This is a genomic window from Variovorax sp. FG153, from assembly GCF_057809595.1.
Genome location: NZ_JBMDKG010000009.1, coordinates 55801 through 166612, shown reverse-complemented (window position 1 = coordinate 166612; position 110812 = coordinate 55801). Strand labels below are relative to the sequence as shown.

At 68.8% G+C, this 110812-nt stretch carries 112 protein-coding genes, 2 tRNA genes and 1 riboswitch (2 of these 115 running past the window's edge); of the genes, 58 read left to right on the top strand and 56 right to left on the bottom strand.

Annotated features, from left to right (window positions below; translation table 11 throughout):
- From ACODT0_RS13445 to arsC, 12 genes are all read left to right on the top strand, one after another.
- Positions 1–302, top strand: the 3' end of a protein-coding gene (locus tag ACODT0_RS13445; protein WP_057596118.1) for a tripartite tricarboxylate transporter substrate binding protein. It extends 682 nt beyond the left edge of the window; 302 of the gene's 984 nt are visible here — the last part of the coding sequence; its start codon lies off the left edge, out of view; its stop codon occupies positions 300–302.
- An 82-nt stretch (positions 303–384) separates the two neighbouring features.
- A complete protein-coding gene (locus tag ACODT0_RS13440; protein ID WP_057596119.1) occupies positions 385–1158 on the top strand; it encodes an ABC transporter permease in 774 nt (257 codons plus the stop codon).
- A gap of 55 nt (positions 1159–1213) precedes the next feature.
- Positions 1214–2218 (top strand): ABC transporter substrate-binding protein, encoded by a 1005-nt coding sequence (locus ACODT0_RS13435; RefSeq protein ID WP_057596121.1) that lies wholly within the window; start codon positions 1214–1216, stop codon positions 2216–2218.
- Between the two features lie 46 nt (positions 2219–2264).
- The gene (locus ACODT0_RS13430; RefSeq protein WP_261215819.1) at positions 2265–3044 is read left to right on the top strand and encodes an ABC transporter ATP-binding protein; all 780 of its coding nucleotides are present in this window, start codon (positions 2265–2267) and stop codon (positions 3042–3044) included.
- Between the two features lie 10 nt (positions 3045–3054).
- Positions 3055–4485: an enolase C-terminal domain-like protein gene (locus ACODT0_RS13425; RefSeq protein ID WP_057596124.1), complete on the top strand. Its 1431-nt coding sequence runs from the start codon at positions 3055–3057 to the stop codon at positions 4483–4485.
- Between the two features lie 41 nt (positions 4486–4526).
- Positions 4527–5702, top strand: a complete 1176-nt coding sequence (locus ACODT0_RS13420) for a Gfo/Idh/MocA family protein (protein WP_209540883.1) — start codon at positions 4527–4529, stop codon at positions 5700–5702.
- Positions 5703–5721: 19 nt separating this feature from the next.
- Positions 5722–6927, top strand: coding sequence for a dihydrodipicolinate synthase family protein (locus ACODT0_RS13415; protein ID WP_489041487.1), 1206 nt, complete (start codon positions 5722–5724; stop codon positions 6925–6927).
- An 8-nt stretch (positions 6928–6935) separates the two neighbouring features.
- Positions 6936–7814, top strand: coding sequence for a sugar phosphate isomerase/epimerase family protein (locus ACODT0_RS13410; RefSeq protein WP_489041486.1), 879 nt, complete (start codon positions 6936–6938; stop codon positions 7812–7814).
- Positions 7815–7864: 50 nt separating this feature from the next.
- Positions 7865–8959, top strand: coding sequence for a DNA glycosylase AlkZ-like family protein (locus ACODT0_RS13405; RefSeq protein WP_489041485.1), 1095 nt, complete (start codon positions 7865–7867; stop codon positions 8957–8959).
- A gap of 105 nt (positions 8960–9064) precedes the next feature.
- A riboswitch (FMN riboswitch) is annotated at positions 9065–9236 on the top strand.
- Between the two features lie 99 nt (positions 9237–9335).
- Positions 9336–9848 (top strand): 6,7-dimethyl-8-ribityllumazine synthase, encoded by a 513-nt coding sequence (locus ACODT0_RS13400; RefSeq protein WP_489041484.1) that lies wholly within the window; start codon positions 9336–9338, stop codon positions 9846–9848.
- A gap of 24 nt (positions 9849–9872) precedes the next feature.
- Positions 9873–10580, top strand: coding sequence for a glutathione S-transferase family protein (locus ACODT0_RS13395; RefSeq protein ID WP_422097425.1), 708 nt, complete (start codon positions 9873–9875; stop codon positions 10578–10580).
- A gap of 34 nt (positions 10581–10614) precedes the next feature.
- On the top strand, positions 10615–10998 hold the full coding sequence (gene arsC / locus ACODT0_RS13390) for an arsenate reductase (glutaredoxin) (RefSeq protein WP_489041483.1): 384 nt from the start codon (positions 10615–10617) through the stop codon (positions 10996–10998).
- Here arsC and ACODT0_RS13385 read toward each other — a convergent pair.
- The 3 genes from ACODT0_RS13385 to ACODT0_RS13375 all read right to left on the bottom strand — a co-directional run bounded on the left by ACODT0_RS13385 (position 10995) and on the right by ACODT0_RS13375 (position 14908).
- A complete protein-coding gene (locus tag ACODT0_RS13385) occupies positions 10995–12677 on the bottom strand; it encodes an ATP-binding cassette domain-containing protein (protein WP_489041482.1) in 1683 nt (560 codons plus the stop codon). The genes arsC and ACODT0_RS13385 overlap by 4 nt on opposite strands.
- Before the next feature lie 184 nt (positions 12678–12861).
- Positions 12862–13611 (bottom strand): sulfite exporter TauE/SafE family protein, encoded by a 750-nt coding sequence (locus tag ACODT0_RS13380; protein ID WP_057596137.1) that lies wholly within the window; start codon positions 13609–13611, stop codon positions 12862–12864.
- 40 nt (positions 13612–13651) lie between these two features.
- Positions 13652–14908: an MFS transporter gene (locus ACODT0_RS13375; protein ID WP_261215800.1), complete on the bottom strand. Its 1257-nt coding sequence runs from the start codon at positions 14906–14908 to the stop codon at positions 13652–13654.
- A gap of 89 nt (positions 14909–14997) precedes the next feature.
- Here ACODT0_RS13375 and ACODT0_RS13370 point away from each other — a divergent pair, with 89 nt between their 5' ends.
- The 4 genes from ACODT0_RS13370 to ACODT0_RS13355 all read left to right on the top strand — a co-directional run bounded on the left by ACODT0_RS13370 (position 14998) and on the right by ACODT0_RS13355 (position 18242).
- Positions 14998–15894, top strand: a complete 897-nt coding sequence (locus ACODT0_RS13370; protein ID WP_489041481.1) for an AraC family transcriptional regulator — start codon at positions 14998–15000, stop codon at positions 15892–15894.
- Positions 15895–15948: 54 nt separating this feature from the next.
- A complete protein-coding gene (locus tag ACODT0_RS13365) occupies positions 15949–16641 on the top strand; it encodes a phosphatase PAP2 family protein (protein WP_296727848.1) in 693 nt (230 codons plus the stop codon).
- Between the two features lie 138 nt (positions 16642–16779).
- Positions 16780–17022 carry an acyl carrier protein gene (locus tag ACODT0_RS13360; RefSeq protein WP_057597863.1) on the top strand — a complete coding sequence of 81 codons (243 nt, stop codon included), beginning with the start codon at positions 16780–16782 and terminating at the stop codon, positions 17020–17022.
- A complete protein-coding gene (locus ACODT0_RS13355; protein WP_489041480.1) occupies positions 17019–18242 on the top strand; it encodes a beta-ketoacyl-[acyl-carrier-protein] synthase family protein in 1224 nt (407 codons plus the stop codon). Before ACODT0_RS13360 ends, ACODT0_RS13355 begins: the two co-directional genes overlap by 4 nt.
- A 12-nt stretch (positions 18243–18254) precedes the next feature.
- On the opposite strand, the gene ACODT0_RS13350 is transcribed toward ACODT0_RS13355, so the two are convergent.
- Positions 18255–19148, bottom strand: coding sequence for a LysR substrate-binding domain-containing protein (locus ACODT0_RS13350; RefSeq protein WP_479672109.1), 894 nt, complete (start codon positions 19146–19148; stop codon positions 18255–18257).
- Positions 19149–19297: 149 nt separating this feature from the next.
- On the opposite strand from ACODT0_RS13350, the gene ACODT0_RS13345 reads away from it, so the two are divergent.
- The 4 genes from ACODT0_RS13345 (at position 19298) to ACODT0_RS13330 (ending at position 23965) form a co-directional block, all read left to right on the top strand.
- Entirely contained in the window at positions 19298–20644 is a 1347-nt protein-coding gene (locus ACODT0_RS13345; RefSeq protein WP_489041479.1) for a M20/M25/M40 family metallo-hydrolase, read from the top strand.
- A gap of 80 nt (positions 20645–20724) precedes the next feature.
- Positions 20725–21177, top strand: coding sequence for a DUF2501 domain-containing protein (locus ACODT0_RS13340; protein WP_489041478.1), 453 nt, complete (start codon positions 20725–20727; stop codon positions 21175–21177).
- Between the two features lie 144 nt (positions 21178–21321).
- Positions 21322–23067, top strand: coding sequence for a SulP family inorganic anion transporter (locus ACODT0_RS13335; protein ID WP_057595837.1), 1746 nt, complete (start codon positions 21322–21324; stop codon positions 23065–23067).
- Positions 23068–23077: 10 nt separating this feature from the next.
- Complete coding sequence (locus ACODT0_RS13330; RefSeq protein WP_296740444.1) at positions 23078–23965, top strand: LysR family transcriptional regulator; 888 nt, start codon at positions 23078–23080, stop codon at positions 23963–23965.
- 15 nt (positions 23966–23980) lie between these two features.
- On the opposite strand, the gene ACODT0_RS13325 is transcribed toward ACODT0_RS13330, so the two are convergent.
- The 5 genes from ACODT0_RS13325 to ACODT0_RS13305 form a co-directional block, all read right to left on the bottom strand.
- On the bottom strand, positions 23981–24568 hold the full coding sequence (locus ACODT0_RS13325) for a DUF3299 domain-containing protein (RefSeq protein WP_057595839.1): 588 nt from the start codon (positions 24566–24568) through the stop codon (positions 23981–23983).
- 68 nt (positions 24569–24636) lie between these two features.
- On the bottom strand, positions 24637–25050 hold the full coding sequence (arfB, locus tag ACODT0_RS13320; RefSeq protein ID WP_489041477.1) for an alternative ribosome rescue aminoacyl-tRNA hydrolase ArfB: 414 nt from the start codon (positions 25048–25050) through the stop codon (positions 24637–24639).
- Positions 25051–25285: 235 nt separating this feature from the next.
- Entirely contained in the window at positions 25286–26470 is a 1185-nt protein-coding gene (locus tag ACODT0_RS13315; RefSeq protein WP_489041476.1) for an acetyl-CoA C-acyltransferase family protein, read from the bottom strand.
- Positions 26471–26516: 46 nt separating this feature from the next.
- The gene (locus tag ACODT0_RS13310) at positions 26517–27311 is read right to left on the bottom strand and encodes an enoyl-CoA hydratase/isomerase family protein (RefSeq protein ID WP_489041475.1); all 795 of its coding nucleotides are present in this window, start codon (positions 27309–27311) and stop codon (positions 26517–26519) included.
- Between the two features lie 27 nt (positions 27312–27338).
- The gene (locus tag ACODT0_RS13305; RefSeq protein ID WP_489041474.1) at positions 27339–28049 is read right to left on the bottom strand and encodes a TetR/AcrR family transcriptional regulator; all 711 of its coding nucleotides are present in this window, start codon (positions 28047–28049) and stop codon (positions 27339–27341) included.
- 209 nt (positions 28050–28258) lie between these two features.
- Between ACODT0_RS13305 and ACODT0_RS13300 the strand changes: the two genes are divergently transcribed.
- The 6 genes from ACODT0_RS13300 (at position 28259) to ACODT0_RS13275 (ending at position 35137) form a co-directional block, all read left to right on the top strand.
- Positions 28259–29152, top strand: coding sequence for an ABC transporter ATP-binding protein (locus ACODT0_RS13300; RefSeq protein ID WP_489041473.1), 894 nt, complete (start codon positions 28259–28261; stop codon positions 29150–29152).
- Positions 29152–30030, top strand: a complete 879-nt coding sequence (locus ACODT0_RS13295) for a branched-chain amino acid ABC transporter permease (protein WP_057595845.1) — start codon at positions 29152–29154, stop codon at positions 30028–30030. The genes ACODT0_RS13300 and ACODT0_RS13295 overlap by 1 nt, the downstream gene beginning before the upstream one ends.
- A gap of 221 nt (positions 30031–30251) precedes the next feature.
- Positions 30252–31289 (top strand): branched-chain amino acid ABC transporter permease, encoded by a 1038-nt coding sequence (locus ACODT0_RS13290; RefSeq protein ID WP_413763942.1) that lies wholly within the window; start codon positions 30252–30254, stop codon positions 31287–31289.
- Positions 31290–31303: 14 nt separating this feature from the next.
- The gene (locus ACODT0_RS13285; protein WP_489041472.1) at positions 31304–32494 is read left to right on the top strand and encodes an ABC transporter substrate-binding protein; all 1191 of its coding nucleotides are present in this window, start codon (positions 31304–31306) and stop codon (positions 32492–32494) included.
- A 13-nt stretch (positions 32495–32507) separates the two neighbouring features.
- Positions 32508–33326, top strand: coding sequence for an ABC transporter ATP-binding protein (locus tag ACODT0_RS13280; protein ID WP_057595848.1), 819 nt, complete (start codon positions 32508–32510; stop codon positions 33324–33326).
- Positions 33323–35137, top strand: coding sequence for an AMP-dependent synthetase/ligase (locus ACODT0_RS13275; protein WP_489041471.1), 1815 nt, complete (start codon positions 33323–33325; stop codon positions 35135–35137). The genes ACODT0_RS13280 and ACODT0_RS13275 overlap by 4 nt, the downstream gene beginning before the upstream one ends.
- A gap of 77 nt (positions 35138–35214) precedes the next feature.
- Here the strand turns inward: ACODT0_RS13275 and ACODT0_RS13270 are convergent, their stop codons facing one another.
- Both ACODT0_RS13270 and clpB read right to left on the bottom strand, forming a co-directional pair.
- Positions 35215–35547, bottom strand: coding sequence for a hypothetical protein (locus ACODT0_RS13270; protein ID WP_057595850.1), 333 nt, complete (start codon positions 35545–35547; stop codon positions 35215–35217).
- 6 nt (positions 35548–35553) lie between these two features.
- Positions 35554–38193, bottom strand: a complete 2640-nt coding sequence (clpB, locus tag ACODT0_RS13265) for an ATP-dependent chaperone ClpB (RefSeq protein WP_057595851.1) — start codon at positions 38191–38193, stop codon at positions 35554–35556.
- Positions 38194–38335: 142 nt separating this feature from the next.
- Between clpB and ACODT0_RS13260 the strand changes: the two genes are divergently transcribed.
- Positions 38336–39331 (top strand): Bug family tripartite tricarboxylate transporter substrate binding protein, encoded by a 996-nt coding sequence (locus tag ACODT0_RS13260; protein ID WP_057595863.1) that lies wholly within the window; start codon positions 38336–38338, stop codon positions 39329–39331.
- A 6-nt stretch (positions 39332–39337) separates the two neighbouring features.
- Here ACODT0_RS13260 and ACODT0_RS13255 read toward each other — a convergent pair whose 3' ends face one another.
- On the bottom strand, positions 39338–39817 hold the full coding sequence (locus ACODT0_RS13255; protein ID WP_261213562.1) for a molybdenum cofactor biosynthesis protein MoaE: 480 nt from the start codon (positions 39815–39817) through the stop codon (positions 39338–39340).
- Positions 39818–40080: 263 nt separating this feature from the next.
- Here ACODT0_RS13255 and ACODT0_RS13250 point away from each other — a divergent pair, with 263 nt between their 5' ends.
- Positions 40081–40983 (top strand): 4-hydroxy-tetrahydrodipicolinate synthase family protein, encoded by a 903-nt coding sequence (locus tag ACODT0_RS13250; protein WP_489041470.1) that lies wholly within the window; start codon positions 40081–40083, stop codon positions 40981–40983.
- Here the strand turns inward: ACODT0_RS13250 and ACODT0_RS13245 are convergent.
- The 7 genes from ACODT0_RS13245 to ACODT0_RS13215 all read right to left on the bottom strand — a co-directional run bounded on the left by ACODT0_RS13245 (position 40970) and on the right by ACODT0_RS13215 (position 48154).
- Positions 40970–41221 carry a MoaD/ThiS family protein gene (locus tag ACODT0_RS13245; RefSeq protein WP_057595854.1) on the bottom strand — a complete coding sequence of 84 codons (252 nt, stop codon included), beginning with the start codon at positions 41219–41221 and terminating at the stop codon, positions 40970–40972. The genes ACODT0_RS13250 and ACODT0_RS13245 overlap by 14 nt on opposite strands.
- A gap of 5 nt (positions 41222–41226) precedes the next feature.
- Entirely contained in the window at positions 41227–42525 is a 1299-nt protein-coding gene (locus ACODT0_RS13240) for a molybdopterin molybdotransferase MoeA (RefSeq protein WP_057595855.1), read from the bottom strand.
- Entirely contained in the window at positions 42518–43057 is a 540-nt protein-coding gene (gene mobB, locus ACODT0_RS13235; protein ID WP_057595856.1) for a molybdopterin-guanine dinucleotide biosynthesis protein B, read from the bottom strand. Before mobB ends, ACODT0_RS13240 begins: the two co-directional genes overlap by 8 nt.
- A gap of 81 nt (positions 43058–43138) precedes the next feature.
- Entirely contained in the window at positions 43139–44554 is a 1416-nt protein-coding gene (gene thrC, locus ACODT0_RS13230) for a threonine synthase (protein ID WP_489041469.1), read from the bottom strand.
- Positions 44551–45873: a homoserine dehydrogenase gene (locus ACODT0_RS13225; RefSeq protein ID WP_489041468.1), complete on the bottom strand. Its 1323-nt coding sequence runs from the start codon at positions 45871–45873 to the stop codon at positions 44551–44553. Before ACODT0_RS13225 ends, thrC begins: the two co-directional genes overlap by 4 nt.
- A gap of 14 nt (positions 45874–45887) precedes the next feature.
- Positions 45888–46925, bottom strand: coding sequence for a DUF1176 domain-containing protein (locus ACODT0_RS13220; protein WP_489041467.1), 1038 nt, complete (start codon positions 46923–46925; stop codon positions 45888–45890).
- Positions 46922–48154: a pyridoxal phosphate-dependent aminotransferase gene (locus ACODT0_RS13215; RefSeq protein ID WP_296741431.1), complete on the bottom strand. Its 1233-nt coding sequence runs from the start codon at positions 48152–48154 to the stop codon at positions 46922–46924. Before ACODT0_RS13215 ends, ACODT0_RS13220 begins: the two co-directional genes overlap by 4 nt.
- A gap of 134 nt (positions 48155–48288) precedes the next feature.
- Between ACODT0_RS13215 and ACODT0_RS13210 the strand changes: the two genes are divergently transcribed.
- The 7 genes from ACODT0_RS13210 to ACODT0_RS13180 all read left to right on the top strand — a co-directional run bounded on the left by ACODT0_RS13210 (position 48289) and on the right by ACODT0_RS13180 (position 53631).
- Positions 48289–48672 (top strand): Mth938-like domain-containing protein, encoded by a 384-nt coding sequence (locus ACODT0_RS13210; RefSeq protein ID WP_057595861.1) that lies wholly within the window; start codon positions 48289–48291, stop codon positions 48670–48672.
- Positions 48673–48872: 200 nt separating this feature from the next.
- Positions 48873–49349, top strand: a complete 477-nt coding sequence (locus ACODT0_RS13205; RefSeq protein WP_057595862.1) for a peroxiredoxin — start codon at positions 48873–48875, stop codon at positions 49347–49349.
- A gap of 236 nt (positions 49350–49585) precedes the next feature.
- Complete coding sequence (locus ACODT0_RS13200) at positions 49586–51364, top strand: PhoH family protein (protein WP_261213570.1); 1779 nt, start codon at positions 49586–49588, stop codon at positions 51362–51364.
- A gap of 150 nt (positions 51365–51514) precedes the next feature.
- Positions 51515–51886 carry a VOC family protein gene (locus ACODT0_RS13195; RefSeq protein WP_489041466.1) on the top strand — a complete coding sequence of 124 codons (372 nt, stop codon included), beginning with the start codon at positions 51515–51517 and terminating at the stop codon, positions 51884–51886.
- A 6-nt stretch (positions 51887–51892) separates the two neighbouring features.
- Positions 51893–52342, top strand: a complete 450-nt coding sequence (locus ACODT0_RS13190) for an EVE domain-containing protein (RefSeq protein WP_057595978.1) — start codon at positions 51893–51895, stop codon at positions 52340–52342.
- A 40-nt stretch (positions 52343–52382) separates the two neighbouring features.
- Entirely contained in the window at positions 52383–52832 is a 450-nt protein-coding gene (locus tag ACODT0_RS13185) for a GyrI-like domain-containing protein (protein WP_172705654.1), read from the top strand.
- Positions 52833–52854: 22 nt separating this feature from the next.
- Positions 52855–53631, top strand: a complete 777-nt coding sequence (locus ACODT0_RS13180; protein WP_489041465.1) for a helix-turn-helix transcriptional regulator — start codon at positions 52855–52857, stop codon at positions 53629–53631.
- A 10-nt stretch (positions 53632–53641) separates the two neighbouring features.
- Here the strand turns inward: ACODT0_RS13180 and dnaB are convergent, their stop codons facing one another.
- The 7 genes from dnaB to ppsA form a co-directional block, all read right to left on the bottom strand.
- Complete coding sequence (dnaB, locus tag ACODT0_RS13175; protein WP_057595981.1) at positions 53642–55039, bottom strand: replicative DNA helicase; 1398 nt, start codon at positions 55037–55039, stop codon at positions 53642–53644.
- Between the two features lie 178 nt (positions 55040–55217).
- Positions 55218–55670, bottom strand: a complete 453-nt coding sequence (gene rplI / locus ACODT0_RS13170; RefSeq protein ID WP_057595982.1) for a 50S ribosomal protein L9 — start codon at positions 55668–55670, stop codon at positions 55218–55220.
- Between the two features lie 14 nt (positions 55671–55684).
- Positions 55685–55966 carry a 30S ribosomal protein S18 gene (gene rpsR / locus ACODT0_RS13165; protein WP_007830781.1) on the bottom strand — a complete coding sequence of 94 codons (282 nt, stop codon included), beginning with the start codon at positions 55964–55966 and terminating at the stop codon, positions 55685–55687.
- A gap of 21 nt (positions 55967–55987) precedes the next feature.
- Positions 55988–56305, bottom strand: coding sequence for a primosomal replication protein N (priB, locus tag ACODT0_RS13160; RefSeq protein WP_489041464.1), 318 nt, complete (start codon positions 56303–56305; stop codon positions 55988–55990).
- 7 nt (positions 56306–56312) lie between these two features.
- Positions 56313–56693: a 30S ribosomal protein S6 gene (gene rpsF / locus ACODT0_RS13155; RefSeq protein WP_057595983.1), complete on the bottom strand. Its 381-nt coding sequence runs from the start codon at positions 56691–56693 to the stop codon at positions 56313–56315.
- 157 nt (positions 56694–56850) lie between these two features.
- Complete coding sequence (locus ACODT0_RS13150) at positions 56851–57309, bottom strand: hypothetical protein (protein ID WP_489041463.1); 459 nt, start codon at positions 57307–57309, stop codon at positions 56851–56853.
- A gap of 191 nt (positions 57310–57500) precedes the next feature.
- Complete coding sequence (gene ppsA / locus ACODT0_RS13145) at positions 57501–59894, bottom strand: phosphoenolpyruvate synthase (RefSeq protein WP_057595985.1); 2394 nt, start codon at positions 59892–59894, stop codon at positions 57501–57503.
- A gap of 194 nt (positions 59895–60088) precedes the next feature.
- On the opposite strand from ppsA, the gene ppsR reads away from it, so the two are divergent.
- Entirely contained in the window at positions 60089–60910 is an 822-nt protein-coding gene (ppsR, locus tag ACODT0_RS13140; protein ID WP_057595986.1) for a posphoenolpyruvate synthetase regulatory kinase/phosphorylase PpsR, read from the top strand.
- Positions 60911–60929: 19 nt separating this feature from the next.
- On the opposite strand, the gene ACODT0_RS13135 is transcribed toward ppsR, so the two are convergent.
- From ACODT0_RS13135 to ahpC, 7 genes are all read right to left on the bottom strand, one after another.
- Positions 60930–61739, bottom strand: coding sequence for a heme ABC transporter ATP-binding protein (locus ACODT0_RS13135; protein WP_489041462.1), 810 nt, complete (start codon positions 61737–61739; stop codon positions 60930–60932).
- Entirely contained in the window at positions 61736–62776 is a 1041-nt protein-coding gene (locus tag ACODT0_RS13130; RefSeq protein ID WP_489041461.1) for a FecCD family ABC transporter permease, read from the bottom strand. The genes ACODT0_RS13135 and ACODT0_RS13130 overlap by 4 nt, the downstream gene beginning before the upstream one ends.
- Positions 62773–63675, bottom strand: coding sequence for a heme/hemin ABC transporter substrate-binding protein (locus ACODT0_RS13125; protein WP_489041460.1), 903 nt, complete (start codon positions 63673–63675; stop codon positions 62773–62775). Before ACODT0_RS13125 ends, ACODT0_RS13130 begins: the two co-directional genes overlap by 4 nt.
- Before the next feature lie 40 nt (positions 63676–63715).
- Entirely contained in the window at positions 63716–64813 is a 1098-nt protein-coding gene (locus ACODT0_RS13120; RefSeq protein WP_489041459.1) for a hemin-degrading factor, read from the bottom strand.
- Between the two features lie 34 nt (positions 64814–64847).
- Complete coding sequence (locus ACODT0_RS13115; protein ID WP_489041458.1) at positions 64848–67124, bottom strand: TonB-dependent hemoglobin/transferrin/lactoferrin family receptor; 2277 nt, start codon at positions 67122–67124, stop codon at positions 64848–64850.
- Between the two features lie 194 nt (positions 67125–67318).
- On the bottom strand, positions 67319–68875 hold the full coding sequence (ahpF, locus tag ACODT0_RS13110; RefSeq protein WP_261213592.1) for an alkyl hydroperoxide reductase subunit F: 1557 nt from the start codon (positions 68873–68875) through the stop codon (positions 67319–67321).
- Between the two features lie 91 nt (positions 68876–68966).
- Positions 68967–69530 (bottom strand): alkyl hydroperoxide reductase subunit C, encoded by a 564-nt coding sequence (gene ahpC, locus ACODT0_RS13105; protein ID WP_057595992.1) that lies wholly within the window; start codon positions 69528–69530, stop codon positions 68967–68969.
- 257 nt (positions 69531–69787) lie between these two features.
- Here ahpC and bfr point away from each other — a divergent pair, with 257 nt between their 5' ends.
- The 13 genes from bfr to hemP all read left to right on the top strand — a co-directional run bounded on the left by bfr (position 69788) and on the right by hemP (position 81022).
- A complete protein-coding gene (bfr, locus tag ACODT0_RS13100) occupies positions 69788–70264 on the top strand; it encodes a bacterioferritin (RefSeq protein WP_057595993.1) in 477 nt (158 codons plus the stop codon).
- A 224-nt stretch (positions 70265–70488) separates the two neighbouring features.
- Entirely contained in the window at positions 70489–71142 is a 654-nt protein-coding gene (locus ACODT0_RS13095; protein ID WP_489041457.1) for a PepSY-associated TM helix domain-containing protein, read from the top strand.
- A gap of 71 nt (positions 71143–71213) precedes the next feature.
- A complete protein-coding gene (locus ACODT0_RS13090) occupies positions 71214–71714 on the top strand; it encodes a DUF2271 domain-containing protein (protein WP_489041490.1) in 501 nt (166 codons plus the stop codon).
- Between the two features lie 47 nt (positions 71715–71761).
- A complete protein-coding gene (locus ACODT0_RS13085) occupies positions 71762–72571 on the top strand; it encodes a DUF4198 domain-containing protein (protein ID WP_489041456.1) in 810 nt (269 codons plus the stop codon).
- 5 nt (positions 72572–72576) lie between these two features.
- Positions 72577–73605 (top strand): FAD:protein FMN transferase, encoded by a 1029-nt coding sequence (locus tag ACODT0_RS13080; RefSeq protein ID WP_489041455.1) that lies wholly within the window; start codon positions 72577–72579, stop codon positions 73603–73605.
- Entirely contained in the window at positions 73602–74963 is a 1362-nt protein-coding gene (locus ACODT0_RS13075; RefSeq protein WP_489041454.1) for a sulfite reductase subunit alpha, read from the top strand. Before ACODT0_RS13080 ends, ACODT0_RS13075 begins: the two co-directional genes overlap by 4 nt.
- Before the next feature lie 290 nt (positions 74964–75253).
- A complete protein-coding gene (locus ACODT0_RS13070) occupies positions 75254–77569 on the top strand; it encodes a catecholate siderophore receptor Fiu (RefSeq protein ID WP_422097462.1) in 2316 nt (771 codons plus the stop codon).
- A gap of 101 nt (positions 77570–77670) precedes the next feature.
- Complete coding sequence (locus ACODT0_RS13065; RefSeq protein ID WP_208512141.1) at positions 77671–78351, top strand: Fe2+-dependent dioxygenase; 681 nt, start codon at positions 77671–77673, stop codon at positions 78349–78351.
- A 130-nt stretch (positions 78352–78481) separates the two neighbouring features.
- A complete protein-coding gene (locus tag ACODT0_RS13060; RefSeq protein ID WP_082322199.1) occupies positions 78482–78754 on the top strand; it encodes a (2Fe-2S)-binding protein in 273 nt (90 codons plus the stop codon).
- A 114-nt stretch (positions 78755–78868) separates the two neighbouring features.
- A complete protein-coding gene (locus ACODT0_RS13055) occupies positions 78869–79570 on the top strand; it encodes an energy transducer TonB (protein WP_261213606.1) in 702 nt (233 codons plus the stop codon).
- A gap of 11 nt (positions 79571–79581) precedes the next feature.
- Positions 79582–80295 carry a MotA/TolQ/ExbB proton channel family protein gene (locus tag ACODT0_RS13050; protein ID WP_057590302.1) on the top strand — a complete coding sequence of 238 codons (714 nt, stop codon included), beginning with the start codon at positions 79582–79584 and terminating at the stop codon, positions 80293–80295.
- A gap of 5 nt (positions 80296–80300) precedes the next feature.
- Positions 80301–80714: an ExbD/TolR family protein gene (locus ACODT0_RS13045; RefSeq protein WP_057590304.1), complete on the top strand. Its 414-nt coding sequence runs from the start codon at positions 80301–80303 to the stop codon at positions 80712–80714.
- A 95-nt stretch (positions 80715–80809) separates the two neighbouring features.
- A complete protein-coding gene (gene hemP / locus ACODT0_RS13040) occupies positions 80810–81022 on the top strand; it encodes a hemin uptake protein HemP (protein WP_093343008.1) in 213 nt (70 codons plus the stop codon).
- 200 nt (positions 81023–81222) lie between these two features.
- Here hemP and ACODT0_RS13035 read toward each other — a convergent pair whose 3' ends face one another.
- Complete coding sequence (locus ACODT0_RS13035; protein WP_203205294.1) at positions 81223–81630, bottom strand: GlcG/HbpS family heme-binding protein; 408 nt, start codon at positions 81628–81630, stop codon at positions 81223–81225.
- A 180-nt stretch (positions 81631–81810) separates the two neighbouring features.
- Here ACODT0_RS13035 and ACODT0_RS13030 point away from each other — a divergent pair, with 180 nt between their 5' ends.
- The gene (locus ACODT0_RS13030; RefSeq protein ID WP_057590307.1) at positions 81811–82512 is read left to right on the top strand and encodes a Bax inhibitor-1/YccA family protein; all 702 of its coding nucleotides are present in this window, start codon (positions 81811–81813) and stop codon (positions 82510–82512) included.
- Between the two features lie 90 nt (positions 82513–82602).
- On the opposite strand, the gene rlmD is transcribed toward ACODT0_RS13030, so the two are convergent.
- The 5 genes from rlmD to surE are packed head-to-tail and all read right to left on the bottom strand — an operon-like array spanning position 82603 to position 87598.
- Positions 82603–84051 (bottom strand): 23S rRNA (uracil(1939)-C(5))-methyltransferase RlmD, encoded by a 1449-nt coding sequence (gene rlmD, locus ACODT0_RS13025; protein WP_489041453.1) that lies wholly within the window; start codon positions 84049–84051, stop codon positions 82603–82605.
- Between the two features lie 51 nt (positions 84052–84102).
- The gene (locus ACODT0_RS13020; protein ID WP_489041452.1) at positions 84103–85116 is read right to left on the bottom strand and encodes a sigma-70 family RNA polymerase sigma factor; all 1014 of its coding nucleotides are present in this window, start codon (positions 85114–85116) and stop codon (positions 84103–84105) included.
- A 4-nt stretch (positions 85117–85120) separates the two neighbouring features.
- Positions 85121–86035, bottom strand: coding sequence for a peptidoglycan DD-metalloendopeptidase family protein (locus ACODT0_RS13015; RefSeq protein WP_057590313.1), 915 nt, complete (start codon positions 86033–86035; stop codon positions 85121–85123).
- An 11-nt stretch (positions 86036–86046) separates the two neighbouring features.
- Positions 86047–86838 (bottom strand): protein-L-isoaspartate(D-aspartate) O-methyltransferase, encoded by a 792-nt coding sequence (locus ACODT0_RS13010; protein ID WP_057590315.1) that lies wholly within the window; start codon positions 86836–86838, stop codon positions 86047–86049.
- Between the two features lies 1 nt (position 86839).
- Positions 86840–87598 (bottom strand): 5'/3'-nucleotidase SurE, encoded by a 759-nt coding sequence (gene surE, locus ACODT0_RS13005; RefSeq protein WP_057590316.1) that lies wholly within the window; start codon positions 87596–87598, stop codon positions 86840–86842.
- A 130-nt stretch (positions 87599–87728) separates the two neighbouring features.
- Here surE and ACODT0_RS13000 point away from each other — a divergent pair, with 130 nt between their 5' ends.
- Entirely contained in the window at positions 87729–88715 is a 987-nt protein-coding gene (locus tag ACODT0_RS13000; protein ID WP_057590318.1) for an NADPH:quinone oxidoreductase family protein, read from the top strand.
- A 111-nt stretch (positions 88716–88826) separates the two neighbouring features.
- Here ACODT0_RS13000 and ACODT0_RS12995 read toward each other — a convergent pair whose 3' ends face one another.
- The 3 genes from ACODT0_RS12995 to ACODT0_RS12985 form a co-directional block, all read right to left on the bottom strand.
- The gene (locus tag ACODT0_RS12995) at positions 88827–89174 is read right to left on the bottom strand and encodes an H-NS histone family protein (RefSeq protein WP_057590319.1); all 348 of its coding nucleotides are present in this window, start codon (positions 89172–89174) and stop codon (positions 88827–88829) included.
- Between the two features lie 356 nt (positions 89175–89530).
- Positions 89531–89606: transfer RNA gene (locus ACODT0_RS12990), tRNA-His, on the bottom strand.
- A 77-nt stretch (positions 89607–89683) separates the two neighbouring features.
- Positions 89684–90340: a YbhB/YbcL family Raf kinase inhibitor-like protein gene (locus tag ACODT0_RS12985; protein ID WP_489041450.1), complete on the bottom strand. Its 657-nt coding sequence runs from the start codon at positions 90338–90340 to the stop codon at positions 89684–89686.
- A gap of 203 nt (positions 90341–90543) precedes the next feature.
- Here ACODT0_RS12985 and ACODT0_RS12980 point away from each other — a divergent pair, with 203 nt between their 5' ends.
- On the top strand, positions 90544–90792 hold the full coding sequence (locus tag ACODT0_RS12980) for a GlsB/YeaQ/YmgE family stress response membrane protein (RefSeq protein WP_057590393.1): 249 nt from the start codon (positions 90544–90546) through the stop codon (positions 90790–90792).
- A 24-nt stretch (positions 90793–90816) separates the two neighbouring features.
- Positions 90817–91149, top strand: coding sequence for a hypothetical protein (locus ACODT0_RS12975; protein WP_057590394.1), 333 nt, complete (start codon positions 90817–90819; stop codon positions 91147–91149).
- A gap of 15 nt (positions 91150–91164) precedes the next feature.
- Here the strand turns inward: ACODT0_RS12975 and ACODT0_RS12970 are convergent, their stop codons facing one another.
- The 6 genes from ACODT0_RS12970 to ACODT0_RS12945 form a co-directional block, all read right to left on the bottom strand.
- Positions 91165–91839, bottom strand: a complete 675-nt coding sequence (locus ACODT0_RS12970) for a histidine phosphatase family protein (RefSeq protein WP_208512135.1) — start codon at positions 91837–91839, stop codon at positions 91165–91167.
- Positions 91840–91954: 115 nt separating this feature from the next.
- The gene (locus tag ACODT0_RS12965) at positions 91955–93874 is read right to left on the bottom strand and encodes a SurA N-terminal domain-containing protein (protein ID WP_489041449.1); all 1920 of its coding nucleotides are present in this window, start codon (positions 93872–93874) and stop codon (positions 91955–91957) included.
- A 76-nt stretch (positions 93875–93950) separates the two neighbouring features.
- Positions 93951–94026, bottom strand: a tRNA-Val gene (locus ACODT0_RS12960).
- A 38-nt stretch (positions 94027–94064) separates the two neighbouring features.
- Positions 94065–94337: an HU family DNA-binding protein gene (locus ACODT0_RS12955; RefSeq protein ID WP_007830705.1), complete on the bottom strand. Its 273-nt coding sequence runs from the start codon at positions 94335–94337 to the stop codon at positions 94065–94067.
- A 232-nt stretch (positions 94338–94569) separates the two neighbouring features.
- Positions 94570–95655, bottom strand: coding sequence for a tartrate dehydrogenase (locus ACODT0_RS12950; RefSeq protein WP_261213634.1), 1086 nt, complete (start codon positions 95653–95655; stop codon positions 94570–94572).
- Complete coding sequence (locus ACODT0_RS12945) at positions 95652–96566, bottom strand: alpha/beta fold hydrolase (protein ID WP_413763961.1); 915 nt, start codon at positions 96564–96566, stop codon at positions 95652–95654. Before ACODT0_RS12945 ends, ACODT0_RS12950 begins: the two co-directional genes overlap by 4 nt.
- Positions 96567–96636: 70 nt before the next feature.
- Here ACODT0_RS12945 and ACODT0_RS12940 point away from each other — a divergent pair, with 70 nt between their 5' ends.
- The gene (locus ACODT0_RS12940; RefSeq protein ID WP_489041448.1) at positions 96637–97584 is read left to right on the top strand and encodes a LysR family transcriptional regulator; all 948 of its coding nucleotides are present in this window, start codon (positions 96637–96639) and stop codon (positions 97582–97584) included.
- Between the two features lie 18 nt (positions 97585–97602).
- Here ACODT0_RS12940 and ACODT0_RS12935 read toward each other — a convergent pair whose 3' ends face one another.
- From ACODT0_RS12935 to uvrC, 3 genes are all read right to left on the bottom strand, one after another.
- Positions 97603–98487, bottom strand: a complete 885-nt coding sequence (locus ACODT0_RS12935; protein ID WP_261213641.1) for a DMT family transporter — start codon at positions 98485–98487, stop codon at positions 97603–97605.
- Complete coding sequence (pgsA, locus tag ACODT0_RS12930) at positions 98484–99050, bottom strand: CDP-diacylglycerol--glycerol-3-phosphate 3-phosphatidyltransferase (RefSeq protein ID WP_057590401.1); 567 nt, start codon at positions 99048–99050, stop codon at positions 98484–98486. Before pgsA ends, ACODT0_RS12935 begins: the two co-directional genes overlap by 4 nt.
- An 83-nt stretch (positions 99051–99133) precedes the next feature.
- Complete coding sequence (uvrC, locus tag ACODT0_RS12925; protein ID WP_489041447.1) at positions 99134–101119, bottom strand: excinuclease ABC subunit UvrC; 1986 nt, start codon at positions 101117–101119, stop codon at positions 99134–99136.
- A gap of 146 nt (positions 101120–101265) precedes the next feature.
- On the opposite strand from uvrC, the gene ggt reads away from it, so the two are divergent.
- The gene (gene ggt, locus ACODT0_RS12920; protein ID WP_489041446.1) at positions 101266–103317 is read left to right on the top strand and encodes a gamma-glutamyltransferase; all 2052 of its coding nucleotides are present in this window, start codon (positions 101266–101268) and stop codon (positions 103315–103317) included.
- Positions 103318–103342: 25 nt separating this feature from the next.
- Here the strand turns inward: ggt and ACODT0_RS12915 are convergent, their stop codons facing one another.
- Positions 103343–104797, bottom strand: a complete 1455-nt coding sequence (locus ACODT0_RS12915; RefSeq protein ID WP_489041445.1) for a M20/M25/M40 family metallo-hydrolase — start codon at positions 104795–104797, stop codon at positions 103343–103345.
- A 97-nt stretch (positions 104798–104894) separates the two neighbouring features.
- Here ACODT0_RS12915 and earP point away from each other — a divergent pair, with 97 nt between their 5' ends.
- The 3 genes from earP (at position 104895) to ACODT0_RS12900 (ending at position 107700) form a co-directional block, all read left to right on the top strand.
- Positions 104895–105998 (top strand): elongation factor P maturation arginine rhamnosyltransferase EarP, encoded by a 1104-nt coding sequence (gene earP / locus ACODT0_RS12910; RefSeq protein WP_489041444.1) that lies wholly within the window; start codon positions 104895–104897, stop codon positions 105996–105998.
- A gap of 172 nt (positions 105999–106170) precedes the next feature.
- A complete protein-coding gene (gene efp, locus ACODT0_RS12905) occupies positions 106171–106725 on the top strand; it encodes an elongation factor P (protein WP_057590405.1) in 555 nt (184 codons plus the stop codon).
- 108 nt (positions 106726–106833) lie between these two features.
- The gene (locus tag ACODT0_RS12900; protein ID WP_057590406.1) at positions 106834–107700 is read left to right on the top strand and encodes an LOG family protein; all 867 of its coding nucleotides are present in this window, start codon (positions 106834–106836) and stop codon (positions 107698–107700) included.
- Positions 107701–107728: 28 nt separating this feature from the next.
- On the opposite strand, the gene ACODT0_RS12895 is transcribed toward ACODT0_RS12900, so the two are convergent.
- The 4 genes from ACODT0_RS12895 to ACODT0_RS12880 form a co-directional block, all read right to left on the bottom strand.
- Positions 107729–108430 (bottom strand): TetR/AcrR family transcriptional regulator, encoded by a 702-nt coding sequence (locus tag ACODT0_RS12895; RefSeq protein ID WP_489041443.1) that lies wholly within the window; start codon positions 108428–108430, stop codon positions 107729–107731.
- Positions 108431–108438: 8 nt separating this feature from the next.
- A complete protein-coding gene (locus tag ACODT0_RS12890; RefSeq protein ID WP_057590408.1) occupies positions 108439–108894 on the bottom strand; it encodes a hypothetical protein in 456 nt (151 codons plus the stop codon).
- A 96-nt stretch (positions 108895–108990) separates the two neighbouring features.
- Positions 108991–110529, bottom strand: a complete 1539-nt coding sequence (locus ACODT0_RS12885; protein ID WP_489041442.1) for an MFS transporter — start codon at positions 110527–110529, stop codon at positions 108991–108993.
- A gap of 127 nt (positions 110530–110656) precedes the next feature.
- On the bottom strand, positions 110657–110812 hold the end of the coding sequence (locus ACODT0_RS12880) for an MFS transporter (RefSeq protein WP_057590410.1). The gene runs 1023 nt beyond the window's last position; only the last 156 of its 1179 coding nucleotides appear in the window; its start codon lies beyond the right edge, outside the window; it ends in the stop codon at positions 110657–110659.

Here is a 110812-nt window from a genome sequence, read left to right as displayed (position 1 = left end):
CGCCCAAGCGCGCGGCCGCCCTGCCCGACGTGCCCACCACCGCCGAGGCCGGCGTGCCCGGCTCCGAATTCAATTTCTGGATCGGGATGATGGCGCCCGCGAAGACGCCGCGCGCCGTGGTCGACCGCCTGCACGACGAGGTGGCGAAGGCCCTCGCCACGCCCGAGGTGAAAGAGCGCTTCCTCAAGCTCGGCGCCGATGCCTGGACGCTCAAGCCCGCGCAGTTCGATGCCTACATCAAGCAGGAGATCGCGAGCAACGCCGAGCTCGTGAAGGCCGCCGGCCTCGCGGTCCAGCAGTAACGCCTCTTCCGCCAGCACCCGTCTCTCCCGCAGCCCACCGACTTCCGACCGAACGCCCCGCGCCGCCACCGGCACGCTCTCCATGATCCGCAAACTCCTGCTCTCCCCGGCGCTGCGCCCCTTCCTGCTGATCCTGCTGCTGCTGGTGCTGTGGGACCTCGCGATCCGCCTGTTCAAGATTCCGGCCTACCTGATCCCGCCGCCCTGGGAGGTGGTCAAGCAGCTGGTCAACGAATGGCCGCGCCTGCTGGCCGAGAGCTGGAAGACCACGCTCGCCACGCTCGGCGGCTTCGGCCTCACGATCGTGATCGGCATTCCGATCGCGATGGTCATCGCCTACTCGCGGCTGGTCGAGTCCTACGTCTATCCGCTGCTGGTGTTCTCGCAGAGCATCCCCAAGGTCGCGATCGCGCCGCTGTTCGTGGTGTGGTTCGGCTTCGGCATCTTCCCCAAGGTGATCTCGGCCTTCCTGCTGGGCTTCTTCCCGGTGGTGGTCTCCACCGTGATGGGCTTCAAGTCGGTCGAGCCCGACATGCTCGACCTCGCGCGCTCGATGGGCGCGAGCCGGCTGCAGACCTTCTTCAAGATCAGCCTGCCGCAGGCGCTGCCGCAGATCTTCAGCGGCCTCAAGGTCTCGGTCACGCTGGCCGTGGTCGGCGCGGTGGTCGGCGAGTTCGTCGGCTCCAACTCGGGCATCGGCTACGTGCTGCAGGTGGCCAACGGCAACTTCGACCTGCCGCTGATGTTCGCCGCGCTGGTCGTGCTCTCGAGCATCGGCGTGGTCCTGTTCGTGGCGGTCGACCTGGTCGAGCGCGTGATGATTCCCTGGCACGCCTCGCAGCGCCACGCCAACTGAGTTCCCCCTTCCTGGTTCCTTCGCCCCAAGCCAACAACTCTCCCGGAGACAAGACATGAAGAAACTGCTTCCCTCGCTGCTCGCCGCCGCCGCGCTCGCCACCTTCGCCATCGCCCCCGCGCATGCGCAGGGCGACAAGCCCAAGGACAAGGTCACGCTGATGCTCAACTGGTACCTCTACAGCGAGCACGCGCCCTTCTTCCTCGGCAAGGAAAAGGGCTTCTACGCCGAGGAAGGCATCGACCTCGACATCCAGGAAGGCCGCGGCTCCGCCGTCACCGCGCAGGCGGTGGCCGCCAAGTCGGCGACCTTCGGCTACATCGACGTCACGACCATGATCAAGGCCGCCGCCAAGGGCGCACCGCTGAAGTCCACCGGCGTGCTGTTCCAGGTCAGCCCGATGTCGGTCATGGGCTTCAGCGAGAAGAACATCAAGACGCCGAAGGACATCATCGGCAAGACCGTGGCCGTGACGCCGGGCGACTCGATGTCGCAGATGTGGCCGCTGTTCCTCAAGGTCAACGACATCAAGGCCGACCAGGTGAAGATCGTCTCGGGCGACGGCCAGACCAAGCTCAATGCGGTGATCAATGGCCAGGCCGACATGCTGCTGGGCTACGTGATGGACCAGGCCATCAAGCTGCAGGACGCCACCGGCAAGCCGGTGTCGCCGATCCGCTTCGCCGACTCGGGCGTGAACCAGATCAGCTCGGGGATCATCGCCAACAAGAACCTGCTGACCGAGAACCCCGACCTGGTGAAGCGCTTCATGCGCGCCTCGACCAAGGCCGCCGAAGCCGCCGAGAAGAGCCCCGAGGCCGCGGTCGACGCGATGCTCAAGGCCAACCCCAAGGCCGGCGTGCGCGACACGCTGATCGTGGGCATGAAGCAGAGCGTGGCGCTCTATCACACCAAGGACACGGCGAACCAGCGCCCCTTCCGCGTGGCGATGAAGAACGTCAACGACTCGCTGGACCTGCTGGTGCAGTACGGCGGCATGGACGCCTCGACGCGCGGCAAGCCCGAGGACTACGTGACGCTCGATTTCCTGCCGAACTGATCTCCCTTCGCCCGCGCGCCCGCATCCCGACCTCCCTCACGCACCCATGTCCCAAGTCAACCTGATCGAAGCGCGCGGCGTCTCGAAAACCTACCAGAGCAAGGACGGCCCGGTCGAATCGCTGAAGCCGCTCGACTTCGCGATCCGCGAGGGCGAGTTCGTCTCGGTCGTCGGCCCCTCGGGCTGCGGCAAGAGCACCCTGCTCAAGATGGTGGCGGGCCTGCTGCCGATCAGCGGCGGCAGCCTCACGCTGGCGGGCAAGCCGATCCAGGGACCGCAGAAGGACGTGGGCATCGTGTTCCAGAGCGCGGTGCTGCTGCCCTGGCGCAGCGTGGAGGACAACATCCTGCTGCAGGCCGAGATGCGCCACCTGCCGCTCGAGGCCGCACGCACCAAGGCGCGCGAGCTGATGCAGATGGCTGGCCTCACGGGTTTCGAGAAGAAGTACCCCTGGCAGCTCTCGGGTGGCATGCAGCAGCGCGCCTCGATCTGCCGCGCACTGCTGCACGACCCGTCGGTGCTGCTGATGGACGAGCCCTTCGGCGCGCTCGACGCGATGACGCGCGAGAAGATGAACCTCGAACTGCAGCGCATCTGGATGGCCTCGAAGAAGACCGTGATGCTGATCACCCACAGCATCCCCGAGGCCATCTTCCTGTCGGACCGCGTGATCGTGATGAGCGAGCGCCCCGGCTCGATCGCGGCCGTCTACGACATCGAGCTGCCGCGCGCCCGCACGCTCGACATGATGGCCTCGAGCGAGTTCGGCCACTACACGAAGCTGGTGCGCGCGCACTTCTTCTCGCAGGGCATCCTGGACCACTGAGAGCCAAGCCATGGACGCGCCCCGTTTCCACGTCGAGGAGATCCGCTTCGCCGAGCGCGACGTCGCGCTGCGGCTGCCGTTCCGCTTCGGCGCCGCCACCGTCACCGCCTGCCCGCAGGTCTACGTGCGCGCGCGCATCCGCTTCGAGGACGGCCGCACGGCCAGCGGCTGCGCGGCCGAGATGATGGTGCCCAAGTGGTTCGACAAGAACCCGGCGCTCACCAACGAACAGAACTTCGAGCAGTTGCGCTTCGCGCTGCGCGACGCGCGCGAGGCCTACACCGGCGAGGCCGATGCCCAGACCGCGTGGACCCATTTCGCCGCCAACTACGCCGCGCTGATGGCGCGCGCCCGCGCCAAGGGTCTGCAGCCGCTGGTGGCGGGCTATGGGCCGGCCCTGGTCGACCGCGCGATCTTCGATGCGCTGTGCCTGCACGCCGGCACCGGCTTCGCCGCCGCGATGAGCGCCAACCTCGGCGGCATCGACATCGCGGGCAGCGGCCTGGCCGACGACCTCGCCGGCTTCGACATGCCCGGCTTCCTCGCGCGGCAGCGCCCCGCGGAGCGCATCGCCGCGCGCCACACCGTGGGCCTGGCCGACGCGATCGACGACGGCGATGCCCTGCCCGACGCACCCGACGACGGCCTGCCCACCACGCTCGTGGCCGCCGTGCGCCGCTACGGCCTCACGCACTTCAAGCTCAAGCTCTGCGGCGACACCGCGCGCGACATCGACCGGCTCGAGCGCATCGCGCGCGCCATCGACGGCCATGCACAGCTGGTCACGCTCGACGGCAACGAGCAGTACGCCGATGCCGATGCCTTCGGCGCCTTCCTCGACCGCCTGCTGTCCACGCCCGCGCTGTGGGCGCTCGCGAAGAAGACGGTGTTCGTCGAGCAGCCGATCCGGCGCGACGCCGCGCTCGAACGCGACGTGCGCGCGCTCGGCCGGCGCATCCCGCTGCTCATCGACGAATCCGACGCCACGCTCGATGCCTTCGTGCGGGCGCGCGAACTCGGCTACACCGGCGTGTCGAGCAAGAGCTGCAAGGGCTTCTACAAGTCGGTCGTCAACGCGGCGCGCTGCGCGCGCTGGAACGCGGCCGACGACGGCACGCGCCACTTCCTCTCGGGCGAGGACCTGACCATGCAGGCCGGCCTCGGCGTGCAGCAGGACCTGGCGCTGGTGAGCTGGCTCGGCCTCTCGCATGTCGAGCGCAACGGCCACCACTACGTCAACGGCCTCGCGGCCGTGCCCGTGGCCGAGCAGCAGGCGCTGCTGCGCGCCCACCCCGACCTCTACGAATCCAGCGATGGCGCGGTGCGCCTCGCGATCCGCGGCGGACAGCTCGCCCTGTCCTCGCTCGCTTCCGCGCCCGGCTTCGCCACCGGCCAGCCCGGCGCGGGCATCTCGTGGGACGCCATGCGTTCCGTCTACTGAAGCAGCGCTTCTCCGTCCCCTCTCTCACTCAAGGAAAGAACATGCCCACCCAACGTCTAGGAATCATCATGCACGGCGTCACAGGCCGCATGGGCATGAACCAGCACCTGATCCGCTCGATCTGCGCCATTCGCGCCCAGGGCGGCGTGACGCTGTCGAACGGCGACAAGGTGATGCCCGACCCGATCCTGATCGGCCGCAACGCCGAGAAGATCGAGGCGCTGGCCAAGGCCCACGGCATCCAGCGCTGGGGCACCGACCTCGACAAGGCGCTCGAGAACAAGGACGACACCGTCTTCTTCGACGCCGGCACCACGCAGATGCGCCCCACCCTGCTGGCCAAGGCGATCCGCGCCGGCAAGCACGTCTATTGCGAGAAGCCGATCGCGACCAACCTCAACGAGGCGGTGGAGATCGCGCGCCTGGCCGAGGAAGCCAAGGAGAAGCACGGCCTCAAGCACGGCGCGGTGCAGGACAAGCTGTTCCTGCCCGGCCTGCGCAAGCTCGACATGCTGCGCCGCGCCGGCTTCTTCGGCCGCATGCTGAGCGTGCGCCTGGAGTTCGGCTACTGGGTGTTCGAGGGCGACCTGCAGCCGATCCAGCGCCCTAGCTGGAACTACCGCAAGGAAGACGGCGGCGGGATGATCCTCGACATGATGTGCCACTGGCGCTACGTGCTCGACAACCTGTTCGGCGAGGTGAAGTCGGTGAGCTGCCTGGGCACCACCCACATCCCGAAGCGCTGGGACGAGGCCGGCCAGCCCTACGAGGCCACGGCCGACGACGCCGCCTACGCCACCTGCGAACTCACCGGCCACAACGGCGAGCCGGTGATCGCGCAGATCAACATGAGCTGGGTCACGCGCGTGCGCCGCGACGACCTCGTGACCTTCCACGTCGACGGCACCGACGGCTCGGCCGTGGCCGGCCTGTCGAGCTGCCGGGCCCAGTCGCGCGTCGCCACGCCACGCCCGGTGTGGAACCCCGACGAGAAGCAGACCATGAACTTCCTCGACCAGTGGCAGGAGATCCCGGACTCGCAGGTCTACGACAACGGCTTCAAGATCCAGTGGGAGCACTTCATCCGCCACGTGGTGGAGGACGCGCCCTACAAGTGGACCCTGCCCGAAGGCGCCAAGGGCGTGCAGCTGGTCGAGGCCGCGCTCGAATCGTGGCAGGACCGCCGCTGGGTCGACGTGCCCGCGCTGAAGGTCTGAGACCCGGAGACCCGACCGCATGGCCCTCTCGCTCAAGCTCCCCACCGCCGGCGGCGCGCTCGCCGACTACGCGCTGCGCGGCAGCACGCCGCCGAAGCCGCCCGCGGGCGTGCGCTTCGACCGCATCGCCTACTCGGCCGCGCACGTCGTGGCCGACCCGCTGGCCGCCATCGATCCCTGGCTGCAATGCGCGGTGGACTGGGACGCCACCCTCGCCTACCGGCGCCACCTCTACGCGCTCGGGCTGGGCGTGGCCGAGGCCATGGACACTGCGCAGCGCGGCATGGGCCTGGACTGGCCGACCTCGCTCGAGCTGATCCGCCGCTCGATCGACGCCGCCAGCGACATCCCCGGCGCGCTCGTGGCCTCGGGCTGCGGCACCGACCACCTCGACCTCGACGCGGTGAAGAGCGTGGACGACGTGATCCGCGGCTACGAGGAACAGATGGCCGCGATCGAGAAGCTCGGCGGCAAGCTGATCGTGATGTGCAGCCGCGCGCTGGTGCGCGTGGCGACGGGCCCGGCCGACTACGAGCGCGTGTACGACCGCATCCTGAGCCAGGCGAAGCAGCCCGTGGTGCTGCACTGGCTCGGCGAGATGTTCGACCCCGCGCTGGCCGGCTACTGGGGCACGACCGACGTCGATGCCGCGATGGAAACCGCGCTCGGCGTGATCGCGGCCCATCCCGACAAGGTCGACGGCATCAAGATCTCGCTGCTCGACAAGGACAAGGAGATCGCGATGCGCCGCCGCCTGCCGGCCACCGGCGGCCCCGACGGCCAGGGCGTGCGCATGTACACCGGCGACGACTTCAACTACGCCGAGCTGATCGCGGGCGACGGCCACGGCAGCCACCCCACGCACGGCAAGAGCGATGCGCTGCTGGGCATCTTCGACGCCATCGCGCCGGCCGCCAGCGCCGCCCTCGGCGAACTGGCCGCGGGCCGCGTCGAGCGCTTCCACGAGATCCTCGGCCCCACCGTGCCGCTGTCGCGCCACATCTTTGCCGCGCCCACGCGCTTCTACAAGACCGGCGTGGTGTTCATGGCCTGGCTCAACGGCCACCAGAAGCACTTCACCATGGTCGGCGGTCAGCAGAGCACGCGTTCGCTGCAGCACTTCGCCGAGCTGTTCCGGCTGGCCGACGCGGCCCACCTGTTCGAGCAGCCCGAGCTCGCGGTGCGGCGCATGAAGACGCTGCTGTCGCTGCACGGCGTGGAGTGAACCCGTCCATGCGCGACTTCTCGCAGAACCACGACTGGCTCTCGATCAACACCGCCACGGTGCGCAAGCAGTCGGGCGCCGAGGTGCCGCTCGACCGCATCGTCGACCAGTGCGCCGAGCGCGGCATCCGCGCCATCAGCCCGTGGCGCGACCAGGTCGCGGCCGTCGGCATCGACAAGATCGCGCGGCAGTTGAAGGCGCACGGCATCGGGCTCTCGGGCTACTGCCGCGGCGGCTTCTTCCCGGCACCCGATGCCGCGGGCCTGAAGGCCGCGCTCGACGACAACCGCCGCGCCATCGACGAAGCGAAGACGCTCGATGCGCCCTGCCTCGTGCTGGTGGTCGGCGCGCTGCCCGGCGCGCTCGACGGCAAGGCCGCCTACAAGGACATCGCGCGGGCGCGCGCCGAGGTGCGCGACGGCATCGCAGCCTCGCTCGAGTACGCGCGCGAGGTCGGCATGCCGCTGGCCATCGAGCCCCTGCACCCCATGCAGGCGGCCGACCGCGCCTGCATCAACACGCTGGAGCATGCGCTCGACCTCTGCGACGAGCTCGATGCCGGCAGGAGCGGCATGCTCGGCGTGGCGCTCGACATCTACCATGTGTGGTGGGACCCGAAGCTGCAGCAGCAGATCGCGCGCGCGGGCCGCGAGCGCCTCCTGGCCTACCACGTCTGCGACTGGCTCACGCCCACGCGCGACCTGCTGTCCGACCGCGGGATGATGGGCGACGGCGTGGTCGAGCTGAAGAAGATCCGCGGCTGGGTCGAGGAAGCCGGCTTCGCGGGCTTCAGCGAGGTCGAGATCTTCTCGAACCTCGACTGGTGGCAACGGCCGGGGGCCGAGACGCTCGACGCCTGCATCGAGCGGCATCGCAGCGCGGTCTGAACCCGGCCCCGGGGCGAGCAGGCCATGGCGGCCTGTGCTGCAATGCGCCCATGCCCGCCCCCAGCCTCGACGACCTGCGCCGCTACGCCGTGGCGCGCACCCTGTTCAAGCCCACCACGCTCCCCGGCGCGATCAGGAAGCTCGGCTTCGTGCAGGCCGATCCGATCCGCGCGCCGGCGCGCGCCCAGGACCTGACGCTGCGCCACCGCGTCAACGACTACCGCGCCGGCGATCTCGAGCGGCGCTACACGCGGCTCGCGATCGAGGAGGACTGCCTGGTCAACTACGGCTTCCTGCCGCGCGAGCACCTGGCGCTGATGCATCCGCGCGAGGCCGCCAAGCCCTGGGACGCCGAGACGCGGCGCAAGGCGGCCGACGTGCTGGCCTTCGTGCGCGAGCGCGGGCGCGTGCATCCGCGCGAGGTCGAGCAGCACTTCGCGCACGGCCGCATGCGCAACTACTGGGGCGGCTCGGGCAACGCGTCGACGCACCTGCTCGACGGCATGCACTACCGCGGTCTGCTGCGCGTCGTGCGGCGCGACAGCGGCACGCGCATCTACGAGGCGGTCGAGCATGCGCCGGCCGACGAGAGCCCGGCCGGTCGCGCGCGCCGCGCGGCCGCGCTGATCGAACTGATCGTGCGCAAGTACGCGCCGCTGCCGGCCGGCAGCCTGACCTACCTGGTGCGGCTGCTCGGCTACGGCGCGCCGCACCTGTCGGCGCAGACGCAGGCCGCGCTGCGCCTCGCGCGCGAGGAGCTCGCAAGCATCCGCATCGACGGCACCACCTGGTACTGGCCGGCCGACGAGAACCCGGCCTCGCGCCGCCATGCGCCCGACGACGCGGTGCGCCTGCTCGCGCCCTTCGACCCCGTGGTGTGGGACCGCCGCCGCTTCGAGCTGCTCTGGGGCTGGACCTACAAGTTCGAGGCCTACACGCCCGCGCCGCAGCGCCAGTTCGGCTACTACGCGCTGCCGCTGCTGTGGCACGACCGCGTGATCGGCTGGGCCAACGTGAGCGCGCCCGAGGGACGGCCCCAGCCCGCCTTCGGCTACGTCGAGGGCCGCAAGCCGCACGGCGCGGCCTTCCGCGCGGCGCTCGACGACGAGCTCGGGCGCATGGCCGAGTTCCTCGCGGCGCGCTGAGCCGGCCGCGGGCCACCCCCGGCAGCCTGGGGTCTTGGCCCGTGCGCGACAGGGCCGGGCGCGCCGCCTGCCTAGAATCGCCCTCGCCCCGGTGCGAGCCGGGGCAAGCGTTCTCAGGGCGGGGTGCAATTCCCCACCGGCGGTGATGGCGGCGTTCTTCGAACCGAAGGCGCCGCATGAGCCCGCGAGCGCCCGTGGCTTGCAACGAGCCGCGGGGTCAGCAGACCCGGTGCGATCCCGGGGCCGACGGTCACAGTCCGGATGAAAGAGAGCGCGAAATGCGGGCCGGCCCGCGCGCTTCTGCCATGGAGCGTGCGGTCTGCTCCGTGGTTTCGTGCGCCCTGATTCAGGAAACCTGCTTTCGAAGAGGCACACCATGAGTCAGATCAACGACCTTCCCCTTTCCGCCATCGCCACGACGGACGCACCGCGCGGCCAGCGCATCGCCTTCGTCGAGGCGCAGTGGCATTCCGACATCGTCCACCAGGCACGCGACGCCTTCCTCGAGGAGATGGAGCGCCTGGGCGTGCCGCGCGATCGCATCGACGTCTTCGACGTGCCCGGTGCCTTCGAGATCCCGCTGCATGCCAAGCGGCTCGCGCTGTCGGGCCGCTACGCCGGCATCGTGGCCTGCGCGCTGGTGGTGGACGGCGGCATCTACCGCCACGAGTTCGTGGCCAGCACGGTGGTCAGCACGCTGATGTCGCTGCAGCTCGAGACCAATGTGCCGATCTTCTCGGCCGTGCTCACGCCGCATCACTTCCACGAGCACGTGGAGCACCGCAAGTACTTCCACCGCCATTTCGCGGTCAAGGGCACCGAGGTGGCCGAGGCCTGCGTCAAGACGCTGAAAGGTCTGCAAGAGGTCGAAACGCTGCTGGCGGCCTGAACGCGGGCGCGCTAGTCTGGGTGGATGGCTTCCCCGTCATCCCCCACCACCCCACCTTCCGCCGCGCCCGGTCGCTACACGCTCTACGGCGCGCCCGGCTCGGGCGCGACGCCCGTGCATGCGGCGCTCACGCTGATCGGCCTCGGCGACCAGGTCGACACGGTCGACATCGCGACCTGGGAAGGCGATGCCGAGCGCGACCGCATCGCCAGCCTCAACCCGATGCGCCAGGTGCCGGCGCTGGTGCTGCCTTCGGGCGAGCTGATGACCGAGAGCGCGGCGATCCTGCTCTGGCTCGGCGACCGCCATCCCGAGGCCGGCCTCTGCCCCGCGCCCGGCGATGCGCTGCGCGCGCAGTACCTGCGCTGGATGGTCTACCTGCCGGCCGCGATCTATTCGATGTTCTGGGTGCGCGACGATCCCGCGCGGCTGGTGCCCGACAAGGCGGCGCAGCCCGCGATGCTCGAGCGCTCGGCCGAGCGCGTGGCCCATTGCTGGCGCCTGATGGACACGCAGATCGCCGCGCCCTCGCCCTACCTGCTCGGCGAGCGCATCGGCATGCTCGACCTCTACGTGACCGTGATGTCGCGCTGGACCCCATGGCGCGAGCGCTTCTACCGCGAGGCGCCGCGCATGGCCGAGGTGGTGAAGCGCGTCGACGCCGAGCCGCGGCTGGCCGCGTTTTGGGCCGAGCGCTTTCCGTTCACGCCGGGCTGGGAACGCGGCGAGTGACGCGCGTCGGGCCGCGGCTTCCGATAATCGCGCCATGACCCGCAAAGAAGCCACCACCGATTACCCGATGACGATCTACCACAAGCCCAACTGCAGCACCTCGCGCAACGTGCTGTCGTTGATCCGCGAAAACGGCGTGGAGCCCGAGATCGTCGAATACCTGAAGACGCCGCCGTCGAAGAAGATGCTGCGCGAGCTCGCCGACGCGATGGGCCTGAAGGCGCGCGAGCTGCTGCGCACCAAGGAAGAACCGTACGCGGCGCTGAAGCTCGACGACCCGAAGTGGAGCGACGACCAGATCCTCGGCTTCATCGTCGAGCATCCGATCCTGCTGCAGCGCCCGATCGTGGTGTCGCCGCGCGGCACGCTGATGTGCCGGCCCTGGGAACGGGTGCGCGAGATTCTTCCTGCCGCCTAAGGGCTGTCCGATTCGCGCAGTGTCCAGCCGTTGTCGCTGGACGCCAGCCGATGGGTCAGCGCAAGCGCGTCGAGGAAACGCGCATCGTGCGAGGCCACGACGAGCACGCCCGGAAAGCCCCTGAGCGCCTGCTCGAGCGCGAGCACCGAGGCGATGTCGAGGTGGTTCGTGGGCTCGTCGAGCAGCAGCATCTCGGCCGGCTCGCCGCTCCACAGCGCGCAGGCCAGCGCGGCCTTGAGCCGTTCGCCGCCGCTCAGTTGCGCGAGCGGCCGCAGCACTTCGGCCGCACCGAGCCCCAGCAGCGCGAGCCGGGTACGCAGTTCGCCTTCGGGCAGGGGCGAATGCAGCGCCTCGAGCTGCCGCAGCAACGACCGATCGAGCGGCATCGCGGCGCCGCCGTCCTGATCGAGCCATGCCGGACGCAGCGGTGCTTCGCAACGCCCGGCGATCGGCGCCTGCTGTCCCACGAGCATGCGCAGCAGGCTGGTCTTGCCGCAGCCATTGGGGCCGACGAGGCCGATGCGCACGGGACCCTGCAGGCACAGGTCCAGCGGTTTCGCGCCGGCCGGCCGTGCGGGCACCGCGCCCTCGAGCCACAGGACGCGGCGCCCGGCGGGAACCACCGAGCCCGGCAGCGCGAGTGCGACCGCGGACGCAGGCGCCACGCCGGCCGCTGCCTCGCGCACGGCGGCATCGAGCGCCGCGCGACTCTCGCGCTGCCGCTCGTGCTCGCGTCCCGCGTGGGCCTCGGCATTGCCCTTGAGGCGGCCCAGGTAGAGCCCGCCTAGATTGGCATCGCGCGCCCAGGCCGCGCCGCGCGCGGCACGGCGTTGCTGCGCGTCGTGCTGCCGGCGCAGTTCGCGCAAGGCGGCGTCGCGCTCGTGGCGCGCGTGCGCGAGCCGGGCCTGCGCGGCATCGGCCTCGCGCTCGCGCCAGTCGCTGTAGGCCTGCCAGCCGCCGGTGCAGCCGCGCAGGCCGCCGGCCGGCGCGATCTCGACGATGCGGTCCATGCCCTCGAGCAGTTCGCGGTCGTGGCTCGCGACCACCACCACGCCGCGCCAGGCCGCGAGCCGCTCGCGCAGCCAGCGCCGTGCATCGGCATCGAGATGGTTGCTGGGCTCGTCGAGCAGCAGCGCATCGGCGCCCGAGAGGAAGGCGCCGGCCAGCGCGACGCGGGTGCGCTCGCCGCCGCTCAGGCTGTCGGCGCGCCGGCCGATGGCGCAGGGCAGGCCCGCGTCGGCGAGCGCGGCCGCGAAGCGCGCGGGCAGGTCCCAGCAGCCTTCGGCGTCATCGAAATCGGCGGGCGTGGCATGACCGGCCTCGATGCGCGCGAGCGCGGCGAAGGGACGCGCGAGGCCCGCGAGCGCGGCCAGGTCCGCATCCGGCGCGGCGCCGGCGTTCTGCGCCACGTGCACGCGGCGCGAGGGCCGCACGATCGCGCCTGCCGTGGGTTCGCGCCGGCCCGCGAGCAGGTCGAGCAGCATCGACTTGCCGGCGCCATTGCGCCCGACCAGCCCGATGCGCCCGGGCTGGAAGGTCGCGCAGAGATCGTCGAACAACAGATGCCCGCCCGGCAGCGCGAGGCTGGCGTGGCGCAGCTCGAAGCCGGCGGTGGAAGAAAGAGAAAAGGAAGCGTCCGGCCCTGAACCCGGGCGCGGTGCGTGCGTGCGATGAGCCATGCCGGCCCTCCGATGAATCGTTGGCAAGGCGATGCACGGTGGTCATGCATCGCGGCGATCAAGGAAGGCTCAAAGGCGCATTTCGGGGGGACGCTCCGGAAAAAACGAAAGGGCCGCGAAAGGCCCCGGGCCGTTTTGGAGGCGGGCCTCGCGCGAAGGTTCCGCGACTTTTCCTCTCTCTTCTTCAGCGCCGCAGCAGCACCGGCAGCGCCGAGGCCAGCATCGCCACGCCCGAGGCCGTCAGCAGGCCCAGCACGATCTTGCGGAAGGTGGCCTCGCTGATGCCGATGTACAGCCGCGCGCCGAGCCGCACCGGCACGAACACGGCCACCGCGACCAGGCCCAGCAGCGGGATGGTCGATATGGCGACGCCGCCGCGCGCCACGTGCAGCGAGAAGGCCACCACCAGCATCGTGAGGTTGAAGTTCTGGATCACCGCGCGCTGGGTGTCGCGCTCGAAGCCGCGCAGGGTGCACCACAGCGTGGGCACCACGCCCGAGAAGCCGCCGATGCCGGCCATCGCGCCGCCGATGGCACCGGCCACGCCGTCGGCCACCCGGCCGCCGAAGCGCACGCGCGGCAGCCGCTGCGACATCAGCATCGCGGGGCACCACAGCACCAGCACCGCGCCGAGGCAGACCTTGAACAGCTCGACGTCCAGGTGCGGCAGCAGCCAGACGCCGAAGGGAATGCCCGCGAGGCCGCCGGCGACGAAGGGCCAGAGCAGTTGGCGGTCGAAGCGGCGGCGCACGCTGAAGGCGGTGATCAGCTGCCCGGTCATGCCGCCGAACAGCGCGAGGATGGCCGCGAGCTGCGGGTCGAGGGTCCAGGCCCAGACCGACATCGACACCATGCTGAACGCAAAGCCGGACAGGCCCTGCACGAATCCCGCCAGCACCGCGCCGACGATCACATAGAGATACAAGGCCTGCATGGCGGCCGATGATATCGGCGGCCGCGCGGCGCTGCAGCGATCAGGCCGAGGCCGGCACCAGTGCCGTGCGGCGCACGCGCGTCACGTTGAAGGCGCTCGCGATCAGCACGCCCTGCACGAGCGCCAGGCCCACGATCACGGCCACGTACTGGCCATGGTCCATGAGGCGGCCGAAGATCAGCGGCGCCACGGCCTGCCCGATGTCGAGGCCGGCGTAGACCACGCCGTAGACGCGGCCGGTGGCATTGGGCGGCGTCGAGCGCTTGACCAGCAGGTCGCGCGAGGGACCGGCCACGCCCGAGACGAAGCCCATGGCACCGAACAGCACCGGCACCACCAGCGGCGGGAAGTCGGCGAAGGCCAGCACCAGCGCCAGCGCGGCGGCGATGCCGAAGCCCAGGCCGACGATGCGCTCGCAGCGCGAGGGATCGGAGGCCAGGAAGCCGCCCGCCACCATGCCGGCCGAGCTCGCCACCATGTAGACCGTGAGGCACACCGCCACGATACCGACCGGCACCGCGTGCAGGTGGCCGGCCGCGACCGGCGCGAAGGTCTGGACCACGCTGATCACGGCCGCATAGAAGAAGAAGAAACCGAAGCACATCCACACCGCCGGGATGCGCAGGAAGTCGAATTGCCCGCCCACCGCGGCCTCGCCCTGGCCGGTGGCCTTGTGCACCGCCTTCACGTCGAGGTCGAGCACGCGGCGGTAGGCCCACAGCACCAGCAGCACCACGATCGCGAGCGCGCCGGCCGAGGCCAGCGCCACGCGCCACGAGGTGGCGATGGCGATCGGCACCACGAAGGCCGGCGCCAGCGCCCAGCCCAGGCTGCCGGTGATGCCGTGCACGCTGTAGGCATGGCCCAGGCGCGTGGGCGCGACCTTGCGGTTGAACAGCGTGTAGTCGACCGGGTGGAACACGCCGTTGCCGATGCCGCCGACCACGGCGCACAGCAGCAGCATCCAGTAGCTCTGCGCCGCCGCGTAGCCGAAGGCCGCCAGCCCCAGCGCGCCCAGGCCCACGAACAGCACCGGCCGCGGGCCCAGCTTGTCGACGATGAAGCCCGAGGCCGCCTGCACGATGCACGAGACCACGAAGAACACCGTCAGCACCGCGCCCAGCTCGGTGTAGCTCACGCCGAAAGCGTCCTTGAGCCACGGAAACAGCGGCGCCAGGATCAGCTGGCTGAAGTGGCTGATCGCATGCGCCAGCCCGACCAGGCCGATCAGTTGGGCGTCGCTGCGCAGGGTGGTCGGGGAGGTGGCGTTGGGAGGGGTCGAGGCGGAGGAAGACATGGATTGCTACAAAAAACCGGGGCAAGCCCCGATGCTATGTCCGGGCTCGGCGGCAGAATGGCGATACCGCGACAACATTTGTCGAAACCATGCCAGGCGAGCTCCCCACTCCCGCGGACGGCGTTCCGCGCCCCGACAAGCCGCGCGCGGCCCCGGTGCCCGCGCCGGTCACCAGCGTGGCCTCGCTCACGCCGCACCTGTACGCGCCCGACGCGGTGCGGCCGCTGCGCGCCAAGGAGCACTTCCTGAGCGCCGACACCTTCGTCGAGCTGCACCAGCATCCGTGGCCGCAGCTGACCTTCTCCACCCGCGGCGTGATCCGCCTCAACACCCAGGACGGCAGCTACATCGTGCCGCCCTCGCGCGCGGTCTGGGTGCCGGCCGACATGCCGCACAGCATCATGCTGATCGAGGACGCGGAGCTGCGCACCATCTACCTGCATGCCTGGCTGGGCCCGGCGTGGGAGAAATGCGAGGTGCTCGAGATCAGCCCGCTGCTGCGCGCGCTGATGCTGGCGCTGGACACCACGCCCGACGGCCTGCCGCCCACCGACGCGCATGCGCCGCAGCGCGAACGCATGATCGCGCCGCTCCTGGTCGACGAACTCGAGCGCGCCACGCAGATCCGCATCGACGTGCCGCTGCCCGCCGACAAGCGGCTGCGCCAGCTCTGCGAGGCGCTGCTGCGCAACCCGGCCGACCGCGCCACCCTGGCCGAGCGCGCCGCCAGCATCGGCGCGAGCGAGCGCACGGTGGCGCGCATGTTCCGCGACCAGCTCGGCATGAGCTGGCAGCAGTGGCGCCAGCAGGCGGTGATGGCGCATGCGCTGCCGCTGCTGGCACGCGGCATGGCCGTGAGCCAGGTGGCGGCCGCCAGCGGCTACGCCACCGACAGCGCCTTCTGTGCCATGTTCAAGGCCGCCACCGGGCGCTCGCCGACCTCGTTCCAGCACCGCAAGCGCGGTCCCTCGTCCGCCCACGCCTGAGGTGCTTTTCGGGGGCGGTCACGGGGCTCTGGCAAGATCGGCCGCCACCCCGCCATGAACCGACCGCTCCCCCTGCCCCTGCCCGCCGCGCCGGCCACGCCCACCTGGGGCGCCGAGATCGGGCGCCGCGTGCGCTGCCTGTTCCTGCTGAAGGCGGTCGGCACCACGGTCTTCACCTGGCTGTTCTTCATCGGCTACTTCCACCTGCTGCGCAACCCGGCCTTCCCGGTCACGGTGATGCCGCTGACCGCGCTCGACGCGCTGATCCCGTTCCAGCCGCACTTCCTGGGCGCCTACCTGTCGCTGTGGCTCTACGTGGGCGTGGCGCCCGGGCTGCAGCCGAACTTCCGCGAGCTGGTGGTCTACGGCTTCTGGGTCGGCGGGCTGTGCCTCACGGGGCTGGGCCTGTTCTACCTGTGGCCGACGCAGATACCTCCTCTGGCCATCGACGTTTCGGGCTATGCGGGCTTCGAGATGCTGCAAGGCGTGGACGCCGCCGGCAATGCCTGCCCCTCGATGCACGTGGCGGTGGCGATCTTCACCGCGGTGCGGCTCGAGCACGTGTTGCGCGAAGCCCGCACGCCGCTGTGGCCGCGGCTCTTGAACTGGCTCTGGTTCGCGGCCATCGCGTGGTCGACGCTGGCGGTCAAGCAGCACGTGGCGCTCGACGCGCTGGCCGGCGCGTTGCTCGGACTGGCCTTCGCGCTGCCCTCGCTGCGCTGGCGTCCGGGTTATCGAGCACGCTGACTCCCCCTTACGGCCGGCATGTCCCTGCGGTGGGAGCGGATATCATTGGCGCTCACCGACCCTAGACATACGCCGAGCGAGGAAGGGATCGATTGCAATCGATCAGCGGCTGGCAAGAGAGACCACAGGCATCGCACGATGAGTTCGCTGAAGGAATTGCAGGACCTGATCCAAGAGAAGTACGGCATCGAACCGTCGACCCTCGACCCCCATGCCTCCATGCGGGAGAAAGGCGGGCTCGATTCGCTGGCGCTGGCCGAATTCCTGTTCGCCATCGAAGACCACTTCGGCATCACCATGCCCGACGAGGACGCCAACATCGACACGCTGGCCGAACTGGCCGTGCTGGTCGACAAGGTCCGCGCCGCCAAGCCAGCGTGAACACGCCCTCGGAGGTCGCCGTCACCGGGCTGGGCGTGGTCGCCCCGCACGGCGACCATCCCGACACCCTGTTCGAGGCCCTGCTGCAGGGCCGCTCGGCCATCGCGCCGGTGTTCCCCGAACTCCCCAAGCCGGCCGCCGCCGCCACCGTCGCCTTCGACGAGAGCCGCTGGTTCACCAAGCTGCAGCTCGCGGGCGTCGACCGCGTGAGCCAGCTCGCGGTGGCCGCCGCCGACCTCGCGATGCGCGATGCCGGCATTCCCACCCTCGCCGACAGCGGCCTCGATGCCGAGCGCGTGGGCGTCTACGGCGGCTGCGGCATGGGCGGCGCGGCGGCGCTCGAGGCCGCCTACCGCGGCAACGGCCGCGTGTCGCCGCTGACCATTCCGGCCTTCATGCCCAATGCGCCGGCGGCCCACGTGTCGATGCGCCAGGGCGTGCAGGGCCCGGTGCTCACCTATTCGGTGGCCTGCGCCTCGTCGTCGGTGGCGATCGCCGAGGCCGCCAAGGCGATCCAGCGCGGCGAGGTCGATCTCGCCATCGCGGGCGGCAGCGAAGCGCTGATCGTGCCCGGCGTGGTGCTGGCCTGGCAGGCCATGATGACGCTGGCCGGCTTCCAGAGCGGCGAGGCGGCGCAGGCGGTCAGGCCCTTCGCGGCCGACCGCAGCGGCTTCGCGCTCGGCGAGGGCGCGGCCTTCGTGGTGCTCGAGTCGTCCGAGCGCGCGCGCCGGCGCGGCGCGCGCATCCATGCGCTGCTCGCCGGCTGGGGCCTGAGCAGCGACGCCACCCATCTCACCAAGCCCGACGCGCCCGGCCAGGCACGCGCGCTGCGTTCGGCCCTGCGCCAGGCGGGGCTGGCGCCGCGCGACGTGGGCTACTGCAACGCGCACGGCACCGCCACCCGCATCGGCGACGTGGTGGAGCGCAATGCGCTGGCCGCGGTCTGGGGCGACGATCTCGACGGCCTGCGCACCAGCTCGACCAAAGCGCTGCACGGCCACCTGCTCGGCGGCGCCGGCGCGCTCGAGGCGGTCATCACCATCCTCGCGCTGCGCGAACGCCGGCTGCCGCCCAACGTGAACGGCGGCCAAATCGATCCCGACTGCGCGCTGAACCTGGTGGCGCCCGGCGACGCCGAGGCGCCCGCGCTCGAGGCGGCGATCAGCAATTCCTTCGCCTTCGGCGGCACCAACTCCGTGCTGCTGTTCCGCCGCGCCTGAGGCCCGGCCCGCTCAGGCAGTGGGCAGCTCGCAGATCCATTCGACGAAGGCCGTCACCAGCGGATCGGCCGCCCGGTTCGGCGGCACGAACACGCTGTAGCCGCGGCGCGACGGCGCCTCGTGCTCGCAGGCCAGCGCCAGTTCGCCCGAACGCAGCGCGCGCTCCACGAAATAGCGCGGCACCAGGCCCACGCCGAGGTCGGCGCGCACCGCCTCGAGCAGCATGGAGAACAGGTCGAAGCGATGGCCGGCGACGAGGTTGTCGGGCGCCTGTGTCGCGGCCGGCGCCTGCGCGAACCACTCCTCCCAGGCGCCGAGCCGGGTGCGCAGGTGCAGCAGCCGCGCCTCGCGGAAATCGCCGCGCGCCATCCGGGCCCGGCCGGCCGCGCCGGGCGCGCAGACCGCCACGCAGGCCTCGGGCATCAGCGGCCGCGCCTCGGCGCCCGGCCACACGGCGTCGTCGTACTGCACGCCGACGTCGAAGGGCATGTCCTCCATGTAGAGCAGCGTCGGGAACACCTGCAGGTGCAGGCTGCAGCCCGGCTGGCGCGCGGTGAAGCCCGGCAGCCGCGGCAGCAGCCAGCCCTCGGCCAGCACCGGCACCGCGCCCACGATCAGCCGCAGGCCATCGGTGCGCCGGGCCATGGCCTCGAGCGTGTGGTCCTGCAGCCGCAGCAGGTCGCCCGCGATCTGGCCGTGGTAGCGGCGGCCGGCCTCGGTCAGCGTGGTGCCGCGCGCCGAACGCTGCACCAGCCGCACGCCGATCTGGGTCTCGAGCAGCCGCAGCTGCTGGCTCACGGCGCTGTGCGTGAGGCACAGCTCCTCGGCGGCGCGGCTCACGCCGTGGTGGCGCGCGACCGCGTCGAAGACCAGCAGCGCGCGCGTGCTCGGGATGTGGCGTTTCATCGTCATCGTTAGAAAAACTGACAGCAACGAAGATTAAACCCGAGCGCGATGCTCATCCCCCGATAAGAATCGCCGGCGGCCCGTCGCGGCGAATCCATGGCGCGACGGTTTTTCTTTCAACCCAGACCTCCACCGCCCGGATCTCCCGCATGCCCCGCTCCTCGTTTCGCCTCGCTCCCATCGCCCTCGCCCTGCTCTGCGCCGCCGGCGCGGCCCTCGCCCAGGGCGGCGCCATCGCCAACCCGCCGCAGGTGCGGCCCGAGGTCGACAAGGCCTACACGCAGCTGATGGCAGCGCCCGCGGTCCAGAAGCTGCTCGAGGCGGTGAAGGCCGACCACGAGCGCTCGGTCGAGGACCTGAAGCTGCTGACCGAGATCGAGGCGCCGCCCTTCAAGGAACAGAAGCGCGCCGAGGCCTTCCTCGCACGCATGAAGGCGCTGGGCCTGACGGATGCGCGCATCGACGCCGAGGGCAACGTGGTCGGCCTGCGCAAGGGCACGAGCCACGGTCCGAAGCTGCTGATCTCGGCCCACCTCGACACCGTATTCCCGGCCGGCACCGACGTGAAGGTCAAGGAACGCGACGGCAAGCTCTACGCCCCGGGCATCTCCGACGACACGCGCGGCCTGTCGGTGCTGCTGTCCTGGCTCAAGGTGCTCAACGACAACAAGGTGCAGACGCAGGGCGACCTGCTGTTCGTCGGCAATGTCGGCGAGGAGGAACTCGGCAACCTGCGCGGCATGAAGGCGATCTTCCGCGACCACCTCGACATCGACGGCATGGTCGGCCTCGAGCCGGCGGCCGACGGCACGGTGCTGATCCTCGGCACCGGCAGCCACCGCTACGAGGTCAGCTTCAAGGGCCCGGGCGGCCACAGCTTCGGCGCCTTCGGCCAGGTGCCGAGCGCGATCCACGGCATGGGCCGCGCGATCGCGAAGATCGCCGAGGTGCGCACGCCGAGCTTCCCCAAGACCACCTTCACGGTCGGCACGGTCGGCGGCGGCACCTCGGTCAACACCATCGCGCCCGATGCCCGCATGGCGATCGACATCCGCTCGGACGACATGGGCTCGCTGCTCGAGACCGAGAAGAAGATCCTCGCCACGCTCGACGAAGCGGTGGCCGAGGAGAACAAGCGCTGGAACGTGAACACGCTGAGCGTGAGCACCAAACTGATCGGCGACCGGCCGGGTGGCCGCACGCCGCCCGATTCGGTGATCGTCGAGGCCGCCACGCGCGCCAACGCGGCTTTCGGCCACAAGACGCTCTTGACCGGCGCCAGCACCGACGCCAACGTGCCGATGGCGCTGGGCATCCCGGCGATCATCATCGGCGGCGGCGGCAAGACCGGCGGCTTCCACGCGCTCAGCGAATGGATCGACGTGACCGACGGCTGGAAGGGCGCGCAGAACTCGCTCGTGACGGTGCTCGGGCTGGTCGGCGTCGCTGGCGTGAGCGAGCCGCTGCTGCCCAAGCGCCCGGCGCGCACGCGCTGAGCCGGTCCGAGGCGACCTCCTCGCGCCACCGGGGCGGCGTATGCTGTGCCCGCATATCCATTCGCACCAAGGAGGTCGCCATGAAGTTCCGTTCCACCCTGATCGCGCTCGCCCTGCTCGCGGCCGGCGCCTCGGCCAACGCCGAATCGAAGCTGCTCGACCAGCTCAAGAACCAGATGGGCGGCGGCGCGGCGAGCAGCGCCGGCAACAGCAGCGGCGGCGCCGGCGGTCTGGCCGAGAACCTCGGCTTCGCCATGCCCGCGATCGGCAACAACACCATGGGCAACGCCGCCGGCGTGCTGCAGTACTGCATCAAGAACAACTACCTGGGCGGCGGCGACGCGGCCTCGGTCAAGGACAAGCTGATGGCCAAGATCACCGGCCAGAAGCAGCAGCAGAGCGGCTTCGCGAGCGGCGCCAAGGGCCTGCTCAAGGGCAGCGACGGCCAGACGCTCAACTTCAAGCTGCTGAGCTCGAAGGTCAAGGAAAAGGGCTGCGACTACGTTCTGAAGAACGCCACCAGGCTGCTGTGAGGGCGAGCCGGGCGCCGCGCCCGGGGTAAACCGCGCTGCCCGCGGCGTGGCGGCGCACTAACATCGGGCGGTCGCGGCATTTCCCCTCCCTTCGTTCCCCTGCCGCGTCCGCCCACGCCCCGCGTGCGCGACAGACCGCCTTCCATGACGCCGCCACCCGCTCCTTCCGCTTCCTCTCCCTCCCTGCGCCAGCGCCTGGCGCGCTGGATTCCCTGCCTGGGCTGGCCGCGCCCCTCCGCCGCGCTGCTGCGCGGCGAGGCGCTGGCCGGCATCACGGTCGCGCTGATGGTCATCCCGCAAGGCGTGGCCTATGCCGCGCTCGCGGGCATGCCGCTGGTCACCGGCGTCTACGCGGCGCTGTTCCCGGCGCTGATCGCCGTGATGTTCAGCTCCTCGCAGCGGCTGTCGGTCGGGCCGACCGCGCTCACCAGCCTGCTCGTGGGCGCCTCGCTCGCGCCGCTGGCGGTGGCCGGCAGCCCCGAATGGGTGGCGATGGCGGTATGGCTCACGCTGATGTCGGGCGCGATCCAGATCGTGCTGGGCGCGGGCGGCTTCGGCTGGATGCTGCGGCTGGTGAACTCGCCGGTGCTGATCGGCTTCACGCAGGGCGCGGCGGTGCTGATCGCGATCTCGCAGCTGCCGGCGCTGCTGGGCTTCACCGGCCGCACCATCCCGCAGGTGCTCAGCGGCGACGGCCCCCTGCCCGACCTCACGGCCATCGCCTTCGGCCTCGGCGGCATCGCCGTGCTGTGGCTGGGCAAGCGCTTCGTGCCGCGCTTTCCCACCACCATGGCGCTGGTGGGCGGCGCGGCCGCGCTGAGCTGGGGCATCAGCTATGCGCTGCGCGGCGGCGCGGTGGTCGGCAGCCTGCCCTCGGGCCTGCCCGATTTCTACTGGCCCGGCCTGCTGCCGGCCCACACCTTCGGCGCGCTGGTGCTGCCGGCGCTGATGATCACGCTGGTGAGCTTCCTCGAGACCGCCTCCAGCGCCAAGGTCGACAACGCGCGCGCCGGCACGCTGTGGAACGAGAACCAGGACCTGATCGGCCAGGGCCTGGCCAAGCTGGCCTCGGGCTTCACGGGCGCCTTTCCCACCAGCTCCTCGTTCTCGCGCTCGGCGATCACGCTCTATGCCGGCGCTCAGACCGGCTGGGCCACGCTGTTCAGCGTGGTGGTGGTGGCCGGCGCGCTGCTGTGGCTGATGCCGCTGCTCTACCACGTGCCGCAGGCGGTGCTGGCCTCGGTGGTGGTCACGGCCATCCTCGGGCTGGTCAAGCCCTCGAGCTTCAAGGCGCTGTGGCGCATCTCGCGGCTCGAGGCCGGCATCGCCATCGGCACCTTCGTGCTCACCATCGCGACCGCGCCCAGCATCTACTGGGGCGTGCTCGGCGGCCTGCTCGCGAGCCTCGCGAACTACATGTACCGCCACCTGCATCCGCGCATCATCGAGGTCGGCCTGCATCCCGACGGCAGCCTGCGCGACCGCCACCTGTGGAAGCTGCCGCCGCTCGCGCCGCACCTGCATGCGCTGCGCATGGACGCCGAGCTCGACTTCGCCTCGGCCTCCACGCTCGAGCGCGCGCTCACGGTGGCGCTGGCCGACCGGCCCGACCTCACCGACGTCTGCCTGTTCGCCCAGCCGATCAACCGCATCGACATCACGGGCGCCGAGGTGTTCGGCTCGATCCGCCGCATGCTCGAGTCGCGCGGCGTGCGGCTGCACCTGAGCGGCCTCAAGCTGCCCGCGATGCAGGTGCTGGAGCGCGCCGGCCTGCTGGCGCCCGGGCCGATGCTGTTCAGCTACCGCACCGACGGCGAGGCGCTGGCCGCGCTGGTGCCGCGCATCGAGGTGCCGCTGCCGGCCGAGGCCGAGGTCCAGGCCGCGCACTGAGCGAGCGCCCATGAAGACCACGATCGAGGAACTGCTGGCCTTCCGCACCGTGGTCGACACCGGCTCGATCACGGCCGCGGCCGAGCAGCTCTCGCAGACGGTCTCGGGCGTGAGCCGCGCGCTGAGCCGGCTCGAGCAGAAACTCGACACCACGCTGCTGCGCCGCACCACGCGGCGTCTCGAGCTGACCGAGGAAGGCGCGGCCTTCCTGCAGCGCACCCGCGGCATCCTCGACGCCATCGACGAGGCCGAGGAGCAGATGGCCTCGCGCCGCGGGCAGCCCGCGGGCCGGCTGCGCGTGAATGCCGCCTCGCCCTACATGCTGCATGCGGTGGTGCCGCTGGTGGCCGAGTTCCGCCGCCGCTTTCCGCAGATCGAGCTCGAGCTCGACACCGACGACCTGCCGATCGACCTGCTCGAGCGCCGCACCGACATCGCGATCCGCATCGGCCCGCTGCGCGACTCCACGCTGCATGCGCGGCCGCTGGGCACGCACCGGCTGCGCGTGCTCGCAAGCCCGGCCTACCTCGAGGCCCATGGCCGGCCGCGCAAGGTGGAGGAGCTCGCCGCGCACACGCTGCTGGGCTTCACCCAGCCCGAATCCCTCAACCGCTGGCCGCTGCGCGGCCCGCACGGCGACGAATGGCAGATCGCGCCCAGCCTCGCGGCCTCGAGCGGCGAGACCCTGCGCCAGCTCGCGCTGGCCGGCGTGGGCATGGTGTGCCTGTCGGACTTCATGACCGCGGCCGACCGCGCGAGCGGCGCGCTGGTGCAGGTGCTGGCGAAGGACACGGTCGACGTGCGCCAGCCGGTCAACGCGGTCTACTACCGCAACACGCAGCTGTCGGCGCGCATCACCTCGTTCCTGGATTTCCTGGCCGAGCGGCTCGCGGACTGAGCCGCGTCGCGCAGGCTACTGTGCCTTGGCGACGAAGGGCTCGACCGCCGCCGAGCGGATCTCGTAGCCGCTCACGCCCATGTCGGCCGAGGCATAGCGCGCCGCGCGCAGGGTGCCGCGCACATGCACCGTGTCCATCGCGTGCAGGCCCTTCACCGTCTCGTGGGCGATCACGCGCACGATCTGGTTGGCCGGCGGCGGCGGCGTGTGGATGCAGGCGCCGAAGTACGGCACCAGCAGGAACTCGCGGATGCCGTCGGGCGAGGCGTCCAGCGGCACCACGAAGCCGGTCAGGCGGCCGTCGACGCCGTCGAGCGCCACGTTCACCGGCGCGTTGTCCCAGACCGCGCGCATCTCGTCGAGCATCTGGATCGCGCGCGGGTCGTTGTCGCGCAGCGATTCGAGGCTGATGTTGCGGTAGCGCTGGGTCGGGTCCCAGCTCTTGGGGATCAGTTCCTCCCACTTGAGCTCGGGCGCCACGCCGGCCGCCGCGGTGGCCGGGGCCGCTCGCTCGGGTCCGCAGCCGGCCAGCAGCCCCGCGGCCAGGGCCAGCGCGAGGGCGGCGGCACGCGCCGGAGCGAAAGGCTTCGTCGGAAAACTCATCGACAGGATTGTGCAAGCGCCGCGTGACCGCAGGTTTAAGCGGGACTTAAGCGGCTTTCCCGCCCCTTTCAGTCCCCCCGGACCGGCCCGCGCAGGCTCTTGACCTGCGAGCGCTGGCTCTTGCCCTCGAGCCGGCGCTGCTTCGAACCGTAGGTGGGCTTGGTGGCGCGCCGCACGCGCGGCACCGTCGCCACGCTGTCGACCACGGCCTGCAGGCGCGCGATGGCATCGGCGCGGTTCATCTCCTGGCTGCGGTGCTGCTGGGCCTTGAGCACCAGCACGCCCTCCTGCGTGATGCGGCTGTCGCGCAGCGCGAGCAGCCGCTCCTTCAGGTCCTCGGGCAGCGAGCTCGCGCGGATGTCGTAGCGCAGATGGACCGCGCTCGAGACCTTGTTGACGTTCTGCCCGCCCGCGCCCTGGGCTCGGATCGCGCTGAAATCGATCTCGGATTCGTCGACGAGGATGGGGGGATGGCGCTGCACGGGCTGCATTGTGCGCGGTGCGGCGAAGCGGGAAGCCGGGGAGAGCGGTCTGGAAGGAGGCATGTCGCGTCGGGCAGACCACCCCGCCCGACGCGCTGCACACACCCGGAGTCCTCTCCTCGAATCGCTCGCTCCTCCTCTCCAGGCAGGCAGAAGATTAGCGGCGGCCCGGCGTCGGGTCCTCCTCCTTGTGGAGGATGCCGCCACACACCGGCTTCTGTTCCTCGCCCCGCGATCAGACGCGCTCGAACACCGCGGCGATGCCCTGGCCGCCGCCGATGCACATCGTGACCAGCGCATAGCGGCTCTGCACGCGGTGCAGCTCGGCGATCGCCTTCACCGCGATGATCGCGCCCGTGGCGCCCACCGGATGGCCCAGCGAGATGCCCGAACCGTTGGGATTGACCTTGGCCGGGTCGAAGCCCAGCTCCTGGATCACCGCGCAGGCCTGGGCCGCGAAGGCCTCGTTCGACTCGATCACGTCGAAGTCGCTCACCTTGAGGCCGGTGCGCTCGAGCACCTTGCGCGTGGCCGGCACCGGGCCGATGCCCATGTAGGCCGGCTCCACGCCCGCGTGCGCATAGCCCACGAGGCGCGCCAGCGGCTTCAGGCCCTCGGCCTTCGCGCGCGCGCCCTCGGCCAGCACCAGCGCAGCGGCGCCGTCGTTGATGCCCGAGGCGTTGCCGGCCGTGACCAGGCCGTCCTTCCTGAAGGCCGGCTTCATCTTGGCGAGCGTCTCCACCGTGGTGTCGGCGCGCACGTGCTCGTCGGTGTCGAACAGCACCACGCCCTTGCGCGTCTTGACCTCGACCGGAACGATCTGCTCCTTGAAGCGGCCCGCGGCGATGGCGGCCGCGGCACGCTGCTGGCTGGCCACGGCCAGCGCGTCCTGCTGTTCGCGCGTGATGCCGTAGCGCGCGGCCACGTTCTCGGCCGTGATGCCCATGTGGATCTTCTCCCACGGGTCGTGGAGGATGCCGAGCATGTAGTCGACCAGCTGCACGTCGCCCATGCGCGCGCCGTAGCGCGCCGCGGTGTCGAAGTACGGGCCGCGGCTCATCGACTCGGAGCCGCCGCCGATCGCGATGTCGCAGTCGCCGAGCGCGATCGCCTGCGCCGCCGAGACGATGGCCTGCAGGCCCGAGCCGCAGAGGCGGTTGACGTTGAAGGCCGGCGTCTCGATCGGGCAGCCGGCATCGATGGCGGCGACGCGGCTCAAGTAGGCGTCCTTGGTGTCGGTGGGGATCACGTTGCCCATCACCACGTGGCCGATGGCCGCGGGCGCGACGCCGCTGCGCTCGATCGCGGCCTTGACCGCGGTGGTGGCCAGCTGGGTGTTGGGCACGTCCTTCAGCGAACCGCCGAAGGTACCGATGGCCGTGCGGGCGCTGCCGACGACGAAGATCTCGCGTGAGGTCATGAACTGCTCCTGGATGAAATGAACAAGAAAAAAAGGGAGAAAGGGATCAGCGGCCTTCGAAGCGCGCCGGCTTCTTGGCGAAGAAGGCGTCGACGCCGCTGCGGAAATCCTGGCTCGCGGCGCAGACCTGGAAGGCCGCCGATTCGGCCTCGAGCTGCGCCGGCAACTCGCGCTCGAAGCTGCCGCGCATCAGCCGCCGCAACTGGCCCAGCGCCACGGTCGGCCCATGGGCCAGGCGCTGCGCCAGCGCCATCGCCTCGCCGGCCAGCGCATCGGCCGGCAGCACGCGGTTGATGAGGCCGATGCGCTCGGCCTCGGCCGCGTCGAGCATGTCGCCGAGCATCGCGATCTCGAGCGCGCGCCGCAGCCCGACCCAGCGCGGCAGCGCCCACGAGGCGCCGACGTCGCAGCTCGCGCCGATGTTGACGTAGGCCAGGTTGAAGCGCGTGCCCTCGGCCGCGAGCACGAAGTCGGCCTGCAGCATCAGGCTCAGGCCCGCGCCGGCCGCCACGCCGTGCACCTGCGCGACCACCGGCGCGTCGACGGTGGCGAGCACTTCCAGCGCCTCGTGCAGCGGGCCGATCAGCGCGGCCGCGCCGCCCTGCGGATCGGCGCTCAGCAGCGCGAGGTCGCCGCCGGCCATGAAGCCCTTGCCGGCGCCGCTCATGAGCACCGCGCGCACCGAACGGTCGGCCGCGATGGCGCGCACCGCCGTGAGGAAGGCCTGCGCCATCGGCACGTCGATGGCGTTGAGCGCCGCCGGGCGGTTGAAGCGCAGCGTGGCGACAGCGCCTTCGCGGCCGAACTCGAGCGGGGTGTCGGGGGTGGTTGTGTCGGTCATCGTTGTCTGCTCCATGGCATGGGAAGTTCAGGCGGCGGTCGCGCGCGGCTTGCGCCGCGCCGGTGCCACGGGCACCTGTTGCAGCACGCCGTTGAGCAAGAGCGCGATCGCCTGGTCGGCGATCTGTTCGGGCGTGAGGTCGCCGTCGCGCCGGTACCAGCGGCCGATCCAGCTCAGCGCGCCGGCCAGCATGAAGGCCGCCATCTTCGGGTCGCAGGGCGCGATCGAGCCCTCGGCGATGCCCTCGTCGATCAGGCGGCGGAACTCGTGGTCGATGCCGGCCTTGAGGCGACGCAGCTCCTTCTTGAGCGGCTCGGGCAGCGGGTCCTCGCCGATGCGGATCACGCACTTGCCGAACTCCTCGCAGACGATGGCCGAGTAGCTGCGCATGCAGGCCATGAGCTGGTCGAGCGCGCGGCCGCCATTGCGGCGCACTTCGTCGATGCCCTCCTGCATCATGCGCAGCGCGGCGCGCACGCACTCGAGCAGGATGTCGTCCTTGCTCTTCACGTAGTAGTAGAGCGTGGGCTTGGTCACGTGCAGCCGCTCGGCGATGTCGTCGAGCGAGGTGGCATGGAAGCCGCGCTCGTTGAACAGCTGCGCCGCCGTCTGCAGCACGGCCTGGCGCTTGAGTTCGCGCTGCATCGCGCGCTGGGCCGAGGGCACCCAGGGCGATTCGTCGGCGGCCTCGATGGCAGAGGCCTTGGCGGCGGAGGCACGGCGCTTGGTGAGGGTCATGGGGCGATCCGGGTTTGCGCGCAGGGGTAAGTCCTGATGCCGCGGCGAAGTCGCGTCTGGAAGATCGCGGACGTTACCGAGGAGTAGAAATTCTACGGGCAAGTAGCCCGCGATGCGGATGCCGGAGGAACCCTGAGGCGGCGGCGCATCGCTCACCTGCTCTTTCTCTTCTCGTTCAGAAGCCCGGACACAGGACACGACTCGACGCCATGCACGCCGACACCGAGCGCCCGCGCGCCACCTCGCCCGCCGACGGAAGCGCCGCCGCGCCCGTGCTGCGCGTGGAGGCGCTCACGCTGGCCTTCGGCGGCGTGAAGGCGCTCAGCGGCGTGGGCTTCGACGTGCAGCCCGGCTCGATCACCGCGGTGATCGGCCCCAACGGCGCGGGCAAGACCTCGCTGTTCAACACGGTCTCGGGCTTCTACCGGCCGACGGCCGGCCGCGTGGTCTTCGAGGGCGCGGACATCACGCGGCTGCCGGCGCCCAGGCGCGCCGCGCTCGGGCTGGCGCGCAGCTTCCAGAACATCGCGCTGTTCCGCGGCATGACGGTGCTCGACAACATCAAGCTCGGCCGCCACGTGCACCTGAAGGCCAACGTGTTCGACGCGCTGTTCTACCTGGGCCGCGCGCGCCGCGAGGAGGCCGAGCTGCGCCGCGACATCGAGGAGCGGATCATCGACTTCCTCGAGATCGACCACATCCGCCATGCCAGCGTGGCCGCCCTGCCCTACGGCCTGCAGAAGCGCGTGGAGATGGCGCGCGCGCTCGCGATGGGCCCCAAGGTGCTGATGCTCGACGAGCCGGTGGCCGGCATGAACCGCGAGGAGACCGAGGACATGGCGCGCTTCATCCTCGACGTGCGGCGCGAATGGGGCATCACGGTGCTGATGGTGGAGCACGACATGGGGATGGTGATGGACCTGTCGGACCACGTGGTGGTGCTCAACTTCGGCCAGGTGATCGCGCAGGGCACGCCGGCGCAGGTGCAGGCCGATCCCGAGGTGGTGCGCGCCTACCTGGGCGCGGGCGACGTGGGCGAGCTGCGGCGCAGGCTGCGCGGCCAGGCGGCGGCCACTGCATCGAACGCAACGGCGGTGGCGTGATGGATTGGGCCTACCTGTTCGAGATCGCGCTGACCGGCCTGGCCGGCGGCGGGCTCTATGCGCTGGCTGCGCTGGCCTTCGTGCTGGTCTACAAGGCCACGCGGGTGGTCAACATCGCGATCGGCGAGATGCTGATGATCGGCGCCTACCTGTTCTTCGCCTTCGCCGCGACCTTCTCGCTGCCGATCTGGCTCGCGGTGCTGGGCTCGGTGCTCGGCACGGGCCTGCTGGGCGCGGTGATCGAGCGCACGATGATCCGCCCGCTGCTGGGCGAGCCGCCGATCTCGGCCTTCATGGTGACGGTGGGCCTGGCCTCGGTGCTGGTGGGCCTGGTCGAGATCGTCTGGACCGCCGACCAGCGCCGGTTGCCCGAGTTCATGCCGAGCGCGCCGGTGATGGTGGGCGAAGCCTTCCTCGCCCCCAAGGTGGCCTACGGTGCGCTCGCGGCGCTGGTGCTGATCGTGCTGGTGCTGCTGCTGTTCCGCTTCTGGCGCGGCGGCGTGGCCCTGCGTGCCACGGCGTCGGACCAGGGCGCGGCCTACATGATGGGCATCAACGTGCCGCGCGTGTTCTCGCTGGCCTGGGTGGCCTCGGCCATGATCGCGGCGGTCGCGGGCATCGTGGTCGGCGCGATCGGCGGGATCTCCTCGTCGATGGGGATCTTCGGTCTCTCGGTGCTGGTGGTGGTGATCGTGGGCGGTCTGGACAGCGTGCTCGGCGCGCTGGTGGGCGGTCTCTTCATCGGACTGGTGGAGGCGCTGGCCGGGTCCTATCTCGGCGGCGAATACAAGCTGCTCGCGACCTTCGTGGTGCTGGTGATCGTGCTGATGATCCGGCCTTACGGGTTGTTCGGTACGCATGAGATCGAGAGGCTCTGAATGAGGGTCTCTTCTTTCACGCGATCGCTTTGTCCGGGGTGGGCTCACGCCGGTCGAACCGGCCGCACCACCGCTGCGCTTCTCGTGCACAGGATGCCGGGTGCTTCCCGCAGCGAAATCAAGGAGGAGCCCGAAGGGCGGGGGACATTCGCGGAGGGAAGTACCCGGCGTCCTGTGCACGCGCCCCGACGCATCCTCGCGCCTCATCAAAAGGTGACCCGATGCGCATAGGCACCCTCAAGCAAAGCTACATCGCCGACGCCGCGCTGTTCGATTCCCGCACCCAGAAGACCTGGCTGCTGCTAGGCGCCGCCCTGCTCGTGCTGTTCCCCTTCATGGCCAGCGATTACTGGCTCTACCTCGCCTGCCTCGTCGCCATCAACGTCGCGAGCGCCACCGGCCTCAACATCCTCACCGGCTACACCGGTCTCGTGAGCATGGGCCAGGCCGCGTTCATGGGCCTCGGTGCCTACACCGTCGCGATCTTGCAGATCCGCTTCGGCACACCCTTCCTGTTCAATCTCTTCGCGGGTGGCGTCGTGGCCATGGTGGGCGGTCTCGTCGTCGGCATTCCCTCGCTGCGGGTCAAGGGTTTGTACCTCGCCATCGCCACCATCGCGGCCTCGTTCATCACCCATTTCCTGTTCGCCAACCTCAAGCTCACCGGCGGTACCACCGGCCTGTCGCTGCCGCCCGCGCAGCTCTTCGGCATCGCGCTCGACACCTCGTTCCGTTTGTACTGGCTGATCCTGCCGATCACCGTGCTGATGCTGCTGGGCGCCGCCAACCTGTTCCGCACCCGCGTGGGCCGCGCCTTCATCGCCATCCGCGATCGCGACATCTCGGCCGAAGTGTTGGGCATTCCGCTGCTGCGCTACAAGCTGCTCTCGTTCGGCCTCTCGTCGTTCTATGCCGGCGTGGCCGGCGGCCTCTGGGCCTACTTCTTCCGCGTCGTCACGCCCGAGAGCTTTCCGCTCTTGATGTCGATCTTCTTCCTCGCCGCCATCATCGTCGGCGGCATGGGCTCGATCCTCGGCGGCATCCTCGGCGCCGTCTTCATGACCATGGTGCCCGAGCTGCTCAAGCTGGTGTTCGACCTGCTGCCGGGCGGCCACGAGATGACCGTCTTCCTGTCGCCGGTGCGCACGGTCGTCTTCGGCCTGCTGATCGTCGGCTTCCTGGTGTTCGAGCCGCACGGGCTCGCCGAAGTGTGGCGGCGCATCCGCCGTTTCTTTCATCTGTGGCCTTTCAAGAACTGACAAGGAGACGAAGCATGGCATCCGACAAGAAGACCCCCGTCCTGCGCCGCCGCGAGCTCATCGTGGCCGCCGGCGCCGCGCTCGCAGCGCCGCTCGGCGTGTATGCCCAGTCGGGCGAGGACATCGTCATCGGCGGCTCGATCCCGATGACCGGCGTGTTCGCCTTCGCGGGCATCGGCATCAACGCCGGCATCGCCGACTACGTGAAGATCGTCAACGACGGCGGCGGCATCAAGGGCCGCAAGCTGCGCTACGTGCCCGAGGACACCGGCTACAAGGTCGACGTCTCGGTCGCCACCTACAAGAAGATCACCAGCCAGAACAAGGTCAATCTGTACTACGGCGATTCGACCGGCTTCTCGAAGACCATCAACCCCGAACTCGACCGCAGCGGCCAGATCCTCATGGCCGGCGCCTCGTTCGCCACCGAACTCAACGACCCGGCCAAGTACCCGAACCAGTTCCTGGTCGGCCCCGACTACACCGAGATGATCGGCATCCTGCTGCGCCACATCGCCAAGGAGAAGCCCGGCGCGAAGGTGGCCTTCGTCTATTCCGACTCCGAGTTCGGCCGCGATCCCATCGAGTCGAGCGAGGCCGCCGCCAGGAAGCTGGGCCTCACGGTGCCCGTCAAGATCATGACGCCCGCCGGCAGCGTCGACGTCTCGACCGAGGTCATCAAGCTGCGCCGCGCCGCGCCCGACTACACCATCTTCCACGGCTACGTGCTCGCGCCCATTCCCGAATTCGTGCAGCAGGGCAAGCAGATGGGCATGACCACCAAGTGGATGGGCACCTTCTGGACCATGGACAGCTCCACCGTCATGAAGATGGGCGAGGCCGGCGACGGCTTCATGGGCGTCATGCCCTACCGCTACTACTACGACACCTCGGCCAAGGCGCCCATGCTCGAGAAGATCCGCGCGCTGCGCCCCGAGTACCAGAGCACCGCCTACACCCAGGGCTTCCTCACCGCCATGCTGTTCACCGAGGCGGCGAAACGCACGCTCGATGCCGGCAAGCCGCTGGACGGCAAGAACCTCAAGGCCGCGCTCAACAGCATCAAGGACTTCGACACCGGCGGCCTGATCGGCGTGCCGATCACCATCAAGGGCAACTCCATCCCGGTGGGCCGCGTCTACCGCGCCGACATGAAGGCGCAGAAGATGGTGGCGGCATCCGACTGGATCTCGCTCGACAAGTGAGCGGACGGCGGCGATGAACACCGGCGGCGGCAGCCCCATCCTCGAGGTCAACAACATCGAGGTGGTCTACAACAAGGTCGTGCAGGTGCTGCGCGGCCTGTCGCTGGCCGTGCCGCGCGGGCAGATCGTGGCGCTCTTGGGCAGCAACGGCGCCGGCAAGTCGACCACGCTGAAGGCCATCTCGGGCCTGCTGCCGCTCGAGGACGGCGAGCTCGAGGCCGGGCGCATCGCCTTCGACGGCCAGCCCACCGAGCGGCTCGCGCCGCAGCAGCTGGTGCGGCGCGGCCTCGCGCACGTGATGGAGGGACGGCGCGTGTTCGAGGACCTGACGGTCGAGGAGAACCTCGTGGCCGCCACCTACGCACGCGCCGGCCGCGGCGCGCAGGCACGCGACTTCGACGCCGTCTATGCCTACTTTCCGCGGCTGCACGAGCGGCGCCGCGGCCTCGCGGGCTACCTCTCGGGCGGCGAGCAGCAGATGCTCGCGATCGGCCGCGCGCTGGTGGCCGAGCCCCAGCTGATCCTGCTCGACGAGCCCTCTCTCGGGCTCTCGCCCAAGCTGGTGGAGGAGATCTTCGGCATCATCGCGCGCATCAACGCCGAGCGCGGCGTGTCGATGCTGCTGGTGGAGCAGAACGCCAGCCTCGCGCTGGCCGTGGCCGACAGCGGCTACATCATGGAGAACGGAAAGATCGTGATCGACGGCAGCGCCGAGCGGCTCGCGGCCGACCCCGACGTGCGCGAGTTCTACCTGGGCGTCGGCGGTGCCGGCGAATCGAGGAGCTTTCGCGAGTTGAAGCACTACAAGCGGCGCAAGCGCTGGTTGTCATGACGCATCCCCTCCCCGAACGAAGCTTGCCGCAGATGCTGCGCGAGCAGGCACGCGCCCAGGGTGCGCGCATCGCGATCCGCCAGAAGGACTTCGGCATCTGGCATCCGCTGAGCTGGGCCGACTACCACCGGCGCGCGGTCCACGTCGGCCTGGGCTTCGCGGCGCTGGGCCTGGCGCGCGGCGGCCATGTGGGCGTGATCTCGGAGAACCGCGTCGAATGGGTGCTGGCGCAGATGGGCGCGGGCCTGGTCGGCGCCGTGACCGTGGGCGTCTATCCCACCAGCCCGACCAACGAGGTGGCCTACGTGGTCGGCCATGCCGACATCGAGATCGTGGTCTGCGAGGACCAGGAGCAGGCCGACAAGGTGCTCGAGGCCATCGACGCGCTGCCGCGGCTGCGCCGCATCGTCGTGATCGAGACCAAGGGCCTCGCGAGCTACGGTGCCGAGGCGCGCGAGCGCATCCTGAGCTTCGCCGAACTCGAGGCGGCCGGCGCCGCGCTGCAGGCGCGCGAGGGCGATGCGCGCGTCGACGCCGCGCTGGCCGCGCAGTCGCTCGACGACATCGGCCTCATGATCTACACCTCGGGCTCCACCGGCGCGCCCAAGGGCGCCATGATCTCGTGGCGCAACATCCGCGGCGTGGTGCCGGGCATCGTCGAGCGGCTGCAACTCGATGCGCGCACCACCCACCTGTCGTACCTGCCGCTGTGCCATGTGGCCGAGCAGATGCTGACCAGCTTCGTGCCGCTGTACCTGGGCTCGCAGGTCAACTTCGGCGAGTCGATACGCACCGTGCAGGAGGACCTGCGCGAGGTCGCGCCGACCATGTTCCTCGGCGTGCCGCGCATCTGGGAGAAGCTGCACGCCTCCATCAGCATCAAGATGCAGGACACCGGCCGGCTGCGCCGCGCTCTCTACGAACGCGCACTGGTCGCCTGCGCACCGCTGGCCGAGAAGCCGCGCGCGCGGTGGACCCCGGGCGAACGGCTGCGCTTCGGCCTGGCCTACTGGAGCGTGCTGCGCGCGCTGCAGAACTTCATCGGCCTGCGCAACGCGCGCGTCGCGCTGACCGGCGCCGCGCCGATCCCGCCCGACGTGGTGCGCTTCTTCCGCACGCTGGGCGTGCCGCTGGTCGAGGTCTACGGCCTCACCGAATCGACCGGCATGGTCAGCGGCCACCGGCTCGACCAGGTGAAGGTGGGCACGGTGGGGCCGGCCACCGAGGGCGTGGAGCACCGCGTGGGCGACCAGGGCGAGCTGCAGATCCGCGGCGAGATGGTGTTCCGTGGCTATTACAAGAACCCCGAGGCCACGGCCGCCTCGATACGCGACGGCTGGCTGCACACCGGCGACGTGGTGGCCGAGGAAGGCGGCCAGTTGCGCATCGTCGACCGGCTCAAGGACATCATGATCACCGCGGGCGGCAAGAACCTCACGCCCTCGGAGATCGAGAACACGATGAAGGCCAGCCCCTACGTCAAGGAATGCATCGTGATCGCCGAGGGGCGCAAGTTCGTCTCGGCGCTGGTGCAGATCGACTACGAGACCGTGGGCAAATGGGCCGAGGCGCAGCGCCTGGCCTTCACCCACTTCCGTTCGCTGGTCGAGCTGCCGCGCGTGCGCGAGCTGATCGATGCCGAGCTGCAGCGCGGCAATGCGCGCCTCGCGCAGGTGGCGCAGGTGCGGCGCTTCCACCTGCTGACGAAGGAACTCGACCACGACGATGGCGAGGTCACCGCCACCATGAAGGTGCGACGCTCGAGCATCTACAAGACCTATGCGGGGGAGATCGAGGCGCTGTACGCCTGAGGATCGCCAGAAAGGAAAAGGCCGGCGCGAGGCCGGCCTTTCGTGATCTGAAAAAACTGCAGCCGTGTTGCGGCTGCTTACTCGCCGCGCGTGGCGGGCCGTGCCTGCACGTCCGTCACGTTGCCGCCGCGCTCGCGCAGCAGCGGGCTGCGCACCGACTCGCCCCGCGCACGCGCATTGGCCACGTCGGCGGCCGAGGGTTCGGCCGGCCGGGCGGCGCTGCGAAAGCGGTCGAAGCCCGAACGCGGGTTGAAACGCATCACCCAGGGCGTCACGGGCTTGCCCGTGAGCCGCGCCCAGGCGTAGCGAACGCCCCACACCGCGGCCAGCAGCATCACGGCAACCGCCAGGCTGGCCGCGAAGACCAGGCCCAGCATCACGAGGATCACGCGAAGAATGAAGTTCATCATTCCATCTTAGGCCGAGGCTTCGGCCGCAGGTTCCCCGGTTTTTCCGGGATTTCCTGCTTTTGCGAAGTCGAACTGGCCCGGCGAGCGGATCGGGTCGGTCGTGACCTCGATCGTGTCCTTCGGCCCGAAGCTGCCGTCGAGCAGCAGCTTCGAGAGCGGATTCTCGATGCGCTGCTGGATCGCACGCTTCAGCGGACGAGCACCGAACACCGGGTCGAAGCCGACCTTGGCGATCTCTGCCAGCGCCGCGGGCGACACCTCGAGGCCCAGGTCCATCTTCGCGAGCCGCGACTGCAGCACCTTGAGCTGGATCGCCGCGATGGCCTCGATGTTCTTCGCGTCGAGCGCATGGAACACGACCGTCTCGTCGATGCGGTTGAGGAACTCGGGGCGGAAGTAGTTCTTCAGCTCGTCCCACACCGCTTCCTTGATCTCCTCGCCCGGCTTGCCCACCATGGCCTGGATGATCGGCGACCCGATGTTGCTGGTCATCACGATCACCGTGTTCTTGAAGTCCACGGTGCGGCCCTGGCCATCGGTCAGGCGGCCATCGTCGAGCACCTGCAGCAGCACGTTGAACACGTCCGGGTGCGCCTTCTCGACCTCGTCGAGCAGCACCACGCTGTAGGGCTTGCGGCGCACGGCTTCCGTCAGGTAGCCGCCCTCCTCGTAGCCCACGTAGCCGGGCGGCGCGCCGATCAGGCGGGCCACCGAGTGCTTCTCCATGAACTCGCTCATGTCGATGCGGATCAGGTGATCCTCGCTGTCGAACAGGAAGCCCGCGAGCGCCTTGCAGAGCTCGGTCTTGCCCACGCCCGTGGGGCCGAGGAACAGGAACGAGCCCGTGGGCCGGTTCGGATCGGACAGGCCCGAGCGCGAGCGGCGGATCGCATTCGCGACCGCGCCGATGGCCTCGTCCTGGCCGACCACGCGCTCATGCAGCTTGTCTTCCATCACGAGCAGCTTGTCGCGCTCGCCCTGCATCAGCTTGGCGACCGGGATGCCGGTGGCGCGCGCCACGACCTCGGCGATCTCTTCCGCGCCGACCTGGGTGCGCAGCAGCGTGGGCGCGCTCGACTTGCCCTTGTTGGCTTCGCTGTCCTCAGCTTCCTTCAGGCGCTTCTCGAGCGCCGGCAACTGGCCGTACTGCAGCTCGGCGACCTTGTTGAAGTCGCCCTTGCGCTTCCATTCCTCGATCTGGAACTTGATCTTGTCGACCTCCTCGCGCACGTGCGCGCTGCCCTGGGCCTGGGCCTTCTCGGCCTGCCAGATCTCGTCGTAGTCGGCGATCTCCTTCTGCAGCTTGGCGATCTCGTCCTCGATCAGGCCGAAGCGCTTCTGCGAGGCCTCGTCCTTCTCGCGACGCACGGCCTCGCGCTCGATCTGCAGCTGGATCAGCCGGCGGTCGAGGCGGTCCATCACCTCGGGCTTGGAGTCCATCTCGATCTTGATCTTGGCCGCGGCCTCGTCGATCAGGTCGATCGCCTTGTCGGGCAGGAAGCGGTCGGTGACGTAGCGGTCGGAGAGCTCGGCCGCGGCCACGATGGCCGGGTCGGTGATCTGCACGCCGTGGTGCACCTCGTACTTCTCCTGCAGGCCGCGCAGGATCGCGATGGTGGCCTCGACGCTGGGCTCGCCCACGAGGATCTTCTGGAAGCGGCGCTCGAGCGCGGCGTCCTTCTCGATGTACTTGCGGTATTCGTCGAGCGTGGTGGCGCCCACGCAGTGCAGTTCGCCGCGCGCGAGCGCGGGCTTGAGCATGTTGCCGGCGTCCATCGCGCCCTCGGCCTTGCCGGCGCCGACCATGGTGTGGAGCTCGTCGATGAAGACGATGGTCTGGCCCTCGTCCTTCGCGAGTTCGTTGAGCACGGTCTTGAGCCGCTCCTCGAACTCGCCGCGGAACTTGGCGCCCGCGAGCAGCGCGGCCATGTCGAGCGACAGCACGCGCTTGCCCTTGAGCGAATCGGGCACCTCGCCCGCGACGATGCGCTGCGCGAGGCCCTCGACGATGGCGGTCTTGCCCACGCCGGGTTCACCGATCAGCACGGGGTTGTTCTTGGTGCGGCGCTGCAGCACCTGGATCGCGCGGCGGATCTCCTCGTCGCGGCCGATGACCGGGTCGAGCTTGCCCAGGCGCGCGCGCTCGGTGAGGTCGAGCGTGTATTTCTTGAGTGCCTCGCGCTGGCCTTCGGCATCGGCGCTGTTCACGCCCTGGCCGCCGCGCACCGCGTCGATCGCGGACTCGAGCGACTTGCGCGAGAGGCCGTTCTCCTTGGCGATCCGGCCGATGTCGCTCTTGCTGTCGGCCACGGCCAAAAGGAAGAGTTCGCCCGCGATGAACTGGTCGTTGCGCTTGAGGGCTTCCTTCTCGGTCGCCTGCAGCAGCTTGCCGAGCTCGGGGCCGACCTGCACGATGTCATGGCCCTGCACCTGGGGCAGCTTCTTGATGGCCGCCTCGGCGGCTTGTGCGAGGCCGGGCACGTTGACCCCGGCGCGCTCGAGCAGCGCGCGCGGGCCGTCGTCCTGGCGCAGCATCGCGGCCAGCAGGTGGGCCGGCTCGATATAGGCGTTGTCGCTGCCGAGGGCGAGCGACTGGGCGTCGCCCAGTGCTTCCTGGAACTTGGTGGTGAGTTTGTCTTGTCGCATGGTGGTATTCCTGCATCCAAAATAGGGCTGTTCGGGCACGATTCAAGGTTGCGGGCCGGGCCCGCGCGACGGGCACGGCTATTGCACGATGCCCGCACCCTCCCGCCCGTAGGCATTTCTCTCTTCTCGAATGGAGTCGATCATGGTTTTTTCAATGCAGCGCGTCCAACCGGTGCGCCGCGCGCTAGGCGTGGGCCTCTTCGCGGCTGCCCTGGGCATGGCCGGGCTGGCACAGGCCCAGAGCGGCACGCCGATCCGCATCCTGGTCGGCTTCCCGGCCGGCGCCGGCACCGACGCGATCGCGCGCACGCTGGGCGAGAAGCTCAAGGACGAGCTCGGCGCGCCGGTGGTGGTCGAGAACCGCGCGGGCGCGGGCGGCCAGATCGCGGCGCAGGTGCTGAAGTCCTCGCCGGCCGACGGCCACACGCTGTTCCTCTCGCACGATCACACGATCTCGATCCTGCCGCAGGTGGTCAAGAACCCGGGCTTCAATCCCGCCACCGACTTCGTGCCCGTGGCCGGCTTCGCGACCTTCGCCAACGTGCTGGCGGTCTCGGGCGGCACGCCGGCCAAGAGCATCGACGAGTACGTCAAGTGGGTGCGCACGCAGAAGGGCGGCAAGGAGACCATCGGCATCCCGGCGCCGGCCTCGATCCCCGAGTTCCTCGTGAAGATGATCTCGGACAAGTACAAGATCGACGTGCAGCCCGCGCCCTACCGCGGCAGCGCGCCGATGACGGCCGACATGCTGGGCAACCAGATCACGGCCGGCATCGCCTCGGTGCCCGACTTCATCGAGAACCACAAGGCCGGCAAGCTGCGCATCGTGGCCTCGATCGGCGCCAAGCGCCAGGCGCTGCTGCCCAACGTGCCGACCTTCACCGAGCTGGGCTTCGCGAACCTCGAGGACCTGCCCTACTACGGCATCTTCGCGCCCGTGGGCACGCCGCAGCCGATCATCGACAAGTACGGTGCGGCGCTGCAGAAGGTGCTGGCCATGCCCGACGTGAAGCAGAAGCTCACCACGCTGGGCCTGACCGTCGGCTACGAGCCGCAGGGCCAGTTCGCGGGCCGCGTGCGCAGCTACACCCAGACCTGGGAGCGGATCATCCAGTCGAGCGGCTTCAAGCCGCTGTGAGCGCGCTCAGGCGTTCGACGCGCTGATGCCCCAGCGCGCGAGTGCCGCGTCGTCCGCGACGCGCGCATCGACCCAGCGGGCGCCCTCGGGCGTCTGCTCCTTCTTCCAGAACGGCGCCTGGGTCTTGAGGTAGTCCATCAGGAACTCGCAGGCCTGGAAGCTCTCGCCGCGGTGCGCCGAGGCCACCGCCACCATCATGATCTGATCGAGCGGCTGCAGCAGGCCCACACGGTGGACCACGCGCACGCCGAGGATGTCGAAGCGCTCGTGGGCTTCGTCGACCATGGCCTCGATCGATTTCTCGGTCATGCCGGGGTAGTGCTCTAGCTCCATCGATGCAACGTCCGCGCCATCGTTGCGATCACGCACGGTGCCGATGAAGCTGCAGACGGCGCCGATGCGCGCATCGCTCGCGCGCAGGGCTGCGACTTCGGCGCCGAGATCGAAATCGGCCGTCTGGATGGTGACGCGTTGCGGAAATGCCATGCGCAAATTGTGGCACCGCGGCGCGCGCGGCTAAACTCCAGCCCCATGTTTGCCCTGACCGCATGTTCGCCCGCGCCTTCGACCGAAGGCACGAACGGTGCGCGCCTGGGCGGCAAGGCCAAAAAACCAAAGCTCGTCTGACCGGAGCTTCGGTTCCGTCGTCGGATGAGCGACGGAACCGGCACAGGCACTGGCCCCGCATGGGTTGCGCGCGCATCGGACGATGGTTCCTTCCATCGGTCGATCGTCGAAAGGACGCCCGCGTGCCCGCCAACCATTCCTCCTCCGCCACTGCCGCTCCCGATTTCTCGGGCCTGTGGATTCCCCTCGTGACGCCGTTTCGCGACGGCGCGCTCGACCATGCGGCGCTGGCCGCGCTCACGCGCCGCCTGGCCGCCGATGGCGTGGCCGGCTTCGTGGTCTGCGGCTCCACCGGCGAGGCCGCGGCGCTCGACGAGGCCGAGCAGCTCGCCGCGCTCGACACGGTGGCCGAGGCCGCGGGCGGCCTGCCGCTGGTCATGGGCCTCTCGGGCTACCACCTGGGCAAGACCACGGCCTGGGTGCGCCGGCTCGCGCAGCGCCCGCTCGCGGGCCTGCTGGTGCCGGCGCCGCACTACATCCGGCCCTCGCAGGCCGGCCTGCTCGAATGGTTCGGCGCCATCGCCGAGGCCAGCGCCGCGCCGCTGCTGATCTACGACATCCCCTACCGCACCGGCGCCACGATCGCGCGCGACACCCTGCTGACGCTGGCCGCCAACCCGCGCATCCGCGGCATCAAGGACTGCGGCGGCGACGCGGGCAAGACCCGCGCCGTGATCGCCGACGGCCGGCTGCAGGTGCTCGCGGGCGAGGACGGCCAGATCTTCGGCACCGTGGCCGAGGGCGGCGTGGGCGCGATCGCGGCCAGCGGCCACGTGCAGACGGCGCGCTTCGTGCGGCTGATCGCGCTGCTGCGCGAGGGCCAGCTGGCCGAGGCGCGCGCGCTGTGGCAGCCGCTGCAGCCGCTCATCGAGGGCCTGTTCGCGGAGGCCAATCCGGGCCCGCTGAAGGCCCTGCTGGCGCACCAGGGCGCGCTGCGCGACGAGTTGCGCTCGCCGATGACGCGCGCCTCGGACGCGCTGCGCGAGCGCCTGGTGGCGCTCGACGCGGCCCTCAGCCGCCCGTGACGGGCGGGAAGAACGCGACCTCGCAGCCTTCGTGCGGGGCCGCGGCCTCGTCGCTCATGGTGTGGTCGAGCGCCATGCGCAGCGCGCGGCCGCGCGCGAGCACCGTGGCGTAGGCGCCGCCGCGCGCGATCAGCTCGTCGCGCAGCGCGGCCAGCGTGGGCGCCGCGGTGTCGATGGTTTCGTCGCTCTTGCCGAGCGCTTCGCGCACCGAGGCGAAATAACGGAGATGGACCTTCATGCGCGTCAGGACAGCAGGGCTGCGAGGGGAATGAATTCGACCGGATCGCCGGCCCGGATGGTCTGGCCCGAGGGGTTGTCGACCAGCCCGTCGCCCCAGACCATCGAGGTCAGCACGCCCGAGCTCTGGTTGCCAAACAGGTCGAGCCCGCCCTGGGCATTGCGGCGCGCGCGCAGGAACTCGCGGCGCTTGTCGGCGCGCGGCCAGTCGAAATCGGCGCGCATGCGCACCGGCTCGGGCGTGACCCGGCTGGCGCCCTGCAGGGTCAGCAGGAAGGGCCGCACCAGCATCAGGAAGGTCAGGAAGCTCGACACCGGGTTGCCGGGCAGCCCGGTGACGTGGCAGTGGCCCTGCGCGTCGCCCCGGCCCGAGCGCGGGATCGAACCGTAGGCGAAGGGCTTGCCGGGCTTCATCGAGAGCGACCAGAGATCGATCTCGCCGAGCGCCTGCAGCGCGGCGCGGATGTGGTCCTCCTCGCCGACCGACACGCCGCCGGTGGTGATGATCAGGTCGTTATGCTCGGCCGCCTCGCGCAGCGCCTCGACAGTGGCCTCGCGCCGGTCGGGCACGATGCCGAGGTCGTGCACCTCGCAGCCCAGCCGGTGCAGCAGCGCGCGCATGAAGAAGCGGTTGGAGTTGTAGATCGCGCCGGGCTTCATCGCCGCGGGCGCGACCTCGCCGGGCATCACGAGTTCGTCGCCGGTGGACAGCAGCGCCACGCGCGGCTTGCGCGCCACCGGCAGCCGGTCGAAGCCGATGCTGGCCGCCAGCCCCAGCGCGGCGGGCGTGAGGCGCTCGCCCTTGCGCAGCACCACGTCGCCGGACGCCACGTCCTCGCCGGCGCGGCGGATCCACTGGCCGGCCGCGGGCACGATCTCGACGCGCACGCTGCCCAGGCCGCCCTCCTCCGCGATGGCGGCGGTGTCTTCCTGCATCACGACCGCGTCGGCGCCCTCGGGAATCTGCGCGCCGGTGAAGATCCGTGCCGCGGTGCCGGGCAGGAGCGGCGTGCCGACCGTGCCGGCGGGAATGCGCTGCGCCACCTTCAGCAGCGCACCGGGCGCGGCGCAGTCGGCCACGCGCAGCGCGTAACCGTCCATCGCGCTGTTGTCGCGCGGCGGCACGGTGAGGCCGGCCACGAGATCCTCGGCCAGCACGCGGCCGTCGGCATCGAAGGTGCTGACCAGCTCGGACGGCAGCGCCGGCCGGGCCTTGGCGAGCAATTGGGCGATCGCGTCGTCGAGCGGCAGCAGCGGCGGCCGGCGCGAGGAGGCGGCGAAGGGAACAGCGGGAGAGTCAGCCATGGTGCTCGGGGTTGTAGTCGAAGCGCTCGCCGCTGTCGACCAGCCAGCGCGCGATGGCCTCGGCGTCGTCGAGGTCGAACACCGGCCGCTCGGTGGGCACCGGCAGCGCGCCCTTGGCGGCGATCGCGACGACGAAGGGATCCTCGGGATAGAGCGAGGGCCGCGGCGCCTCGTCCTGCGCGGTGGGGCGCCAGACCTCGATCTTGAGCAGGTCGCTGTGGCGGAAGCCCTCGACCAGCACCCAGTCGGCGCCGCTGTAGAGCTCGGCGATCAGCTGGTGCACGTCGAGCTCGACCGGCGTCTCGAACTCGCGCATCAGCGCCAGCCGCCGGTCGGAGGCGACCACCACCTCGAAGGCACCGGCCTCGCGGTGGCGCCAGGTGTCCTTGCCTGGGTGGTCGATGTCGAACTTGTGGTGCGCGTGCTTGACCACCGACACGCGCAGTCCGGCGCGCTTGAGCACGGGAATCAGCCGCTCGACCAGCGTGGTCTTGCCGGCGCCCGAGTAACCGGCGAAGCCGACCACTTTCATCCGATGTCTCCGATGCTATTCAGGGGATAGCTTTGAATACCGAGCGGGGCGGCCGCTCGGCCACCCTTTCGTGTCGATCGCTCAGTCGCAGTGTTCAGCGATGTAGGCCTTCACCGCTTCGGCATCGGCCGGCAGCTTGACCACGCGCTTGGGCAGCGCCTCGATGCCCTCGAACTTCGCGGGCCGCGCGGGCTCCTCGCCCAGGGCCTCGACCAGCGTGGCCGCGAACTTGATCGGCAGCGCGGTCTCGAGCACCACCATCGGCACGCCCGGCGCCAGGTGCGCGCGCGCGGCCTTGAGGCCGTCGGCGGTGTGCGGGTCGACCAGCGTGGCGAAGCGCTTCTCGGTGTCGCGGATGGTCGCGAGGCGGTCGGCGTGCGTGCTGCGGCCGCTGCGGAAGCCGAAGCGCGACGCGGCCTGCGCGAAGGCGGGATCGGCGCTCAGGTCGAAGAAGCCCTGGCGGTTCAGGTCGTCGACGAACAGGCGGCGCAGCTTGTCGCTGTCGCGGCCGACCAGGTCGAACACGAAGCGCTCGAAGTTGCTGGCCTTGCTGATGTCCATCGACGGGCTGGAGGTCTCGTGCGTGTCGACGGCGCCGCGCACGCGGTACACGCCGGTGCGGAAGAACTCGTCGAGCACGTCGTTCTCGTTGGTGGCGACCACCAGCGTGTGGATCGGCAGGCCCATCGAACGCGCCACGTGGCCCGCGCAGACGTTGCCGAAGTTGCCCGAGGGCACGGTGAAGCTCACGGGCTTGTCGTTGCTCGCGGTGGCCTGGAAGTAGCCGGCGAAGTAGTAGACGACCTGCGCCAGCAGGCGCGCCCAGTTGATCGAGTTGACCGTGCCGATGCGGTACTTGCGCTTGAACGCCAGGTCGTTCGACACCGCCTTGACGATGTCCTGGCAGTCGTCGAACACGCCGGTGATGGCGATGTTGTGGATGTTCGCGTCCTGCAGGCTGAACATCTGCGCCTGCTGGAACGGGCTCATGCGGCCGTCGGGCGAGGTCATGAAGACGCGCACGCCCTTCTTGCCGCGCATGGCGTACTCGGCCGCGCTGCCGGTGTCGCCGCTGGTGGCGCCCAGGATGTTGAGTTCGGCGCCGCGGCGGGCGAGCTCGTACTCGAACAGGTTGCCCAGCAGCTGCATCGCCATGTCCTTGAAGGCCAGCGTGGGGCCGTTGGACAGGGCTTCGAGGTAGACGCCGTCCTCGAGCTCGCGCAGCGGCACGATCTCGTCGCTGCCGAAGACCTCGGCGGTGTAGGTCTTCGCGCAGAGCGCCTTCAGGTCGGCCGGCGGAATGTCGTCGATGTAGAGCGACAGGATCTCGAAGGCCAGCTCGGCATAGGACAGCGAACGCCACTTCGCGAGCGTGGCGGCATCAACCTGCGGATAGCGCTCGGGCAGGTAGAGGCCGCCGTCGGGCGCGAGGCCCTCGAGCAGGATTTCGCAGAAGCGCTTGCGGTCGGGATGGCCGCGGGTGCTCAGGTAGTTCACTTCAACTCTTCCTTGCGGATCCGCACGATGGGCTCGAGCACCGTCGGCAGCGCCTGCAGCTCGGCCATGACTTCGTCGACCGTGCCTTCGCGCGCGTCGTGCGTGAGGATGATCAGGTCGGTCTGGGTCGAGCCCTCGCCGCCGACCTCGTCGGCTTCGCGCTGCAGCACGGCGTCGATGCTGATGCCGGCGGTCGCGAGCAGGCCCGTGACCTTGGCCAGCACGCCGGCCTGGTCGGCCACGCGCAGGCGCAGGTAGTAGCTGGTGACCACCTCGGCCATCGGCAGCACCTGCAGGTCGCTCAACGCATCGGGATGGAAGGCCAGGTGCGGCACGCGGTGCGCGGCATCGGCCGTGTGCAGGCGCGTGATGTCGACCAGGTCGGCGATCACCGCGCTCGCGGTGGGCTCGCTGCCCGCGCCCTTGCCGTAGTAGAGCGTGGTGCCGACGGCATCGCCGTGCACCACCACGGCGTTCATCGCGCCCTCGACGTTGGCCAGCAGGCGCTTGCTCGGCACCAGCGAGGGATGCACGCGCAGCTCGATGCCCTTGGCCGTGCGCCTGGTGACGCCCAGCAGCTTGATGCGGTAGCCGAGCTGCTCGGCGTACTTGATGTCCTGCGCGGCCAGCTTGGTGATGCCCTCGATGTGGGCCTTGTCGAACTGCACCGGGATGCCGAAGGCCAGCGCGCTCATCAGCGTGACCTTGTGGCCGGCGTCGACGCCCTCGATGTCGAAGGTGGGATCGGCTTCGGCGTAGCCCAGGCGCTGCGCTTCCTTGAGCACGGTCGCGAAGTCCAGGCCCTTGTCGCGCATCTCCGAGAGGATGAAGTTGGTGGTGCCGTTGATGATGCCGGCCAGCCACTGGATGCTGTTGGCCGTGAGGCCTTCGCGCAGCGCCTTGATGATCGGGATGCCGCCGGCCACCGCGGCCTCGAAGGCCACCATCACGCCCTTGGCATGCGCGGCCGCGAAGATCTCGGTGCCGTGCACCGCGAGCAGTGCCTTGTTGGCCGTGACCACATGCTTGCCGGCCGCGATGGCCTCGAGCACGAGTTGCTTCGCGATGCCGTAGCCGCCGATCAGCTCGATCACGATGTCGATGTCGGGATTGGCGATGACCTCGCGCGCGTCGCCGACCACCTTGACGCCGTCGCCGGCCACTTCGCGGGCGCGCGCGGTGTCGAGGTCGGCCACCATGGTGATCTCGATGCCGCGGCCGGCGCGGCGCTTGATTTCCTCCTGGTTGCGCTGGAGCACCTTGAAGGTACCGCTGCCGACCGTGCCTGCGCCGAGCAGGCCTACTTGGATGGGTTTCATAGGGAGAGTCGCGTTCATGGTTTGGATGGGGTGGTGGACGGCGCGGCGCTCACGACGCGGCTGACGTAGCGCGGCAGCGACCAGGCGCCGCCGGCGAAGCCGCGGCACATCTGGTCGCTCTCGGCGGCCGTGCGCACGAAGCCCTGACCGTCGAAATGCCAGGTCTCGCTGGACCAGCAGTCGCCGATGCCGCGGCCCTTGAAGCTGGAGGTGATGCTGGCGTCCTTGTCGTCGTACTCGCCGTTGGCCTCGAGCGCGACCGGCGCATAGGGCGGCTTGTCGTTGGCGAGCCATTGCAGGCTGGAGTAGTTGTAGGCACCCATGCCGCAGCCCAGCGACAGCAGCACCCTGGAGCCGGTGAGGCGATGCACCTCGAGCGACTTCGGGTCGACCTTGTCGCTGTTGTTGCAGTACTCGATGGCCTTCTTGAGGTCGAGCGAGGGAAAGATCCGCGCGGCCAGCGCATCGTCGCCCGGCTTCGGCTTCGCGGGCTGGACCGCGCGCACGACCGGCGCGGGCACGGCCGCTGGCACCGTCGATTCGGCCTTGCCGCCGGGGCGCACCAGCGCGCCGGGGGTGTCGATACGACCCTGGGCCTCGTCCATCTTGAGCAGCACGGCGTTCAGGCCCGAGAGCGAGAGCTGCCATTCGCGGCCGCCGCCGGCCGTGAGCCTGGCGCTGTCGGCCTTGAGCAGCTCGGGCAGCACGGTGCGGATCTGGGCGGCGTCGAGGCTCGGGGCATCGTTTTTCAGGCCCGGCACCACGGCCTTGCCGACCGTCAGGCGCAGCGGACCCTTGACGTCGTCGGCGCCGATCTGCAGGTCGATCTCGAGCGCGGTGCCCGGCCCGGCGGCACGCGTGATGCGCATCGAGACCGGTTCGTTGGCGCCGGTCTCGGACTGGTAACCGGCCGCGCGGCAGGTGCGCGTGTTGTCGCAGGCCAGTTCCCAGTCGTTGTGCGTGAAGGACACCGGCGCCTTGGCGGCGAGCCCGGCGGCCGAGGCGGACAACGCGGCGAGCGACAGGGCCGCGGCGGCGCAGGCGGCTTTCATGACTCCGTCTTGCGGCGCAGGCGGTACTGCTCCAGGAACTTCGCGATGCGGTTGATCGCCTCGCGCAGGTCGTCCTCGTGGGGCAGGAACACGATCCGGAAGTGGTCGGGCGTGGCCCAGTTGAAGCCGGTGCCCTGCACCAGCATCACGCGGGTTTCCTTCAGCAGCTCGAGGAAGAACTGGCGGTCGTCCGCGATCGGGTAGACCTTCGGGTCGAGCTTCGGGAACATGTAGAGCGCGGCGCTGGGCTTGACGCAGCTCACGCCGGGGATCGCGGTGATCAGCTCGTAGGCCAGGTCGCGCTGGCGGCGCAGCCGGCCGCCCTCGCCCACCAGTTCGTTGATGCTCTGGTAGCCGCCGAGCGCGGTCTGGATCGCCCACTGGCCGGGCACGTTGGCGCACAGCCGCATGTTCGAGAGCATGTTCAGGCCCTCGATGTAGTCGCGCGCGGCGCGCTTGTCGCCCGACACCACGAGCCAGCCGGCGCGGTAGCCGCAGGAACGGTAGCTCTTGGACAGCGAGTTGAAGGTCAGCGTGAGCACGTCGGTCGACAGGCTGGCGATCGCCGTGTGCTTGACGTCGTCGTAGAGCACCTTGTCGTAGACCTCGTCGGCGAAGATCACGAGGCCGTGCTCCCGCGCGATCTCGACGATGCTCTTGAGCAGCGCGTCGGAATACAGCGCGCCGGTGGGGTTGTTCGGGTTGATGACCACGATGCCCTTGGTGCGCGGCGTGATCTTGGCGCGGATGTCCGCCAGGTCGGGCATCCAGCCGTTGGCCTCGTCGCACAGGTAGTGCACCGGCGTGCCGCCCGACAGGCTGGTGGAGGCGGTCCACAGCGGATAGTCGGGGGCCGGCAGCAGCAGCTCGTCGCCGTCGTCGAGCAGCGCGTTGGTCGACATGGCGATCAGCTCGCTGGCGCCGTTGCCCAGGTAGATATCGTCGAGGGTGACGCCCGTGATGCCCTGCTTCTGCGTCTCGTGCATCACCGCCTTGCGCGCGGCGAAGACGCCCTTGCTGTCCGAATAGCCGGCCGAGGTGGGCAGGTTGCGGATCATGTCCTGCTGGATTTCCTCGGGCGCATCGAAGCCGAACACGGCGAGATTGCCGATGTTGAGCTTGATGATCTTCTGGCCGTCCTCCTCCATCTGCTTCGCCGCGTCCATGATCGGACCGCGAATGTCATAGAGCACGTTGGCCAGCTTGGCCGATTTCTTGAGCTGCTTCAAAGGGCCCTCCCGGGCGCGGTTCATGCAAGAAAGTTGCGAAGACTGCGGGAAACGCCGTGCGGCCCGCAAAGGCCCTGGCGAGCCTCGTGTCACTAGGGAAAACCTATAATTTGACCACAGTTCCCAGTGCCCCGATGAAGCTCCAGCCCGACAAATCCGACACCCAGACCCTCACCGCGCACGGCCCGGGCTGGGTCGCGATCAACAACGAAAAGGTCGAGGGCAGCGTGGTCGTCGGCTCGCGCGGCGAGCGCTTCGAATGGAACTGCAGCCGCTTCGACGAACTGGGCCCCGAGCACTTCGCCCAGCTGGCCGCGCTGGGCGCCGAACTGATCATCTTCGGCAGCGGGGGGCGCATCCGCTTCCCGCAGCCCGCCTGGATCAAGCCCCTGATGGCCCAGCGCACCGGCGTGGAGACCATGGACACCCCCGCGGCCTGCCGCACCTACAACATCCTGGCCGGCGAAGGCCGGCACGTGGTCGCTGCCCTGCTGGTCGAGCGGCCCGAGGGTGGCTGAGAGAGGGGTTTTCGGGGTAAAATCTCGGGTTGCGAACCGCCTGGCGCGCTCCTTTTGGGGCCTACCGGGCACCCAGAGTTAGCAACGACCAATCTTCCATCAACCGAGGACCCGAGATTTTGGCGAGCGGCACCGAAAGGCGCCTTGCGCTCGACACAGGCAGGCTCGGGTAGTGGAAACAAACGGAGAAAACAAGTTTCATGGCGATCGTTGTCAACAAACCCATTCCCGAATTCGACGCCAACGCCACCGGTGGCCTCAAGGTCTCGAATACTTCGCACCTCGGCCACGTCCTGGTCCTGTATTTTTACCCGAAAGATAACACTCCGGGGTGCACGACCGAAGCCATGCAATTCCGCGATCGCTACAAGGACTTCGAAAAGGCCGGTGCCACGGTGTTCGGCGTCTCGCGCGACAACATGAAGTCGCACGACGAATTCAAGGCCAAGCTCGAACTGCCGTTCGAACTGATCGCCGACACCGAAGAGAAGATGTGCCACATGTTCGGCGTGGTCAAGAACAAGATCATGTACGGCAAGAAGGTCAAGGGCATCGAGCGCAGCACCTTCCTGATCGGCGCCGACGGCATCCTGAAGGCCGAATGGCGCGGCCTCAAGGTGCCGGGCCACGTCGACGAAGTCCTCAAGGCCGTCAAGACCCTGAAGAAGCCGGCCTGAGGCTTCCGGGCCTGCCCGATCGAAGGTTTCAGCCGCGTGTCAGGCGTGCGCAATTGCGCTCTCGCGTGGGGAATGTCCAACGAACGGCGTAAAGTGGCGCCGACGCCCCAGAGGCGGTGTGCATAATGGCCGCATGCTGTTGAGCTCCACGACCGCATCCTCCGAACAAAGCCGCCTGGGTCTACAGGCGGCTTTTTCGTTTTCTGGTACCCACTTTTTTGCGAGCGACCTGACACATGCCACTGCCCCCCGCCCCCACGAAACGTGCCGCTTTGCTTTCTCCGGACGCGCTTGACGCGCCCGCCCGTTCTTCGCACAGGGGGTCCCGCCGGTCCGGCGACGCGCGCGCCGAGACCGAGGCGCCGAGCGGACCGCAAGCGCTGGAGCTGTTCGACCGGCATTCGGCCGAAGTCCCCGGTGGCGGCCTCGAGACCGCGCCGGCACCCGCCGCCCGCCCCCGTCGCAAACCCCGGTCGACGCCCGCCGCCGCCCCGGCGCCGCAGCAGCAGCAAGCCCTGACGCGTTCGGCGCCGGCCGAAGCCCCGCGTGCCGAAGCTCCCGCGCCGCAACCGGCACCGAAGCCCAAGCGCAGCCGCTCGAGCGGCCCCGCCAAGCTCTTCGTGCTCGACACCAACGTGCTGCTGCACGATCCGATGTGCCTGTTCCGCTTCGAGGAACACGACATCTACCTGCCGATGATCGTGCTCGAGGAGCTCGACGGCCACAAGAAGGGCACGACCGAGGTCGCGCGCAACGGCCGCCAGACCAGCCGCACGCTCGACGCGCTGGCCGCCGCGCAGGACGCCGACATCGCCAAGGGCCTGAAGCTCGACACCACCGGCCACCGCGAAGCCGGGGGCAAGCTGTTCTTCCAGACCGATCCGCTCGATTACGCGCTGCCGCTGAGCCTGCCGCAGGGCAAGGCCGACAACCAGATCCTCGGCGTGGTGCATGCGCTGCGCGACTTCTACGCCAAGGAGTCGCCCGATCGCGCGAAGCGCGAGGTGGTGCTGGTGTCGAAGGACATCAACATGCGCGTCAAGGCGCGCGCGCTGGGCCTGGACGCCGAGGACTACCAGAACGACAAGACACTCGAAGACGGCGACCTGCTCTATTCGGGCTCGCTCGCCCTGCCGCCCGACTTCTGGACCCGCCAGAGCAAGACGGTGGAGAGCTGGCAGAGCGGCAGCAGCACCTTCTACCGCGTCAGCGGCCCGATCGTGCCGAACATGTACATCAACCAGTTCGTGTATTTCGAGGCGCCCGGCGAGCCGAGCATGTACGCGCGCGTCACCGAGATCCGCGAGAAGACCGCGGTGCTCAAGACGCTCAAGGACTACAGCTCGGGCAAGAACGCGGTGTGGGGCGTGAACACGCGCAACCGCGAGCAGAACTTCGCGATGAACCTGCTGATGGACCCCGAGATCGACTTCGTCACGCTGACCGGCACGGCCGGCACCGGCAAGACGCTGATGGCGCTGGCCTCGGGCCTCACGCAGGTGCTCGACGACCGCCGCTACACCGAGATCATCATGACGCGCGCCACCGTGAGCGTGGGCGAGGACATCGGCTTCCTGCCCGGCACCGAGGAAGAGAAGATGGGCCCCTGGATGGGCGCGCTCGACGACAACCTCGAGTTCCTGGCCAAGGGCGACGGCGGCGGTGCCGGCGAATGGGGGCGCGCCGCCACCAACGAGCTGATCCGCAGCCGCATCAAGGTCAAGAGCATGAACTTCATGCGCGGGCGCACCTTCCTCAACAAGTACGTGATCATCGACGAGGCGCAGAACCTCACGCCCAAGCAGATGAAGACGCTGATCACGCGCGCGGGTCCGGGCACCAAGATCATCTGCATGGGCAACCTCGCGCAGATCGACACGCCCTACCTCACCGAAGGCTCATCGGGCCTGACCTTCGCGGTCGACAAGTTCAAGGGCTGGCCGCACGGTGGCCACATCACGCTGGCGCGCGGCGAACGCTCGCGACTGGCCGATTTCGCGAGCGACGTGCTTTAACGCGCCGCCGCGCCAACCTCGGGCCCGCGCCCGCTCCCCGGAGCAGCGCGGGCTTTTCTTCGTCCCGCGATGACAGGCTCCTGACAAGACGTTGTCAGGAGCCGGTCCGCACCATCGAGGCTCCTCAACACCCATGAAAGAGAGCCCCTCATGACCAACGCCATCAGCTGGTTCGAGATCCCCGTCATCGACCTGGACCGTGCCCAGGCCTTCTACGAAACCGTGCTCGACCGCAAGCTGCGCCGCGAAAATCTCGGCGGCGGCGCGCTGGCCGTGTTCCCTTACGACAATCCCGCGACCGGCGGCGCCCTGCAAGCCGGCGCGAAGGGCGCGGCGAATGCGGGCACCGGCATCCGCATCTACCTGGATTGCATGCCCAGCATCGACGCCGTGCTGTCGCGCATCGAAGCGGCCGGCGGACAGATCGTGGCGCCCAAGTCGGCGCTGCCGCCCGGCATGGGCTTCATTGCCCACCTGCGTGACACCGAAGGCAACGAAGTCGGCCTGCACGCCCTCGCCTGAAGCGCCATGCCGCAGCGCAACTGGATTGCGGTCGCGAGCGCCGAGCATGCCCGGCGCGGACGCGACCACCGACCGCTGGGCTTCATGCAGACCTGCCACGGCAAGCCGGGCCCGCTCCGGCGGGTCGGCGCGGGCGATCGCGTGGCCTACTATTCGCCGGCCACGGTGTTCGGCGGCACGGACAGGCTGCAGAGCTTCGTGTCGATCGGCATCGTGCAGCCTGGCGAGGCCTACGAGTTCGACATGGGCGGCGGCTTCGTGCCCTGGCGCCGCGACGTGCGCTATGCCGACGCGCTGGAGACACCGATCGCGCCGATGATCGAACGCCTCGCCTTCATCGAGAACCCGAAGCAATGGGGCTACAAGTTCCGCTTCGGCCTGTTCGACGTCGGCGATGCCGACATGGCACTGATCGCACGCAGCATGAAGGCGGACCTGAAAACGCTGGCCCTCTGAACGACGAGAACCGAGATCACCTCTGCAGGAGAAGAACACCATGGAACCCGAGCGACTCCACCACGACGCCTTCCGGGTCGCGGGCCTCACGGTCCGCACCACCAACCGCGAAGAGAGCAACCCCGCGACCGCCCGCATCGGCGCGCTGTGGGGACGCTTCTTCGGCGAGCAGACCTACGAAGCCACGCCCCATCGCACGGGCGACACGCGCATCTTCGGTGTCTATTCCGCCTACGAATCCGATGCCCACGGCCCCTTCGACCTGAGCGTGGGCGTGGCCGTCTCGGGCGGCGCGGACAGCGTGGCCATCGAGGCCGGCGACTACCTGGTCTTCACCGGCCAGGGCGAGATGCCGCAGATGGTGATCGCCACCTGGCAGCGCATCTGGCAGTATTTCGAGGCGCACCCGGAGATCGCGCGCCGCTACCGCAGCGATTTCGAAGCCTACGAGGGGCCGGACAAGGTAGAGATCCACATCGGAGTGGCATGAGCATCCCGAAGAGCGAGCGCTGATGCGCCGCGCCGATCGCCTGTTCCAGATCGTCCAGCTGATCCGTGGCCGGCGCCTGACCACGGCCGCCTTCCTGGCCGAACGGCTCGAGGTCTCGGAGCGCACGGTCTACCGCGACATCGCCGACCTGCAGCACCAGGGCGTGCCGATCGAGGGCGAGGCCGGCGTGGGCTACCGGCTCGGCGCGGGCTTCGAACTGCCGCCCTTGATGTTCACCCAGGACGAGGCCTCGGCGCTGGTGGCCGCGGCCCGGCTCGCGCAGAGCTGGGTCGACCCGGCGATGGCGCGCGACATCGAGACCGGGCTGGGCAAGATCCTCTCGGTGCTGCCGCCCTCGGCGCGCGTGTCGGCCGAGGCGCTGGCGCTCTACGCGCCCGCGCTGGGCCTGAGCGACCTGCTGCGCGAGCGGCTGCAGACGCTGCGCGAAGCGGTGCAGTCGCGCCACAAGCTGCACCTGGTCTACCGCGACGTGGCGGGCGAACCCAGCGAGCGCACGGTACGGCCGCTGGGCTGCTTCTACTGGGGGAAGGTCTGGACGCTGTCGACCTGGTGCGAGCTGCGCGAGGACTTCCGCGGTTTTCGCATCGACCGCATCGACGCGGTCGAGGTGCTGGCCGAGCGCTTTCGCGACGAACCCGGCAAGACGATGGCCGACATGCTGCGCCAGGTGAAAGCCGAGGCCGCCGAGGCCAGGCGGCTGCAGAAGCGCTGGCCCGAGGGCGCGCCGACCGCGTCCGATGCGGGCGTCGCGCTCGCGCGCTCCACCGAACCGCGTTGAAGACGCGAGTTCAGAAGTCGTCGCTGCCCATCGCCAGGTTCTCGAACTTGGTGAGGGGCTTGAGGAAGGCCAGCTTGACGGTGCCCGTGGGGCCGTTCCGGTGCTTGCTGATGATCACCTCGGCCACGCCCGGCTCCTTCGACTCCTTGTTGTAGTAGTCGTCGCGGTAGATGAACATGATGATGTCCGCGTCCTGCTCGATGGCGCCCGATTCGCGCAGGTCGCTCATCATGGGACGCTTGTCGGTGCGGCTCTCGACGCCGCGGCTGAGCTGCGACAGCGCGATCACCGGGCACTTGAGCTCCTTGGCCAGCATCTTCAGGCCGCGCGAGATTTCGCCCACGGCCGTGGCCCGGTTCTCGTCGCCCGACATGCTGGTCGACATCAGCTGCAGGTAGTCGACCACGATCAGGCCGAGGCGGCCGTACTGGCGCGCCAGCCGGCGCGCGTTGGCGCGCAGCTCGCTGGTCGACAGGCCCGGCGTCTCGTCGATGTGCAGCGACACGGTGCGCAGCTTCTCGATGGCTTCGGTCAGGCGCGGCCATTCCTCGTCGGTGAGCTTGCCGGTGCGCAGGTGGCCCTGGTCGATGCGGCCGATCGAGCCGACGATACGCACCGCGAGCTGGGAGGCACCCATTTCCATCGAGAACACCGCCACCGGCAGCCCCTCGTTGAGCGCCACGTGCTCGGCGATGTTGATCGCCAGCGAGGTCTTCCCCATCGAGGGGCGCGCGGCCAGCACGATCATGTCGCCGGGCTGCAGGCCCGAGGTCATCTTGTCGAACTCGTAGAAGCCGGTGCGAACGCCCGTGATGTCGTTCGGGTTGTCGGCCATCTCGGTCACGCGGTCGAGCAGCTCGACCACCAGGGAATCCATGCTCTGGAAACCCTGCTTCATCCGCGTGCCTTCCTCGCCGATGTTGAAGATCTTCTGCTCGGCCTCGTCGAGGATCTTGTCGACCGTCTTGCCCTGCGGATTGAAGGCGTTGGTCGCGATCTCGTCGCTGGCCGAGACCAGCTTGCGCAGGATCGAGCGCTCGCGAACGATCTCGGCGTAGCGCCGGATGTTGCTCGCGCTCGGCACGTACTGCGCGAGCGAGTTCAGGTAGACCAGCCCGCCGCTCTCGTCGGCCTTGCCGAGCGTCTGCAGCTGCTCGTAGACCGTGATCACGTCGGCCGGCTTGCTGCCGTTGATCAGGCCGCCGATGGCGGCAAAGATCAGCTTGTGCTCATGGCGGTAGAAGTCGCCGTCGACCAGCAGGTCACCCATGCGGTCCCAGGCCGTGTTGTCGAGCAGCAGGCCGCCCAGCACGCTCGATTCGGCCTCGATCGAATGCGGCGGGATGCGCAGCTGCGCGACCTGGCGGTCGGAGGGATCGTTGTCGGCGTAGGAAAAGACGGCGGACATGGGCTTCCTTGCAACCCTCCATGCTAAGCCGCGCACCCCGCGGCGTCACGTGGACAAGGTTGTGAATAACAGGTGAACTTCCGGTGCAGCCGGCGGGACAACTTCCGCTGGCGGGCACAAAAAACAAAAGCCGCCCGAGGGCGGCTTCTGGCAGCGCATCAAGGACGCGCCGAAACGATCAGGCGGTTTCGCCGTAGACCGTCACGTTGATGTCGACCACCACGTCGGTGTGCAGCGAGACGCTGACGGTGGTGTCGCCCACGGTCTTGATCGGGCCGTTCGGCAGGCGAACCTGCGACTTCGCGACCTTGTAACCTTGCTTGCCCAGTTCTTCAGCGATGTCGCTGTTGGTGACCGAGCCGAACAGGCGGCCGTCGACGCCAGCCTTCTGCGTCAGCTTGACGGTCGTGCCGGAGAGCTTTTCGCCCTGGGCTTGCGACTCGGCCAGCTTGGCGGCGGCGGCCTTCTCGAGTTCGGCGCGCTTGGCTTCGAACTCGGCCTTGTTGGCGGCGGTGGCGCGGCGGGCGCGGCCCGACGGGATCAGGAAGTTGCGGGCGTAACCGTCCTTGACCTTGACGATTTCACCGAGGGTGCCGAGGTTGATGACCTTGTCCAGAAGAATGACTTGCATGCTGTGTCTCCTTCTTAGACGCGGTGCTGGTCGCTGTACGGGACCATGGCGAGGAAGCGGGCGCGCTTGATCGCGGTGTTGAGCTGACGCTGGTAGATCGCGCGGGTGCCGGTCAGGCGGGCCGGGATGATCTTGCCGTTTTCGCTGATGAAGTCACGCAGCGTGTCGATGTCCTTGTAGTCGATTTCCTCGACGCCAGCGACGGTGAAGCGGCAGAAACGCTTGCGCTTGAACAGCAGCGACTGGGTGTTGCGCTTCGGGCGCTTGTCTTTGTTGAATTTCTTGAACGTGGCCATGGAGGGACCTCTTGTCGAAAATTAATCTTGCTGAAAATCCTGGATGTGCAGGACCGGGAGCTTGCCGTTGGCCGGTGTCGAGAGGAACCCCTGGAATCGCCAGAGACTTCCCATCGACTGCTTTGCGAGCCGCTCGGCGATGGCGCCGAAGGCAACGGCCTTGAGGGCCGTCTTCACCTGCCTGGACTGTCCCGCCACCTGAAGGGTCGACTCGTGTTCGAGCTTCAGGTCGATGGCGGGCAAGCCGGCCGGGGTGAATCGCAAGGTACCGAGTTCGGCAACATGGGCGGACAGCAGAAGCTGGTTGACCCCGGTTGCCGCCGCAACGGCAGCACTCACGCCGACATCAGTTGTTGTTGTTGGCGGCGGCGTATTCGGCCTGCTGAGCCTTGCGGGCTTCTTCGCGCTCGACCGTCTTCATCATCGACGAAGGACCGGTGTCGGCCTTCTTCTTCTGAACGGTCAGGTGGCGCAGCACGGCGTCGTTGAACTTGAAGGCGTGTTCCAGTTCGCTCATCACGGCCTGTTCGGCTTCGATGTTGACGCACAGGTAGTGCGCCTTGTTGAGCTTGTTGATCTGGTAGGCCAGTTGACGACGGCCCCAGTCCTCGACGCGGTGGATCTTGCCGCCGCCGGTCGTGATCAGGCCCTTGTAACGCTCCAGCATGGCCGGAACTTGCTCGCTTTGATCCGGGTGGATCAGCAGGATGATTTCGTAGTGACGCATGGCACTCCTTGTGGGTTTCTCCCCCGGCAGACCGGAAGAAGGGGTTGAAGCCACCCGCAGCGTCGGCGCGGTGTGGCAAGGCAAAGCCGGCTATTGTAGCCATAACTTCGGGAAAACGCCAAATCGGGTGCCGGCACGGCACCGACGACGGGCGGGTTCAGTCGTAGAGCGCCCGGTCCAGCGGCTCGGCTTTCTCGGGCCCGACCGCCGCGCGGATCTTCGGCGCCAGCGCCACGAGGTCCTCGTAGCCCCCTGCCGCTTCGACCTGCAGGTTGAGCCGCACCCCCTTGAGCCCGAGGCTGGCCGTGAGCCGCGTGGCGATGGGATAGGCGTCGGTGTAGCGCTGCTGGCTGCTGCGGCCGGAAGACGCCTTGGGCGCCACCTCGGCGGAATCCGCCGCCGGCGCCTCCGCCGCGGCGCCGCCTGGCGGACTCAGCAGGCCCAGCGACACCATCTGGTCGATGTCCTCGCGCGCGATGCCCGCGCCAGCGGCGATCACGTCGTCGACCGAACGCTTGCCGTCGAACAGGATGAAAGCGGTGCGCTGCCGCGGCGACAGCGGGACCGAGCGGTCCTTGAGGACCTGCTGGCCGGCCTCCGTCTTGACAAGAATCATGCGTGTCTCCCGACGGAATGCCGGCCGACCGCCGCCGCGAGCGGGATCGCCGCACGCCACGGAAGCTTGGGTCGATCACCGCCGCCTCGTGATGAATGTCACGAGTCTGACACCGGAAACGCCAATCCAAGAGATTGACACCAGCCTGACACGGGAATCCCCGCATGGGGATTCCCGCAGGTCGCGCCGGCTCAGCGCTGGGCGAGCTGCTGCCAGGTGTCGATCACGCTGTCGGGATTGAGCGAGATCGACTCGATGCCCTGCTCCGCCAGCCACAGCGCGAAGTCGGGATGGTCCGACGGGCCCTGGCCGCAGATGCCGACGTACTTGCCCTTGTCCTTGCAGGCCTTGATGGCGCGGCTCAGCATGGCTTTCACGGCCGGGTCGCGCTCGTCGAAGTCGGCCGCCAGCAGCTCGAGGCCCGAATCGCGGTCCAGGCCCAAGGTGAGCTGGGTCAGGTCGTTCGAGCCGATCGAGAAGCCGTCGAAGTACTCGAGGAACTCGTCGGCCAGGATGGCGTTGCTCGGCACCTCGCACATCATGATCAGCTTGAGATCGTTGTCGCCGCGCTTGAGGCCGTACTTGGCCAGCAGGCCGGTCACGCGCTCGGCCTGGCCCAGCGTGCGCACGAAGGGCACCATGATCTGCACGTTGGTCAGGCCCATGTCGTTGCGCACGCGCTTGAGCGCCTCGCATTCCATGGCGAAGGCCTGGCCGAAGTCCTCGCTGAGGTAGCGCGCCGCGCCGCGGAAGCCCAGCATCGGGTTCTCTTCCTCGGGCTCGTAGCGGCTGCCGCCGATCAGCTTGCGGTACTCGTTCGACTTGAAGTCCGACAGGCGCACGATCACCTTCTTGGGCCAGAAGGCCGCGGCGATGGTGGCGATGCCCTCGGCCACCTTGTCGACGTAGAAGGCGCGCGGCGAGGCATGGCCGCGGGCCACCGACTCGACGGCCTTCTTGAGGTCGTTGTCGACGTTCGGGTAGTCGAGGATCGCCTTCGGGTGCACGCCGATGTTGTTGTTGATGATGAACTCGAGCCGCGCGAGGCCCACGCCGTGGTTGGGCAGTTGCGCGAAGTCGAAGGCCAGCTGCGGGTTGCCGACGTTCATCATCAGCTGGATGTCGATCTCGGGCATCACGCCGCGCTGGACCTCGGTGACCTCGGTCTCGAGCAGGCCGTCGTAGATGTAGCCGGTGTCGCCCTCGGCGCAGCTCACGGTGACCAGGGTGCCGTCCTTCAGCAGGTCGGTGGCGTCGCCGCAACCGACCACGGCCGGGATGCCCAGCTCGCGCGCGATGATGGCCGCGTGGCAGGTGCGCCCGCCGCGGTTGGTGACGATGGCCGCGGCGCGCTTCATCACCGGCTCCCAGTTCGGGTCGGTCATGTCGGTGACCAGCACGTCGCCGGCCTGCACCTTGTCCATCTCGCTGATGCTGTGGACCAGCCGCACCGGGCCGGTGCCGATCTTCTGGCCGATCGCGCGGCCTTCCGCCAGCACGGCGCCGCGGCCCAGCAGCTTGAAGCGCTGCTCGGCCTTGCCCTGCTGCTGGCTCTTCACGGTCTCGGGACGGGCCTGCAGGATGTAGATCTGGCCGTCGGTGCCGTCCTTGCCCCATTCGATGTCCATCGGGCGGCCGTAGTGCTGCTCGATCACCAGCGCGTACTTGGCGAGCTGCTCGACCTCGTCGTCGGTCAGCGAATAGCGGTTGCGCTGCTCGGCCTTCACGTCGGTGGTCTTGACCAGCTTGCCCGAGGCCTTCTTCTCCTCGGGCGTGGCGAACTCCATCTGGATCAGCTTGGAGCCCAGGTTGCGGCGGATCACCGCGCGCTTGCCGGCACTCAGGGTGGGCTTGTGGACGTAGAACTCGTCGGGGTTCACGGCACCCTGCACCACGGTCTCGCCCAGGCCGTAGCTCGAGGTGATGAACACCACGTCCTCGAAGCCCGACTCGGTGTCGATGGTGAACATCACGCCGGCCGCGCCGAGGTCGGAGCGCACCATGCGCTGCACGCCGGCCGACAGCGCCACCACGTCGTGGGCGAAGCCCTTGTGCACGCGGTAGCTGATGGCGCGGTCGTTGTAGAGGGAGGCGAACACCTCCTTCATCTTGTGCAGCACGTCCTCGATGCCGACGACGTTCAGGAAGGTTTCCTGCTGGCCGGCGAAGGAGGCGTCGGGTAGGTCTTCGGCGGTGGCCGAGGAACGCACGGCGAACGAGGCCTGCGGGTTGCCGGCGCTCAGGGCGGCGAAGGCATCGCGGATGGCCTTCTCGAGGTCAGCCGGGAAGGGCTGGGCCTCGACCATGGCGCGAATCTCGGCGCCGGCGGTGGCCAGCGCGCGCACGTCCTCGGTGTCGAGCGCGGCCAGGCGCTTGCTGATCTTGTCGGCCAGGCCGTCGTGGGCCAGGAACTGGCGGAAGCCATGGGCGGTGGTCGCGAAGCCCGTGGGCACGCGCACGCCCTGGGGCAGCTGCGAGATCATCTCGCCGAGGCTGGCGTTCTTGCCGCCAACCGCCTCGACGTCGGTCATTCTCAGGTTTTCAAACGGTACGACCAGGGCGGTCGCGTCGAAAAGTGCAGACATGGGAAAGCTCCAGAAGTTGAAACCTGCTGCATTCCATGCGGACGGCGCGGCACGATCGTTGTCGTTGCTCTGGGTGCGGACGCGGTGGGCATGGAAGGAAAGATACGGTGGGTGCCGAGGGGCGGAATCCCGATAATGGGGCGGATTGTAGGCGCGCCGGGGCCGCGCGCGTCGCAGGACAACACCGCCAGACCATGCACACACGAACTGTCTTCTTCGTTTCCGACGGCACGGGCATCACGGCCGAGACTTTCGGCAACGCCGTGCTCGCCCAGTTCGAGATGAAACCGCGCCACGTGCGGCTGCCCTTCACCGACACGGTCGACAAGGCCCACCAGGCGGTGCGGCAGATCAACCACACGGCCGAACTCGAGGGCGTGCGCCCGATCGTCTTCACCACGCTGGCCAACATGGACGTGCTGGAAGTGATCGAAACCGGCTGCAAGGGCATGCTGCTGGACATGTTCGGCACCTTCGTGCGCCCGCTCGAGATCGAGCTGGCGATGAAGTCCAACCACCGCATCGGCCGCTTCAGCGACGTCAGCAAGAGCAAGGAATACAACGACCGCATCGCCGCGATCGACTTCAGCCTGCAGCACGACGACGGCCAGAGCAACCGCGACCTGCAGGGCGCCGACGTCATCCTGGTGGGCGTGAGCCGCAGCGGCAAGACGCCCACCTCGCTCTACCTGGCGATGCAGCATGGCCTGAAGGCGGCCAACTACCCGCTGATTCCGGAAGACTTCGACCGCCGCCAGCTGCCGCCGGCGCTCATGCCGCACCGCAAGAAGATCTTCGGCCTGACCATCCAGCCCGAGCGGCTCAGCGAGATCCGCAACGAGCGCCGGCCGAATTCGCGCTACGCCAGCATCGAGAACTGCCGCCACGAGGTCAGCGAGGCCGAGGCCATGATGCGGCGCGCCGGCATCCGCTGGCTCTCGACCACCACCAAGTCGATCGAGGAGATCGCGACCACGATCCTGCAGGAGCTGCGGCCGGAGCGGCTGACCTACTGAGCGCCCCGGGCGGCGGCTCCTAACCGAACAGGTACTGCACCGTCCCGTCCGCGCCGACCACGCCCTGGCACGGCATGCGCCAGACCGCCTCGATCAGCGGCGGCGCCAGCACCTCGGCGGTCGGCCCCTGGCGCAGCCCGCCAGGGATATCCGGCACGCCCAGCACCACCACCTCGTCGGCATAGCGCCGCGCCAGGTTCAGGTCGTGCAGCACCACCACCACGCCGACGCCCTGTCCGGCCCAGCCGCGCAGCAGCCGCATCGCGGCATGCTGGTGGGCCAGGTCGAGCGCGGCCGTCGGCTCGTCGAGCAGCAGCCAGCGCGCGGCCCCGTCGGCGCGCGGATGCCACAGCTGCGCCAGTACCCGCGCCATGTGCACGCGCGCCTTCTCGCCGCCCGACAGCGTGTTGAGGACGCGCGGCGCGAGCGCCGACACGTCGGTCAGCGCCATGGCCGCGGCGACGATCGCGTCCTCGTCGGGCGCGGGCGCCAGCCGGTGCGGATAGCGGCCCAGCGCGACCACGTCGCGCGCGCTGAAGTCGAAGGCCACCGCGCTTTCCTGCGGCATCAGCGCGCGCCGCAGCGCGAGCGCCGGCATGCCGTGGGCGCGCAGCGGCCGGCCGTCGAGCAGCACCCGGCCCGCCGTGGGCTCGCGCTGTCCCGACAGCACCGACAGCAAGGTCGACTTGCCCGCGCCGTTGGGACCGAGGATCGCCGTCACCCGGCCGGGCGCCAGCTGCACCGAGGCCCGCGAGAGCAGCGCCTTGGCGCCGATGCGCACCTCGGCATCCTCGCAACGCAGCCCCTGGTTCAGGTCCGGCGCCTTCATATGCGCCCCCGGAAGTGCCGCAGCATCAGCAGGAACATCGGCACGCCGATGAAGGCCGTGAGCACGCCCAGCGGCAGCTCGGCCGGCGCCATCGCGGTGCGCGCCACCGTGTCGGCCACCAGCACCAGCGCCGCGCCCAGCAGCGCCGAGGCGGGCAGCACCACGCGGTGGTCGGGCCCGGCCACCATGCGCACCCAGTGCGGCGCGATCAGGCCGATGAAGCCGATGATCCCGGTGGTGGCCGTCACGGCGCCCACCGCCACCGCCGTGACGACGATGGCGCGCCGCTTGATGCGCTCCACGTCCACGCCCAGCAGCGCCGCCTGCGATTCGCCCAGCGCGATCGCGTTGAGCGGCGCGGCCAGCGAGGCGGCCGCCAAGCAGGCCAGCAGCACCGCCACGCCGACCAGGATCACCGCGCTCCAGCGCGCGCCGCCCAGGCTGCCGAGCAGCCAGAACTGCAGGCTGCGCAGCTGCTCGTCGGTGGCCATCACGCTGAGGAAGCCGAGCCCGGCGCCCGCCAGCGCATTGACCGCGATGCCCGCGAGCAGCATCAGCGCCATGCGCGTGCCGCCCTCGCTGCGCGACAGCGCGTAGATCAGCAAGGTGACCGAGAGGCCGCCGCCGAAGGCCATGACCACCAGCGTCCAGCTGCCGAGCGTGCGCGGCAGCAGCGGCATGAACCAGGCACCCAGCACGATGGTCACGCCGGCCGCCAGCGCGGCGCCGCTGCTGATGCCCACCAGGCCGGGATCGGCCAGCGGGTTGCGGAACAGCCCCTGCATCAGCGTGCCCGCCATGCCCAGGCCCGCGCCGGCCGCCACGCCGAGCACCAGGCGCGGCAGGCGGATGTTGAAGAACACCAGGTATTCGGGCGACTTGTCGGCCCCGGCGCCCTGCCCCAGCGAGGCCAGCACCTTCCACAGTTGCGGCAGGCTGATCGCGTAGGCGCCCGACACCGCGCCGAGCGCCAGCGCGACGGCGAGCAGCAGCGCGCAGCCGGCCAGCACGGCCCGCGGCGGGAAGCGCTGGTTCATGCCACCGCGGCCAAGAACCTCGGATGCAGCTCGGCGATCGCCGCCGGCATGCGCGGGCCGAAGCCCAGCAGCAGCAAGGCGTCGAGCGTGACCAGCGAGCGCTTCCTGAACGCCGGCGTGAGCGCCAGTTCGGGCCGCTGCCAGAAGCGCTCGACGCCGCCATGGGCCTCGATGCTCTGGTCGCTGGTCATGACGATGTCGGGCGCGGCCGTGGCCATGGCCTCGGCCGTCATCGGCCGGTAGCCCTCGAAGCCGCCGAGCGCATTGACGCCGCCCGCATAGCCGATCACCGCGTGCGCCGCGGTCTTCTCGCCCGACACCTGCGGGCTCGCGCTGTGCGAGAGCACGAACAGCACGCGCGGCTTGCGGCCCTGCGCGGCGGCCACGCGCTGCTGCACCTGGGCCCACTCGGCATCGAGCTTCACCTGCAGCGCGCGCGCCTGCGCCTCACGGGCCGCGGCGCGTCCCACCACCTGGATCTTGCGCTGCACCTCGCCCCAGCTGTGGTCGGCCTGCACGATCTCGACCTTGACGCCGGCCGAGCGCACCTGGTCGAGCACCACCGGCGGGCCCGACTCATCGGTGGCGATCACGGCATCGGGCTTGAGCGACAGCAGCCCCTCGGCCGAGAGCTGCCGCATGTAGCCGACCTTGGGCGTGCCGCGCGCCGCGGCCGGATAAAGGCTGGTGGTGTCGGTACCGACGAGCTGGCCTTCGGCGCCGAGCAGGTACACCACCTCGGTGATCGCGCCGCTCACGGTGATGAGCCGCGGCAGTTTCTTCGCCTCGGGCGACTGGGCGAACAAGGGCAGCGCGGCGGCGCCGAGCGAGGCAGCTGCGGCGAGGCGCAGTGCGTCGCGGCGGCGGACGAGGGAGGAGGAGATGCGTTCTTCGGTCATGGAGAAAAAACGTGGGGCAAGGAGAAAGACGTCCGCGCGATCAGGCGGCCGGTGCCGCCGCGGGCAGCCGCGCGAGCCCGCGCACCAGCGTGCGCCAGTCCTCGCGCTCGGGCACGCCGGGCTTGCGCGCGCCGAAGAACATCGCCATCAGCTCGCCCTCGCCGTCGAAGGCCTCGACCGAGGTCACGTGGCCGTCGCTGGTGGGCTTCTCGACGATCCACACGCTCGCGATGCGGTCCTCGCGCAGGTGCAGGTTGAAGCCGGGATCGAGCACGTTGAGCCAGCGCATCGGCGCGGCGTCGCCACGCGCCGGCATCTCCATCGGCTCGACGCGCACCACCGGCCCGGTGTGGATCTGGATGCAGCCGGGGCTGCCCACGAAGACCATGATCGGCGTGCCGCTGAAGGCCGCTTCCTGTAGCAGGTCGCCCACCGCATGCAGCGCGGCGCGCCGCGTGAACTCGCCCTCGGCGAGCCGGAAGCTCTGCTGGCGCTCGGCATCGAACTTCTTGAGCAGGCCGAAGAACTCGTGCGTGTCCTGCATGCCGCGCCAGGCCTCGACCAGCGCGCCGGCATCGATGGCGGCGTCGGCGCGCGGTGCGGGCTTGGGCTCGGCCGGCTTGAACGCCACCTGCAGCTCCGGCGCCGCATGCGCATCGATCACCGCCTGCAGCGCGCCGCGGTCGGTGGCCTCGCGCACGAAGATCTTGTGTACCGCCAGGCCGTGCGCGTCGAAGAACTGCAGGCTCAGCGAGGACGGCACGCCGGGATTGGCGGCCGCCTCGTCCACCGCGAAGCCCGCGTGCCAGCGGCTGAAGAACAGCCGCAGGTCGATCGCCTCGCCGAGCGCGAGCCCCATGGCCTCGCCGCCCGAGAGCTTCTCGTAGATGCCGGTCTTCTCGTGCACCGTGGTCTCGTTGCGCGTGAGCGCCAGCAGCGGCCCGCAGGCCTCGAGCGACTGCAGCAGCGCCAGCCACGGCCCGCGCAGCGGCGTGGCGCGCAGGGCCTGGTCGTGCGCGCCCGCATGGGCCGCGATCGCGGCGCCCTCGGCCAGCCCTATGGCGGCCGCGGCGTCCTTGTGGCGCATGCCCTTGGCGCGCAGCTCGGCGAAACGGAGGCGGATGTCGTCGGCATTCATCGTCGGTGGTCCTTCCTGTGTTGAAGTCGGTGGCTCAGAAGTCGGCCACGAGCGAGACGTTGAAGCTGCGTCCCGGCTGCGTGTAGGCGTCGCGGATCAGCGCGGTGGAGGTCAGGCCGCGCACGTCGCTCCACATCCAGTAGCGCTTGTTCGTGAGGTTCGTGATCGAGGCGTTGAGGCGCAGGTCGCGGTTGATGCGCCACTGCGCGCTCAGGTCCAGCGTGGTCGCCGAGGGCGTGAGGAACTGCACGCCGCCGGTGGTGATCTCGGCCCCATCCACGTCGGAGCGCTTCTTGGCCGCATGGTGCACCGCGTCTAGCCGCACCGACCAGGCCGGCGCCTTGTAGGCCAGGCCGAGGTTGAGCTTGCGCGGATCGATGGAGTTCAGCGGCCGGTTGTTGCTGCGGTCGCGCCCGCGCGTCTGGCCCCAGGCGAAGGGCACCGAGAAGCCATTGCCGTTGTCGGTGAAGTCGAGCTCGCCCTTGACCTCGAAGCCGCTGATGCGCGCGCGGCCGATGTTGACCGACTGGAAGGTGGCCGGGTTCACGCGCGAGCCGAACACGCCGCCGACCTGGCGGTCGTTCTCGATCAGGTCCTTGTAGTTGCCGCTGAAGGCGGCGACGTCGAAGTTCAGCAGGCCGGTGCGCCCGCGCACGCCGAGCTCCACGTTCTGGCTCTTCTCGGGCTTGAGGTTGGGGTTCGGGATCGTGCGGTAGCCCGAGATCGTGTTCTCGAAGAAGTTGTTGACCTGGAGCGCGTTGGGCGCCTTGAAGCCCGAGGCGTAGTTGCCGTAGACGCTCCATTGCGGCGTGGCGCGGAACAGCACCCCGAGCTTGGGCGAGACCGCCGAGCCCGAGAGCGAGACGGCCTGCGCGTTGAAGCCGGCCTGCTTGGCGTCGAGCGAGAAGCGGTCGAAGCGGATGCCGGGCGTGATGCTCCAGCGGTCATGGATGAACTCGTCCTGCACATAGAAGGCCGAGGAGGTCTCGCGCGTGTCGGGGAAGCGCTTGAGCGGATAGCTCTCGCCCGCAGGCGGCACCAGGCCGGTCTGCAGGTTCTCGACGTTGGTGCGCGCGTAGTCGAAGCCGTAGGTGATCTTCTGCGCCCAGTCCCCGGTGCGCACCAGCTTGTCGGCCTGCAGGCCGAACTGCCAGGTGCTCTCGTCGTAGGTGACGTCGCGCGAACGGTCGGCGGCGCTGAAGCGGTCCTCGAAGATGTACTCGCGCGACTTCGATTTCTGGTAGCTCACCGTGGCCTGCAGGCTGTCGGCCACGACCGAATTCAGGCGCAACCGGCCGTCGTAGGTGAAGCGGTCGCGCTGCAGGTCGGTGCGGGCATTGAGGCCGACCACCGAGGTCGAGGCATAGGGCGGCTTCGCGAGGCCCGACAGCAGGTCGTAGCGGCTGGTCTTCTCGATGTGCTCGAAGGTGAAGCCGTGGCGCTGGTCGGCATTGGGCGTGAGGATGACCTTGGCCAGCAGCGCCCCGCTGCGGTCGCGCTGCGGGTTGGGCGTGGTGCGGTCGGCATTGGGCGCGTTGTAGCTGCCGCGGTTCTCGAGCTCGTGCGAGCGGCCGAGGTTGGCCGAGAGCAGCCACTGCAGCGTGTCGCTGGGCTTGCCCGCGAGCGTGACGCCGGCGCGGCGGCCGTTGTCGTCGCCGCTGTAGCCCAGGCTGGCGCTGCCGCCGAAGCTCTTGCCGTCGCGCAGGAACGAGGACGGATCGCGCGTGATGAAGTTGACCAGGCCCGCGAGGCCGTCGGAGCCGTAGAGCGCCGAGGCCGGGCCCTTGAGGATCTCGATGCGCTCGATCAGGCCGATGTCGAAGTAGTCGCGGCCGAAGGCGTTGGCGCTGAAGACGTAGCTGCGCGGCGTGCGGATGCCGTCGGTCAGCAGCAGCACGCGGTTGCCGTCGAGGCCGCGGATGTTGAAGCCGGCGTTGTTGTCGCGCCCGGTGTTGCCCTGCGCGAGCCCGAAGCGCGCCGGCGAGCGCTTGACCGAGACGTTCGGCAGGTCGCGCACCGCGTCGCGGATGTCGTTGATCTGCTTCGATTCGATCGTCTCGCGGTTGAGCACCTCCACGCTGACCGGCAGCGCGTCCTTCTCCTGTTCGGAGCGCGAGCCGCTGACCACGATCTCGCCGAGCGCGGCGACCTGCTGCGGGGGCGGCTGCTGGGCCCAGGCCGGCGCCGCGGCGCCGAAGCCGCTGGCGATCAGCCAGGGCAGCAGCGCGCGGCGCGCACGCACGGGTCGGGAAGAGGAAGAAGAGGAAAACGGGCGCTCGAAGCGCGAGGAACGGGTAGAGGTGGCGGCCACGAAAAAGGTCCGGCAAGCGTTGGAATGGACAACGGCTTGCTGGACCTCGGCGCAGCGGAAACTGCGCGGCTGACCTGGCTGGCGGCGGGAGGCTCGGTTCTCTTTTCTTGGTGTTCTCGCCGCGATGCGCGGCGTGCGAGCCTCTGAAAACTATTTTATGAGAATAATTCTCATCTGACCGCCGATGGACCCACTCAAGCTGGGGCTGAAGTGCGGATCAGGTGATCGAATGCACCGAGCGCCGCCTTCGCGCCGTCGCCGGCCGCGATGATGATCTGCTTGAACGGCACCGTGGTCGCGTCGCCCGCGGCGAACACGCCGGGCACCGAGGTCTGGCCCTTCGCGTCCACCACGATCTCGCCGTGCTTCGACAGTTCGATCGTGCCCTTGAGCCAGTCGGTGTTGGGCACCAGGCCGATCTGGATGAACACGCCCTCGAGTTCGACGCGCTTGGCTTCGCCGGTCGCGCGGTCCTTGTAGACCAAGCCGTTGACCTTCTGGTCGCCGGTGATCTCGGTGGTCTGCGCGTTGGTGAACACGTCGACGTTCTTCAAGCTGTGCAGCTTGCGCTGCAGCACCGCGTCGGCGCGCAGTTGGGTGTCGAACTCGATCAGCGTGACATGGCCCACGATGCCGGCCAGGTCGATCGCCGCCTCGACGCCCGAGTTGCCGCCGCCGATCACGGCCACGCGCTTGCCCTTGAACAGCGGACCGTCGCAGTGCGGGCAATAGGCCACACCCTTGTTCTTGAACTCGTGCTCGCCGGGCACGTTGATGTTGCGCCAGCGCGCGCCGGTCGAGATGATCACGGACTTGCTCTTGAGCGACGCGCCGCTCTCGAGCTGCACCTCGATCAGGCCCTCACCCGGAATCAGCGCCTTGGCGCGCTGCAGGTTCATGATGTCGACCTCGTAGTCGCGCACGTGCTCCTCGAGCGCATGGGCGAACTTCGGTCCCTCGGTCTCCTTGATCGAGATGAAGTTCTCGATGCCCATGGTGTCGAGCACCTGGCCGCCGAAACGCTCGGAGGCCACGCCGGTGCGGATACCCTTGCGCGCCGCATACACGGCCGCCGCGGCGCCCGCGGGGCCGCCGCCGACGATCAGCACGTCGAACGGGTCCTTGGCGGCGATCTTCTTGGCTTCGCGCTCGACGCCGCTGTTGTCGATCTTCGCGAGGATCTCTTCGAGGCTCATGCGGCCCTGGCCGAACTCGGTGCCGTTGAGGAACACGGTGGGCACGGCCATCACCTGGCGTTCCTTCACTTCTTCCTGGAAGGTGCCGCCCTCGATCATCGTGGTGCGGATGCGCGGGTTCTGCACCGCCATCAGGTTCAGCGCCTGGACCACGTCGGGGCAGTTGTGGCAGGTCAGCGAGACGTAGATCTCGAACTCGAAATCGCCGTCGAGCGCCTTGATCTGGTCGAGCACGGCCTGCTCCACCTTCGGCGGGTAGCCGCCGATCTGCAGCAGCGCGAGGATCAGCGAGGTGAATTCATGGCCCATCGGCAGGCCGGCGAAGCGCGGGCCATGGTTTTCGCTCGGGCGGTTGACCGAGAACGAGGGCTTGCGGTGGTTGTCGTCGCGGCTTTCGCTCAGGCGGACCAGCGGCGAGGCTTCGGCCACGTCCTTCAGCAACGACAGCACTTCGTCCGAGGCCTTGCTGTCGTCGAGCGAGGCGACGATCTCGATCGGCTGCGTGGCGCGGTCGAGGTAACTCTTCAATTGGGCTTTGGTGCTGGCGTCGAGCATGAGGAACTCTCTTTCGATAACTGGAAACTATCAACTGGGGACAAGAAAGCCCGGGGGCCTCGTGAGCGCCCGGGCTTTCGCGCGGAGCGCCTTAGATCTTGCCGACGAGGTCGAACGACGGGGCGATGGTCTTGTCGCCTTCATTCCACTTGGCCGGGCAGACTTCGTTCGGGTGGGCGGCGGTGTAGACCGCTGCCTTGAGCTTGCGCAGGGTTTCCTTGACGTCGCGGGCGATCTCGTTGGAGTGCACTTCGGCGGTCTTGATGATGCCTTCGGGGTTGATCACGAAGGTGCCGCGCAGTGCCAGGCCTTCTTCGGGGATGTGCACGCCGAAGTTGTTGGTCAGCGTGTGGGTCGGGTCGCCCACCAGGGGGAACTTGGCCTTGCCCACGGCCGGCGAGGTGTCGTGCCAGACCTTGTGCGAGAAGTGCGTGTCGGTGGTCACGATGTAGACCTCGGCACCCAGCTTCTGGAACTCGGGGTAGTTGTCGGCCGCGTCTTCGACTTCGGTCGGGCAGTTGAAGGTGAAAGCCGCCGGCATGAAGATCAGCACGGACCACTTGCCCTTGAGCGTTTCGTCGGACACATCGATGAACTTGCCGTTGAGGTAGGCCTGGGTCTTGAAGGGCAGGACTTGGGTGTTGATCAGGGACATGAAGATTCCTTGGATGCTGCGGGTGGAAAAATAAGTGCGAGCCATGAGTATAGCTACCAATATTGCATTTTTAATAGCCAAGAACTATTAAAAGTATTGGAAGCCGCTATGTTTGCGATGGGCTCGCCGCGTCTCAATGCGAACGTGTATCGCCATCACACGCATGCAGACCGCGAATGCATGGCTTTGCTTGCGCCGCCCTCCCCCGCCCTCCGACAATCGCGGCCTTTACTGCTTTCATAAGAAGGAAAAACACCATGAAGGGCGATCCCAAGGTCATCGAGCATCTGCAGGCGCAGCTCAAGAACGAGCTGACTGCGATCAACCAGTACTTCCTTCACTACCGCATGCTCAAGCACTGGGGCCTCGACAAGCTGGCCAAGAAGGAATACGAAGAATCGATCGGCGAGATGAAGCATGCCGACAAGCTGATGGACCGCATCTTCATGCTCGACGGCCTGCCGAACCTGCAGGACCTGGGCAAGCTGAACATCGGCGAGGACGTACCCGAACTGCTGCGCTGCGACCTCGGTGCCGAGACCGGCGCGCAAGCCACCATCAAGGACGGCATCGCGCATTGCGAATCGGTGCGCGACTACGTCTCGCGCGACCTGCTGCAGGAAATCCTCGACGACACCGAGGAGCACATCGACTTCCTCGAGACCCAGATCGACCTGATCGACCGCGTGGGCCTGCAGAACTACCTGCAGTCGCAAATGGGCGAGATCGAGTAAGTCTCTCCTTCGCATTTCACGGCACGCGACAACTGCGGGACCTCGGTCCCGCTTTTTTTTGGGCGTGCGTTTGGCCTTTACCAAACTTCACACGCTATCCAATTAATAGCATAAGACAAAGGATTTACCTTAGATTCGACAGGATCGCCCCCCTTCGGCAAGGGTCGAACCCGATTGCCAAACGAAATCAATTCTCATTTGCGCGCCTAAAATGCCGGCCGCCAATGAATGCCGCCTCCCCCGACAATCGCCGCCGCGCCTACTGGCTCAAGACCCTGCACGAATGGCACTGGGTCAGCTCCGCCATCTGCCTGATCGGCATGGTGCTGTTCAGCGTCACCGGCTTCACGCTCAACCACGCGGGGCAGATCGAGGGCAAGCCGCAGGTCACGCGGCTGCACGCGACCGTCGACGAGGCGCTGCGCACCCGCCTCGAATCGGCCATGGGCGAGGTCAAGGCGAACACGGCGGCCAAGGGCAAGGCCGCGCTGCCCGCCGAACTCCAGGCCTGGGTGCGCCAGCGCTGGGACATCGACACCGCCGGCCGCGAGGCCGAATGGTCGGACGACGAGATCTACCTGTCGCTGCCCCGCCCCGGCGGCGACGCCTGGCTGCGCCTGAGCCTGGCCGACGGCGAGGCCGAATACGAGCGCACCGACCGCGGCTGGCTCTCCTATTTCAACGACCTGCACAAGGGCCGCAACACCGGCACCGCCTGGAGCTGGTTCATCGACATCTTCGCGGGTGCCGCGCTGGTCTTCTCGATCACCGGCCTGTTCATTCTCAAGATGCATGCGGGCAACCGCCCTTTCACCTGGCCGATGGTGGGCATGGGGCTGGTGGTGCCGCTGCTGCTCGCGCTGCTTTTCATCCACTGACTTTGGTTTCGTCCGTTTCGAAGAAAGAGGCCCCTCTCGTGCACATCCGCTACTCGCTCGCACCGCTCGCCATGTCGGCGCTTTTCGCAGCGCCGGCCTTTTCGGCCAGTCTCGGCGTCAACATCGAGGTACCGCGCCTCAACGTGTCGGAATACCACCGCCCCTACATCGCGACCTGGATCGAGCGCGCCGACAACACCGTGGCCGGCACGCTGGCGGTCTGGTACGACGTGCGCACCAAGACCAACAACCCCGAGGGCGAAGGCACCAAGTGGCTCAAGGACATGCGCCAGTGGTGGCGCCGCGGCGGCCGCGACCTGTCGGTGCCGATCGACGGCGTGACCGGCGCGACCAAGCCCGCGGGCAAGCACCAGCTGAACTTCACCGACGGCAGCGCGCCGATGCCGCAACTGGCGCCGGGCAGCTACAAGCTGGTGGTGGAAGCCGCGCGCGAAGTCGGCGGCCGCGAGGTCGTGAGCATCCCGTTCCAGTGGCCGCCGGCCAGCGCCTCGCAGCCGAGCGCTTCGGGCAAGGAAGAACTGGGCGAAATCAAGCTAGAGCTCAAGCCCTGACCGCCACATCGCCCCGCACCTTCGCCGCTCACCTCCAAGGAATCGCCATGAACACCCTCCGCCTGCGCGCCGCCGCCATCGCCGCCGCCTTCGTCGCCATCGCCCCGCTGTCCCAGGCGCACAACGCCTGGCTGCTGCCCTCGGGCACCGTGTTCTCGAAGGCCGACACGGTCAGCGTCGATGCCGCGGTGTCGAACGACCTGTTCGTCGCCAACCATGCGCCGCTGCGCCTCGAGGGCCTGCAGATCACCGCGCCCGACGGCAGCACCGTCAAGCCCGAGAGCGAAGCCAAGCTCAAGCAGCGCAACGTGTTCGACGTGCCGGTCGCGCAGCCCGGCACCTACCGCATCGCCGTGATCAACGGCGGCGCCTTCGCGAGCTGGAAGGACAAGGCCACCGGCCAGAACAAGCGCGCGCGCGGCACGCCCGAGACCATCGCCAAGGAGATCCCGGCCGATGCGCAGGACGTGACCATCACCCAGTCCTCGGGCCGCATCGAGACCTTCGTCACCGTCGGCAAGCCCTCGGCGCTGAAGCCGATCGGCCAGGGGCTGGAGCTGATCTCCGCCGGCAGCCCGACCGACCTCGCCAAGGGCGAGAAGGCGAGCTTCACGCTGCACCTGGACGGCCAGCCCGCCAAGGACCTCGAAGTGACGGTGACCGCGGGCAACACGCAGTACCGCGACAAGCTCGAGGAGTTCAAGGTCAAGACCGACGACAAGGGCCAGTTCAGCGTGACCTGGCCGAGCGCCGGCATGTACTGGCTCGACGTGTCCACGCGCGACGGCAAGACCACCGTGCCGAACGCCAAGGAACGCCGCCTGAGCTACGCGGCCACGCTCGAAGTCATGCCCTGACCGCCTTGGGCCTTTCCTTCGCCTCCCGCGGTTCCTGGCACGGCGGCTACGCCAACGCGGCCGTGCCGCGCCTCGCCGATCCGGCCCGCCTGCACCAGCTGGCCGGCCGGACCATGGGCACGACCTGGTCGCTGCGCTTCGACAACCCCGGCATGCGTCCGCTGGCCGAGGTGCGCGAGGCGGTCGAATCGGCGCTGGCGCGCGTGATCGCGCAGATGAGCCACTGGGAGGCCGACGCCGGGATCTCGCGCTTCAACCGCGCGCCGGCGGGCACGCGGTACACGCTTCCGGCCGAGTTCGCGCGCGTGATGGCCTGCGCGCTGCAATGGGCCGAGGACAGCGGCGGCGCGATCGATCCGACGGTCGGCGCACTGGTGGCCAGTTGGGGTTTCGGCCCCGATGCAAACGATGGCCCCATCGACACGGACGCTCTTGAAGCGGCACGCGAGCGCACGGGCTGGCGAAAGCTCGCCTTCGAAATGGCCGATGACGCAACGGCCACGCTGACCCAACCCGGCGGCTTCGCGCTCGATCTCTCGGGCATCGCCAAGGGCTTCGCGGTCGATCACGGCGTCGAGGCCCTGCAGGCGCTCGGCCTCGAGGATTTCCTGTTCGAGATCGGCGGCGAACTGCGCGGCGTGGGCCGGCGCCCCGGCGGACAGCCGTGGCGCGTGCAGGTCGACGGCGAACTGCCCGCACCGGTGCACGTGGCGCTCGACGGCCTCGCGATCGCCACTTCCGGCGATCGATGGCACCAGCGCGAGCACGCAGGCCGCCGCTGGTCGCACACCATCGATCCGCGCAGCGGCGAGCCCGTGCCGGCCGGGCTCGCGAGCGTCACCGTGCTGCACGCGCAGTGCATGCAGGCCGACGCGCTGGCCACGGTGCTGACGGTGCTCGGAGCCGAGGAAGGCTTCGTCTTCGCCGAGGCGCGCGGCATCGCGGCGCTGTTCGTCGCGCATGCGACGCAGGGCGACGAAGCGCCGAGCCTGCGCGCGACGCCGGCCTGGACCGAACGGACCGCCTCGGCATGAACGAGACACTGCTGCGCGCGCTGGCCGCGGGCTCCACCGTGGCCGCCTACGGCGCGATGTGCCTGGCGATCTACACGCGCGAACGCCGCGCTGTCGCGGCCACCGCGCGCGCGGCGCAGGCACTGGCGGGCGACGGCACGGTGCCTCCGACGCTGGTGCTGTTCGCCAGCCAGACCGGCCAGGCCGAAGCCATCGCCTGGCAGACCGCGCGCCGCCTGCGCGCGGCCGGCACGCCGGTGCGCGTGATGGAACTCAATGCGCTCGACGCCGCCACCCTGCGCGACGCGCGGCAGGCGCTGTTCGTGGCCAGCACCTATGGCGAAGGCGATGCGCCCGATGGCGCCAGCCTGTTCGCCGAAAAGGCGATGGCCGAGCACACCGATCTCTCCGCGCTGCGCTACGCGGTGCTGGCCCTGGGCGACCGCCAGTACGCGAACTTCTGCGGCTTCGGGCGCCAGCTCGACGACTGGCTGCAAGGCCAGGGCGCGACGCCGTCCTTCGCGCGCGTCGAGGTCGATAACGGCGATCCCGAGGCGCTGGCCATGTGGCATGCGCGATGGGAAGATGCCGAGGTCGCGCACGACGAGGAAGAAAGCCGCGCCTTCGCTCCGTGGCGTCTCGCGCATCGCAAGCTGCTCAATCCCGGCAGCGCGGGCGCGCCGGTCTTCCTGCTCGGCCTGGTGCCGCAGGCCGGTGCGATGCCGGCCTGGGACTCGGGCGACCTGGTGCAGATGGCGGTCGCGAGCGATCCATCGCGGCCGCGCGACTACTCGATCGCCTCGCTGCCCGCCGATGGCGAGCTGCAGTTGCTGGTACGGCAGGAACAACATCCCGACGGCACGTTGGGCATGGCGTCGGGCCATCTGACCTCGACGCTGGCCATCGGCGACACGGTGGCGCTGCGCCTGCGCGCGCACCGCGGCTTCCGCCTCGAGGGCAATGCTTCGCGCCCGCTGATCCTGATCGGCAACGGCACCGGACTGGCCGGCCTGCGCGCCCACCTGCGCGCGCGCATCGCGGCGGGCCGGCACGAGAACTGGCTGGTGTTCGGCGAGCGCCACGCGGCGCGCGACTTCCTCTGCCGCGACGAGATCGAGGGCTGGCAGCGCGAAGGCGCGCTGAGCGAACTCGACATGGTGTTCTCGCGCGACCAGGCCGAGCGGCTCTACGTGCAACACCGGCTGCTGCAGCGCGCCGATGCGCTGCGCGAATGGCTCGCGCGCGGCGCGGCCGTGTACGTGTGCGGCAGCCTGCAAGGAATGGCCGCGGGCGTGGATGCAGCGCTGCGACAGGTGGCCGGCGAGGCGCTGTGGGCCGAGCTGGTCGGCTCGGGGCGCTACAGACGCGACGTCTACTGAAGCCCTCGGCGGCCGATGCCGCCTAGCATTGTTGCAACCCTGTCAACAATTTCCACAGAATTAGCAGTTGCATCACTGCAACAAAGTATCTACTTTACAAAGCAACAGAGGAATATTCCAGCAAAAGTACTCAGTGTTCGTATTGATAAACATTATCATTTGACACGGTTTTTACTTCTGCCCTCCCGCAGTTCGCTCACCCAGCCAGCCCGCCAGTGCTTCCGCAAGCACGCGCGCAGGGCATCGCCAGTCGAGTTCTCAGGGCGTTTTTTCCTTTTTCGAGAACCTTCATGGCCACCTCCTATATCAAGAGCCGGAAGCACGCCGTCGCGCGCGCCGTTCCCCAGGTCTCGGGCGCCGCAGCCGCCACGCTGATCGCCCTCTCTGCCCCTGCCATCGCCCAGCAGCAGCCCTCGCGCGTGCTGCCCGAGATTCGCGTCGAGGGTTCGGTCGCCGCCGACTTCAAGGCCGACACCTCGGCCAATCCCAAGTTCACGGCACCGCTGGTGAACACGCCGCAGACCGTGCAGGTCATCAAGGAGCAGGTGCTGCGCGACCAGGGCGCCACCACGCTGACCGAAGCGCTGCGCAACACCCCCGGCGTGGGCACCTTCTTCCTCGGGGAGAACGGCAACACCAACACCGGCGACGCGGTGTTCATGCGCGGCTTCGACAGCTCGAGCGCGATCTTCGTCGACGGCATCCGCGACATCGGCTCGATCTCGCGCGACACCTTCAACATCGACCAGGTTGAAGTCGTGAAGGGCCCCTCGGGCACCGACGTGGGCCGCACCTCGCCCACCGGCTACATCAACCTCGTGACCAAGAAGCCCAAGCTCGACGACAGCTTCACGGGCTCGCTGGGCTTCGGCAGCGCCGACTTCAAGCGCGGCAGCATCGACTGGAACAAGTCGCTCAGCGGCGAGAACGGCATCGGCGCGGCCTTCCGCCTGAACGCCGTGGCCGAGGACGCCGGCGTGGCCGGCCGCGATTTCGTGAAGAACAAGCGCTGGGCGGTCGCGCCCTCGCTGGCCCTGGGCCTGAACAGCCCGACGCGCTTCTTCTTCGACTTCGTGCACGTCGAGCAGAACAACATTCCCGACGGCGGCGTCCCCACCATCGGCCTGCCCGGCTTCTCGACGCCCGACACCAAGCGCGGCTACCTCAACTACGCCTCGCGCGTGAACTCGAAGAACTTCTACGGCACGAGCTCGGACTTCGACCACGTCACGACCGACATGTTCACGGCGCGCGTCGAGCATGACCTGACGCCGGACATCACGATCCGCAACACCACGCGCTATGCCAAGACGCAGCAGGACTACCTGCTGACCTCCTTCATGGGCAGCACGGCCAACCTGCTGACGCCCAACCAGTTCGTCCCCCTGGGCTGGACCATCGCGCGCAGCTCGCCGACCAACAAGGACCAGGAAAACACGATCTTCACGAACCAGACGAACGTGAGCGCGAAGTTCAACACCGGCAGCGTGGGCCACACGCTCAACGCCGGCGTGGAACTGATCCGCGAAAAGCAGGACTCGGTGGGCTACTACGGCCAGAACGCCAAGGTCTTCAACGTTCCGGGCTTCTCCAACAGCGGCGCCTGGCCGGCCGCCAACCTGTACGCGCCCAACCCCTACGTGATCGGCTACAACCGCATCCCGAACGGCACCACCACCTCGGGCGAGACCACCACCGTCGGCGCCTACGTGTTCGACACGGTCAAGTTCAACGAGCAGTGGATGCTGACCGGCGGCCTGCGCTACGACCATTACTCGACCAAGTTCGACTCGACGGCGCTGAACGCCACCAGCGGCGTGCTGACCCCGACCAACCTCAAGCTGTCGGACAGCCTGTGGTCGGGCAAGATCGGCCTGGTCTACAAGCCGACCGAGAACGGCAGCGTCTATGCCGCCTACGGCACGGCAGCGCAACCGCCGGGCGGCTCGAACTTCCAGCTCGCCGCGGGCGGCACCGGCAACAGCGCCGCGCGCACCGACTTCCTGCCGCAGAAGGCCAAGACCTACGAGCTCGGCACCAAGTGGGACGTGCTCAACAAGCACCTCGCCTTGACGGCCGCGCTCTACCGCACCGACGTCAGCAACGAGGTGGTGCAGGACTCGGTCTCGCAGCAGTACTACCAGACCGGCAAGAAGCGCGTGCAGGGCATCGAGCTCGGCGTGTCGGGCGCGATCACCGACAACTGGGGCGTGACCACGGGCTTCACGACGATGAACACCCGCGTGCTCAGCGGCCCCTCGGTGCTGGCCGACGGCTCGACCGCGTTGGCCTACACGCCCAAGCGCGCCTTCACGCTGTGGACCACCTACCAGTTGCCGTTCGGACTGACGATCGGCGGCGGCGCGCGCTACAACGGCAAGCTGTACCGCGGCACGGACGGCGCGGTCGGCACGCCGGCCTACGTCGAGTCGTACTGGGTGGTCGACGCCATGGCGTCCTACCGGATCAACAAGAACGTGGACCTGCAGCTGAACGTCTACAACCTGTTCGACAAGGACTACGTGGCGGCCATCAACAAGTCGGGCTACCGCTACACGCCGGGCACGCCACGCTCGTTCAAGGTCACCGCGAACTTCGCGTTCTGATCGTTCGCCACGGCGCGCCGCCGGCCGAGCCCGGTGCGCCGCGGTGCGACACTCGAGCCCCGGCCCGCGCCGGGGCTTTTTTCCTTCCGGAGTTCCCGAAGATGATGCTGCATGTGCCCGAAGTGCTGAGCCCGGACCAGGTGCGCAGGATGCGCGCCACGCTCGATGCCACCCAGTGGGTCGACGGGCGCGAGACCGTCGGCGACCAGGGCGCGCAGGTCAAGCGCAACCGGCAGTTGTCGGAGCATTCGCCGGTCGGACGCGAGCTCGCCAAGACCGTGCTGGCCGCGCTGGCGCGCAACCCGCTGTTCTTCTCGGCCGCCCTGCCCGCGCGCTTCGTGCCGCCGCTGTTCAACCGCTACGAGGGCGGCGAGCACTACGGCCTGCACGTCGATGGCGCGGTGCGCGCCGTGCCCGGCAGCGAGCAGCCGCTGCGCACCGACCTGTCGTGCACCTTGTTTCTCTGCGACCCGGACGACTACGACGGCGGCGAGCTCGAGGTGGTCGACACCTACGGTTCGCACGAGGTCAAGCTGCCGGCCGGCGACCTGATCCTCTATCCGTCGAGCAGCCTGCACCGCGTGCACCCCGTGACCCGGGGCGCGCGCGTGTGCGCCTTCTTCTGGGCCCAGAGCATGGTGCGCAACGACCAGCAGCGCGCGATGCTGTTCGAACTCGACCAGAACATCCAGAAACTGCGCGCCCGGCTGGGCGAATCCGAGGAAACCGTGGCCCTGACCGGCCACTACCACAACCTGCTTCGGCTCTGGTCGGAGATATAGGCGACCGCCCCCTCATAGCGAATAGCTGTCGCGCCGGGCGCTGGCGAATACGATAGTTATTGCAAATGCGAGGGATTCTTATTTATAATCGTTGCATCCAACAGCCAGCCAAACTGCCGCCTTCACAGCCATGATCGTTTGCATTTGCCGCCGAGTCTCCGACCGCGAAATCGCACGCCACGTGCGCGCGGGGATGACTTTCGACGAAGTGCAATTCGAACTCGGCGTGGCCACCCAGTGTGGCCAATGCGAAGGATGTGCGCGCGATATCGTCGCGCAGTGCAGCGCTTCGCACCCGGTCGCGGCCCTGCACTGCGAATCGGAACCGAAGTCGATCCAGCTTGCCAACTCCATCAAGGAAAGCAAAGCATGGAACTCGTCTCTGCACTCGGCGGCAGCCTGATCCTGGTGGCGGGCTCCGTCTGGTGGATCCTTCGTAAATAGAAGTAGACGTCGTCGTAGCGGTTTTGCTGCAATCGGGGCACGTACCCACGTGCTCGCACTCGAATGGTTGATCGTGTCTGACCGCTTTGCCCCCCCTCCTACCTTTCTCGGCCTCTCGCGCAACGCCGCCATCGCCGGTGGCGTGATCGTCTTCCACGCCGCAGCGCTCTGGGCGCTGCAGAGCGGCCTGCTGCGCCGGGCCGCCGAAGTGGTGATCCCGGTCGAGATCATGAGCCAGTTCATCGAGCCGCCGAAGCCCACGCCGCCTCCGCCGCCCCCACCTCCGCCGCCGCCCCAGCCGCGCGTGAAGGCGCCACCGCCGCCGCGTCCGCAGGCCATCCGCGAGCCCAAGCCCACGCCGGCGCCGCAAGCCCCCGTGGGCGATCCGGAACCGCCGCCGCCGGCACCGACACCCCCCTCGCCGCCGCCGGCGCCACCCGCGCCGCCGGCCCCTCCGCCGGCACCGCCCGCACCGCCCAGGGTGGTCGAGGTGACGGCCGCGCAGGCGCAATGGCTGCGCCAGCCGGTGGTGGTCTATCCGCAGCTGAGTTCACGGCTCGGCGAATCGGGCACGGTGACCATCGCCGTGTACTTCAACCGCAGCGGCATCGTGCGCCGCGCCGAGATCCTCAAGTCCAGCGGCTACGACCGCCTCGACCGCGCGGCCCGCGAGGCGGTGCTGAAGTCGTCCGTGACCGTGAGCAACTATCCGAACGCGAGCGACGAGACCCTCTTCATGCTGCCCGCGCCCATCGTTTTCAACCAACCTAAGTAACTGAGACCCCTATGGATTCCCAATTTGGCTTGATGAATGTCTGGCACCAAGGCGACTTCGTCACCAAGGCCGTCGCGGTGCTGTTGATCGCCATGTCGCTCGCGTCGTGGATCGTGATCATCGTCAAGGCGCTCGACGTCATCCGCTACAAGCGTCTCGCCAAGCAGTCGCAGGACTTCTGGCACAGCGAGGATTTCGCCACCGCGCTCAACAAGCTCGGCAAGGACGACAGCAACCCCTTCCGCGCCCTCGCGCTCGAAGGCCGCGAAGCCGCCGCCCACCACCGCAACACCAAGGCGCACCTGCATGACGCGCTCGACGTCAGCGACTGGATCACGCGCTCGCTGCGCAACGGCATCGACGCCTTCACCGCTCGCCTGCAGACCGGCCTGGCCGTGCTGGCGTCGGTCGGCTCGACCGCGCCCTTCATCGGCCTGTTCGGTACCGTCTGGGGCATCTACCACGCACTGATGAGCATCGGCTCGGCCGGCCAGGCCACGATCGACAAGGTCGCGGGCCCGATCGGCGAAGCGCTGATCATGACGGCCCTGGGCCTCGCGGTCGCCATTCCCGCGGTGCTCGGCTACAACGCCCTGGTGCGCGGCAACAAGTTCGTGCTGACCAAGCTCAATGCCTTCGCGCACGACCTGCACGCCTACTTCGTGACCGGTGCCCGCGTCCAGAGCGGCGCCGAATCGATCGTGGTTCCGCTCAAGAAGGGCTGAGCATCATGGCCTTCGGTACCCAAGACGAACCCGATGAGGTGATGAACGAGATCAACATGACGCCGCTGGTCGACGTCATGCTGGTGCTCCTGATCATCTTCATCATCACCGTGCCGGTGATGAAGCACGCGGTGAACATCGACCTGCCGCGCGCCACCAGCGAGCCCGAGCAGCCGAAGCCCGAGAACATCCTGTTCAGCGTGACGGCCGAGGGCGACTACTACTGGAACGACCAGAAGATCGCCGACAGCGAACTCCCGGGCCGCCTCGCGGCCGAGGCCGCCAAGGAGCCGCAGCCCGAGCTGCACATCCGCGGCGACAAGGCGGTGCGCTACGAGCGCGTGGCCAAGGCGATGTCCGAGGCCCGCGAAGCCGGCGTGCGCAAGATCGGCTTCATCACCGAGCCCGACGCGAAATAACGGCCCCGCGGCTCACAAAATTTTTCATCGCGGCGATTGACTTCTTGATGAGAATTATTATCATTCAGTCATCGCTTCGATAAGAGGAATTCGAGATGCCAGCCACCACCAACGCCTTTGCTGTTCTGAGCCACCCTTCGCTCGATCAATCGGGCGGCGGTCACGCCACCATCCAGGCTCAGCGACCGGTTCCGATGGTCGAGAGCACCGAACTGCTCAAGGGCAGCAAGACCGTCGGCATCATGCACAACGGCTCGCTGTACCGCCTGCAGGCCACCAAACTGGGCAAGCTGATCCTGACCAAGTAGGTCCCGGTCAGCCCGCCCCTCGCGCAAGTTTCATCGTGGGGCGACTCCAGGAGATTCATTTCTCCGAAGGGTCGTTTTTTGCTAGCCAACGGTTCGCCGACTAGCCAAGCTTTTTTTCACGCTGAACGTTCCATGCAAAACGCCGACTCTCGAGTCGGCGTTTTCGTTCGTGCGGGGCGCCCAGGCGCCCACGCCGGATCTCAGAGGCCGAGTGCCGCGATGCCGGCCTTGGCGACCTGCGCGTCCTCGTTCGACTTCACGCCGCTGACGCCCACCGCGCCGATCACGTGGCCGTCCTTCACGATCGGCACGCCGCCTTCGAGCAGGCCGTGCACCAGCGGTGCCGTCAGGAAAGCGGTGCGGCCACCGTTGATGATGTCCTCGTAGACCTTGCTCTCGCGGCGACCCATGGCCGCCGTGTGGGCCTTGGCCGGTGCGATGTGCGAGGACAGCGCGGCCGCGCCGTCGAGGCGCTGCAGCCACAGCAGGTTGCCCGCGTCGTCGGCGATGGCGATGGTCACGGCCCAGTTGTTCTTGAGTGCCTCGGCTTCCGCGGCGGCGGCGATCAGCTTGACGTCGGCGAGTTCGAGGAATGATTTCGTTTGCATGATGGTGATCAAGGTCTTGTTGCGTCGAACCCCCAAGCATACCGGCCCGCCGCATGGCCTCCTCCTGTCGGACGGCGCGCCGTCTAAGGAACACCCCCCATACGGTCTTTGGAGGCCCAGGTCTTGCAGACTTCTAGAATCGGCCCAACTGCCAAGGCAGCAACCACAGGAGCTTCGGCCATGAACGACCGCGTTACAACCCTCGACACTTCCACCGGCTACGGCCAGGTGCTGCCGCAGGCTGACCGCCAACGCGTGCTGCGCAACACCTACTGGCTGCTGGCGCTGAGCCTGTTGCCCACCGTGCTGGGTGCCTGGCTGGGCGTGCAGACCGGCATCACCCGTTCGCTGACCGGCGGCCTCGGCCTCATCGTCTTCCTCGGCGGCGCCTTCGGTTTCATGTTCGCGATCGAGAAGACCAAGAACTCGGCCGCCGGCGTGCCGGTGCTGCTGGGCTTCACCTTCTTCATGGGCCTGATGCTCTCGCGCCTGATCGCGATGGTGCTGGGCTTCAAGAACGGCCCCGAACTCATCATGACGGCCTTCGGCGGCACCGCCGGCGTGTTCTTCGTGATGGCCTCGCTGGCCACCGTGATCAAGCGCGACCTGTCGGGCATGGGCAAGTGGCTGTTCGTCGGCGCGATGGTGCTGATGGTCGGCGCTGTCATCAACGTGTTCGTCGGCTCGACCGCCGGCATGTTCGCGATCTCGGTCGCGGCCATCGGCATCTTCTCGGCCTACATGCTCTATGACCTGAAGCAGATCATCGACGGCGGCGAAACCAACTACATCAGCGCGACGCTCGCCCTGTACCTCGACCTGTTCAACGTGTTCCAGAGCCTGCTGGCGCTGCTGGGTCTCGCGGGCGGCGAACGCGACTGACGCGTCCTCTTTCGATGGCTCCACGGCCATCGATCGGTAAAAAAGAAAGGGCCCTTCCGGGCCCTTTCTCGTTGCGGCGTCGGAACCGGCTCATTCGCGTTCGAACACCGCGATCGACTCCACGTGCGCCGTGTGCGGGAACATGTTGACCACGCCCGCGTGCGTGCAGCGATAGCCTGCCTGGTGCACCAGCAGGCCCGCATCGCGCGCCAGCGTCGACGGATTGCAGCTCACGTAGACGATGCGCTTGGGCGGCGTCCATCCGCCCGTGCGCAGCTCGGGCTGCTGATGCAGATCGGCCATCGCCTTGGCGAGCGCGAAGGCGCCCTCGCGCGGCGGGTCGACCAGCCACTTGTCGGCCTGTCCGTCGGCGACCAGCATCTCGGGCGTCATCTCGAACAGGTTGCGCGCCACGAACGAAGCCGGCGACAACGCGCGCCGCGTGGATGTCGCGGGCTGGTTCCTGCGGAAGTTGTCGGTAGCCCGCGCCACCAGCGTGTCGCTGCCCTCGATGCCCAGCACCTCGCGCGCGCGGCTCGCCAGCGGCAGCGTGAAGTTGCCGAGGCCGCAGAACCAGTCGATCACGCGTTCGTCGGACTGCACGTCGAGCAGGCGCAGCGCCTTGCCCACGAGCGCGCGGTTGATATGCGGATTGACCTGCGTGAAGTCGGTGGGCCGGAACGGCATCGTCACGCCGAACTCGGGCAGCCCGTAGGCCAGCGGCGTGCCGCCCTCCTCGAGCAACCGCACGGTGTCGGGCCCCTTGGGCTGCAGCCACCATTGAACCTGATCGTTCTTCGCGGCGAAGGCCTTGAGGCGTCCGATGTCCGCGTCCGACAGCGGCTCGAGGTGCCGCAGCACCAGCGCGATGGTGCCGAGCGCCTGGGTACCCGGCGCGTCGCCGCAGGCCAGTTCGATCTGCGGGCAGGTGTCGCGCGCATCGAGCGAGGCGATCAGCGCGCGCAGCGGCATCAGCATCTGGCTGACCTGCCTGGGCAGCACGGGACAGACCTGCATGTCGGCCAGGTAACGGCTCTTGCGCTCATGGAAGCCGATCAGCACCGTGCCCTTCTTGACCACGTGGCGCACCGACAGGCGCGCCCGGTAGCGGTAGTGCCAGGCCGGGCCCTCGAGCGGACGCAGCAGGTTCTCGGGACGGACCTTGCCGAGGTGCCAGAGGTTGTCCTCGAGCGCGCGCTGCTTCACCGCCACCTGCGCCGCGGCGTCGAGGTGCTGCATCTTGCAGCCGCCGCAGGCGCCCGTGTGCAGGCCGAAGTGCGGGCAGCCGGGCCGCACGCGCTGCGAGGACTCGCGCCGGATCTGCGTGACCGTGCCCTGCTCCCAGTTGTTCTTGCGGCGGTGCACGTTGAGCTGCACCTCTTCGAAGGGCAGCGCGCCCTCGATGAACACGACCATGCCGTCGGCCTTGTGCGCCACGCCCTGTGCGTCGAGGTCCAGCGATTCCACATGAAGCCATTCGCCGCCGGCGTTCGTGGGGGTGTCCGTGGGGGATTTATCTTTCTTGATGGGTTCCGTCATGCCCCGATTGTCTCAGCGTGGGAAGAGACCCTCGCGCGGAGCCCGGCAGGGCTAGAACAAGGCGTCCCGCCCCACGCCCGAGCGCGCGAGCTGACGCCGCATCTTCGCGAGCGCCTCGTTCTGGATCTGGCGCACGCGCTCGCGCGTCAGGCCCAACCGCACGCTGAGCACCTCGAGCGTCTCGGGCTCGCGGTCGTGCAGGCCATAGCGTCCTTCGAGCACCTCGCGCTCGCGCGCGTCGAGCGCGGCCACCCAGCCGTCGAGCAGGCGCTCGACCTCGTGCGCCTGGGTCGCGCCGGTCGGGTCGCTTTCTTCGCCGTCCGCCGCGACCGAATCGGACAGCGCGTAGCTCTCCTCGCCACGCGATTCGCCCGCGTCGAGCGAACGCGGCGCTTCGGCCAGCGCCAGCAGGTCGGCCACCGACTGCACGTCCGAGCCCAGCAGCGCCGCGACGTCTTCCACGCGCACGCCGTCGGGCCGGCGCGCCACGAACTCGGGATCGCCCTCGAGCGTGCGGCGCGCGCGCAGCACCTGCTGCAGTTCACGCACGATGTGCACCGGCAGGCGGATCGTGCGGGACTGGGTCATCAGCGCGCGCTCGACCGACTGGCGTATCCACCAGGTCGCATAGGTCGAGAAGCGGAAACCGCGCTCGGGCTCGAACTTGGTGATCGCGTGCATCAGGCCGAGGTTGCCTTCCTCGATGAGGTCGGAGAACGGCACGCCGCGATGGAGATAGGCCTTGGCGATGTTGACCACGAGCCGCAGGTTGTGCTCGATCATGGATTGGCGCGCCGCGAAGTCACCGGCGCGCGCGGCGCAGGCGGTTGCGTATTCCTGCTCGGGGGTGAAGAGCTCGGTGCGCCGGATGCGGCGCAGGTAGACGGTGAGCGCGTCGGCCGTGTCGTCGCCGATGCGCGCGAGCGATTCGACGCTTGGCTCGGGCGCGGTCAGGCCATCGGGGGATGAAGCGGGCGGTGGAGCTTCGCCGCCGGTAGTCGATTCGGCCGAGTTGCCCGCCGACCGGCGCACGGACAACGTGCGACGGGGGCGGGAACCGGCCATGGCATCACCGGTTCGGGAGGTAGCGCGCCGGATCGACCGGCTTGCCCTGGCGACGGATCTCGAAGTGCAGCTTCACGCGATCGGCATCGCTGCTGCCCATCTCGGCGATCTTCTGGCCCTTCTGGACCGACTGGTCTTCCTTCACGAGCAGCGTCTGGTTGTGCGCGTAGGCCGTGAGGTAGGTGTTGTTGTGCTTCAGGATGATCAGGTTGCCGTAGCCGCGCAGGCCCGCGCCCGCATACACCACGCGGCCATCGGCCGCGGCCAGCACCGGGTCGCCGGCCTTGCCGCTGATGTCGAAGCCCTTGTTCTTGGCATCGTCGAAGCCCGCGATCAGCGAGCCATGGGCCGGCCAGATCCAGCCGATGTCCTCATCACCACCCGCTGCACCCGGGGTCGACGGCGAAGCCGTGACCGGCGGCTTGGTGCCCGCAGCGGCGGCGCCGCTCGCGGCCGCACCGGGCACGACGGCGGGCTGCGGCGTCACCGGCTTGGTGACGACACCGTTCTCGTTCGGTGCCGACGGCGCGGCGGCCACGGTGGAGCCCGGGCCCGAGGGCGGGATCACGCGCAGCACCTGCCCCACCTCGATCAGGTCGGGGTTGTCGAGGTTGTTCCAGCGAACGAGGTTCTGCCAGGTCTGGCCGGTCTCGTTGGCGATGCGGCGAATGGTGTCGCCGGGACGCACGGCGTAGTAGCCCGGCTTGCCGAAGTTCTCGATCCCGGCCAGCGGCTTGCCCGAGGCGTCGGTGGTGATGGTCGGACCGCCCGGAACGGGCGCGGCCGCGCCGGGCGCGCGGGTCATCGTGCCGCGGTCTTCGACCGGTGCCGGGCCCCGCGGCGTGGAACAGCCCGCGATCACGAGCACGACGGCCAACGTGACGCCAGCGTACCAACTCCGATTGCCAAAACCCTGCATTTGTTATTCCTTCAAGCAACGCCCGATTTTAGGGGGACAAAGTGAACCGCCTCAAGAATGAGGCGCTCGAGACCGCGGGCCGTCTTGTCGATCACGACGAGGGCCTGGCCGCCCTTCGCCGAGTGCGTCGGCGCGACGATCCGCCCCCCCACCGCGAGCTGTTCGATCCAGGCTTCGGGCACGGCCTCGCCACCGGCGGCGGCGATGATGCCCGCATAGGGTGCGCCCTTGGCATAGCCGACCATGCCGTCGCCGAACATCAGGTGAACAGTGGCCAGCCGGAAGTGCCGCAGATTGGTCCGCGCCCGCTCGTGCAGGCCGCGCAACCGTTCGATGCTGTAGACCTCCGTGGCCACGTGGTTCAACACCGCGGCCTGGTAGCCGCAACCGGTGCCGATCTCGAGCACGCGCCCCAGACGGTCCTGCGGCTTGCCACTCAGAGCCGGGGCCGCGAGCAAAAGTTCGATCATGCGCGCAACCACGCTGGGCTTGGAGATGGTCTGGCCCAGTCCGATCGGCAGGCTGGTGTCTTCGTAGGCCTGGTTGACCAGCGCGCTGTCGACGAAGCGATGCCGTTCGACCGCGCCCATGGCGCGCAGCACGCGCGCATCCGAGATGCCCTGCGCGGCCAGCTTCTGCACCATGCGCGCGCGCACCGCGTCGGAGGCCATCGAGGGCGTCGACGCGACCGACGGCTTGGGCGGTACGACGGGCTGCCGTCCGCGCAGCGCGGACGAAGCCGGCGTCGAAGCCGAGACGGTGGGCGCGAGGCGAGCCGGGAATCCAGGCCGTTGGGTCGCCATGTCAGTCGGCGAGCCGGACCACCGCGTCGCGCCACTGGCCCAGGTTGGCGTGGTCGGTCAGGTCGATCTGCAGCGGCGTGAGCGCCACGTGGCCCTCGGCCGTGGCATGGAAGTCGGTGCCCTCGCCGCTGTCCTTGGCGCTGCCCGCGCCGGCGATCCAGTACATCGTGTCGCCACGCGGGCTTTCCTGCGTGATGACCTTCTCGGCCGCGTGGCGGCGGCCCAGCCGGCACACCTTCACCGGCTTGAGCTCGTCGAACGGCCGGTTCGGCACGTTGACGTTCAAAAGAAAGGCGCCGCCCTCGAGCATGCGCTCGCGCTCGATGCGCTGCACCAGCCGCCGCGCCACCTGGGCCGCCGCGTCGACATGGGCCCAGCCCTTCTCGATCTGCGAGAACGCGATCGCGGGAATGCCGAACAGGTAGGCCTCCATGGCCGCGCCGACGGTGCCCGAATAGATGGTGTCGTCGCCCATGTTGGCGCCGTTGTTGATGCCCGAGACCACCAGGTCGGGCCGGTAGCCGAGCAGGCCCTTGAGCGCGATGTGCACGCAGTCGGCCGGGGTGCCGGTCACGTAGCGGAAGCCGTTGTGCGCGGTGTGGACGTAGAGCGGTGCCGCGAGCGTCAGCGCGTTCGACTTGGCGCTGTTGTTGTGCTCGGGAGCCACCACCTCGACCTCGGCCAGGTCCTTGAGCGCGTCGTGCAGTGCGACGATGCCGGGCGCCTGGAAGCCATCGTCGTTGGAAATGAGTATCTTCATGATGCGGTGCGGTGCAACGGATTGTAGGCGTCGGGTGCGTCGCAGCAGGGACAAGGACACGCGAGGGCGACGCCTATCATCGCGCGCTTCATTGCCTCAACATTACTACCCGTTTCGAAGGAGACCGAGCATGCACGCATGGCTTTGCGAGAACCCCGTCGGTGTCGACGCGCTCACCTGGAAGGAGCTGCCCACGCCGACACCCGGCCCGGGCCAGGTGCTGATCGAGATCCGGGCCGCGAGCCTGAATTTCCCCGACCTGCTGATCGTGCAGAACAAGTACCAGATGAAGCCGCCGCTGCCATTCGTGCCGGGCTCGGAGTACGCGGGGATCGTCCAGGCCGTGGGCGAAGGCGTCACGCACCTCAAGGTCGGCCAGAACGTCGCCTGCCTCTCGGGCACCGGCGGCTTCGCCACCCACACGCTGGCGCCCGCGGCGCTGTGCATGCCGCTGCCCGAGGGCTTCGGCCATGTCGACGCGGCCGCCTTCATCATGATCTACGCGACCTCGTGGCACGCGCTGATGGACCGCGCGCAGCTCAAGGCCGGCGAAACGGTGCTGGTGCTCGGCGCGGCGGGCGGCGTGGGCACGGCCGCCATCCAGATCGCCAAGGCGGCCGGCGCCAAGGTGATCGCGGCGGCGTCCACCGACGAGAAATGCGAGCTGTGCCGTTCGATCGGCGCCGACGCGACGATCAACTACACCACGCATGCATTGCCGAACGGCTTCAGGGACGCCATCAAGGCCGCGACCGACGGCAAAGGCCCCGACGTCATCTACGACCCGGTCGGCGGTGATTTCGCGGAACCCGCATTTCGCTCGATCGGATGGCGCGGCCGCTATTTGGTCGTGGGTTTTGCGTCGGGCCCGATTCCCTCGCTGCCATTGAACCTCACGCTGTTGAAAGGCGCGTCGCTGGTGGGCGTGTTCTGGGGCGATTTCGCCAAGCGCGAGCCGAAGGCCAACGCGCAGATGATGGCCGAATTGGCGCAATGGTATGGGCAGGGAAAGATCAAGCCGGTGATCGACAGCACGATGCCGATGGCCGAATTGAAAGCCGCCTACGCGCACATGGGTTCGCGCGGGGTCAAGGGAAAGCTCGTGATGGTGAACTGATCCCCACGAACCCGGGCACCAGGAGATTGGCACCCGGACCCGCAATAAAAAAGCCCGCGCTTGCGGGCTTTTTTATTGCGGAACCGGTTGGCGCGTGTTCGCGCACCATGCTCACTTGATCTCGAAATCCGTCAGCGACTTGCCCGCGGCCAGCGCCTCGGTCACCCAGCGCGGCTTGCGGCCACGGCCACCGGACCAGGTTTCGCCAGTCGGGCTGCGGTACTTGGCGGCGGCCTTGGGGGCCGGCGCACTGGCGGCGCGCTTGGCGGTCACGGCGCGGCCGGCCGAGAGCTTCAAATCCGAGGCGGTCAAGCCATAGTCGGCGATCTTCCTGCGAATGTCCTCGATCACGCCGGCACGTTCCTGGTTGCGCAGCTCTTCGGCCTGCTTGCGCAATTGCGCGATCTGTTCGTCGTGCTTCTGGATCTGGGAATTGATATCTGCGAGCGTCGAGGCCATTGGCGGCTCCTGTAAATGAAAACGCCCGCAGTTTAATTCAGTTTGCAATTGATTTTGAGCAAACCCGACCAGAAAAATCCGGGTCGCTTGGCGTTTTACAACAGCGCGAGGGTAAAACGCACCGCTCCTGGGCAGGAACCGGGCCTGAGCCGGGCTTTGAAAGTCTGCCTGCAACGCGGAAGCCGGGGAATTGAACGCCTTGCGACCGTTTCGGGCCGCTGGTGCTTATTGAAAGGCCGGAAAGAAAAGCATTCGCCCGTTGCCCACCCAAGAACGCGCACGGAAAACGCTTTAGGCAGGCCCCAAAAACAAAAACGGCCCTGGATCGCTCCAGGGCCGTTTCTTCGGAATTCATATGGGGTGGCTGATGGGACTCGAACCCACGACGACCAGAATCACAATCTGGGACTCTACCAGCTGAGCTACAGCCACCGTAATAGAGTCCACGATTATAGCCATAAAAGCCGCGCCCCCGACCCTGGTTTGGAAGAATGATGCGCGCGCCCCACTCAGCCCGCCGCCAGCGGCCCCGAAGGCGCTACCTGCGGCGCCTCGTCATGCGCGGCGTCCTTCTGCCGGATCGAGCCGTCCGAGCGCTCGAAGGTACCGATCAGCAGACCGCTGGCGATCGCATGCGCCTTCAGTTCGTCGACCACCTCGTCCCGTCCGGGCGCGACCGAGAACTCGTGCGCGCGATCGAGTGCGAACAGCTGGAAGGTGTAGCGATGCACGCCATGCCCCGGCGGCGGATCGGGCGGCAGCCACGCCGCCTGCAACCCGGAATTGCGGCCGGCGTGCACCGTGTCCTGGCCTTCGTTGCCCTGGCTCGGCAGCGCCGCTTCCACCAGCCGGGTGTCGCCAGGCGGCAGGTTGACGACGATGGCGTGCACCAGCGGGTTGGGAGTGGGCGAATCCGCATCCTCGACCACCAGCAGCAACGAGGCGGCGCCTTGCGGCACACCCTCCCATTGCAGAGGCGGCGACAGGCCCTCGCCATCGGCCGTGTAGCGCGGCGGAATCGGCGCGTGATCGGCAAAGGCGACGCTCGTCAGCGAGATCGTGGCCATGCCCTCGCGCAGGCCGAGCGTGTTGAAAACGATCTTGTCCAGGCCGGCCCGCACGCCGTGCAGGGCCTGGCCGATGACTTCGGGCAACTTTTCGAGCATGCCGAGGGTATAGCGCGCCCTTTGCCGCGCCCCTGTAGGACGCCGCAGCGGGCCAACCGAAGCCTGCGGCGCCAGATCGCGCAGCCCCGCACGCCGATTCGAAAGTACGGGCTCTCGCCTCGCCCGCGCGATGCATCCGGCCGCTATCATGGCCGCGCCCTGACATGCGGGCGCCGCTTCATTCACGAACCAAGGGATCACTCATGAGCATCGTCTGGACCATCCTGATCGGCTTCGTCGTAGGTCTGGTGGCACGCGCCGTCAAACCGGGCGACGACTCCGCCGGCTTCATCGTCACCACGCTGATCGGCATCGCGGGCTCGCTGGTCGTTACCTATGTCGGCCAGTCGCTCGGCTGGTACACCGCCGGCGAAGGTGCCGGCTTCATCGCCTCGGTGCTCGGCGCGATCGTGCTGCTGATCCTCTACGGCCTCGTCAAGCGCAAGAGCTGAGTCGCCGGCCATCGGGCGGGGCCGATGCCACGCAAACCCCGCGCGCACCATCATGTCTACGTGGTCGAGCTCGACGACCGCGTCTGGAACATCGCCCGCTTCCGGCGCGCCAATCCCGACTACCAGCTCGGCAAGCCCTTCGTCTACGTCGGCATGACCGGGCTCGATCCCGACATCCGCTTCGACAAGCACAAGGCGGGCATCCAGGCCAACAGCTTCGTGCAGGACTACGGCCTGCACCTGCTGCCCGCGCTCTACGAGCGCTACAACCCGATGAACTACGAAGACGCGCGCTCGATGGAAGTCGAGCTCGGCATCGCCCTGCGCAAGGCGGGTTACGGCGTCTGGCAGGCCTGAGCGCGAAGGCGCGCTTCAGGAGTAGGTGACCCAGTCCTCGTACGCCGGCCCGTCGAGATGCGGCAGCGTGTTGTAGGTCACCAGCATGTGGCGCTTGGGCGTGAAGGCGAACTCGGTCACCGACGAGTTGCGGATGCGCAGGTTGAGCTCGATCGTGGTCTCGGGGCTGGTGCCCAGCACATGGCCCACCGCCGTGCTGATCGGGCCGCCGCTCGACACCACGAGCACCTTGGCCCCATGGTGCTTGTCGCGCACATGGTCGAGCGCGGTGGTCACGCCCGCGAGAAAGTCGACGTAGCTGGGCATGCCGACCGGCTTCGTGCGCCCCTGCATCCAGGCGCCCAGTCCTTCGCGCAGCAGGCGGAAATGATGCCGGTACATCTCGGGCGAATCGGGCTTCTCGAGCTTGCCTTCATGGATGGTGGCGATCACCGCCTCGCTGTCGTACTCGTTGAGGCCGGGCCACGGCAGCACGTCGTCGCGCGTCAGACCGAGGCCCTGTGCGATGCCTTCCCAGGTCTGCCGATGCCGGCGCAAGGTGCCGGTGATCACGGCATCGAAACGCATGCCGCGCTCGCGCCAGTACTCGCCGAGCCGCACCGACTGCCTGTGGCCCAGTTCGCTCAGGTTGTCGTAGTCGGCCGCGCCGAAGCTGGCCTGGCCATGGCGCACGAGGTAGAGAGTTCCCATGCGCGGATTCTGGCAAGAAGCGACCGCGGCGCTTGTCCCACGCGAGACGGAAAAAGCAACGGGCCGCACAAGGCGGCCCGCGAAGGGAAGAGGAAGCGCCTCGCGGCGCGATCGGTCAGCGTGCGCCGGCGAACGGCAGTCCGTCGGTCGCGGGACGCGGCACCAGGATCTCGGCCTTGTAGCGGTCCTTCAGCAGGTTGTAGTAGGCGGCGTCTTCGGCGGCGGCGATCGACTGGCCGACCTGCGCGTTCTCCTGCTTCGCGACTTCCGCCGTCGGCGCAGTGCGCGGGACGGCCTTGGTCACGCGCACCACGGCATAGCCCTGCGTGCCGAGGTCGACGCCGACCAGGGTCGGCAGCTTGCCGGCGTCGGCGCGCAACGCGGCCTCGACCACCACGCCCGGCTGTGCCTTCGCATCGGTGCGCGACACGGTGACGGGCGCCGCGAAATTGGCGCCGTCGGCCTTCGCGGTCCAGGCCGCGAGCTTGGCCTCGCCCTCGGTCTTGGCGAGGGCCGCCGCGCGCTCGGTGACGAGTTGCGCGCGGATCTTGTCTTTCACATCGGCCAGCGGAATCGGGTGCGCGGCCGAATACTGGGTCACGCGGCCCGAGGCGAGCTGGTTGGTGCCAACCTCGATCGCTTCGGTGTTCTGCTTGCGGCTCAGCGAATCGGGAGAGAACAGCGCACTCAGGAAGTTGCGGCTCGCGAGCGGTCCGGTGGCACCCGGCGCGGCCGTGCGGCCGATGTTGTTCGCGGTCTGGATCGTGAGCTTGAGCTTCTCGGCGGCCGGCTTCAGGCTCTCGGGCTGCTGGTACACCGTATCGGTGAAGGTCTCGGCGGCCTTGGCGAATTCCTGCGTGGCCTGCTGGGCACGGTAGTCGTTCTCGAGGGTGGCGCGCACCTGCTCGAACGGCGGCACCACGGCCGGCTTGATGTCGTCCAGGCGAATGATGTGATAGCCGAACTCGGTTTCGACGACGTTGCTGATCTCGCCCTTCTTCAACGCGAACATGGCGTCCTCGAAAGGCTTGACCATCGCGCCGCGCGTGACGAAGTCGAGGTCGCCGCCCTTCTCGGCCGAGCCCGGGTCCTGCGAGTTCTTGCGCGCGACATCGGCGAAGGTGTTGGGTGCCTTGCGCACGTCGGCCAGCAGTTGCTCGGCCTTGGCCTTCGCCTTGGCGCGATCGGCGGCCGGCGCGCTGGCGGCCGCGGTGATCAGGATGTGGCTCGCGCGGCGTTCTTCCTTGGTGCCGAAGCGAGCGGTGTTCTGCTCGTAGTAGCTCTTGAGCTCGGCCTCGTTGACCGTCACGTTCTTCTTGGCCGCCTCGAGGTCGAGCAGCAGGTATTCGATGCTTGCCTGCTCGGGCGCCTGGAACTGCGCCGCGTGGTCCTTGTAGTAGGTCTCGATGTCGGCATCGCTGACCGTGACCTTCGACGCGAAGCCCTCGGGCGCGAAGCGCGACACCTGGATCTCGCGCTGCTCGTAGAAGGCGTTGATGGTGGCGGCCGCCAGCGCGGGCGGCGTGAAGGTGGTGCCCGACACGCCCAGCAGCAGTTGCTGCGTGGCGAGCTCGGCGCGCATCGAGGCCTCGTACTGCTCGGGCGTGCGGCCGGTCACGCGCTGGAAGGCATCGCGGTCGAACTTGCCCTCGGGCGTACGGAAGGTCGCGAGGCCCGGGTCCTGCGCGAAGATGCGCGAGAGACGTTCCTCGGACACCGTCATGTTGGCCTTGTTGGCCGCCACCGTCAGCACGCGGTCGCGAACCATCTTCTCGAGCGTGGCATAGCGCAGCGCATCGGAGTCGAGCACCAGCGGATCGACGTTGGGCGACTGCTGGCGGATGCGGTCGGTTTCCACGCGATGCTGCGCATCCCATTCGGGCCGCGTGATGCTGGTGCCATCGACATGCGCGACGGCCTCGTCCTTGGAGAAGCCCTGGTAGCGCTCGACGCCGAACAGCACGAACGACGGGATGATCAGCAAGAACAAGACAATCATCATGATCTTGTTGTACTTGCGGAAGAAATCAAACATGCTTGGACACTCTCAGGCGTTGGCTGTCGGACGGCAATAAAAAAGGCGAACCGTTGTTCGCCTTTGCATCGGGTGGTGGTGGGTGCTGAGGGGCTCGAACCCCCGACCTACGCCTTGTAAGGGCGCCGCTCTACCAGCTGAGCTAAGCACCCCACCGGGAATACTTTTCTTCCGAGTTCTCGTCGTCGACTTAGTTCAACGCGTCCTTGAGGGCCTTGCCGGGACGGAACTTCGGAATCTTGGCGGCCTTGATTTTAATCGCGTCGCCGGTGCGCGGATTGCGACCCGTACGCGCCGCACGTTTACCGACTGCAAAAGTGCCGAAACCGACGAGCGACACGGAGCCGCCCTTCTTGAGCGTGGTACGAATGGCGCCGATGGTGGATTCGAGCGCGCGCGTGGCGGCTGCTTTGGAAATATCGGCGTTCTTTGCGATGTGCTCAATCAGTTCGGTCTTGTTCACAAGGGCCCCTTGTAGAAAAAAGTTGGTCGGCTTTCGTCGGCTGGCGAGTCGGTCGCGACGTGGTGCGACGCGGAAGCTTGGCAGGCCTGACGCCCCGGCAGCGCGCTGCCATCGGGGATTACAACCACTGGCCTGCGGGGTGTCAATACGACATCAGCCCGTGCGGCGCAGCGGAGCGCGCGATTCTAGGGGCGTTTCGCGAAGACCTTTTTCCGACCGGGCTCAGGCCGTCTCACAAGGCTTCGGCGATCGCTTTTCCGAGGTCGCTGGTGCTCGCCGTGCCACCGATATCGGGCGTGCGCGGCGCACCGCTTCCGGGCGCGAGCACCTTCTCGATGGTCGAGAGGATCGCGTCGTGCGCGTCCTTGTGGCCGAGAAATTCCAGCATCATCGCGCCGCACCAGATCTGGCCGATCGGGTTGGCGATGCCTTTGCCCGCGATGTCGGGCGCCGAGCCGTGCACCGGTTCGAACAGCGAGGGCGTGGTGCGCTCGGGGTTGAGGTTGGCGCTCGGCGCGATGCCGATGGTGCCGGTGCAGGCCGGCCCGAGGTCGGACAGGATGTCGCCGAACAGATTGCTCGCCACCACCACGTCGAAGAAGTCGGGCCGCTGCACGAAGTGGGCGGTGAGGATGTCGATGTGGAACTTGTCGAGCGTCACGCCCGGATAGGCCTTCGCCATCTCGGCCACGCGCTCGTCCCAGTAGGGCATGGTGATCGAGATGCCGTTCGACTTGGTGGCGCTGGTCAGGTGCTTCTTCGGCCGCGACTGCGCGAGCTCGAACGCGAACTTGAGCACGCGGTCCACGCCCAGGCGCGACATCACGGTCTCCTGCACCACGATCTCGCGCGGCGTGCCTTCGTACATGCGCCCGCCGATGCTCGAGTACTCGCCCTCGGTGTTCTCGCGCACGATGTACATGTCGATCTCGCCGGGCTGGCGCGGCGAGCCGTCGCGGCGCACCACGGGCGCGACGATGCCGGGCATGAGGCGCGCGGGGCGCAGGTTGATGTACTGGTCGAACTCGCGGCGGAACAGCAGCAGCGAGCCCCACAGCGAGATGTGGTCGGCGATCTTCTCGGGCCAGCCGACCGCGCCGAAGAAGATGGCGTCATGGCCGCCGATCTGGTCCTTCCAGTCGTCGGGCAGCATCTTGCCGTGCTTCTCGCAGTAGTCCCAGCTCGAGAAGTCGAAGTGGTCGAACTTCAGGTCGATGCCGAACTTGCGCGCCGCCGCATCGAGCACGCGCACGCCCTCGGGCGTGGTTTCCTTGCCGATGCCGTCGCCGGCGATCACTGCGATTCTGTGGGTGGTCATGGTCTGGGTCCTTCCGATGGGATGAGCGGTGCAAAGAAGTCGAGTGCCTCGGCGAGCAGTTCGCCCGGCGCCTCCTCGGGAACATAGTGGCCGCAGGGCAGCGCATGCCCGTCGACCCGGTCGGCGCGCTCGCGCCACAGTGCCAGCACGTCGAAGGCGCGTCCGACCACGCCGTGCGCGCCCCACAGCACGCGCAGCGGCATCGCGAGCCGCGCGCCCGCGGCGATGTCGGCGCGGTCGTGCTCGAGGTCGATGCCGGCCGAGGCGCGGTAGTCCTCGCAGATGGATTCGGCGCTGCCCGGGATGGCCGCGCAGCGCTCGTACTCCGCGAGCACCTCGGGCGCGAAGGGCGCGAGCCCCGCGTGACGCCCGCCCATCACGCTGCGCACGTAGCGCACCGGATCGGAGGCGATCAGCGCCTCGGGCAGCGGCGGCGGCTGGATCAGGAAGAACCAGTGCCAGTAGGCGCGCGCGAAGGCTTCCGAGGTGTGCTCGTACATGGCGAGCGTGGGCGCGATGTCGAGCAGCAGCATGCGCTCGACGGCGGACGGATGGTCGGCCGCGAGCCGGTGCGCCACGCGCGCGCCGCGGTCGTGCGCGAGCACGCCGAAGCGCTCGAAGCCGTGATGGCGCATCGCCGCGAGCGCATCGAGCGCCATCGCGCGCTTGCTGTGGTTCGCGTGCGCGGCATCGGCCGCGGGCCGGCCCGAATCGCCGTAGCCGCGCAGGTCGATCGCGACCACGGTGAAGCGCTCGGCCAGCGCGGGCGCGACGCGGTGCCAGATGGCGTGCGTCTGCGGATGCCCGTGCAGCAGCAGCAAGGGTGCGCCGCGGCCGCCGATGCGGCCATGCACGCGCACGCCATCGCGTTCGATGTCGAAGACGGGAAAGTCGAGGAAAGAGGCGGTCACGCGGCGATTGTGCGTTGCGCACCCGGGTCCATCAAGCAACAATCGGCCAATTCATACTTTCCGTTCTGGCATGAATTCATTGGCACTGGAGCGCGCCGACCTGGCATTGGCGCTCGCCATCCGCGAACACGGCAGCCTCGCGGGCGCGGCCGGCGCGCTCGACGTCGTGCCCTCGGTGGTCACCAAGCGGCTCGGCGCGCTAGAGGCGCGGCTGGGCCAGCGGCTGTTCGACCGCACCACGCGGCGGCTCAGCGTCACGGCCGAGGGCGAGGCCGTGTGCCGGCATGCGAAGCAGCTGCTCGAAGGCTTCGCCGCGCTCGAGGGCGAACTCGGCGAGCGCCAGAACGAACTCACGGGCGCGGTGCGGCTGGCCGCCACCTTCGGCTTCGGCCGACGCTGGCTCGGCCCCGCGCTTGCGGAATTCCAGGCCGGCCATCCAGGCCTGCGCATCGAGCTGCAACTGACCGAACGCCTGCCCGACCTCGGCGCCGAAGGCTACGACGGCGCGCTGTGGCTCTGGGCGGTGCAGCAGCGCCATGCCTCGGACTGGGTCTCGCGCCGCATCGCGCGCAACCAGCGCGTGCTGGCGGCCGCGCCCTCCTACCTCGCGCGCCGCGGCACGCCGGCCAGCGTCGATGCGCTGGCCGCGCACGACTGCCTGGTCGCGCGCGAGAACGGCGAGATCCACCGGCAGGAATACGCGCTGTGGTCGCTGCGGCATGGCCGCGACGGCAGCACGGCGCGCGTGCGGGTGCGGGGCCCGCTGTCGAGCAACTCGGGCGAGATGGTGCGCGACTGGTGCCTGGCGGGCCACGGGATCATGCTGCGCAGCCTCTGGGACATCGCGCCGCAACTGGCTTCGGGCGCGCTGGTGCGGGTGCTGCCGCAGTACGCGATGCCCGATGCCGACATCCACTGGATCGCGCCCTGGCGGCCGAAGACGCCGCGGCGGGTGCGGCTCTTGGTCGACCACCTGGCCGAGCGCTTTCGCGGCGAACCCTGGAAGCCAGCGCGCTAGACGAAGGCCCCGCGCGCTTCAGCGGGCCGCGCGCACCACCAGGCTCACACCCACCGCCGTGAGCGCGGTGCCCAGCAGCGTGGCCGGCGTGATCTGCTCGCGGAACAGCAGCCAGGCCATGAGGGCGGTGCAAGGCGGCACCAGGTAGAGCAGGCTCGTGACCGCGGTCGCGGTGCCACGCTGGATCAATATATAGAGCAGCGAGCTGCCACCCAGCGAGAGCGCGAGCACCGACCAGGCCATCGCGCCGATCGAATGCGCATTCCACGCGATGGCCTCGGGCTCGAGCAGCGCGAACGGCAGGGTCGCGACCACGGCCGCCGCCATCTGCACCGCGCTGGCGCTGCGCACGTCGCAGGGTGCGACGAAGCGCTTCTGATAGAGCGTGCCCGCGGTGATCGACACCAGCGCCATGAGCGCGAGGCTCATGGTCGCGGCATTGACCTCCGAGCCATCGCCCAGCTTGCGCCACACGACCAGCACCAGCCCCGCGAAGCCCAGCGCCAGACCCAGCCATTGCCGCGGCGACACGCGCCCGCCGTTGAAGGACATCCAGATCGCGGTCAGCACCGGCTGGATGCCGACCAACAGCGCGACCAGCCCCGAGCCCATGCCAGCGCGCACCGCGGCCCAGACGCCACCGAGGTAGCCGGCCTGCATCAGGATGCCCGTGACCGCGAGGTGCCCCCACTGCGCCCGGGTCGAAGGCCACGCCACGCGCGCCAGCGCGACCCACAGGCCGAAGCAGAGGAACGAGAGCACGAAGCGCACGGCCAGGAACTTGAAGGGCGGCGCATGCGGCATGCCGTAGCGCGCGACGATGAAGCCCGTGCTCCAGATCAGCACGAAGACCGCCGGCATGGCCCGCAACCAGCCCGCCTCGCGGGCCGAGGCGGCGCTCATTTGGCCCGGGCCCGGATCTCGGGAATGGCCTTTTGCAGGTAATAGACCATCGACCACACGGTGAGCACGGCGGAGACCCAGATCAGCCACTGGCCCCACAGGCCGGTGTCGATGAAGCCGAACAACTGCCCGTCGTAGAGCAGGAACGGGATCGCCACCATCTGCACCGTCGTCTTGACCTTGCCGATCATGTGCACCGCCACGCTCTTGCTGGCGCCGATCTGAGCCATCCATTCGCGCAGCGCCGAGATCGCGATCTCGCGGCCGATGATGATCAGCGCCACGAACACGTCGGCCCGGTTCAGGTGCACCAGCACCAGCAGCGAGGCGCAGACCAGGAACTTGTCGGCCACCGGATCGAGGAAGGCGCCGAAGGCCGAGGTCTGGTTGAGCTTGCGCGCCAGGAAGCCGTCGAGCCAGTCGGTGGCCGCGAACACGATGAACATGACCGTGGCGATCACGTTGCGCATCGGGTCGGCGATGGGCAGGTAGAACACACCGACGATCAGGGGGATCGCGACGATGCGCGTCCAGGTCATGATGGTCGGCAGGGTCCAGAACATGCGCTCGATTGTGTCACGCGAAAACGATGGATTCGAGAACGGGGGCAAAGCCGTGCCGGCGCCCCGTTCCCGCGCCGGCATGTTCAGTGCAGCGCACGGTAGATTTCCTCGGCCAGGTCGAAGGCGATGCCCTCGACCGAGGCGATGTCCTCCACGCTCGCCGCCGCCACGCCGCGGATGCCGCCGAAGCGCTGCAGCAGCCGGGCCCGGCGCTTCGGGCCGATGCCCGGGATGTCCTCGAGCTGGCTGCCGCCCACGCGCACCTTGGCGCGCTTGGCGCGCATGCCGGTGATGGCGAAGCGGTGCGCCTCGTCGCGGATCTGGGCCACCAGCATCAGCGCCGCCGAATCCTTGCCCAGGTAGACCTTCTCGCGGCCGTCGGCGAACACCAGTTCCTCGAGGCCGACCTTGCGGCCCTCGCCCTTCTCGACGCCGACGATCAGCGACAGCGGCAGGCCGAGCTCGCTGAACACCTCGCGCGCCATCGACACCTGGCCCTTGCCACCGTCGACCAGCACCAGCTCCGGCATGCGCGCGTCCCGGGCCCGCGCCGGCGCCGCCGCAACCTCGACGCCCTCGGCGCCTTCGCTCTCGGCATCGCCGGGCGGCAGCGCCTCGGTCTCGGCGGCCATCGCCTCGGCCAGCTTGCCGTAGCGCCGGTGCAGCACCTGGCGCATCGCCGCATAGTCGTCGCCGGGCGTGATGCCGTCGATGTTGTAGCGGCGGTATTCCTTGTTCTGCATCGCGTGGTGCTCGAACACCACGCACGAGGCCTGCGTGGCCTCGCCCGCGGTGTGCGAGATGTCGAAGCACTCGACGCGGAAGTTGTCGAGGTCCTCGCTCGCGAGCTCGAGCGCATCGGCCAGCGCGCGGGTGCGGGCCTGCTGCGAACCTTCCTCCGCCAGCAACCGCGCCAGCTGCAGGCTGGCATTCTTCTCGGCCATCTCGAGCCAGTGGCGGCGCTGCTCGCGCGGCTGGAACACGGCCGTCACGCGCGTGCCCGACTGCAGCGACATCGCCTCGATCAGTTCGCGGCCCACGGTTTCGCTGAGCACCAGCGTGGCCGGCACCGGCACGTCGATGTAGTGCTGCGCGATGAAGGCCTCGAGCACCTGCACCTCCACCGAATCGGTGGCGGCGGGAGGCGCGCCCTCGCCCTCGTCGTTGTCGAGCTCGCCGTGGTGCATCTGCGAGGCGTCCTCGACATGCACCGGGAAGTAGGCCCGGTCGCCCAGGTGGCGGCCGCCGCGCACCATCGCCAGGTTCACGCAGGCCTTGCCGCCCTGCACCTTGACGGCGAGGATGTCCACGTCCTTGTCGGAGGCGATCTCGATCGACTGCTGGTGCAGCACGCGCGAGATCGCCGACATCTGGTTGCGCAGCTCGGCGGCCTGCTCGAACTCCAGCTTCTCGGCGTGCGAGGTCATGCGCTGCTCGAGCTTGCTGAGCACGAGCTGCGTGTCGCCGCGCAGGAAGGCCTCGGCGCTCGCCACGTCCTGCGCATAGGCCTCGGTCGAGATGTGGCCCACGCAGGGACCGGTGCAGCGCTTGATCTGGTAGAGCAGGCACGGCCGGGTGCGGTTGGCGTAGACCGTGTCCTCGCAGGTGCGCAGCTTGAACACCTTCTGCAGCAGCTGGATCGACTCCTTGACGGCCCAGGCGCTCGGGTACGGCCCGAAGTAGCGGTGCTTCTTGTCAACCGCGCCGCGGTAGTAGGCCAGCCGCGGAAACTGGTGCGAGGCGATCTTGAGATAGGGATAGCTCTTGTCGTCGCGAAACAGGATGTTGTAGCGCGGCTTGAGCGTCTTGATGAGGTTGTTCTCGAGCAGCAGCGCCTCGGCCTCGGAGCGCACCACGGTGGTCTCCATGCGCGCGATCTTGGAGATCATGTGGCCGATGCGCGTGCCGCCATGGCTCTTCTGGAAGTAGTTGGCGACCCGCTTCTTGAGGTTGCGCGCCTTGCCCACGTAGAGCACGGCGCCCGCCGCGTCGAAGTAGCGGTAGACGCCCGGCAGCTGCGGCAGGGCGGCCACTTCGCTGAGCAGTTGATCGGAATGCACGTCTGACATGGCGGCTATTGTGGCGCGCGGCGACCGACGTCATGGCGCACCTGCGAGCAAACCCCGAGGTGGCTGGAACGAAATGTGCTCATGATGGATGCGGGCGCGAGGAGCGCCCGTCTCGTTTCAACACAACTACTCGGGAAACTCTCTCCATGACGAAGAAGATCCAGTCGCGCGCCTGGTGGGCGCTCTCGCCCCTGGCGCTGGCATTGACGGTGGCTGGCTGCGGCGGTGGCGGCGGCGGACAGGACAACGCAGCACTGGTCGCGACGATCGCCGCCATCAACGCGGCCAACAATCCCCCCCCGCCGCCCCCGCCCGCAGCCGACAAGGGCTGCCTGATCGGCGACAGCGGCACCCAGGTGACGGTGGGCTCGGGCGATCCGGGCGATCCGGCGGCACCCGAACCGGCCTCGGGCTACGTGGTCGGCCACAAGCTGGTCTACGCAAAGAACTACATGGTGGTGGCCAACCATCCGCTGGCCACGCGCGCGGGCTGCGACATCCTCAAGGCCGGCGGCAGCGCGGTCGACGCCGCGGTGGCGGTGCAGGTGGTGCTGGGCCTGGTCGAACCGCAGTCCAGCGGCCTGGGCGGCGGCGCCTTCATGCTGCACTACGACGCGAAGACCAAGAAGGTACAGGCCTACGACGGACGCGAGATGGCGCCCGCCGCGGCCACCGAGAACTACCTGCGCTATGCCGTGCAGACCAATCCCGCCGGCGGAGCCCCCGTGCCCAGTGCACGCGCCAGCGGCCGCTCGATCGGCACGCCGGGCGCGGTGCGCATGCTCGACATCGCCTACAAGGACCATGGCAAGCTGCCCTGGAAGGACCTGTTCGGCTACGGCATCACGCTGGCCTCCGACGGCTTCCCGATCGGTGGCCGCATGGCGGCCGCGATCTCCTCGTCGGCATCCAGCCTCAAGCGCGACGCCGACGCGACGGCCTATTTCTTCAACGCCGACGGCACGCCGAAGGCGCTGGGCACCCGGCTCAAGAACCCGGCCTACGCCAAGACGCTGACCACGCTCGCCAACGAAGGCGCCAACGCGTTCTACACCGGCCCCATCGCGCAGGCGATCGTCGACAAGATCGGCATCACCACCGCGGCCAACGACGGCTCGGCCATCACGCCCGGCGTGACGACCATGGCCGACATGGCCAGCTACGTCGCCAAGCGCCGCGACCCCGTCTGCGGCACCTACCGCGACTACTACGTCTGCAGCATGTCGCCGCCCTCCTCGGGCGGCATCGCCGTGGTGCAGGCGCTCGGCATCCTCGAGACCTTCAACATGAGTCTCTACAAGCCGACCTCCATCGACATCGAGGGCGGCAAGCCGACGGTGATGGGCGTGCACCTGGTGAGCGAGGCCGAACGCCTGGCCTACGCCGACCGCGACAAGTACGTGGCCGACACCGACTTCATCCCGCTGCCCGGCGGCTCGGCCGACACGATGCTCAACAAGCCGTACCTGCAGAAGCGGGCCAGCCTGATCAGCCTGTCCAAGAGCATGGGCGTGGCCGCGGCCGGCGACCTCGGCAGCGTGCCGCTGGGCATCGACAAGACCGAGGAGCACGGCACCACCCACTTCACCGTGGTCGACAAGCAGGGCAACGTGGTGACGATGACGACCACGGTCGAGAGCACGCTGGGCTCGTTCCACATGACGCAGGGCTTCATGCTGAACAACCAGCTGACCGACTTCTCGGCCAACCCGAACGACACCACCGACCCGAGCATCAAGGTCGCCAACCGCGTCGCCCCGGGCAAACGTCCGCGCAGCACGATGGCGCCGACCCTGGTATTCAAGAAGAACACCGACGGCAGCATGGGCGAGTTCGTGATGGGCACCGGCTCGCCGGGCGGCGGCACGATCATCCAGTACGTGGTGAAGACCGTGGTCGGCGCGCTCGACTGGGGCCTCGATGCGCAACAGGCGACCTCGCTGGTCGACTTCGGCGCCACCAACAGCGTGACCACCAACGTGGGCGGCGAACACCCCGCCATCGACACCTCGAACTCGGGCAACAACGATCCGCTGATCGCCGGCCTGCGCGCGCTCGGCCACACGGTCAACTTCGGCGCCCAGTCCAGCGGCATCAGCACCATCATCCGCACCAACGTCGGTGGCCAGCCAGTGCTCACGGGCGGCGCCGATCCGCGGCGCGAAGGCATCGTGCTCGGCGATACCTTCACGCCCTGATCCGGGGTCCGAAACCCGGCGGCGCCTACTTCGCGAGTTCGCTCACCAGCCGGTAGAGGAACTCGCGCCCGTCGTAGAGCCGCTGGATCTCGATGCGCTCGTCCAGCCCGTGGGCGCGCGCATCCGAAGGCTCGAGGAACATGCCGGTCACGCCGTACATCGGAATGCCGGCATTGCGCAGGAAGCGGCTGTCGGTGGCGCCCGTGCTCATCGCGGGAATCACCGGCACGCCCGGCCACATCTGCTCGGTCAGCCGTTCCACCGTCTTCACCAGGTCGCCCTGCAGCGGCGACGCCGGGCTGCGCAGCGGCTTGCCGAGGTTGCGCACCACGATCTTGTCGTTGCCCACGGCCTGGGTCAGCAGGCGCTCGACCTCCTCCGGATCGTCGTGCGGCAGGATGCGGCAGTTGACCGTGGCCTTGGCCGACTGCGGCAGCGCGTTCTCGGCATGGCCGGCCTGCACCATGGTCGCCACGCAGGTGGTGCGCAGCTGGGCGTTGTAGGCCGGGTTGGCCGTCATGCGCTCGAGCACGCCGGAATCGGGGTTGCCGGTGCCGATGGCGCGCATGTCCTCGGCCAGCTGGCCGGTGGCGAAGGGCGCGCTGCGCGCGAAATAGGTCTTCGTGACGTCGGCGAGCTTGATCGGAAAGGCGTAGTTGCCGAGCCGCTCCAGGCCGGCCGACAGCGCGTAGATCGGGTTGTTCTTGGTCGGTACCGAGCTGTGGCCACCGACGTCGCGCGCCTCGAGCATGTAGGTGGTGTACATCTTCTCGGCCACCTGCAGCCGGTGCAGGTTCGGCTTGCCGTTGCGCAGTTCGCCGCCGCCGCCCTCGTTGATGCCGAACTCTGCCTGCAGCAGCTCGGGCTTGTTGTTGATGAGCCAGAAGGCGCCGTTGCTCAGTGCATCGCCGCGCTCCTCGTCGGCCGTGAGCGCAAGGATGATGTCGCGGCGGGGCTTGAAGCCCTCCTGCTTCAGTTGCCCGAGCACCGACACCAGCGCCGAGGCCATCGCCTTGTCGTCGATGGAGCCGCGCGCCGTGAAGTAGCCGCCCGACTCCTGCAGCTTGAACGGGTCGGTCTTCCAGTCCTCGCGCCGGGCCTCGACCACGTCGATGTGGGCCAGCAGCAGCAACGGCTTCTTCGAGCCGTCGCCCTTGAAGCGCATCACGAGGTTGCCCTTCTTGGGGAAGGGTTCGAGGATCTGGATGTCCGCGGGCGCGAAGCCCGACTCGACCAGGCGCTTTTCCATCGCGCGCGCGGCCTGCGTGTTGTCGCCCACCGAGTGGGTGGTGTTGATCTCGATGAGCTCCTTGTAGATCTCGCGGAAGCGCTGCTGCTGCGGCGTGAGCGTCTGGGCGCCCGCCGTGGCGAGGCCGCCGAGCGCGAGGGACAGGGCCAGCGCGCTGCGCAAGCTGCGCAGTCGCGAGGTCGCGGGCAAGGCGGCGCCGGGGTGTCGGGCGCGGATCTTCTTCAGGCTCATTCGCTCTCTCCGTTGTGGTTGTGGTGCGCGGCCAGCATAGCGACGGCCCCGCGCGAGAGCCATTCAGAAGAAAGGCACAAGGTGCACACTCGCGGCCATGCAACGCGACTGGGACATCTTCTGCAAGGTCATCGACAACCATGGGGACCTCGGCGTGTGCTGGCGGCTCGCGCGCCAGCTCGCCGGTCTTGGCGAACGGGTGCGGCTCTGGGTCGACGACGCCAGCGCGCTGGCCTGGATGGCACCGGAAGGCTGCGCGGGCGTGCGCGTGATCGACTGGAGCGACCCGGCGGCGGTGAGCGCGGCCGCGGCCGAGCCGGCGCCGCGGGTGCTGATCGAGGCCTTCGGCTGCGACCCGGCGCCCGAACTGATCGCGCGCTTCGCCGAAGCCTCGGCCGTCGACGGCACCCCGCGCGCCTGGATCAATCTCGAATACCTCTCGGCCGAACCCTATGTGGAGCGGCTGCATGGCCTGCCCTCGCCGGTCTTCAGGGAACCGGGCGCCGGGCTCACCAAGCGCTTCTTCTATCCAGGCTTCACACCGGCCACCGGCGGCCTGCTGCGCGAACCGAACCTGGCGCGGCGGCGCGCGGCCTTCGATCGCGCTGCCTGGCTGGCTCGACGGCAGTTGCCCTGGAACGAAGGCGAGCGGCTGGTGTCGCTGTTCTGCTACGAGCCGCCGGCCCTGGCCGCGCTGCTGGCCCAACTGGCCGATGACGGCACGCCGACCCGGCTGCTCGTGACACCCGGCCGCGCGACCGCGGCCGTCGAGGCCTGTCTTTCGAGCGCGCCATGGCTCGAACGCGCTCCCGGCCAGGCGAGTGCGCTATCGATTTCATACCTGCCGCACCTCGACCAGCCCGATTTCGACCATCTGCTCTGGGCCTGCGACCTGAACTTCGTGCGCGGCGAGGACTCGCTGGTGCGCGCTCTCTGGGCCGGCGCGCCGCTGGTCTGGCAGATCTATGCGCAGGACGACGACGCACATCACGTGAAGCTCGACGCCTGGCTCGACTGGCTGGAAGCGCCGGCCTCGATGCGGCGCTTCCACCACGCCTGGAACGGCTTCGGCAACACGGCCCTGTCGCTGGCCGACATCGGCGAGGAATGGCGCCTTGCGGTGACCCAGGGGCGCGAGCGCCTGCTCGCGCAAGACGATCTCGTGACCCAGCTGCAGCATTTCGTCGCCGGAAAAAGCTAAAATAGTGGGCTTTGCGGATTTCGGCCCGGATCCTGGGAACTTCCTGGGGGTTCGAGATGCACTCCGCTGAACCTGCCGCGGGACATGTACCGCGGGGCTTTTTCCAACCGGCATTCCTGCCCGGATTCTGGAAGCCCCGCGCACCGAGCGGCTTACATCCAGAGACCCTGATATGAAAATCGCTCAAGAAATCCGCGCCGGCAACGTCATCATGCACGGCAAGGATCCGATGGTCGTGCTCAAGACCGAATACAGCCGCGGCGGCCGCAACAGCGCCACCGTGCGCATGAAGATGAAGAGCCTGATCGCCAACTTCAACACCGAAGTGGTCTTCAAGGCCGACGACAAGATCGACCAGATCGTGCTGGACAAGAAGGAGTGCACGTACTCCTACTTCGCCGACCCGATGTATGTCTGCATGGACGCCGACTACAACCAGTACGAAGTCGAAGCCGAGAACATGGGCGACGCCCTGAACTACCTCGAGGACGGCATGGCCGTCGAAGTGGTGTTCTACGACGGCAAGGCGATCTCGGTCGAACTGCCGACCAGCGTCGAGCGCGAAATCACCTGGACCGAGCCGGCCGTCAAGGGCGACACCTCGGGCAAGGTGCTCAAGCCCGCCAAGATCGCCACCGGCTTCGAAGTGCCCGTGCCGCTGTTCGTCTCGCAAGGCGACCGCATCGAAATCGACACGCGCACCGGCGAATACCGCAAGCGCGTCTGAGCGACGCTTTCCCCGGCTGACCACCACCCGCAAGAGGCTCCGCAAGGAGCCTTTTGTCTTTGCGCACCGCCGCACGCAACGAATCCCGCGCCGCACAATCCCATTCCTATGACCAACAGCACGCACGACCTCCACGACAAGCGCCTCGCCGATGCCTGGGCCACGCTCCAGGCCCATGCCGACCATGGGCTGCCGCTCGACCCCGATCCCTCGCGCATCGCCTTCGCCGACCCCGAGTTCCTGCTGCGCCGCGAAACCCGCGGCGTGCGCATGCAGCTCGAGCTGATGAAGCCCGACATCGAGCAGCGCGCCCACGGCATCGAGAACACCATCGTGGTCTTCGGCAGCGCGCGCTTTCGCAGCGAGGAAGAAGCCGCCGCGCTGATCGCCGAGGCCGACAAGGCCGGCGACACCGCCGCGGCCGAGCGCTGGCGCCGGCTGGCGCGCAGCTCGCACTACTACGAGAAGGCGCGCACCTTCGGCAAGCTGGTCGCGCGCCACAGCGAGAACAAGGAGCCGCAGGACAAGCTCTTCATCTGCACCGGCGGCGGTCCCGGCATCATGCAGGCGGCCAACCGCGGCGCGCACGAGGCCGGCGGCCTGTCGGTCGGCCTGGCCATCGCGCTGCCGATGGAGGAGGCGGCCAATCCCTACGTCACGCCCGCGCTGAGCTTCAAGTTCCACTACTTCGCGATCCGCAAGATGCATTTCATGATGCGTGCGAAGGCGCTGGTGGCGTTCCCGGGCGGCTTCGGCACGCTCGACGAACTGTTCGAGGTGATCACGCTGGTGCAGACGCGCAAGTCGAAGCCGGTGCCGATCGTGCTGTTCGGCTCGGACTACTGGAAGCGCCTGATCGACTTCGACTTCCTGGTCGACGAAGGCGTGATCTCGCCCGGCGACGTCAGGCTCTTCGAGTACGTGGACGCGCCCGAGGACGCGTGGGACGCGATCAAGCGCTTCTACAAGCTTTGAGCCGGCGCGGGCCGCCGCGCCTCAGGAGCTAGGCGGCCTCGTCCTCATCGTCGTCGTCATCGGGCCGCAGCGCGTGCTCGAAGAAGCGCGTGAGCGCCTTGGCGCGCCGACGCCGCTCGGGGCCCGGGCCGATGGCGAGTCCCATGGCCACGGCATCGTCGGCCACGCCATGCAGCGCGTTGAACAGGATCACGGCCGTGAGCGTCGGGTCCTCGACCTCCCACACGCCGGCCGCGTCGCCATGCCTGAGCAGGCCGACCAGTTGCGTGATGACCGCGTTGTCGTTGCGCATGCGCCGGTCCTCGGGCCGGTATTCGTGGAACACCACGTCGTGCAGCGCGACGTTGTCGAGGTAGGTCGCGAGCCCGGTCTCGACCCACGCCTTGATGCGGCCATGGTGGTCCTCGGGACGGTGGCGGTCCATCGCCTCCTGCAGCCGCGCGCAGAAGCTGTCGACGAAGCGCTGCTGCAGCGCGCCCAGCAGCGCCTCCTTCGACGGGAAGTACAGGTAGAAGGTGCCCTTGGCCACCTGCGCGCCGGCCGCGATGTCGTCGATGCTGGTGGTGGCGATGCCCTTCTCGATGAACAGCCGCTCGGCCGCATCCATCAGCGCCACGGCGCGGGTTTCGGGGGCCTTGACGCGGCGGCGCGGCTCGGCCGTTTCGGGAGCCGCAGGCGGGTCCGCCGCATCGGGCGTGGAAGAAGTGGTGGTGCGGCGCCCCGTCGTCATTCGGTTCCTCAGGTTGTGGCTGCGGCGGCACGTGCCGCCGCGATGGCCGCGTTCACCGCGGCCGCGTCGAGCGCCAGGCCGCGCGGCCCCAGCACGCGCTCGCCGAGCCAGGCGATGGCCTCGTCGGTGCGCGCGAAGGTGTCGGCCGGCACGCCGAAGAGCTTCTCGACATTCATCTTGCGGATTTTCTCGTATTGATCGGGCGGCACCACGCTGGCCATTCCCATCATATGGCGCCGGATGTCGGCGCCGCGCGCCTGCAGCCACTGCTTCGCGCTCTGCGCGCTGCCTTCGGGATGCACCAGCGCGTCGGCGTCGGCGAACACGCGCAGCGAAGCAAAAGGCTCGCCACGGTCGAGCCAGCGGTTCCAGTCCTCGGTGAAGACCTGCATGTCCTCGAGGGTCTGCAAGCCCGAAGACACGCTGATGACCAGCGGCCACTGGCCGAGCTCGTGATGGATCATGGACAACTCCTTGACGACAGTCCGGGAACGAAGAACGGGAAGGCGACGCGCGGACAGGCGCAGCGGCACGCGCGCGGCGGGCATGGAACGAAGACCTCAGGCGCGGGCCGGCAGCGCGGCGGTGCGCGGCCTGACGCCGAGCAGCAGCCCGGCCGCCAGCAGGCCGGCCAGCCCGGCACAGGCCACGGCCGCATGGAAGCCGCCGGCCAGCGCACCCGACACCAGGCCATGGGCCAGCGACGGATCGAGCGCGCCGAGCGCGGCGGTGTCGTGCCGCGCCACGGCGGCCACCGCCATCTCCTGCGCGCGCGCCGCCGACAGGCCGCCGTGCTCGAGCGCGGTGGCCAGCAGCGCGGTGGCGCGGCTGCTCATCAAGGTGCCGAGCAGCGCGATGCCGATCAGCATGCCGGCCTGGCGCAGCGCATTCATCGTGGCCGAGGCCATGCCCGAGCGCTGCGCCGGCACCGAGGCGATCACCGCCGTGCTGGTGGCCGGCACCGCCAGCCCCGTGCCGGCGCCGAGCACCACGAACAGCAGTGCGAGCACCACGTAGGGCGTGTCGGCCGCCAGCAGCGTCATCGCGAGCATCGCGGCGCCGATCAGGCCGTAGCCCGCCACCATCAACGCGTGGACGCCGTGGCGCCGCGACAGCCGGCCGAACTGCGAGGACACGATGCCGGTCGCGACGAACTGCGGCACCATGCGCCAGCCGGTGTCGGTGGCCGACCAGCCCTGCACCTGCTGCAGGAACAGCGAGAAGAAGAACAGGCTCGCGTAGGCCGAGAAGCCCAGCACGAAGGACGCGAAGTTGGTGACCGAGAAGCGCGCGTCCCGGAACAGCCCCAGCGGCAGCAGCGGCCGCTGCACGCGCGCCTCCACCGCCAGGAACAGCACCAGCCCGAGCGCCGCCAGCGCCAGCGACACCGTGGTGCGCCCCGACAGCCAGCCGTGCTCGCCGGCCGCAATCAGCCCGAAGGTCAGCGCGCCCAGCCACAGCACGCTGAGCACCTGCCCGGCCGGATCGAGCGCCGCATGCTCGGGGTGCGAAGTCTCGCGGATGCCCCAGAGCCCCAGGCCCACGGTCAGCAGGCCGATCGGCAGGTTGATCAGGAAGATGCTCTGCCAGCCCGTGTGGTCCACCAGCAGGCCGCCGAGCATCGGCCCGAGGATCAGCGAGATGGCGGTGAACGAGGACCAGCCGCCGATCACGCGCGCGCGGCTCGCCGGCTCGGGAAAGGCATGGGCCAGGATCGACAGCGCGCCCGGGATCAGCAGCGCGCCCGCGATGCCCTGCACCGCGCGGCCGGCCAGCAGCGTGCTCAGGGTGCCGGCCATGGCGCACATCGCCGAGCCGATGGTGAACACCACCACGCCGGCCAGCCAGGCGCGCTTGCGGCCGTAGCGGTCGCCCAGCGGCCCGGCCGAGAGCATGAAGGCCGACAGGCACAGCGCGTAGATGTCGATCACCCACTGCAGGCCCGCGAGGTCGGTGGCGAGCGCGCGCTGCAGGGTGGGCAACGCGACGTTGACGATGCTCACGTCGAGCGTGGCGATGAAGCTGCCGAGATAGACCGCGGCGACGAGCGCGAGCCGGCGGCGCGGATCGTCGATCGCCGCCCGGGATGGGGAGTCCATGGGACCGCCTTCGGGATTCGTTGAGGAGGCGGTGATACTGACTTCAAGTCACTAACTTGTCAATCAGATGAGAATTGATCTTATTTGGATCAGGGTTTCCTGGAAGCGGCAGTGGCTTCGGGACCGTTCAGGCCCCCTCCTCCCGCACCTTCAGGCCCCAGGTCGCGCGCGCGCCGAGCGCCACCACCCCGCCCACGACCCAGAACACGCCGCCGATGCCGATCAGCGCGCCCAGCGAGCCGAACAGCATCGGCATCGCCACGCTCGAGGCATTGATGGTCAT

Bases quoted from the DNA above. Each gene is read 5' to 3' on its own strand.
- ACODT0_RS13440 (WP_057596119.1), top strand. From the start codon at position 385: ATGATCCGCAAACTCCTGCTCTCCCCGGCGCTGCGCCCCTTCCTGCTG.
- ACODT0_RS13435 (WP_057596121.1), top strand. From the start codon at position 1,214: ATGAAGAAACTGCTTCCCTCGCTGCTCGCCGCCGCCGCGCTCGCCACC.
- ACODT0_RS13430 (WP_261215819.1), top strand. From the start codon at position 2,265: ATGTCCCAAGTCAACCTGATCGAAGCGCGCGGCGTCTCGAAAACCTAC.
- ACODT0_RS13425 (WP_057596124.1), top strand. From the start codon at position 3,055: ATGGACGCGCCCCGTTTCCACGTCGAGGAGATCCGCTTCGCCGAGCGC.
- ACODT0_RS13420 (WP_209540883.1), top strand. From the start codon at position 4,527: ATGCCCACCCAACGTCTAGGAATCATCATGCACGGCGTCACAGGCCGC.
- ACODT0_RS13415 (WP_489041487.1), top strand. From the start codon at position 5,722: ATGGCCCTCTCGCTCAAGCTCCCCACCGCCGGCGGCGCGCTCGCCGAC.
- ACODT0_RS13410 (WP_489041486.1), top strand. From the start codon at position 6,936: ATGCGCGACTTCTCGCAGAACCACGACTGGCTCTCGATCAACACCGCC.
- ACODT0_RS13405 (WP_489041485.1), top strand. From the start codon at position 7,865: ATGCCCGCCCCCAGCCTCGACGACCTGCGCCGCTACGCCGTGGCGCGC.
- ACODT0_RS13400 (WP_489041484.1), top strand. From the start codon at position 9,336: ATGAGTCAGATCAACGACCTTCCCCTTTCCGCCATCGCCACGACGGAC.
- ACODT0_RS13395 (WP_422097425.1), top strand. From the start codon at position 9,873: ATGGCTTCCCCGTCATCCCCCACCACCCCACCTTCCGCCGCGCCCGGT.
- arsC (WP_489041483.1), top strand. From the start codon at position 10,615: ATGACCCGCAAAGAAGCCACCACCGATTACCCGATGACGATCTACCAC.
- ACODT0_RS13385 (WP_489041482.1), bottom strand. From the start codon at position 12,677: ATGGCTCATCGCACGCACGCACCGCGCCCGGGTTCAGGGCCGGACGCT.
- ACODT0_RS13380 (WP_057596137.1), bottom strand. From the start codon at position 13,611: ATGCAGGCCTTGTATCTCTATGTGATCGTCGGCGCGGTGCTGGCGGGA.
- ACODT0_RS13375 (WP_261215800.1), bottom strand. From the start codon at position 14,908: ATGTCTTCCTCCGCCTCGACCCCTCCCAACGCCACCTCCCCGACCACC.
- ACODT0_RS13370 (WP_489041481.1), top strand. From the start codon at position 14,998: ATGCCAGGCGAGCTCCCCACTCCCGCGGACGGCGTTCCGCGCCCCGAC.
- ACODT0_RS13365 (WP_296727848.1), top strand. From the start codon at position 15,949: ATGAACCGACCGCTCCCCCTGCCCCTGCCCGCCGCGCCGGCCACGCCC.
- ACODT0_RS13360 (WP_057597863.1), top strand. From the start codon at position 16,780: ATGAGTTCGCTGAAGGAATTGCAGGACCTGATCCAAGAGAAGTACGGC.
- ACODT0_RS13350 (WP_479672109.1), bottom strand. From the start codon at position 19,148: ATGAAACGCCACATCCCGAGCACGCGCGCGCTGCTGGTCTTCGACGCG.
- ACODT0_RS13345 (WP_489041479.1), top strand. From the start codon at position 19,298: ATGCCCCGCTCCTCGTTTCGCCTCGCTCCCATCGCCCTCGCCCTGCTC.
- ACODT0_RS13340 (WP_489041478.1), top strand. From the start codon at position 20,725: ATGAAGTTCCGTTCCACCCTGATCGCGCTCGCCCTGCTCGCGGCCGGC.
- ACODT0_RS13335 (WP_057595837.1), top strand. From the start codon at position 21,322: ATGACGCCGCCACCCGCTCCTTCCGCTTCCTCTCCCTCCCTGCGCCAG.
- ACODT0_RS13330 (WP_296740444.1), top strand. From the start codon at position 23,078: ATGAAGACCACGATCGAGGAACTGCTGGCCTTCCGCACCGTGGTCGAC.
- ACODT0_RS13325 (WP_057595839.1), bottom strand. From the start codon at position 24,568: ATGAGTTTTCCGACGAAGCCTTTCGCTCCGGCGCGTGCCGCCGCCCTC.
- ACODT0_RS13315 (WP_489041476.1), bottom strand. From the start codon at position 26,470: ATGACCTCACGCGAGATCTTCGTCGTCGGCAGCGCCCGCACGGCCATC.
- ACODT0_RS13310 (WP_489041475.1), bottom strand. From the start codon at position 27,311: ATGACCGACACAACCACCCCCGACACCCCGCTCGAGTTCGGCCGCGAA.
- ACODT0_RS13305 (WP_489041474.1), bottom strand. From the start codon at position 28,049: ATGACCCTCACCAAGCGCCGTGCCTCCGCCGCCAAGGCCTCTGCCATC.
- ACODT0_RS13300 (WP_489041473.1), top strand. From the start codon at position 28,259: ATGCACGCCGACACCGAGCGCCCGCGCGCCACCTCGCCCGCCGACGGA.
- ACODT0_RS13295 (WP_057595845.1), top strand. From the start codon at position 29,152: ATGGATTGGGCCTACCTGTTCGAGATCGCGCTGACCGGCCTGGCCGGC.
- ACODT0_RS13290 (WP_413763942.1), top strand. From the start codon at position 30,252: ATGCGCATAGGCACCCTCAAGCAAAGCTACATCGCCGACGCCGCGCTG.
- ACODT0_RS13285 (WP_489041472.1), top strand. From the start codon at position 31,304: ATGGCATCCGACAAGAAGACCCCCGTCCTGCGCCGCCGCGAGCTCATC.
- ACODT0_RS13280 (WP_057595848.1), top strand. From the start codon at position 32,508: ATGAACACCGGCGGCGGCAGCCCCATCCTCGAGGTCAACAACATCGAG.
- ACODT0_RS13275 (WP_489041471.1), top strand. From the start codon at position 33,323: ATGACGCATCCCCTCCCCGAACGAAGCTTGCCGCAGATGCTGCGCGAG.
- ACODT0_RS13270 (WP_057595850.1), bottom strand. From the start codon at position 35,547: ATGATGAACTTCATTCTTCGCGTGATCCTCGTGATGCTGGGCCTGGTC.
- clpB (WP_057595851.1), bottom strand. From the start codon at position 38,193: ATGCGACAAGACAAACTCACCACCAAGTTCCAGGAAGCACTGGGCGAC.
- ACODT0_RS13260 (WP_057595863.1), top strand. From the start codon at position 38,336: ATGGTTTTTTCAATGCAGCGCGTCCAACCGGTGCGCCGCGCGCTAGGC.
- ACODT0_RS13255 (WP_261213562.1), bottom strand. From the start codon at position 39,817: ATGGCATTTCCGCAACGCGTCACCATCCAGACGGCCGATTTCGATCTC.
- ACODT0_RS13245 (WP_057595854.1), bottom strand. From the start codon at position 41,221: ATGAAGGTCCATCTCCGTTATTTCGCCTCGGTGCGCGAAGCGCTCGGC.
- ACODT0_RS13240 (WP_057595855.1), bottom strand. From the start codon at position 42,525: ATGGCTGACTCTCCCGCTGTTCCCTTCGCCGCCTCCTCGCGCCGGCCG.
- mobB (WP_057595856.1), bottom strand. From the start codon at position 43,057: ATGAAAGTGGTCGGCTTCGCCGGTTACTCGGGCGCCGGCAAGACCACG.
- ACODT0_RS13225 (WP_489041468.1), bottom strand. From the start codon at position 45,873: ATGAAACCCATCCAAGTAGGCCTGCTCGGCGCAGGCACGGTCGGCAGC.
- ACODT0_RS13220 (WP_489041467.1), bottom strand. From the start codon at position 46,925: ATGAAAGCCGCCTGCGCCGCCGCGGCCCTGTCGCTCGCCGCGTTGTCC.
- ACODT0_RS13210 (WP_057595861.1), top strand. From the start codon at position 48,289: ATGAAGCTCCAGCCCGACAAATCCGACACCCAGACCCTCACCGCGCAC.
- ACODT0_RS13205 (WP_057595862.1), top strand. From the start codon at position 48,873: ATGGCGATCGTTGTCAACAAACCCATTCCCGAATTCGACGCCAACGCC.
- ACODT0_RS13200 (WP_261213570.1), top strand. From the start codon at position 49,586: ATGCCACTGCCCCCCGCCCCCACGAAACGTGCCGCTTTGCTTTCTCCG.
- ACODT0_RS13195 (WP_489041466.1), top strand. From the start codon at position 51,515: ATGACCAACGCCATCAGCTGGTTCGAGATCCCCGTCATCGACCTGGAC.
- ACODT0_RS13190 (WP_057595978.1), top strand. From the start codon at position 51,893: ATGCCGCAGCGCAACTGGATTGCGGTCGCGAGCGCCGAGCATGCCCGG.
- ACODT0_RS13185 (WP_172705654.1), top strand. From the start codon at position 52,383: ATGGAACCCGAGCGACTCCACCACGACGCCTTCCGGGTCGCGGGCCTC.
- ACODT0_RS13180 (WP_489041465.1), top strand. From the start codon at position 52,855: ATGCGCCGCGCCGATCGCCTGTTCCAGATCGTCCAGCTGATCCGTGGC.
- dnaB (WP_057595981.1), bottom strand. From the start codon at position 55,039: ATGTCCGCCGTCTTTTCCTACGCCGACAACGATCCCTCCGACCGCCAG.
- rplI (WP_057595982.1), bottom strand. From the start codon at position 55,670: ATGCAAGTCATTCTTCTGGACAAGGTCATCAACCTCGGCACCCTCGGT.
- rpsR (WP_007830781.1), bottom strand. From the start codon at position 55,966: ATGGCCACGTTCAAGAAATTCAACAAAGACAAGCGCCCGAAGCGCAAC.
- rpsF (WP_057595983.1), bottom strand. From the start codon at position 56,693: ATGCGTCACTACGAAATCATCCTGCTGATCCACCCGGATCAAAGCGAG.
- ACODT0_RS13150 (WP_489041463.1), bottom strand. From the start codon at position 57,309: ATGATTCTTGTCAAGACGGAGGCCGGCCAGCAGGTCCTCAAGGACCGC.
- ppsA (WP_057595985.1), bottom strand. From the start codon at position 59,894: ATGTCTGCACTTTTCGACGCGACCGCCCTGGTCGTACCGTTTGAAAAC.
- ppsR (WP_057595986.1), top strand. From the start codon at position 60,089: ATGCACACACGAACTGTCTTCTTCGTTTCCGACGGCACGGGCATCACG.
- ACODT0_RS13135 (WP_489041462.1), bottom strand. From the start codon at position 61,739: ATGAAGGCGCCGGACCTGAACCAGGGGCTGCGTTGCGAGGATGCCGAG.
- ACODT0_RS13130 (WP_489041461.1), bottom strand. From the start codon at position 62,776: ATGAACCAGCGCTTCCCGCCGCGGGCCGTGCTGGCCGGCTGCGCGCTG.
- ACODT0_RS13125 (WP_489041460.1), bottom strand. From the start codon at position 63,675: ATGACCGAAGAACGCATCTCCTCCTCCCTCGTCCGCCGCCGCGACGCA.
- ACODT0_RS13120 (WP_489041459.1), bottom strand. From the start codon at position 64,813: ATGAATGCCGACGACATCCGCCTCCGTTTCGCCGAGCTGCGCGCCAAG.
- ahpF (WP_261213592.1), bottom strand. From the start codon at position 68,875: ATGCTCGACGCCAGCACCAAAGCCCAATTGAAGAGTTACCTCGACCGC.
- ahpC (WP_057595992.1), bottom strand. From the start codon at position 69,530: ATGTCCCTGATCAACACCCAAGTCCTGCCCTTCAAGACCCAGGCCTAC.
- bfr (WP_057595993.1), top strand. From the start codon at position 69,788: ATGAAGGGCGATCCCAAGGTCATCGAGCATCTGCAGGCGCAGCTCAAG.
- ACODT0_RS13095 (WP_489041457.1), top strand. From the start codon at position 70,489: ATGAATGCCGCCTCCCCCGACAATCGCCGCCGCGCCTACTGGCTCAAG.
- ACODT0_RS13090 (WP_489041490.1), top strand. From the start codon at position 71,214: ATGTCGGCGCTTTTCGCAGCGCCGGCCTTTTCGGCCAGTCTCGGCGTC.
- ACODT0_RS13085 (WP_489041456.1), top strand. From the start codon at position 71,762: ATGAACACCCTCCGCCTGCGCGCCGCCGCCATCGCCGCCGCCTTCGTC.
- ACODT0_RS13075 (WP_489041454.1), top strand. From the start codon at position 73,602: ATGAACGAGACACTGCTGCGCGCGCTGGCCGCGGGCTCCACCGTGGCC.
- ACODT0_RS13070 (WP_422097462.1), top strand. From the start codon at position 75,254: ATGGCCACCTCCTATATCAAGAGCCGGAAGCACGCCGTCGCGCGCGCC.
- ACODT0_RS13065 (WP_208512141.1), top strand. From the start codon at position 77,671: ATGATGCTGCATGTGCCCGAAGTGCTGAGCCCGGACCAGGTGCGCAGG.
- ACODT0_RS13060 (WP_082322199.1), top strand. From the start codon at position 78,482: ATGATCGTTTGCATTTGCCGCCGAGTCTCCGACCGCGAAATCGCACGC.
- ACODT0_RS13050 (WP_057590302.1), top strand. From the start codon at position 79,582: ATGGATTCCCAATTTGGCTTGATGAATGTCTGGCACCAAGGCGACTTC.
- ACODT0_RS13045 (WP_057590304.1), top strand. From the start codon at position 80,301: ATGGCCTTCGGTACCCAAGACGAACCCGATGAGGTGATGAACGAGATC.
- hemP (WP_093343008.1), top strand. From the start codon at position 80,810: ATGCCAGCCACCACCAACGCCTTTGCTGTTCTGAGCCACCCTTCGCTC.
- ACODT0_RS13035 (WP_203205294.1), bottom strand. From the start codon at position 81,630: ATGCAAACGAAATCATTCCTCGAACTCGCCGACGTCAAGCTGATCGCC.
- ACODT0_RS13030 (WP_057590307.1), top strand. From the start codon at position 81,811: ATGAACGACCGCGTTACAACCCTCGACACTTCCACCGGCTACGGCCAG.
- rlmD (WP_489041453.1), bottom strand. From the start codon at position 84,051: ATGACGGAACCCATCAAGAAAGATAAATCCCCCACGGACACCCCCACG.
- ACODT0_RS13020 (WP_489041452.1), bottom strand. From the start codon at position 85,116: ATGGCCGGTTCCCGCCCCCGTCGCACGTTGTCCGTGCGCCGGTCGGCG.
- ACODT0_RS13015 (WP_057590313.1), bottom strand. From the start codon at position 86,035: ATGCAGGGTTTTGGCAATCGGAGTTGGTACGCTGGCGTCACGTTGGCC.
- ACODT0_RS13010 (WP_057590315.1), bottom strand. From the start codon at position 86,838: ATGGCGACCCAACGGCCTGGATTCCCGGCTCGCCTCGCGCCCACCGTC.
- surE (WP_057590316.1), bottom strand. From the start codon at position 87,598: ATGAAGATACTCATTTCCAACGACGATGGCTTCCAGGCGCCCGGCATC.
- ACODT0_RS13000 (WP_057590318.1), top strand. From the start codon at position 87,729: ATGCACGCATGGCTTTGCGAGAACCCCGTCGGTGTCGACGCGCTCACC.
- ACODT0_RS12995 (WP_057590319.1), bottom strand. From the start codon at position 89,174: ATGGCCTCGACGCTCGCAGATATCAATTCCCAGATCCAGAAGCACGAC.
- ACODT0_RS12985 (WP_489041450.1), bottom strand. From the start codon at position 90,340: ATGCTCGAAAAGTTGCCCGAAGTCATCGGCCAGGCCCTGCACGGCGTG.
- ACODT0_RS12980 (WP_057590393.1), top strand. From the start codon at position 90,544: ATGAGCATCGTCTGGACCATCCTGATCGGCTTCGTCGTAGGTCTGGTG.
- ACODT0_RS12975 (WP_057590394.1), top strand. From the start codon at position 90,817: ATGCCACGCAAACCCCGCGCGCACCATCATGTCTACGTGGTCGAGCTC.
- ACODT0_RS12970 (WP_208512135.1), bottom strand. From the start codon at position 91,839: ATGGGAACTCTCTACCTCGTGCGCCATGGCCAGGCCAGCTTCGGCGCG.
- ACODT0_RS12965 (WP_489041449.1), bottom strand. From the start codon at position 93,874: ATGTTTGATTTCTTCCGCAAGTACAACAAGATCATGATGATTGTCTTG.
- ACODT0_RS12950 (WP_261213634.1), bottom strand. From the start codon at position 95,655: ATGACCACCCACAGAATCGCAGTGATCGCCGGCGACGGCATCGGCAAG.
- ACODT0_RS12940 (WP_489041448.1), top strand. From the start codon at position 96,637: ATGAATTCATTGGCACTGGAGCGCGCCGACCTGGCATTGGCGCTCGCC.
- ACODT0_RS12935 (WP_261213641.1), bottom strand. From the start codon at position 98,487: ATGAGCGCCGCCTCGGCCCGCGAGGCGGGCTGGTTGCGGGCCATGCCG.
- pgsA (WP_057590401.1), bottom strand. From the start codon at position 99,050: ATGTTCTGGACCCTGCCGACCATCATGACCTGGACGCGCATCGTCGCG.
- uvrC (WP_489041447.1), bottom strand. From the start codon at position 101,119: ATGTCAGACGTGCATTCCGATCAACTGCTCAGCGAAGTGGCCGCCCTG.
- ggt (WP_489041446.1), top strand. From the start codon at position 101,266: ATGACGAAGAAGATCCAGTCGCGCGCCTGGTGGGCGCTCTCGCCCCTG.
- ACODT0_RS12915 (WP_489041445.1), bottom strand. From the start codon at position 104,797: ATGAGCCTGAAGAAGATCCGCGCCCGACACCCCGGCGCCGCCTTGCCC.
- earP (WP_489041444.1), top strand. From the start codon at position 104,895: ATGCAACGCGACTGGGACATCTTCTGCAAGGTCATCGACAACCATGGG.
- efp (WP_057590405.1), top strand. From the start codon at position 106,171: ATGAAAATCGCTCAAGAAATCCGCGCCGGCAACGTCATCATGCACGGC.
- ACODT0_RS12900 (WP_057590406.1), top strand. From the start codon at position 106,834: ATGACCAACAGCACGCACGACCTCCACGACAAGCGCCTCGCCGATGCC.
- ACODT0_RS12895 (WP_489041443.1), bottom strand. From the start codon at position 108,430: ATGACGACGGGGCGCCGCACCACCACTTCTTCCACGCCCGATGCGGCG.
- ACODT0_RS12890 (WP_057590408.1), bottom strand. From the start codon at position 108,894: ATGATCCATCACGAGCTCGGCCAGTGGCCGCTGGTCATCAGCGTGTCT.
- ACODT0_RS12885 (WP_489041442.1), bottom strand. From the start codon at position 110,529: ATGGACTCCCCATCCCGGGCGGCGATCGACGATCCGCGCCGCCGGCTC.